101 protein-coding genes and 1 pseudogene (1 of these 102 cut by a window edge) are annotated in these 113,848 nt (G+C 62.2%); 61 read left to right on the plus strand and 41 right to left on the minus strand.

The window, feature by feature from the left end; genetic code table 11:
* Positions 1–175: 175 nt before the first annotated feature.
* Entirely contained in the window at positions 176–1,087 is a 912-nt protein-coding gene (locus tag B7G53_RS04065; protein ID WP_096663935.1) for a LysR substrate-binding domain-containing protein, read from the plus strand.
* On the opposite strand, the gene B7G53_RS04070 is transcribed toward B7G53_RS04065, so the two are convergent.
* Positions 1,084–1,617 carry a hypothetical protein gene (locus tag B7G53_RS04070; RefSeq protein ID WP_096663938.1) on the minus strand — a complete coding sequence of 178 codons (534 nt, stop codon included), beginning with the start codon at positions 1,615–1,617 and terminating at the stop codon, positions 1,084–1,086. The genes B7G53_RS04065 and B7G53_RS04070 overlap by 4 nt on opposite strands.
* Before the next feature lie 257 nt (positions 1,618–1,874).
* Between B7G53_RS04070 and B7G53_RS04075 the strand changes: the two genes are divergently transcribed.
* The 3 genes from B7G53_RS04075 (at position 1,875) to B7G53_RS04080 (ending at position 4,033) form a co-directional block, all read left to right on the plus strand.
* Complete coding sequence (locus B7G53_RS04075; RefSeq protein WP_096663940.1) at positions 1,875–2,936, plus strand: DUF6352 family protein; 1,062 nt, start codon at positions 1,875–1,877, stop codon at positions 2,934–2,936.
* 97 nt (positions 2,937–3,033) lie between these two features.
* Positions 3,034–3,198: a hypothetical protein gene (locus B7G53_RS22790; RefSeq protein ID WP_168173476.1), complete on the plus strand. Its 165-nt coding sequence runs from the start codon at positions 3,034–3,036 to the stop codon at positions 3,196–3,198.
* A 109-nt stretch (positions 3,199–3,307) separates the two neighbouring features.
* On the plus strand, positions 3,308–4,033 hold the full coding sequence (locus tag B7G53_RS04080) for a sulfite exporter TauE/SafE family protein (RefSeq protein ID WP_096663943.1): 726 nt from the start codon (positions 3,308–3,310) through the stop codon (positions 4,031–4,033).
* Positions 4,034–4,673: 640 nt separating this feature from the next.
* Here the strand turns inward: B7G53_RS04080 and icmF are convergent.
* The 5 genes from icmF to B7G53_RS04105 all read right to left on the minus strand — a co-directional run bounded on the left by icmF (position 4,674) and on the right by B7G53_RS04105 (position 12,767).
* A complete protein-coding gene (gene icmF / locus B7G53_RS04085) occupies positions 4,674–7,967 on the minus strand; it encodes a fused isobutyryl-CoA mutase/GTPase IcmF (RefSeq protein ID WP_096663946.1) in 3,294 nt (1,097 codons plus the stop codon).
* Positions 7,968–8,013: 46 nt separating this feature from the next.
* A complete protein-coding gene (locus B7G53_RS04090; RefSeq protein WP_096663949.1) occupies positions 8,014–8,859 on the minus strand; it encodes a PPK2 family polyphosphate kinase in 846 nt (281 codons plus the stop codon).
* A gap of 119 nt (positions 8,860–8,978) precedes the next feature.
* On the minus strand, positions 8,979–10,946 hold the full coding sequence (locus tag B7G53_RS04095) for a TRAP transporter large permease (RefSeq protein ID WP_096663952.1): 1,968 nt from the start codon (positions 10,944–10,946) through the stop codon (positions 8,979–8,981).
* A complete protein-coding gene (locus tag B7G53_RS04100; RefSeq protein WP_096663955.1) occupies positions 10,943–11,563 on the minus strand; it encodes a TRAP transporter small permease subunit in 621 nt (206 codons plus the stop codon). The genes B7G53_RS04095 and B7G53_RS04100 overlap by 4 nt, the downstream gene beginning before the upstream one ends.
* An 82-nt stretch (positions 11,564–11,645) precedes the next feature.
* Positions 11,646–12,767, minus strand: a complete 1,122-nt coding sequence (locus B7G53_RS04105; protein ID WP_096663958.1) for a TRAP transporter substrate-binding protein — start codon at positions 12,765–12,767, stop codon at positions 11,646–11,648.
* Between the two features lie 340 nt (positions 12,768–13,107).
* On the opposite strand from B7G53_RS04105, the pseudogene B7G53_RS23130 reads away from it, so the two are divergent.
* The 4 genes and pseudogenes from B7G53_RS23130 to cqsA all read left to right on the plus strand — a co-directional run.
* Positions 13,108–13,608 (plus strand): annotated as a pseudogene (locus B7G53_RS23130) (MBL fold metallo-hydrolase); the annotation flags it as partial.
* Positions 13,609–13,782: 174 nt separating this feature from the next.
* On the plus strand, positions 13,783–14,229 hold the full coding sequence (locus B7G53_RS23135; RefSeq protein ID WP_255249915.1) for a rhodanese-like domain-containing protein: 447 nt from the start codon (positions 13,783–13,785) through the stop codon (positions 14,227–14,229).
* Between the two features lie 218 nt (positions 14,230–14,447).
* A complete protein-coding gene (locus tag B7G53_RS04115) occupies positions 14,448–15,764 on the plus strand; it encodes an acetylornithine deacetylase/succinyl-diaminopimelate desuccinylase family protein (protein WP_096663963.1) in 1,317 nt (438 codons plus the stop codon).
* 141 nt (positions 15,765–15,905) lie between these two features.
* Positions 15,906–17,165: an alpha-hydroxyketone-type quorum-sensing autoinducer synthase gene (gene cqsA, locus B7G53_RS04120; protein ID WP_096664586.1), complete on the plus strand. Its 1,260-nt coding sequence runs from the start codon at positions 15,906–15,908 to the stop codon at positions 17,163–17,165.
* A 22-nt stretch (positions 17,166–17,187) separates the two neighbouring features.
* Here the strand turns inward: cqsA and B7G53_RS04125 are convergent, their stop codons facing one another.
* Both B7G53_RS04125 and B7G53_RS04130 read right to left on the minus strand, forming a co-directional pair.
* A complete protein-coding gene (locus tag B7G53_RS04125) occupies positions 17,188–18,165 on the minus strand; it encodes a response regulator (RefSeq protein WP_096663966.1) in 978 nt (325 codons plus the stop codon).
* A gap of 20 nt (positions 18,166–18,185) precedes the next feature.
* Positions 18,186–19,523: a sensor histidine kinase gene (locus B7G53_RS04130; RefSeq protein ID WP_096663969.1), complete on the minus strand. Its 1,338-nt coding sequence runs from the start codon at positions 19,521–19,523 to the stop codon at positions 18,186–18,188.
* Between the two features lie 99 nt (positions 19,524–19,622).
* Between B7G53_RS04130 and B7G53_RS04135 the strand changes: the two genes are divergently transcribed.
* Entirely contained in the window at positions 19,623–20,249 is a 627-nt protein-coding gene (locus B7G53_RS04135) for a helix-turn-helix transcriptional regulator (RefSeq protein WP_255249906.1), read from the plus strand.
* On the opposite strand, the gene B7G53_RS04140 is transcribed toward B7G53_RS04135, so the two are convergent.
* Entirely contained in the window at positions 20,219–21,691 is a 1,473-nt protein-coding gene (locus B7G53_RS04140; protein WP_096663972.1) for an amidase, read from the minus strand. The genes B7G53_RS04135 and B7G53_RS04140 overlap by 31 nt on opposite strands.
* Positions 21,692–21,790: 99 nt before the next feature.
* Between B7G53_RS04140 and B7G53_RS04145 the strand changes: the two genes are divergently transcribed.
* The 7 genes from B7G53_RS04145 to B7G53_RS04175 all read left to right on the plus strand — a co-directional run bounded on the left by B7G53_RS04145 (position 21,791) and on the right by B7G53_RS04175 (position 30,830).
* On the plus strand, positions 21,791–23,374 hold the full coding sequence (locus B7G53_RS04145) for an ABC transporter substrate-binding protein (RefSeq protein ID WP_096663975.1): 1,584 nt from the start codon (positions 21,791–21,793) through the stop codon (positions 23,372–23,374).
* Positions 23,375–23,471: 97 nt separating this feature from the next.
* Complete coding sequence (locus B7G53_RS04150) at positions 23,472–24,425, plus strand: ABC transporter permease (RefSeq protein ID WP_096663978.1); 954 nt, start codon at positions 23,472–23,474, stop codon at positions 24,423–24,425.
* Positions 24,425–25,312, plus strand: coding sequence for an ABC transporter permease (locus B7G53_RS04155; RefSeq protein WP_096663980.1), 888 nt, complete (start codon positions 24,425–24,427; stop codon positions 25,310–25,312). The genes B7G53_RS04150 and B7G53_RS04155 overlap by 1 nt, the downstream gene beginning before the upstream one ends.
* Positions 25,309–26,955 (plus strand): dipeptide ABC transporter ATP-binding protein, encoded by a 1,647-nt coding sequence (locus B7G53_RS04160; RefSeq protein WP_096663983.1) that lies wholly within the window; start codon positions 25,309–25,311, stop codon positions 26,953–26,955. Before B7G53_RS04155 ends, B7G53_RS04160 begins: the two co-directional genes overlap by 4 nt.
* Positions 26,956–26,960: 5 nt before the next feature.
* A complete protein-coding gene (locus B7G53_RS04165; protein WP_096664592.1) occupies positions 26,961–28,460 on the plus strand; it encodes a M81 family metallopeptidase in 1,500 nt (499 codons plus the stop codon).
* A gap of 40 nt (positions 28,461–28,500) precedes the next feature.
* On the plus strand, positions 28,501–29,946 hold the full coding sequence (locus tag B7G53_RS04170) for an amidase (protein WP_096663986.1): 1,446 nt from the start codon (positions 28,501–28,503) through the stop codon (positions 29,944–29,946).
* A gap of 110 nt (positions 29,947–30,056) precedes the next feature.
* A complete protein-coding gene (locus B7G53_RS04175) occupies positions 30,057–30,830 on the plus strand; it encodes a type III pantothenate kinase (protein ID WP_096663989.1) in 774 nt (257 codons plus the stop codon).
* Between the two features lie 77 nt (positions 30,831–30,907).
* Here the strand turns inward: B7G53_RS04175 and B7G53_RS04180 are convergent, their stop codons facing one another.
* Positions 30,908–32,440 (minus strand): wax ester/triacylglycerol synthase family O-acyltransferase, encoded by a 1,533-nt coding sequence (locus B7G53_RS04180; protein WP_096663991.1) that lies wholly within the window; start codon positions 32,438–32,440, stop codon positions 30,908–30,910.
* Between the two features lie 124 nt (positions 32,441–32,564).
* Here B7G53_RS04180 and B7G53_RS04185 point away from each other — a divergent pair, with 124 nt between their 5' ends.
* Entirely contained in the window at positions 32,565–32,819 is a 255-nt protein-coding gene (locus B7G53_RS04185) for an acyl-CoA-binding protein (protein WP_096663994.1), read from the plus strand.
* A 41-nt stretch (positions 32,820–32,860) separates the two neighbouring features.
* Here the strand turns inward: B7G53_RS04185 and B7G53_RS04190 are convergent, their stop codons facing one another.
* Both B7G53_RS04190 and B7G53_RS04195 read right to left on the minus strand, forming a co-directional pair.
* The gene (locus B7G53_RS04190; protein WP_141396285.1) at positions 32,861–33,706 is read right to left on the minus strand and encodes a hypothetical protein; all 846 of its coding nucleotides are present in this window, start codon (positions 33,704–33,706) and stop codon (positions 32,861–32,863) included.
* Between the two features lie 4 nt (positions 33,707–33,710).
* A complete protein-coding gene (locus B7G53_RS04195; RefSeq protein WP_141396286.1) occupies positions 33,711–33,971 on the minus strand; it encodes an aspartate/glutamate racemase family protein in 261 nt (86 codons plus the stop codon).
* Between the two features lie 175 nt (positions 33,972–34,146).
* Here B7G53_RS04195 and B7G53_RS04200 point away from each other — a divergent pair, with 175 nt between their 5' ends.
* Complete coding sequence (locus B7G53_RS04200; protein ID WP_096664003.1) at positions 34,147–34,956, plus strand: AraC family transcriptional regulator; 810 nt, start codon at positions 34,147–34,149, stop codon at positions 34,954–34,956.
* 145 nt (positions 34,957–35,101) lie between these two features.
* Here B7G53_RS04200 and B7G53_RS22435 read toward each other — a convergent pair whose 3' ends face one another.
* The 9 genes from B7G53_RS22435 to B7G53_RS04245 all read right to left on the minus strand — a co-directional run bounded on the left by B7G53_RS22435 (position 35,102) and on the right by B7G53_RS04245 (position 44,118).
* Entirely contained in the window at positions 35,102–35,587 is a 486-nt protein-coding gene (locus B7G53_RS22435) for a hypothetical protein (protein ID WP_141396287.1), read from the minus strand.
* A 402-nt stretch (positions 35,588–35,989) separates the two neighbouring features.
* The gene (locus B7G53_RS04210; RefSeq protein WP_255249907.1) at positions 35,990–36,979 is read right to left on the minus strand and encodes a Bug family tripartite tricarboxylate transporter substrate binding protein; all 990 of its coding nucleotides are present in this window, start codon (positions 36,977–36,979) and stop codon (positions 35,990–35,992) included.
* Positions 36,980–37,037: 58 nt separating this feature from the next.
* Positions 37,038–37,430: a VOC family protein gene (locus B7G53_RS04215; protein ID WP_096664006.1), complete on the minus strand. Its 393-nt coding sequence runs from the start codon at positions 37,428–37,430 to the stop codon at positions 37,038–37,040.
* Positions 37,427–38,368 (minus strand): hydroxymethylglutaryl-CoA lyase, encoded by a 942-nt coding sequence (locus B7G53_RS04220; RefSeq protein WP_096664008.1) that lies wholly within the window; start codon positions 38,366–38,368, stop codon positions 37,427–37,429. The genes B7G53_RS04215 and B7G53_RS04220 overlap by 4 nt, the downstream gene beginning before the upstream one ends.
* A complete protein-coding gene (locus B7G53_RS04225) occupies positions 38,365–39,576 on the minus strand; it encodes a CaiB/BaiF CoA transferase family protein (protein ID WP_096664011.1) in 1,212 nt (403 codons plus the stop codon). Before B7G53_RS04225 ends, B7G53_RS04220 begins: the two co-directional genes overlap by 4 nt.
* A gap of 37 nt (positions 39,577–39,613) precedes the next feature.
* On the minus strand, positions 39,614–40,549 hold the full coding sequence (locus B7G53_RS04230) for a LysR family transcriptional regulator (RefSeq protein ID WP_096664015.1): 936 nt from the start codon (positions 40,547–40,549) through the stop codon (positions 39,614–39,616).
* A gap of 14 nt (positions 40,550–40,563) precedes the next feature.
* The gene (locus B7G53_RS04235) at positions 40,564–40,896 is read right to left on the minus strand and encodes a polyhydroxyalkanoic acid system family protein (RefSeq protein WP_096664018.1); all 333 of its coding nucleotides are present in this window, start codon (positions 40,894–40,896) and stop codon (positions 40,564–40,566) included.
* A complete protein-coding gene (locus B7G53_RS04240) occupies positions 40,889–41,998 on the minus strand; it encodes an aminopeptidase (protein WP_096664021.1) in 1,110 nt (369 codons plus the stop codon). The genes B7G53_RS04235 and B7G53_RS04240 overlap by 8 nt, the downstream gene beginning before the upstream one ends.
* Positions 41,999–42,003: 5 nt before the next feature.
* Positions 42,004–44,118, minus strand: a complete 2,115-nt coding sequence (locus B7G53_RS04245; protein WP_096664024.1) for a molybdopterin-containing oxidoreductase family protein — start codon at positions 44,116–44,118, stop codon at positions 42,004–42,006.
* A 62-nt stretch (positions 44,119–44,180) separates the two neighbouring features.
* Between B7G53_RS04245 and B7G53_RS04250 the strand changes: the two genes are divergently transcribed.
* Positions 44,181–45,311 (plus strand): ABC transporter substrate-binding protein, encoded by a 1,131-nt coding sequence (locus B7G53_RS04250; protein ID WP_096664027.1) that lies wholly within the window; start codon positions 44,181–44,183, stop codon positions 45,309–45,311.
* Positions 45,312–45,481: 170 nt separating this feature from the next.
* Positions 45,482–46,615 (plus strand): ABC transporter substrate-binding protein, encoded by a 1,134-nt coding sequence (locus tag B7G53_RS04255; protein ID WP_096664029.1) that lies wholly within the window; start codon positions 45,482–45,484, stop codon positions 46,613–46,615.
* An 80-nt stretch (positions 46,616–46,695) separates the two neighbouring features.
* On the opposite strand, the gene argE is transcribed toward B7G53_RS04255, so the two are convergent.
* Positions 46,696–47,883 (minus strand): acetylornithine deacetylase, encoded by a 1,188-nt coding sequence (argE, locus tag B7G53_RS04260; protein WP_096664032.1) that lies wholly within the window; start codon positions 47,881–47,883, stop codon positions 46,696–46,698.
* Positions 47,884–47,999: 116 nt separating this feature from the next.
* On the opposite strand from argE, the gene B7G53_RS04265 reads away from it, so the two are divergent.
* The 6 genes from B7G53_RS04265 to B7G53_RS04290 are packed head-to-tail and all read left to right on the plus strand — an operon-like array spanning position 48,000 to position 54,309.
* Entirely contained in the window at positions 48,000–48,854 is an 855-nt protein-coding gene (locus B7G53_RS04265) for a decaprenyl-phosphate phosphoribosyltransferase (RefSeq protein ID WP_096664035.1), read from the plus strand.
* Positions 48,851–49,777: a lysylphosphatidylglycerol synthase transmembrane domain-containing protein gene (locus tag B7G53_RS04270; protein WP_096664038.1), complete on the plus strand. Its 927-nt coding sequence runs from the start codon at positions 48,851–48,853 to the stop codon at positions 49,775–49,777. Before B7G53_RS04265 ends, B7G53_RS04270 begins: the two co-directional genes overlap by 4 nt.
* Before the next feature lie 12 nt (positions 49,778–49,789).
* Positions 49,790–51,337: an ArnT family glycosyltransferase gene (locus B7G53_RS04275; protein ID WP_096664042.1), complete on the plus strand. Its 1,548-nt coding sequence runs from the start codon at positions 49,790–49,792 to the stop codon at positions 51,335–51,337.
* Complete coding sequence (locus B7G53_RS04280; protein WP_096664045.1) at positions 51,325–51,978, plus strand: HAD family hydrolase; 654 nt, start codon at positions 51,325–51,327, stop codon at positions 51,976–51,978. Before B7G53_RS04275 ends, B7G53_RS04280 begins: the two co-directional genes overlap by 13 nt.
* 40 nt (positions 51,979–52,018) lie before the next feature.
* The gene (locus tag B7G53_RS04285) at positions 52,019–53,215 is read left to right on the plus strand and encodes a M20 aminoacylase family protein (RefSeq protein ID WP_096664048.1); all 1,197 of its coding nucleotides are present in this window, start codon (positions 52,019–52,021) and stop codon (positions 53,213–53,215) included.
* The gene (locus B7G53_RS04290) at positions 53,212–54,309 is read left to right on the plus strand and encodes a M14 family metallopeptidase (protein WP_096664051.1); all 1,098 of its coding nucleotides are present in this window, start codon (positions 53,212–53,214) and stop codon (positions 54,307–54,309) included. The genes B7G53_RS04285 and B7G53_RS04290 overlap by 4 nt, the downstream gene beginning before the upstream one ends.
* Positions 54,310–54,387: 78 nt before the next feature.
* On the opposite strand, the gene B7G53_RS04295 is transcribed toward B7G53_RS04290, so the two are convergent.
* The 3 genes from B7G53_RS04295 to B7G53_RS04305 form a co-directional block, all read right to left on the minus strand.
* The gene (locus B7G53_RS04295) at positions 54,388–55,161 is read right to left on the minus strand and encodes a tetratricopeptide repeat protein (protein ID WP_096664054.1); all 774 of its coding nucleotides are present in this window, start codon (positions 55,159–55,161) and stop codon (positions 54,388–54,390) included.
* A gap of 46 nt (positions 55,162–55,207) precedes the next feature.
* Positions 55,208–55,867, minus strand: coding sequence for a TetR/AcrR family transcriptional regulator (locus tag B7G53_RS04300; protein WP_096664057.1), 660 nt, complete (start codon positions 55,865–55,867; stop codon positions 55,208–55,210).
* Positions 55,868–56,051: 184 nt separating this feature from the next.
* Complete coding sequence (locus B7G53_RS04305) at positions 56,052–56,576, minus strand: phasin family protein (protein WP_096664060.1); 525 nt, start codon at positions 56,574–56,576, stop codon at positions 56,052–56,054.
* A 223-nt stretch (positions 56,577–56,799) separates the two neighbouring features.
* Here B7G53_RS04305 and B7G53_RS04310 point away from each other — a divergent pair, with 223 nt between their 5' ends.
* From B7G53_RS04310 to B7G53_RS04335, 6 genes are all read left to right on the plus strand, one after another.
* The gene (locus tag B7G53_RS04310) at positions 56,800–58,797 is read left to right on the plus strand and encodes an SDR family oxidoreductase (protein WP_096664063.1); all 1,998 of its coding nucleotides are present in this window, start codon (positions 56,800–56,802) and stop codon (positions 58,795–58,797) included.
* Positions 58,798–58,949: 152 nt separating this feature from the next.
* Positions 58,950–60,017, plus strand: a complete 1,068-nt coding sequence (gene rfbB, locus B7G53_RS04315) for a dTDP-glucose 4,6-dehydratase (RefSeq protein ID WP_096664066.1) — start codon at positions 58,950–58,952, stop codon at positions 60,015–60,017.
* 46 nt (positions 60,018–60,063) lie between these two features.
* Positions 60,064–60,987 (plus strand): dTDP-4-dehydrorhamnose reductase, encoded by a 924-nt coding sequence (rfbD, locus tag B7G53_RS04320; protein WP_096664069.1) that lies wholly within the window; start codon positions 60,064–60,066, stop codon positions 60,985–60,987.
* Positions 60,984–61,871, plus strand: a complete 888-nt coding sequence (gene rfbA, locus B7G53_RS04325) for a glucose-1-phosphate thymidylyltransferase RfbA (protein WP_096664071.1) — start codon at positions 60,984–60,986, stop codon at positions 61,869–61,871. The genes rfbD and rfbA overlap by 4 nt, the downstream gene beginning before the upstream one ends.
* Complete coding sequence (rfbC, locus tag B7G53_RS04330; RefSeq protein WP_096664075.1) at positions 61,868–62,413, plus strand: dTDP-4-dehydrorhamnose 3,5-epimerase; 546 nt, start codon at positions 61,868–61,870, stop codon at positions 62,411–62,413. The genes rfbA and rfbC overlap by 4 nt, the downstream gene beginning before the upstream one ends.
* A gap of 142 nt (positions 62,414–62,555) precedes the next feature.
* Positions 62,556–64,580 (plus strand): acyltransferase family protein, encoded by a 2,025-nt coding sequence (locus tag B7G53_RS04335; protein WP_096664077.1) that lies wholly within the window; start codon positions 62,556–62,558, stop codon positions 64,578–64,580.
* A 47-nt stretch (positions 64,581–64,627) separates the two neighbouring features.
* On the opposite strand, the gene rffA is transcribed toward B7G53_RS04335, so the two are convergent.
* From rffA to B7G53_RS04385, 10 genes are all read right to left on the minus strand, one after another.
* Positions 64,628–65,776: a dTDP-4-amino-4,6-dideoxygalactose transaminase gene (gene rffA / locus B7G53_RS04340; protein ID WP_096664080.1), complete on the minus strand. Its 1,149-nt coding sequence runs from the start codon at positions 65,774–65,776 to the stop codon at positions 64,628–64,630.
* Positions 65,766–67,400, minus strand: a complete 1,635-nt coding sequence (locus B7G53_RS04345; RefSeq protein WP_141396288.1) for a hypothetical protein — start codon at positions 67,398–67,400, stop codon at positions 65,766–65,768. The genes rffA and B7G53_RS04345 overlap by 11 nt, the downstream gene beginning before the upstream one ends.
* Positions 67,393–67,767, minus strand: coding sequence for an EamA family transporter (locus B7G53_RS04350; RefSeq protein WP_096664085.1), 375 nt, complete (start codon positions 67,765–67,767; stop codon positions 67,393–67,395). Before B7G53_RS04350 ends, B7G53_RS04345 begins: the two co-directional genes overlap by 8 nt.
* Positions 67,767–68,687 (minus strand): hypothetical protein, encoded by a 921-nt coding sequence (locus B7G53_RS04355; RefSeq protein ID WP_096664088.1) that lies wholly within the window; start codon positions 68,685–68,687, stop codon positions 67,767–67,769. The genes B7G53_RS04350 and B7G53_RS04355 overlap by 1 nt, the downstream gene beginning before the upstream one ends.
* Positions 68,684–69,349 carry an acetyltransferase gene (locus B7G53_RS04360; RefSeq protein ID WP_096664090.1) on the minus strand — a complete coding sequence of 222 codons (666 nt, stop codon included), beginning with the start codon at positions 69,347–69,349 and terminating at the stop codon, positions 68,684–68,686. The genes B7G53_RS04355 and B7G53_RS04360 overlap by 4 nt, the downstream gene beginning before the upstream one ends.
* Positions 69,346–69,981: a class I SAM-dependent methyltransferase gene (locus B7G53_RS04365; RefSeq protein WP_096664093.1), complete on the minus strand. Its 636-nt coding sequence runs from the start codon at positions 69,979–69,981 to the stop codon at positions 69,346–69,348. Before B7G53_RS04365 ends, B7G53_RS04360 begins: the two co-directional genes overlap by 4 nt.
* Complete coding sequence (locus B7G53_RS04370; RefSeq protein ID WP_096664096.1) at positions 69,962–70,891, minus strand: glycosyltransferase family 2 protein; 930 nt, start codon at positions 70,889–70,891, stop codon at positions 69,962–69,964. Before B7G53_RS04370 ends, B7G53_RS04365 begins: the two co-directional genes overlap by 20 nt.
* Positions 70,888–71,583, minus strand: a complete 696-nt coding sequence (locus B7G53_RS04375; protein WP_096664099.1) for a WbqC family protein — start codon at positions 71,581–71,583, stop codon at positions 70,888–70,890. The genes B7G53_RS04370 and B7G53_RS04375 overlap by 4 nt, the downstream gene beginning before the upstream one ends.
* The gene (locus B7G53_RS04380) at positions 71,580–73,406 is read right to left on the minus strand and encodes a hypothetical protein (RefSeq protein ID WP_096664102.1); all 1,827 of its coding nucleotides are present in this window, start codon (positions 73,404–73,406) and stop codon (positions 71,580–71,582) included. The genes B7G53_RS04375 and B7G53_RS04380 overlap by 4 nt, the downstream gene beginning before the upstream one ends.
* Positions 73,407–73,603: 197 nt before the next feature.
* On the minus strand, positions 73,604–74,572 hold the full coding sequence (locus tag B7G53_RS04385; protein WP_141396289.1) for a GDSL-type esterase/lipase family protein: 969 nt from the start codon (positions 74,570–74,572) through the stop codon (positions 73,604–73,606).
* 181 nt (positions 74,573–74,753) lie between these two features.
* Here B7G53_RS04385 and B7G53_RS04395 point away from each other — a divergent pair, with 181 nt between their 5' ends.
* From B7G53_RS04395 to slmA, 24 genes are all read left to right on the plus strand, one after another.
* Positions 74,754–76,829: a hypothetical protein gene (locus B7G53_RS04395; RefSeq protein WP_141396290.1), complete on the plus strand. Its 2,076-nt coding sequence runs from the start codon at positions 74,754–74,756 to the stop codon at positions 76,827–76,829.
* 311 nt (positions 76,830–77,140) lie between these two features.
* Positions 77,141–78,436: a nucleotide sugar dehydrogenase gene (locus B7G53_RS04400; RefSeq protein ID WP_096664110.1), complete on the plus strand. Its 1,296-nt coding sequence runs from the start codon at positions 77,141–77,143 to the stop codon at positions 78,434–78,436.
* Positions 78,437–78,454: 18 nt separating this feature from the next.
* The gene (locus B7G53_RS04405) at positions 78,455–79,402 is read left to right on the plus strand and encodes a Gfo/Idh/MocA family protein (RefSeq protein ID WP_096664113.1); all 948 of its coding nucleotides are present in this window, start codon (positions 78,455–78,457) and stop codon (positions 79,400–79,402) included.
* Positions 79,399–79,977, plus strand: coding sequence for a UDP-2-acetamido-3-amino-2,3-dideoxy-D-glucuronate N-acetyltransferase (gene wbpD, locus B7G53_RS04410; RefSeq protein ID WP_096664116.1), 579 nt, complete (start codon positions 79,399–79,401; stop codon positions 79,975–79,977). The genes B7G53_RS04405 and wbpD overlap by 4 nt, the downstream gene beginning before the upstream one ends.
* A 55-nt stretch (positions 79,978–80,032) precedes the next feature.
* A complete protein-coding gene (locus B7G53_RS04415; protein ID WP_096664599.1) occupies positions 80,033–81,151 on the plus strand; it encodes a DegT/DnrJ/EryC1/StrS family aminotransferase in 1,119 nt (372 codons plus the stop codon).
* Positions 81,148–82,266: a non-hydrolyzing UDP-N-acetylglucosamine 2-epimerase gene (gene wecB, locus B7G53_RS04420; RefSeq protein ID WP_096664602.1), complete on the plus strand. Its 1,119-nt coding sequence runs from the start codon at positions 81,148–81,150 to the stop codon at positions 82,264–82,266. Before B7G53_RS04415 ends, wecB (B7G53_RS04420) begins: the two co-directional genes overlap by 4 nt.
* 73 nt (positions 82,267–82,339) lie before the next feature.
* Positions 82,340–83,767: a lipopolysaccharide biosynthesis protein gene (locus B7G53_RS04425; RefSeq protein ID WP_096664119.1), complete on the plus strand. Its 1,428-nt coding sequence runs from the start codon at positions 82,340–82,342 to the stop codon at positions 83,765–83,767.
* Positions 83,768–83,795: 28 nt separating this feature from the next.
* Positions 83,796–84,401, plus strand: coding sequence for an imidazole glycerol phosphate synthase subunit HisH (gene hisH, locus B7G53_RS04430; protein ID WP_096664122.1), 606 nt, complete (start codon positions 83,796–83,798; stop codon positions 84,399–84,401).
* Positions 84,398–85,162, plus strand: a complete 765-nt coding sequence (locus B7G53_RS04435) for an AglZ/HisF2 family acetamidino modification protein (RefSeq protein ID WP_096664125.1) — start codon at positions 84,398–84,400, stop codon at positions 85,160–85,162. Before hisH ends, B7G53_RS04435 begins: the two co-directional genes overlap by 4 nt.
* Before the next feature lie 81 nt (positions 85,163–85,243).
* Complete coding sequence (locus tag B7G53_RS04440) at positions 85,244–86,389, plus strand: N-acetyl sugar amidotransferase (protein WP_096664128.1); 1,146 nt, start codon at positions 85,244–85,246, stop codon at positions 86,387–86,389.
* A complete protein-coding gene (locus tag B7G53_RS04445) occupies positions 86,341–87,789 on the plus strand; it encodes a glycosyltransferase family 39 protein (RefSeq protein ID WP_141396291.1) in 1,449 nt (482 codons plus the stop codon). Before B7G53_RS04440 ends, B7G53_RS04445 begins: the two co-directional genes overlap by 49 nt.
* The gene (locus tag B7G53_RS04450) at positions 87,770–88,933 is read left to right on the plus strand and encodes a glycosyltransferase (protein ID WP_141396292.1); all 1,164 of its coding nucleotides are present in this window, start codon (positions 87,770–87,772) and stop codon (positions 88,931–88,933) included. The genes B7G53_RS04445 and B7G53_RS04450 overlap by 20 nt, the downstream gene beginning before the upstream one ends.
* A gap of 19 nt (positions 88,934–88,952) precedes the next feature.
* Positions 88,953–89,492, plus strand: a complete 540-nt coding sequence (locus B7G53_RS04455; RefSeq protein ID WP_096664136.1) for an acyltransferase — start codon at positions 88,953–88,955, stop codon at positions 89,490–89,492.
* 43 nt (positions 89,493–89,535) lie between these two features.
* Positions 89,536–90,771, plus strand: a complete 1,236-nt coding sequence (locus B7G53_RS04460) for a glycosyltransferase family 4 protein (RefSeq protein ID WP_255249908.1) — start codon at positions 89,536–89,538, stop codon at positions 90,769–90,771.
* Positions 90,772–90,805: 34 nt separating this feature from the next.
* Entirely contained in the window at positions 90,806–91,822 is a 1,017-nt protein-coding gene (locus B7G53_RS04465; RefSeq protein WP_096664605.1) for a polysaccharide biosynthesis protein, read from the plus strand.
* Positions 91,823–91,835: 13 nt separating this feature from the next.
* Positions 91,836–92,954, plus strand: a complete 1,119-nt coding sequence (gene wbjC / locus B7G53_RS04470; RefSeq protein ID WP_096664142.1) for a UDP-2-acetamido-2,6-beta-L-arabino-hexul-4-ose reductase — start codon at positions 91,836–91,838, stop codon at positions 92,952–92,954.
* A 1-nt stretch (position 92,955) separates the two neighbouring features.
* Positions 92,956–94,086 carry a non-hydrolyzing UDP-N-acetylglucosamine 2-epimerase gene (wecB, locus tag B7G53_RS04475; protein ID WP_096664145.1) on the plus strand — a complete coding sequence of 377 codons (1,131 nt, stop codon included), beginning with the start codon at positions 92,956–92,958 and terminating at the stop codon, positions 94,084–94,086.
* A 58-nt stretch (positions 94,087–94,144) separates the two neighbouring features.
* Complete coding sequence (locus B7G53_RS04480; RefSeq protein ID WP_096664148.1) at positions 94,145–94,705, plus strand: sugar transferase; 561 nt, start codon at positions 94,145–94,147, stop codon at positions 94,703–94,705.
* A gap of 13 nt (positions 94,706–94,718) precedes the next feature.
* Positions 94,719–96,011: an O-antigen ligase family protein gene (locus tag B7G53_RS04485; RefSeq protein WP_255249909.1), complete on the plus strand. Its 1,293-nt coding sequence runs from the start codon at positions 94,719–94,721 to the stop codon at positions 96,009–96,011.
* A gap of 84 nt (positions 96,012–96,095) precedes the next feature.
* Positions 96,096–98,015: a polysaccharide biosynthesis protein gene (locus B7G53_RS04490; protein WP_096664611.1), complete on the plus strand. Its 1,920-nt coding sequence runs from the start codon at positions 96,096–96,098 to the stop codon at positions 98,013–98,015.
* Between the two features lie 69 nt (positions 98,016–98,084).
* The gene (argB, locus tag B7G53_RS04495; protein WP_096664151.1) at positions 98,085–98,996 is read left to right on the plus strand and encodes an acetylglutamate kinase; all 912 of its coding nucleotides are present in this window, start codon (positions 98,085–98,087) and stop codon (positions 98,994–98,996) included.
* Positions 98,997–99,158: 162 nt separating this feature from the next.
* The gene (locus tag B7G53_RS04500) at positions 99,159–99,857 is read left to right on the plus strand and encodes a response regulator (protein ID WP_096664153.1); all 699 of its coding nucleotides are present in this window, start codon (positions 99,159–99,161) and stop codon (positions 99,855–99,857) included.
* A 77-nt stretch (positions 99,858–99,934) separates the two neighbouring features.
* Positions 99,935–101,356, plus strand: a complete 1,422-nt coding sequence (locus tag B7G53_RS04505) for a sensor histidine kinase (RefSeq protein ID WP_096664613.1) — start codon at positions 99,935–99,937, stop codon at positions 101,354–101,356.
* Positions 101,357–101,513: 157 nt separating this feature from the next.
* Positions 101,514–102,149 (plus strand): nucleoid occlusion factor SlmA, encoded by a 636-nt coding sequence (gene slmA, locus B7G53_RS04510; RefSeq protein WP_096664156.1) that lies wholly within the window; start codon positions 101,514–101,516, stop codon positions 102,147–102,149.
* A 287-nt stretch (positions 102,150–102,436) separates the two neighbouring features.
* Here the strand turns inward: slmA and B7G53_RS04515 are convergent, their stop codons facing one another.
* The 6 genes from B7G53_RS04515 to B7G53_RS04540 all read right to left on the minus strand — a co-directional run bounded on the left by B7G53_RS04515 (position 102,437) and on the right by B7G53_RS04540 (position 108,987).
* Complete coding sequence (locus B7G53_RS04515; RefSeq protein ID WP_096664159.1) at positions 102,437–103,501, minus strand: malate/lactate/ureidoglycolate dehydrogenase; 1,065 nt, start codon at positions 103,499–103,501, stop codon at positions 102,437–102,439.
* Between the two features lie 60 nt (positions 103,502–103,561).
* Positions 103,562–105,088: a UxaA family hydrolase gene (locus B7G53_RS04520; protein ID WP_096664162.1), complete on the minus strand. Its 1,527-nt coding sequence runs from the start codon at positions 105,086–105,088 to the stop codon at positions 103,562–103,564.
* 24 nt (positions 105,089–105,112) lie between these two features.
* Positions 105,113–106,507, minus strand: coding sequence for a TRAP transporter large permease (locus tag B7G53_RS04525; RefSeq protein ID WP_096664165.1), 1,395 nt, complete (start codon positions 106,505–106,507; stop codon positions 105,113–105,115).
* A gap of 12 nt (positions 106,508–106,519) precedes the next feature.
* Positions 106,520–107,089 carry a TRAP transporter small permease gene (locus B7G53_RS04530; RefSeq protein WP_096664167.1) on the minus strand — a complete coding sequence of 190 codons (570 nt, stop codon included), beginning with the start codon at positions 107,087–107,089 and terminating at the stop codon, positions 106,520–106,522.
* Positions 107,090–107,224: 135 nt separating this feature from the next.
* Positions 107,225–108,211 (minus strand): sialic acid TRAP transporter substrate-binding protein SiaP, encoded by a 987-nt coding sequence (locus tag B7G53_RS04535; protein ID WP_096664170.1) that lies wholly within the window; start codon positions 108,209–108,211, stop codon positions 107,225–107,227.
* Positions 108,212–108,267: 56 nt separating this feature from the next.
* Complete coding sequence (locus B7G53_RS04540) at positions 108,268–108,987, minus strand: FadR/GntR family transcriptional regulator (protein WP_096664173.1); 720 nt, start codon at positions 108,985–108,987, stop codon at positions 108,268–108,270.
* 130 nt (positions 108,988–109,117) lie between these two features.
* Here B7G53_RS04540 and B7G53_RS04545 point away from each other — a divergent pair, with 130 nt between their 5' ends.
* From B7G53_RS04545 to B7G53_RS04565, 5 genes are all read left to right on the plus strand, one after another.
* Positions 109,118–110,233, plus strand: coding sequence for a mandelate racemase/muconate lactonizing enzyme family protein (locus B7G53_RS04545; protein WP_096664176.1), 1,116 nt, complete (start codon positions 109,118–109,120; stop codon positions 110,231–110,233).
* Positions 110,234–110,251: 18 nt separating this feature from the next.
* Positions 110,252–110,995, plus strand: coding sequence for an SDR family oxidoreductase (locus B7G53_RS04550; protein WP_096664179.1), 744 nt, complete (start codon positions 110,252–110,254; stop codon positions 110,993–110,995).
* Positions 110,992–111,738 carry an SDR family NAD(P)-dependent oxidoreductase gene (locus B7G53_RS04555; protein ID WP_096664182.1) on the plus strand — a complete coding sequence of 249 codons (747 nt, stop codon included), beginning with the start codon at positions 110,992–110,994 and terminating at the stop codon, positions 111,736–111,738. Before B7G53_RS04550 ends, B7G53_RS04555 begins: the two co-directional genes overlap by 4 nt.
* 186 nt (positions 111,739–111,924) lie before the next feature.
* A complete protein-coding gene (locus B7G53_RS04560; RefSeq protein WP_096664185.1) occupies positions 111,925–112,773 on the plus strand; it encodes a fumarylacetoacetate hydrolase family protein in 849 nt (282 codons plus the stop codon).
* Between the two features lie 79 nt (positions 112,774–112,852).
* On the plus strand, positions 112,853–113,848 hold the start of the coding sequence (locus B7G53_RS04565) for a hybrid sensor histidine kinase/response regulator (protein ID WP_096664188.1). It continues 1,380 nt past the right edge of the window; only the first 996 of its 2,376 coding nucleotides appear in the window; its start codon is at positions 112,853–112,855; the stop codon falls past the right edge of the window.

Here is a 113,848-nt window from a genome sequence, read left to right on the forward strand (position 1 = left end):
TCTCCAAAGGGGGTGGGAGGCCTGCCTGTGTGCATAAATCGCAACTCAGGAGGCCGGGTCGGGAAGGATGATGGTGAGAGCATACGCGCAGCCCGGCACCCGGCGCAACCGATGATTTGGCACGGATGTGTGCAAAAATGGAACTCCAAGCAAGCCGCCCAGGCAGGAGCCCGCCATGCGACGAAAAATCCCTTCCACCACGGCGCTGGCGCTGTTTGAAGCGGCCGCGCGCCACCAGAGTTTTACCCAGGCGGCGCAGGAGCACGCGGTCACCCAGAGCGCGGTGTGCCGCCAGATTGCCGGTCTGGAAGACTTCCTCAACGTGAAGCTGTTCCGGCGCACCAAACGCGGTGTGCTGCTCACCGAAGCGGGCACCAACTACGCGCGCAACGTGCGTGCCCGACTCGACGACGTGGAGCGCGATACGCTGGCCTTGATGGCCAAGGGCGGGGCCGGCGGGGCGCTGGAGCTGGGGGTGGTGCCGACCTTTGCCGCCAAGTGGCTGGTGCCGCGGCTCGGCGATTTCCAGCGCCTGCACCCCGATATTGCGGTGCACCTGTCGTCGCGCACCCGGCCCTTCCTGTTTGCCGACACCGCGCTGGACGCGGCCATTTTCGCGGGTGACGCCGGCTGGCCGGGCACGGCGTCCTGTTTCCTGATGGATGAACGCCTGGTGGCGGTGGGCAGCCCGGCGCTGGTCAAGACACGGCGCACGCTGAAGGCCGCCGACCTGGCGCAGCTGCCGCTGCCGCTGCTGCAGATGAGCACGCGGCCTTACGCCTGGCGGCAGTGGTTTGAGTCGCTGGGCCTGCACATCGACAACGACCTGGCCGGGGCGCGCATGGAGCTGTTTTCCATCACCACCGAAGCGGCTATCCATGGGCAGGGGCTGGCGCTGATCCCGCGTTTCCTGATTGAAGAGGACTTGAAGCAGGGCCGCCTGGTGCCGCTGATCGAGCATGAGTTCGTCAGCGACCGGCGTTATTACTTCATCTACCCGGAACAGAAGTCCGACAACACGGTGCTGGCATTGTTTCGCAGCTGGCTGGATGCGCAGGCCACCCGTTACCGCGAGGCGCAGCCCTAACGTTTGTCGCCGCTGGAAATGCGGCCCTGTTCGCGCCGGTTCTGCGCCTGCTCGCGCAGGGCGCGCTGGCCCAGCGACTCCTCGCTTTGCCGTTGCCGCTGGTCATCCTGGCGTGTTAGCTCGCGCTGCTGCCGCCACTGGTCACGCTGCAACTGCTGCTGTTCGCGCCAGGCCTGCTCCTGGTCGCTCGGGCCAGGCCGCTGGGGCACCCAGGTGCCATTGCGCTGCGCCTGCTCCCGCAACGCACGTTCGCCGAGGCTATCCTGGCTCTGCCGGATCTGGGCATCCTGCAGGCGCGTCAGCTCACGTTGGCGTCGCTCCTGTTCGCGCTGCAACTGCCATTGTTCCCACTGCGCCCGCTCGATGGCGCTGTAGTCGGGCGGCGGGCCGGTGCCTGACCAGGTTTCGGTCCGGGTGGTGACGGTGGGCCACTGCGCCCAGGCGGGCGCCAGCGCCAGCACCAGCAGGCTGGTGCCGAGCGAGGCCAGCGTGTGCCCCCGCCATTCACGTGGTTTCAAAGTTGTGTTCATGGGTGTCTCCATCTGCTGCGCCCTGCGCCCTGCGCATTGCAACACCCTACTGTACGCAAAGCAAAAAAACAGCGTCGGCCACCCGGACGCAGGGCGGGTCGGTGGCCGCTGCCTTTTCTACCAGGGCCTGAGCGCGCCAGAACCGGCTTTGCGGATTTTGTATGACAAATACCCGTTTCTCCCTTATTCCACGGGTGCAAGCAGCTATTTAATTGATAGCAATTGGCCTGCCTGCGCAATGTGCGACGATTGCCCCCATGCAAAATTTCTGGCCTTCCAGTGGCTTCAGCCAGCTCCAGATCACCCCACGGGGTTGGCTGGCACCCACCGACGATTACCTGCGTCTCTTCTTGAGCCGCCCCGAACTGGCCCTGGTGCCCGAGTCCTGCGCGGCCGAACAGGCGTTGCATGCGGCCTTGCTGGCCGCGCCGTCGCGGCCGGTGACCGAGGCCGAACTGCAGGCCCTGCAGGACGCAGACGCCCGCGAGAGTTACAGCCTGTTTTTGCGTTTTCGCGACGGCTTGCTGGCGGCCGGCACGCTGGAGGCTTATTACCTGGGCTTGTTCCGCAGCGGCAGCATCAGCATTGCGCCGCTGTTCATCGACCTGCTGGCCCAGGCCATCCTGCGCCAGGTGCTGGACGACACCACCGACGCCTACGAGGTGCGTGCCGCCGAGATGCTGTTTCGTGCCCAGCGCATCAGCACGCAGGACGGCCAGGTGCTGGCCGGCGACCGCGAGGTACTGGACATGTTCAACGAAACCGGCGGGCTCGGCGACTTCGGGCGTTTCCTGGCCGAGGCCCAGGCACCGCTGCGCAGCATTGACATGCAGGTGCTGACGGATGCCAACGCGCCCGACTACTGGCCCGCCAGCGACCGCCACCACTTCCTGCTCGACCTGACGCATGAAATCAGCAACGATCTGAGCCACGGCCTGGTGTTCACCATGACGCGCGCCCGCTCGGGCCTGACAGCGTTGGCGCGTGTGCTGGAAAAGTGGGTGCAGCATTTTCTCGGTGTGGAGGTCAGCATCCGGCCGTTGCAAAAGGTCGATGACGCCGCCTGGCGCTGGCATGTGGGGCTGGACGTGGAGGCGACGGCGCTGCTCAATGACCTGTACGAGGGCCGGGAGGTGGAGGCCGGACGTTTGCAGCGCCTGCTCAGCCTGTTCCGGCTCGATTTTGCCGACCCGCAGGAAATGCGCGCCGATGTGGCCGGCAAGCCGGTGTACCTGGGCCTGATGATGAATGCCGGCCAGTCGGTCAAGCTCAAACCGCAGAATCTGCTGCTGAATCTGCCGCTGAAGGGGGCCATGTAAATCGGTTCCGGACGGCCGGCTGGCCCTGCCTTGCCCCGACCGGGGCGCGGTAGCTTAAAATGCCGGGTTCTGCCAATTTTTTAATCCGGAGTCTTCCATGTCCAAAAAAATCCGCGTCGAAGCCGACATCTGCGCACCCAAGCCCGTTCCCGCCCCCGGCATGACCCGCACGGCCGGCCGTGGTCAAAAGATCAGCCTGGAGCGCGGCACCTGGACCCGCAGCAAAAAGAACCCCGGCAAGCGCCCGCACAAAGGCGGCTAAGCCGTTCGCGGCTGCACCTTCCATCGTGATCCACTGATGGGGGTGCCTTTGCAGCAAGCCCCGGCTCGCGGGGCTTTTTGCTGCGCGCCGTCCGGACGAGTTTGAGGCCATGGCCGCCTACACCTTTGTCCTGCTCACCGGTTTTGCAGCCGGTTGCCTGAGCGGCGTCATCGGCACCGGTTCGTCCATCATTCTGCTGCCGGTGCTGGTCCATGCCTTCGGGCCGAAACAGGCCGTGCCCATCATGGCCATCGCGGCGGTCATGGCCAACCTGTCACGTGTGCTGGCCTGGTGGCGCGAGGTGGACTGGAAGGCGGTCGCCGCCTACACCGTCACCGGCGTGCCCGCGGCAGCCCTGGGTGCCCGCACCTTGCTGGCCCTGCCGCCGCACGTCATCGAGATCGGCCTCGGCATTTTTTTCCTCGCCATGGTCCCGGTGCGCCACGTGCTGGCACGCCTGCAGTGGAAGGCGCGGCTGTGGCACCTCGCCGTGGCTGGCACATGCATCGGTTTTCTCACCGGCCTTGTGCTGTCCACCGGGCCGCTCAGTGTTCCGGTCTTTTTGTCCTATGGCCTGCTCAAGGGCGCCTTCCTCGCAACGGAAGCAGCCAGTTCGCTGTTTATCTACCTCAGCAAGGTCGTGACTTTTCATGAATTCGGCGCGCTGCCCGTCGACCTGCTGCTGCAGGGCCTGATCGTGGGCGCCTCGCTGATGGCTGGCACCTTCGCAGGCAAGGCGCTGGTGCTGCGCATGAGCGTGGCTGTGCATGGGCATGTGCTGGACGGGTTGTTGGTTTGCTCGGGGTTGGCGTTGTTGTGGACGGCGCTGGGCTGAGGGCTGGACCGGATTTGTCCTTCCGGACTTGATCCGGGATCCATGTCTGATAACTCATACCGTTCGGGCTGAGCTTGGTCTGTCCTGAGCTTGTCGAAGGGTCGACGCCGCGTGTTGATCCGTGGGTGGTGGTTCGCCAGCAAGCCGGGTCTCGCCCCGGCGGGCGAGGCACTTTACTTTTGCGTCGCCAAAAGAAAGTACCCAAAGAAAAGGCGACCGGATGGTCTGGGTCCCTTCGCTTCGCTGCGGGCAACCTGCGGTGCTCGGCAAAAGCGGGGTTTCGCTCGAACTCGGCTTCGCCTCAAACAATCGCGAGCCCTGATCCGCTCTTGCCTGTGCTCCTCGGCCCAGCCCGACGGGTGGAGACGAATACGGGAGCGGATACGGGGAGACATGACGCGCGCAGCGCGTCATGTCGGAGCCAAGCGGCCGTGATGTATGCACGCGGGCGCAGCACACGCGGCCAAATGAAGCTCCCCTCCATCGCCCAGCGGGGCGAGGGAGGGGCGGGGGGAGGGAGTGGGGAGTCGGACCTACTGTCCGAGGCAAATCGCGGGCGCAGCGTGATGCCGGATCATTAATAAAAAGTGCCCACAGCCCTTACGCAGAAAGCGCTAGAAGCTACTGTATTAATAGCAATCTACATGTTCCGCCGGTACTGCCCACCCACCTCGAACAGCGCGTGGGTGATCTGGCCGAGTGAGCAGACGCGTACCGCGTCCATCAGCACCTCGAACACGTTGTCATTGGCAATCACCGCCTGCTGCAGGCGCTTGAGCATCGCCGGTGCTTCCTTGACATGGCGCTGGTGGAAGTCTTGCAGGCGTGCCAGCTGGCTCTGCTTTTCCTCGTCGGTGGAGCGGGCCAGCTCCAGTTTGTCCTGCACCGCGTCGCCATGTGGGTTGCGGAAGGTGTTGACGCCGATGATGGGCAGCTCGCCCGTGTGTTTGAGCATCTCGTAATGCATGGACTCGTCCTGGATGCGGCCGCGCTGGTAGCCGGTTTCCATGGCGCCCAGCACGCCGCCGCGCTCGGCGATGCGCTCAAATTCGAGCAGCACGGCTTCTTCCAGCAGCTCGGTGAGTTCCTCGATGATGAAGGCGCCCTGGGACGGGTTCTCGTTTTTCGCCAGACCCCACTCGCGGTTGATGATGAGCTGGATCGCCATCGCGCGGCGCACCGACTCTTCGGTGGGCGTGGTGATGGCCTCGTCGAAGGCGTTGGTGTGCAGGGAGTTGCAGTTGTCGTAAATCGCAATCAGCGCCTGCAAGGTGGTGCGGATGTCGTTGAACTGGATCTCCTGCGCGTGCAGGCTGCGGCCCGAGGTCTGGATGTGGTACTTGAGCTTCTGGCTGCGTTCGTTGGCACCGTATTTTTCCTTCATCGCCACGGCCCAGATGCGGCGCGCGACGCGGCCCATGACCGTGTATTCCGGGTCCATGCCGTTGGAGAAGAAAAAGCTCAGGTTCGGCGCGAAGTCGTCGATGTGCATGCCGCGCGCGAGGTAGGCTTCCACGAAGGTGAAGCCGTTCGACAGCGTGAAGGCCAGCTGCGAAATCGGGTTGGCGCCGGCTTCGGCGATGTGGTAACCGCTGATGGAGACGCTGTAGAAGTTGCGCACGCGGTTGTGCACAAAATATTCGGCAATGTCGCCCATCACCTTGAGGCTGAACTCGGTCGAGAAGATGCAGGTGTTCTGGCCCTGGTCTTCCTTCAGGATGTCGGCCTGCACCGTGCCACGCACGTTTTCCTGCACCCATTCGCGGATTTTTTCAAGCTCGGTCGGGGTCGGGTCGCGCCCGTTGTCCTTCCTGAATTTTTCGAGGTTCTGGTCGATGGCGGTGTTCATGAACATCGCCAGAATCGTGGGCGCCGGGCCGTTGATGGTCATGCTGACCGAGGTGCTCGGGCTGCACAGGTCAAACCCGTCGTACAGCACCTTCATGTCGTCGAGCGTGGCAATCGACACGCCGCTGTTGCCGACCTTGCCGTAAATGTCGGGCCGCAGGTCGGGGTCGTTGCCGTACAGCGTGACCGAGTCGAAAGCCGTGCTCAGGCGCTTGGCGGCCATGCCCTGGCTCAGCAGCTTGAAACGCGTGTTGGTGCGAAACGCATCGCCTTCACCGGCAAACATGCGGGTCGGGTCCTCACCCTCGCGCTTGAAGGCGAAGGTGCCGGCGGTGTAGGGGTAGCTGCCCGGCACGTTGTCCAGCATCAGCCACTTGAGGATCTCGCCGTGGTCTTCGTACTGCGGCAGCGCCACCTTGCGGATGGTCGTGCCCGAGAGGGACTTGCTGGTCAGCGCCGTGCGGATTTCCCTGTCGCGGATCTTCACCACGTATTCCTCGCCGGCATACGCCTGCTGCATGTCGGGCCACTGGCCCAGCAGCTGCCGTGCATCGCTGTCCATGCGGGCCTTGCGCTTGCCGGCCAGGTCCAGCGCGGCCTCGGCGGCGGGCGCGCGGTCCGGCTTGTCGATCTTCAGCATGGCGGCCGCGGCTTGCAGCTGCTGCACTTCGCGCGCCAGCCTGGCTTGTTCGCGGGCGCGCTTCTTGTAGCCGCGCACGGTGTCGCTGATCTCGGCCAGGTAACGCGTGCGCGCGGCCGGCACCACCGGCGTCTGGTTGGTGCTGTGGCGCACGTCGACGGCGGGCAGGGCGCCGTCGGCCAGCTTCAGGCCGAGTCCGGCCAGGCGCGGCTTGAGGGCCTGATACAGCGCGGTGACACCGTCGTCGTTGAAACGCGCGGCCATGGTGCCGAACACCGGCATTTGGTCGGGCGCGGTGCCCCAGGCTTCCTTGTTGCGCTGGACCTGCTTGGCCACGTCGCGCAGGGCGTCGAGCGAGCCCTTGCGGTCGAACTTGTTGATGGCCACAAATTCGGCGAAGTCCAGCATGTCGATTTTTTCGAGCTGGCTGGCGGCGCCGAACTCGGGCGTCATCACATACATGGGCACGTCCACATGCGGCACGATGGCGGCATCGCCCTGGCCGATGCCCGAGGTCTCGACCACGATCAGGTCAAAGCCGGCGACCTTGCAGGCGGCAATCACTTCGGGCAAGGCCTTGCTGATCTCGCTGCCGAATTCGCGCGTGGCCAGAGAACGCATGAAAACGCGCGGGCCCTGCTGCCAGGGGCTGATGGCGTTCATGCGGATGCGGTCGCCGAGCAGCGCGCCGCCGCTCTTGCGCCGCGACGGGTCGATGCTGATGACGGCCACGCGCAGCTGGTCGTTCTGGTCCAGCCGCAGCCGGCGTATCAGTTCGTCGGTCAGCGAGGACTTGCCGGCGCCGCCGGTGCCCGTGATGCCCAGCACCGGTATCTTTTTGATAGCAGCTTGCGCCCGCAGCGACTGGACCAAAGCCGAATCTGCGTTATCGTTTTCAAGCGCGGTGATCAGCTGCGCCAGCGCCCGCCAAGCCATCTCGCCATGGCCTTCGATCGCCTGGAGGTCTGTAGGGGCGAAACCGGTCAGGTCCTTGTCGCAGCGCATGACCATCTCGCCGATCATGCCGGCCAGGCCCATTTTCTGGCCGTCTTCGGGGCTGTAGATGCGGGCGACGCCGTAGGCATGGAGCTCGCGGATCTCCGGCGGCACAATCACGCCGCCGCCGCCGCCGAACACCTGGATGTGTTCGCCACCCCGGCTCTTGAGCAGGTCGACCATGTACTTGAAGTACTCGACGTGGCCGCCCTGGTAGGAGCTGATGGCAATGCCTTGCGCATCCTCCTGCAGCGCCGCTGTGACGACTTCGTCCACGCTGCGGTTGTGGCCCAGGTGAATCACTTCGGCACCCATGCCCTGCAGGATGCGCCGCATGATGTTGATCGCGGCGTCATGGCCGTCAAACAGCGAGGCGGCAGTGACAAAGCGCACCTTGTGCGTGGGGCGGTAGTTGGCAAGGGCCTGGTAGTCGGCGGACAGGTCGGTCATGGCGGCGCTCTCTGGAGGTTGTCTCGTGGCTTGGATGCGGGAGGAGTTATTCGATTTTCAATCCGGCCAGCGCCGGATCGTCAGGCGGGTAGCGCAGGTCCAGCGACTTCAGTTTGTCGCGCACCAGCGTGGCCACCATCAGGTTGCGGTGGGTTTTGGAGTCGGCGGGCACCACGGTCCAGGGTGCCCAGGGCGTGCTGGTTGCCCCCAGCAGCGCCTCGTAGGCCTTCTGGTAGTCGGCCCACTGCTTGCGTACCGCGAGGTCACCCATGCTGAACTTCCAGCGCTTGGTCGGATCGTCCACCCGTTCCTGCAGGCGCTGGCCCTGTTCCTCGAAGCTGATGTGCAGCATGAACTTGAGGATCACCGTGCCGGTTTCGGCCAGCAGGCGTTCGAACGCGTTGATGTGGGCAAAACGCTGCGCGGTCTGCTCCGGCGTGATCCAGCCCTGGACCACCGGGACCAGCACGTCCTCGTAGTGGCTGCGGTTGAAAATCATGGTTTCGCCCGCCCCGGGCATCTGGCGGTGGATGCGCCACAGGTAGTCGTGTGCCCGCTCTTCCTCGCTCGGTGCCTTCCAGCCCACGGTGTGCACGCCCAGCGGGCTGGTTCGGCTGAACACGGCGCGAATCGTACCGTCCTTGCCGGAGGTGTCGGTGCCTTGCAGCAGGACCAGCAGCTTGTAGCGCTTGTCGGCAAAAAAAAGGTCCTGCAGGCCATCAAGTTCCATCGCCAGGGCGTCCACGGCGACCTTGTCTGCCTCCTTGTCCCCGGTCGACAGGGGCTTGGCCGAGGCCTTGAGTTCGGACAGCCCGAACGGCCGGCCGCGACCGGTGCTGGGCGGTTGCCAGGGGGCCAGCAGGGCCGCGCGCTTGCTGTTGCCGTTGGACATGGCTGTCTCCGTGTGGGTGATTGACGTTTACGTAAACGTCAATCTTACCGTTTTTCCAAAACAAAGGGGCGCCTGCGCGCCCCTTTGGTTTCCGACTGGTGGGCGATGCCCGCTTGGTTCTATTTGTACAGCAACTGCGGCAACCACAGGCCGATGGCGGGGAACTGGTACAGCAGGACGATGGCCAGGATCTGGATGCCCATGAAGGGCAACATGCCGGCGAAGATCTGGTTCAACGTCACATGCTTCGGTGCCACGCCCTTGAGGTAAAACGCGGCCATGGCCACCGGCGGGCTCAGGAAAGCCGTCTGCAGGTTCAGGGCGACCAGCAGGCCGAAAAACAGCGGATCGACGCCGAAGTTATCCAGCAGCGGGATGAAGATGGGCATGAAGATCACGATGATCTCGGTCCACTCCAGCGGCCAGCCGAGAATGAAAATAATCGCCTGGCTCATCACGAGGAACTGCGTCTTGCTCAGGTTCATGCTGAGTACCCAGGTCTCGACCAGTTCCTGGCCGCCCAGCAGCGCAAAAGCCGCCGAGAAGATGGCCGAACCGACAAACAGCCAGCACACCATGGCCGAGGTCTTGGCCGTCAGGAACACCGACTCCTGCAGCACCGATAGTGTGAGCCGCTTGTAGGCCGCCGCCAGCAGAAAGCCGCCGAGGGCGCCCATCGCGGCCGCCTCGGTCGGAGTGGCCAGTCCCATCACGATGGACCCGAGCACCGAGATGATGAGGATCATCAGCGGGAAAAACGAGGTCAGGAGCATCTTGAAGATTTCCAGCCGCGCAAAACTCAGGAACAGGTAGAAGAGGGCGACCAGCGCGCCAAAAATGGCAAAGCAGACCCACCACCAGGTGGGCGCGTCGCGCGTGGTCGCGTCAGCAGGTGTCTTGTCGGCGCTGGCGGCAACTGCGGCGGGAGGTGCTGCCACACTCGCGGCCGCCGGCGCGGCGGGGGCTTCGGCGGCTGGTGGCTCCTTGACATCACCCGACGGGGGTTCCTGCAGGCCGCCCTCGGCAACCGGCTCTTTCAGGCCACCTTCCTGGGGAGGTTCCTGCAGACCACCGGCATCAGCGCCTGGTGCTGCTGACGAGCTGGACGCGCCTATCTGCTGGATGTCATACATCGCTTCGGCTTCGACGGTGGTAACCGCCCGGTAACTGGTCACCAGCACCAGCAGAAAGAGCAGGCCCGGCAGGACCACCACCGTCAGTTGTCGCAGGATGTGGCCCAAAGGCACGTCGGCATTGCGCTTTCCCTTGAGCGCGCTGAACAAGGCTGTCAGTGCGTGGGTGGCCGTGCTGCTCGTCAGGCGCTGCGTCAGGGGCGGCAACGTGACCACGCGGTCGGCGGCCGACAGCGGAGGAGCCCATTGCGGCTTGAGCTTGGCGACGATGATGACGTAGAGGATATACAGGCCGGTCAGCATCAGGCCCGGGAAAAACGCACCAGCGTACAACTGAACGACGGAAACGCCGGCGGTCGCGCCGTACACGATCAGCAGCACCGAAGGCGGAATCAGGATGCCCAGGCAGCCGCCCGCCGTGATGGCGCCGGCCGCCAGCGGGACGCTGTAACCGGCACGCAGCATCGCCGGCAAGGCCAGCAGGCCCATCAGCGTGACCACGGCACCCACGATACCGGTGGCCGTCGCAAAGATGGCGCAGGTGACCAGGGTCGCCACGGCCAGCGAACCGGGAATCCGGGCCATGGCCAGATGCAGGCTCTTGAAGAGTTTTTCGATCAGGTTGGCCCGTTCGACCAGGTAACCCATGAAAACAAACAACGGTATCGCAATCAGCACGTCGCTGGCCATGGTCTTGAAGGCCGCCTGGACCATCAGGTCCAGCGTCTTCGTCGTGTCCCGGTTGTAGGCCAGCCAGGTGAAAATCATGCCCATGCCCATCAGCGTGAAGGCCGTCGGAAAACCGAGCATGATGGCGGTCACCACCAGGGACAGCATCAGCAGCCCCAGGTGCCCGTTGGTGATTTTCTCGACGCTCAGAAGCAGCGTGGCGGCGCCGATGATGACCAGCGCCATGAAGGTCAGGCCGAACCAGAGTTCTTTGCGGATCTTCATTTGTGGTTCTCCTTGAGGGCCAGATCGCGCTCGAGCGCTGCCATGTCTTCGTCTTTCACGTGCACCATTTCCTTGAGTTTTTCCACGTCCACTTCCTCCACGTCGCCTTCGCGCACCGGCCAGGCGCCGGTCTGTATGCACTGGATGCAGCGGATGATTTCCACAAAGCCCTGCAGCAGCAGCACAAAGCCCGACACCGGAATCACGAACTTGAACGGATAGATCGGAATCGGGTCGGCGTTGAAGGTCTGCTCGCGGATCGCCAGCGACTCATTGGCATAGGTCCAGCCGGCCCAGGTCAGCGCGACAACGCCCGGCAGGAAGAAAAGGATGTACAGCGTCAGGTCGACGATCGCCTGCGTGCGCGGCCTGAGAAAGCCGTAAAGCACGTCGCCGCGCACATGGCCGTTTTTGCTCAGGGTGTAGGCGCCCGCCATCATGAACAGCAGGCCATAAAGCATGATCTGGGCGTCGAGCACCCAGGCGTGGGGGTGGTTGAGCACGTAACGGCTGAACACCTCCCAGCTGATCAGCACGGTCAGCAGGACCACGCTCCAGGCGCAGGCCTTGCCGATCCAGGTGGAAAACCGGTCCACCGCCAGTAAAAACGATTGCATTGCAACTCCTAGCGCCGCCAAAGGACGGTCCCTGAAAAAATAAAGGGGCACCCAAGGTGCCCCTTAGATGCCGAAGCTTGATTTAAGCCTTTTTGCCTTTGCTGAAGTAATGGTTATAAGCCATCTTGAAGTCGACCGTGTAGTCGTTTTGCCATTGGCCTGCACGTTCGGCAAAGGCCTTCTGCGAGTCGAGCACCTTCTTGAACAGCGCGTTCTCTCCCCCCTTCTTGACCATGATCTTGTCCCAGGAAGCTAGCTGTGCGCGCAGGATGGCGTCGGGCGTCTTGTAAAACTTGACGCCGGCCTTCTTGAGCTCGATGTAGTCCTTGGAGTTGCGCTCAATGGCCTTCCAGCTCATGTCTGCGCTGGCTGCCTGAACGGCGTAGTCGATGATGGCCTTGAGTTCCGCCGGAAGGGCGTTGAGCTTGGTCTTGTTGAACAGGATCTCGAACTGTTCGCCGCTCTGGTGGAAGCTCTGCAGCATGCAGTTCTTGACCACGTCAGGGAAGCCCAGAAGCTTGTCCGATGAAGCGTTGTTGAACTCGGCGCCATCGATCAGGCCGCGATCCAGCGCCGGCACGATTTCGCCGCCCGGCAGCGGATTGACGGCCGCGCCCATGTCGGTGTACATGTCGACGGCTAGACCCACAGTACGGAACTTTATGCCCTGGATATCAGAGACCTTGGAGATCGGCTTCTTGAACCAGCCGAAGGGCTGGGTCGGCATGGGGCCATAGAGGTAGGACACCACGTCCATGTTGATGGACTTGTAAATCTCGTCCAGCAGGGCCTTGCCGCCGCCGTAGTTGTGCCAGGCCAGCAGCATGTTGGGGTCCATGCCGAAGGACGGGCCGGAACCCCACAGTGCGAGCGCCGAATTTTTGCCATAGTGGTAAGCGACCACGCCGTGACCACCGTCCAGCGTGCCCTTGTTGACGGCCTCGAGCAGCTGAAACGCAGGAACGACAGCGCCCGCGGGCAACACTTCGATCTTGAGCTTGCCGCTCGCCATGTCGTTGACTTTTTTGGCGAAGTCGGAGGCGTACTCGTGGAAGATGTCTTTCGACGGCCAGGTGCTCTGGAAGCGCAGCGTGGTGGCCGTTTGCGCGGTCGCCAGCATCGGTGCGGACATGGCGCCGGCGCCGGCTGCAACAGCTGCGCCCTTGAGCAGGCTGCGGCGGCGAGGGGTCTTGATATCGGTCATGGCTTGTCTCCTGTTGTGAAAAAACGTTAGCGCACTATCTTTTTCCATAGCGGCCCGGCATGGAAGAGGGTTTTTACCAACGGGGCAGCGGCAATTGCCTCCAAATGGGGTGAAACTGTTTATCTGGGCCGTGTCTAACGATGGTTGAAAGCTGTCAGCTTTCAGTCAATGTTCAGATCGATCCCGTCCGTTCCGCGTCGGCAAACGGCGTGTGGCGACGATGGTTCCGGCGCATGCTTCTTTTTTTGGAGGGGGCGACAGGCTGTCGCCGGCCATGAGGTTCTAAACTGGGGCTCACGCAGGCAGGCCTTTTGCCTGCCTGCGGCCCTGGAAACCTGTCATGACACCGATTCAGCTTTTTGACCCAGCCTCCAGCACCTATACCTATCTGCTGTTTGATCCGTCCACGCGCGAGGCCCTGATCATCGACCCGGTGGACCAGCAGGTCGAGCGCGACCTCGCGGTGCTGCGGGAGCACCAGCTCAAGTTGTTGTGGACGGTGGAGACGCATGCCCATGCCGACCACATCACCAGCGCGGGGCAACTGGCGGAACACACCGGCGCCCGCACGGCGGCGCCGCAAGGCTGCGGCATTGCCACGGCCGCCCGGCAGCTGGGCGACGGTGATGTGCTGCAGGTCGGCGGTGAACAGGTCCGCGTGATGCATACCCCGGGTCACACGGCCGGCAGTGTCAGTTACCTCTGGCGCAACCATGTGTTCACCGGCGATACCCTGCTGATCAACGGCTGCGGCCGGACCGACTTCCAGTCCGGCAGCGCCGAAGACCTCTACCAGAGCATCACCGGGCGGCTGTTCACGCTGCCGGACGACACCGTGGTCTGGCCGGGCCACGACTACCAGGGCCGGACCCATTCGACGATTGCGGCCGAGAAGGCCGGCAATGCCCGCATCGCCGGGAAAAGCCTGGCCGAGTTTGTGGCCACCATGGCACAGCTCCAGCTGCCCCGGCCCGCGCGCATGGACGAAGCGCTTCCTGCCAACCAGAGTTCCGGCATGGGGACCGGTCGCCACGATGCCGGTGGGGCCGACCTGTTCCAGGTCCTGCCGGCCGAGGGTTATGCCGGCAATGTGTCGCCCGAACTGGCCTGCCAGTGGTGGCAGGCCGGCCAGGCGGTGCTGGTCGATGTACGCACCGATGCGGAGCGTGAATGGGTGGGTTTTGTGCCGGGTGCGATAGCGCTGGCGTGGAAGCAATGGCCGGGCATGGCCATGAACCCGCAGTTCGACGAAGGCCTGCGGGCCGCCGTGCCGGCGGGCCACAAGGCCGTGCTGCTTTGCCGCAGCGGTGTGCGTTCGATCGCCGCCGCCCGACGTGCCACCGAACTGGGGCTGGAGGCCTACAACATCCTGGAAGGGTTCGAAGGCGATCCCGATGCGCAGGCCCATCGTGGTGCACGCGGCGGCTGGCGTTACCGCGGCCTGCCGTGGCGGCAGAATTAGAGCCCCCACGTTCGCTCACTTCGTGTAGCTCTCTGCCCCCCGAGGGGGCGCTGCGCCTGCGGGCCGGCGGAGCCGGACCCGCGGCCCCTGCTGGTGAGGAGGGAGCCCCCCACGCTTGTCGCTTCGGACGGATCGCCCTGAGCCTGTCGAAGGGGGCCCCCGAGGCCGTGCATGAACTGCCATGAGACAGCCGGGCCCGGTTCACATAAACTGGCTGCATGAACAATGACAGCCTGCTCAAACGCATTGAATCCAAACGCGACGAGGTGATTGCGCTCACCCAGGACCTGGTTCGCATTCCCACCATCAACCCGCCAGGGAACGCCTACGAAGCCTGCGCCCGACTGCTTGGCGAGCGGCTGCAAAAACGCGGCTTCGCCGTCGAATACATCCGGGCCGAGGGAGCCCCGGGCGACCGCAACTCCCATCCGCGCATCAATGTGGTGGCGCGCTACGAAGGTGCGCCCGGTGGTGAGTGTGTGCACTTCAACAGCCACATCGATGTGGTGGAAGCCGGTTCCGGCTGGACCACCGATCCCTTTGGCGGCGAGATCCGGGACGGCAAGGTCTACGGCCGCGGCACTTGCGACATGAAGGGCGGACTGGCGTCCAGCGTGATTGCCTGCGAGGCGATTCTTGAAGAAGGCTTGCCGTTTGCCGGCGCGCTGGAAATTTCAGGCACCGTCGATGAAGAGTCGGGCGGCTTCGCCGGCGTGGGTTATCTCGCCGAGCGCGGTTATTTCACGAAACCGCGCGTGCACCATGTGATCATCCCCGAGCCGCTCGGGGTGGACCGCATCTGCCTCGGGCACCGCGGTGTCTGGTGGGGCGAGGTCGAGACCCTGGGCCGCATTGCGCATGGCTCCATGCCCTTCCTGGGCGACAGCGCCATCAACCACATGAGCGCCTTCATCCATCTGCTGGAGACGCAGCTGCAGCCGCGGCTGTCCGGGCGCCATACCGCGGAACCGGTGGAGCCGCCTGGTGCCCGGGTGAGCACGCTCAACATCAACAGCCTGCACGGTGGCCAGGTGGAGCAGCTGTTTGCCATGGACGCGCGCGGCCGCCCCACCGGCGATCTGCCGGCGCCGGTGGTGGCGCACTCATGCCGCGCCGTGCTGGACCGCCGCTTCATCGCTGAAGAAAACCTGGAGGCCGTGAAGGCCGAGATTGTGGCCATGCTCGAGGAGCTCAAGCGCAGCCGCCCCGGCTTTGACTACGGCATCCGGGACATCATGAGTTTTGTGCCGACGGCCACCCCCAAGGACGCGCCGGTGGTGCTGGCCACCGCGCGCGCCATCGCCCGGGTGCTGGGCCGCGAGGCCAGCTACATCTCCAGTCCCGGCACTTACGACCAGAAACACATCGTGCGCACGGGCAAGCTCGATGCGTGTATCGCCTACGGTCCAGGCATTCTCGATCTGGCGCATCAGCCCGACGAATATGTGGGCATTCAGGAGCTGGTGGACAGCGCAAAAATCATGGCACTGGCCGCTTTAAGCCTGACAAGTGGTCGCCATGCAACATCAAAGTAATACCAAGGTAGTGATTTAGGGCAATTACTACACCGGAATCCGACTTTCGGGAGCTGACCCCTGTCAATGTTGACAGGGGGGGCAACCCTGAATTTGTTAAATTCATCTTCAATGGTGGTACTTTTTCACAAGGTAACCACCATGCACGCTCAACTTCTCGAAAAATCCCCCGCACAACTGGTAACAAAAGCAGTTGTCAACCCGGGCCTCTCTCCGCATCTGCAGCAGCGCATTGCGCGCGAATTCACGCCCCGCTGGCAACAGCAATGGGGTGGCAAGTTTGTCCTTCACGGCCGAACGGCCGGCCCCGATGCCGTTCGGCTGGACGGCAACGATTACCTCAGCGTGACCGGCCATCCCGACATCGTCAGCGCCCAGGTGGCAGCCCTGCGCAACGACCGGGAGTTCGTGATCCAGTCCGGCGTGTTTGTGCATGGCGAGCATCCCGCCCGGACACTGGAAAAAAACCTGGCCCAGTGGGTCGGCAAGGAAGACGGGTTTGTCTGCCAGTCCGGCTACGCGGCCAATGTGGGTTTGCTGCAGGCCATTGCCGATCCGCAAACCCCGGTCTACCTCGACACGCTGGCGCACACGTCGCTGTGGGAGGGCGCGCATGCGGCGCGCGCACCGGCGCATCCGTTTCGCCACAACGACCCGGCCCACCTGGACCGGGTGTTGTCACGGCACGGTCCGGGTGTGGTGGTGGTGGACTCGGTGTACAGCACCACCGGCGCCCTGTGTCCCCTGCGCGAGATGGTGGAAGTGGCCGAGCGCCACGGCTGCATGATTCTGGTGGACGAATCACATTCGCTCGGCACGCATGGACCCGGCGGCGCCGGGCTGTGCGCCGAACTCGGTCTGACGGACCGGGTGCATTTCATCACGGCCAGCCTGGCCAAGGCCTTTGCCGGGCGCGGTGGTTTTTTCACGGCGCCTGCAGAGCTGCGTTACTACATCCTCAGTTCCAGCTACCCCAATATCTTCAGCTCCTGCCTGCTATCCCACGAGATCGCCGGCCTGGGCGCCACACTCGCCGTGATCGGCAAACGCGACGAACAACGCCAGCGCCTGCGGGCCCATACGCTGAGGCTGCGCGGCAGCCTGTCGGACATGGGTTACCCGATCCATCAGGGCACGGAGCAGATCATTTCCCTGGAGGCCGGCACCGAACCTGACACCATGGTGCTGCGCGACCACCTGGAGGAACGCGGTGTTTTTGGTGCAGTGTTTTGTGCCCCGGCGACCAGCCGCAACCGGGCCATGGTGCGCCTGACCCTGCACGCTGGGCTGACCGATGCGGAGCTCAGCCACGTGGAGGCGGTCGCGTACGAGGTCGCGCCGCTGGTCAAGCCCTGGGACTGGCCGATTGCCCGCCGGGCGCGGACGGCTGAAACAAGTTAAGCCGCTGGAAGGTTCGGCAAGACTAGTCCCGCACAGTGCGCCGGCCGTGTTTTTTGAGCCAGTGTTTGTAACCGGTCAACCCCGGCGGACTGGCGGCCAACTCGACCGGAAACAGGGCACCCAGCAAGGTGCCATCGTGGCCAATGGAAAACGCCGGAACCAGGCGCGCGGGTCCGGGTTGCCCCAGGGCTTGCTGAAGCTCGAGGTCCACCAGGTGGCGGCCGGCCCGGATGTCGTCAGCGGCAGCCGTCTTCAGGCCCTGGGACTCTGCCAGCTCCGCCAGGTCGGCGAGGCCTGCGGCAGACTCCAGCTGCAGCCAGCTGGCGCGACCGTCCGCGCCCATGCCCAGGATGCCGAAGGGCTGGCCAATGACCACATGTTCGACCCAGTGGCTGCTGGCCAGACTGGTGAGCTGGCGCGCCACCGACGGCACCTGCAACAGGGCATGCTGGGGCTGGGTCAGCGCGGCCCGCCATATCTGGGAATGGCGGATTTGCGGCTGGGCCAGCATGCGCTGGATCACGGTGATCAGGTGCTGGGAGATGTCGACGGTCTGCTTGGCAATGAACTGGTCGATCAGCCCCCGGTTGAAGGCGCTCACCGCCACATGCTCGTCGGCCTGCCCGGTCAGCAGCACCCGGCCCCCTGGCCAGTCCGTCAACTCGCCCAGTGCCTGCAGGCCGTCCATGCCGGGCATGGCGTAGTCGAACACGCAGACCCTGGCCAGTCCGAAACGTTCGGTGTGGTTGGCCCAGTAGTTCAGGACCTGCGGAATCAGCGGGCTGCCTGCACGCCAGCGCTCGATCATCTCCTGCTGCGTCCATGCGTCGGCCTCCCACAGCGGCGGTTCCTGTTGCAGCTGGTTGATGCAGGTCTGCGGCCGCAGGAACAGCTTGACGTACCACTGGCGTGGCAGCACCATCGCCAGCATTTCGAGGTAGGCAGAGTCATCGTCAAGGAAAACGATGGCGCCCGGGCGATGAAACAAGGGAAAACTCATGGATGCGCGTATGGGTTGGGTTACCTGAGAACCGGAAGCTCGATGATGAAAATGGCGCCGCGCCCGGGCTCGGACTTCACCCGGATGGTGCCGCCGGCACTTTCCACGACCTGCTGGCAGAAAGCCAGCCCCAGTCCGTGACCGGTCCCCCGGTCGGTCGAGAAAAACGGCTCGAAGATGCGTGCCTGCAATTCCGGCGGAACCCCGGTGCCCTGGTCGGTGACGATGATGCGCCCATAACCATTGAGCACCCCGACCTCGATGCGCAGGTCACCGGGTTTGGCGGCCGAGCTGGTTGCCGCCAGCGCACGAAAGGCGTTTTTGAGCAGGTTGTTGATGACCTGCGCGAACAGCCGGTAGGACGATTCGAATGAAAAATCCTTGCGCAGCACCAGCACCACAGATTCGCGTTCGCGCGAATTGCGATACGGGTAGTCCTTGACCACGTTGCGCAGCAGCGCAGCGGCAGCCACGGATTCCCGGTGTGTCGGCAGGCGCAGCAGGCGTGCATTGGCGATCTGCGTGTCGATCTGCTGGTTCATGTTGCGCACCAGTGTATGCAGCCTGACCACCAGTTGGTCCAGCCGCTGGCCGCCGCCGGACTCCTTGATCTGCCGGCCTTCATTGCGCACGGCGTCGCCGATCAGCGACATCGTGGCCAGCGGCGTGCGCAATTCGTGCGCCATGATGCCCATGGTGGTCAGCGTGTGCTGCAGGTGCTCACGCCGCAGGTTGGCCGACGACAGCCCCAGCAGCAGGGCGCTGGCCCAGCTGAAGCCGATCACGACGGCGTTGATGGAAAACTGCTCCTGGCTCATGGGGGTCACCGCCGGACCAAACACCTGGAACAGCGCCCAGGCCAGCAGGGCCCCGCTGACCGTCCCCAGGGTGGCTGCACGCCAGTCGGTCACATGGTAATAAATCAGCACCATGGCGCAATAGCTGGCCAGCCAGACCGTGTTTCCGTTGTTGCAAAGATACATCCAGCTGAAAAAAACCGGCAGCTGGATCCAGAAAACCACAGAAAAAATTCGCGCCGAGAGCTTGCTGGAAGGATCGTTGGTGATGCTCTCCGAGATCAACAGCAAGCCCAGCGTGCCCATGACAGCGCGAAGCGCGGGGCTCTCGTAAGGCTGCGGCAGCCATTGTCCCCAGATCCACCCAAACAGGGGATGACCGACCAGCGTGAACAGCCCGAGCCAGCGCAGTCGCCAGCGCGACGGGTGCAAAATGAGAACCAGCTGCTCCTGAAGCAGTTCAGCCCTGATTCGCGCACACCACAGCCGCACCCACGCGCCGGGGCTGCTCCATAGCGTGTGAATCAATTGTTTGATCGTGGCGGGTACTCCGGAAGTCATGCGTAAATTTTCCAACATATCACAATACATTGTCACAGTTCCGGGGCTTAAATGACGATGCGGCCCCCTGTCAACTTTGACAGTATTGCGCTGGATAGCATGTTGAGTGACTGGATTTCTGCACTGCGCGAATTTTCCGTCGAGGCGGTGGTGGTGCTGAGCCCCGACCCGTTTGGCCAGCGGCAGGATCGGCTGGTGGCAGCGGTCCACCCGCCCCGCTTTTTCGACGCAGCGCTGGCGCTGGCAGAAAGCGAGGATTTCGGCGCGCCCTGGCGCGAGTCGGATGCATCCCTCGTGGCCTGGCAGCACATTGGCAAGGCAGAGTCCGGCAACACCAGCCGCTGGCGCCTGTTGTGGCTGGCCCTTGGTTTCCAGAGTGTGGTGCGGATCGAATTTCCGCTGCCGTCAGGACGGGCCTTCGAGTGTTTCATTTTCAGTCCACGCCAGTTCCACGACCGCGCCGAGGCTGCGGCGCTGGTCTGGTCGGCCCTCAATATCTGGCCCTTGTTCAAGCGCACCCTGGCCCAGGCCAGCAGTCCGCTGAGCCCGCGCGAGGGCGAATGCCTGGCGCTGGCCTTCGAAGGCTTGACGGCGCGCCAGACCGCTGAGCGCCTGCAGTGCGCCGAGCGGACCGTGAACTATCACCTGTCCAATGCCATGGCCAAACTCAAGGTGGACAACAAGATGTCGGCGATTCAGCGCGCCTGCTGGCTCGGGGTGATCTGAAGAATGTCCTGCGCCACACCTTCGTAGGCCTGCGCCAGTTGCAGCACGGCCCGGTCGCCGCGCGGTTTGCCGATCAGTTGCAGCCCCATCGGCAGGCCTTGCGGGCCGAAGCCTGCAGGCACGCTGATGCACGGCAGGCCGGCGAACGTGGCGTAAATCACCACTTCCATCCAGCGGTGATAGGTGTCCATGGGGTGGCCGTTGATCTGGCGGGGCCAGCGCTCGCCCGCATCAAACGGCCACACCTGCGCCGCAGGCAGGGCCAGAAAGTCATACCGCTCGAAGAGGGTGAGCATGTGCTGGTAAAACGCGGTGCGCTGCGCACTGGCCGCTGAAAAACCGCTGGCGCTCAGGCCCTGGGCCTGGTCGTATTCCCACAGCGCTTCCGGCTTGATCTTTGCCCGGTTGCTGTCCTGGACCAGAAATGGGGCAATGCGCGAGGCGACGAGGGCGCGCCGCCACACCAGCCAGGCTTGCCAGACCCGGTCGGCGGGTGTGCCCAGCGCCGTCGCCTCAACCGCACAGCCGAGCTGTTCGAAGCGCCGCAAGGACTGCTCGCAGGTGTCGATGATGCCGTGCTCCATCGGCAGATAGGCCTCGAGGTCGCCGAGCCAGCCAATCCGGACAGTTCGGGTGTCCGGCGCAGGCAAGGTCAAAAACTGGGCGCCATCTTCCGCAATCGACAGCGGCGAACGCGCATCCCAGCCGGCCTGGATGCTGAGCAGCCTGGCGACGTCCTCGACGGTGCGACCCATGGGCCCTTCGGTCCCGAGCTGGCTGAGGTAGACGTCCTGCACCGGCCACATCGGCACGCGGCCCTGGCTGGGCCGCAGGCCAAACACATTGTTCCAGGCGGCCGGGTTGCGCAGGCTGCCCATGAAGTCGCTGCCGTCGGCCACCGGCAGCATGCGTGTGGCCAGCGCCACCGCCGCACCGCCGCTGCTGCCACCCGCGCTTTTTGACGGGTCATACGCGTTGCGCGTGACGCCGAACACCTCATTGAAGGTGTGCGAACCCAGCCCGAACTCCGGTGTGTTGCTCTTGCCGATCACGATGCAGCCCGCGGCCTTCATGCGCGACGCCATGAGGCCGTCTTCCCGGGCGACAAACTCCCGCATCAGGGGTGAACCGAGGGTGGTGGGCAGGCCTTGCACGGCGGCCAGGTCCTTGATGGCCTGCGGCATGCCGTGCATCCAGCCCATGCTTCCCGTGCGCGACTTGCCGGGCGCCAGCTGCGTATCGCGTTCGTCGGCCTGTGCCAGCAGATGGTCCGTCTCCTGCAGGCTGACCAGCGCGTTATGGAGCGGGTTGACCTGGGCGATGCGGTCCAGGTAGGCCTGCATCACTTCGCGGCAGGAAACCCAGCGTGCATGGATGGCGCGCGACAGTTCGGTGGCGGTCCAGGCAGTGATGGGGTTGCCGGGCTGTGAGCTGTTTTTCATATGGCTTGAATATTGCATCAGAAGTGTGGTTACATTACAAAGCAGCTTTGTGATTGCTGCCTGACTGTCCCCAACTCTTGTTGCCAAGGAAAAATTGTCATGAAACGTCGCTCCCTTTTCACCCTGGCTGCTTCGGTGGCCCTGGTTTCCGGTTTGCTGTTGCCGCCCGCGGCCCAGGCCCAGGCAAAAACGCTCAAGGTCGTGCCGCATTCGAACATCACCATTCTGGACCCGATCTGGACCACCGCCTTTGTGACCCGCAATCACGGCTACATGATTTATGACACGCTGTTCGGGACCGACCTGGCGGGCAAGGTCAAGCCGCAGATGGTGGACACCTGGAGCGCTTCCAAGGACAACAAGGTCTGGACCTTCACGCTGCGGGACGGCCTGGAGTTCCACGACGGCAAACCCGTCACCAGCGAGGACGTGGTGGCATCGCTCAAGCGCTGGTCCAGCCGCGACAGTTTCGGCGGTGTCATGGCCAAAAGCCTGGCGAGTTACGAAACCCCCAATGCCAAGACCTTTGTCGTGAAGTTCAACCAGCCCTTTGGCGTGATGCTCGAGGCGCTGGGCAAACCCTCGTCGAACGTGCCCTTCATCATGCCTGCCCGCATTGCGGCCACGCCCGGTAGCGAGCAGATCAAGGAAAACATCGGCTCCGGCCCCTACAAGTTCGTCACGGCCGAGTACAAGCCGGGCGAGAAGCTGGTGTACGTCAAGAACGAGAAGTACAAGCCCCGCGCAGAAGCGCCGGACGGCACCACCGGCGGCAAGGTGGTGTACCTGGACCGGGTCGAGTGGATCATCATCCGCGATCCGCAGACGCAGTTCAATGCGCTGATTGCCGGCGAGGTCGACATCATCGAGCAGCCTGCCTTCGAGCAGTACGCCTCGCTGAAGGCCGCCAAGGATGTGCAGATTGTGGATGCCCAACCGGCCGGCCTGCAGTACATCTTCCGCTTCAACCACCTGCATGCCCCGTTTGACAACGTGAAGATCCGCCAGGCGGCCATGGTGGCCATGGGCCAGGAGGCTTTCCTGAAAACACAGGTGGGCGCGCCCGGCATGTACAAGTTCTGCAAGAGCATGTTCCCTTGCGGCACGCCTTATGCCAGCGACAACACCGGCATCTATACCGGCATGGCCAACCCGGCCAAGGCCAAGCAGATGCTGGCCGAGGCCGGCTACAAGGGCGAACCCATCGTGCTGATGCGGCCAACCGACTTGGCCTCGATAGCCAAGTTGCCGCTGGTCGCCAAGCAGCAGCTCGAAGCCGCCGGCTTCAAGGTGGACATGCAGCAGTCCGACTGGGCCACACTGCTGGCCCGCCGTGCCAAGAAGGATGCACCGGACAAGGGCGGCTGGAATGCCTTCATGACGGCCTGGACGGCCGGCGACATCCAGAATCCGCTGACCATGGCCATGCTCAATGCATCCGGCGACAAGGGCTGGTTTGGCTGGCAGGATGACAAGGTCATTGAAGACCTGAAGGTCAAGTTCGCCCAGGCCGGCACCGAAGCCGAGAAGAAAAAACTCGCCGAGCAGTTGCAGTTGCGTGCGATTGAGACCGCCAGCCACGTGCATCTTGGTCAATACAACAACCCGGCGGCTTTGCGCAGCAACATCAGCGGGCTCGTTCCAGGCGGTGCGCAGGTGTACTGGAACATCAAGAAAAACTGATCTAGCGGATCGGTCCGGCGATTTTCACCACAGGCCAGGCCGCGGCCCGGCCTGTGGATAGCCAGGCCTTGTTCCAGATTTTTATGCCCGTCCACCCATGCTGAGATTTCTGCTGCAGCGCCTGCTGGCGACCATCCCCGTCCTGTTGGTGGTGGCCGTCGTGGTGTTCCTGATCCTGCGGCTGACGCCCGGTGATCCGGCCGCCGTGATTGCGGGCAACAACTCGACCAACGAAGACATCGAGAAGATCCGCGAGACCCTGGGCTTGAGCAAACCCCTGCTGACCCAGTTCTGGATCTGGTTCAGCCATGTGCTGCAGGGGGACCTGGGTTACTCCTTTTATCTGAACAAACCCGTCACCGAGCTGATCGCCCAGCGGCTGGAGCCGACGCTCAGCCTGGCCGTGGGGACCCTGGTGCTGGCGGTGCTGGTGGCCGTGCCGCTGGGTACCATCGCCGCTTGGCGCATGGGGGGCTGGCTGGACCGGGTGCTGTCGGGTTTTTCGGTGGCCGGGTTTTCGATTCCGGTGTTTGTCACCGGTTATCTGCTGATTTACATCTTTGCGGTGCAACTCGAGTGGTTCCCCGTGCAGGGCTACCGCCGGCTGTTCGGCGCCGACGGGCAGGGCGTTTGGGCCTGGGCGCGCCAGCTGGCCTTGCCCTGGCTCACGCTGGCCATGATTTACGTGGCGCTGATTGCCCGTGTCACACGCGCCAGTGTCTCCGAGGCGCTGACCGAGGACTACATCCGCACGGCGCGCGCCAAGGGCCTGGCTGAATCGGCCGTGCTGATGCGTCATGCGCTGGCCAATGCGGCGGTGCCCATCGTCACCGTGATCGGCATCGGCGTCGCGCTGCTCATCGGCGGCGTGGTGGTCACGGAAACGGTTTATTCCATTCCCGGTCTCGGCTCGCTGACGGTGGACGCCGTGCTGAACCGCGACTTTCCGGTGATCCAGGGCCTGGTGCTGTTTTTCAGCCTGCTCTATGTGGGGGTCAACCTGCTGGTTGACGTGAGTTACCTGTTTCTCGACCCGAGGATCCGTTACTGATGCAGGTCTGGCAACTTCTTTCCCAGCGCCTCTGGCGCAACAGCGCCTTCCGCTTCGGCGTGCTGGTGCTGGGCGTGTTGCTGGCGCTGGCCGCGCTGGCGCCCTTTCTCGGCACGGTGGACCCGGCCGCCATGGACTCGGCCCATATCAACACCGCCGCCGGCGTGCGCGGCGAGTTTGCGCAGCTTGATGGCACGGTGGTGGCGCACACCTTCTGGATGGGCGCCGACAACTTCGGCCGCGACATTTTCAGCCGCGTGTTGTACGGCACCCGCACCTCGTTGCTGGTGGCGGCCTTCACCGCGGCGGTGGCGATTGGCGTGGGGGCGCTGCTGGGCATGCTGGCCGGCTACTTTCGCGCCGTGGATGCCGTGCTGATGCGTTTCATGGACGGGCTGATGGCCATCCCGGCCATTCTGCTGGCGATTGCGCTGGTGGCGGCGCTGGGCGCGCAACTGTGGACGGTGGTGGTGGCCATTGCCATTCCGGAAATTCCGCGTGTGACGCGCCTGGTGCGGGCCATGGTGCTGACCCTGCGCGAGGAACCGTTTGTGGAAGCCGCGCGGGCGCTGGCCACGCCAACGCCGGTGATTTTGTGGCGGCACATCCTGCCCAACGCCATGGCGCCGCTGATCGTGCAGGGCACTTTTGTGGCGGCGTCGGCCGTGTTGACCGAAGCCATCCTGAGTTTTCTCGGCCTGGGCCTGCCGGCCGACATCCCGACCTGGGGCAACATCATGGCCGAGGGCCGGGTGCAGTTCACCCAGTACCCGGGCAATGTGCTGTTTCCGGCGCTGTTCCTGGTGCCCACGGTGCTGGCCATCAACCTGCTGGGCGACGGATTGCGCGATGTGCTGGACCCGAAATTTTCAAAGCGCACCTCATGAGTGAGAGCACTTCCCCGGTTCTGGTCATCGACAGGCTGCACGTCGCCCTGCCGCCCGGCAGTGACCGGCCCTACGCAGTGGAAGACATCAGCCTGCGCATCCATCCCGGCAAGACCCTGTGTGTGGTCGGTGAATCGGGCTCTGGCAAGTCGGTCATGGCCACGGCCGTGATGGGCCTGCTGGCCCGCGAACTCCAGCCCGGTCCGGGCCGCATCGTGCTGCAGGGCGAGTCGCTGCTGGAAGCTTCGGACCAGCGGCTGCGCGCGTTGCGCGGTCAGGCCATGGGCATGGTGTTCCAGGAGCCGATGACCGCGCTGAACCCGGTCATGACTTGCGGCGACCAGATTGACGAACTGCTCAGGCAGCACACCGACTGGGGCGCGAAACGGCGCAGCGAGGCGGTGCTGGACATTCTGCGGCGCGTCAAGTTGCCGGAGCCCGAACGCATGGTGCGCAGCTACCCGCACCAGCTTTCGGGCGGGCAGCGCCAGCGCATCGTGATTGCCATGGCCGTCATCTTGCAGCCGGCCCTGCTGATCTGCGATGAACCGACCACGGCGCTGGACGTGACCACCCAGAAGGAAATCCTCCGGCTGATCGAGGAACTGCAGGCGGACCTGTCGGGTGGCCATCGCTGTGCCGTGCTCTTCATCACGCACGACATGGGGGTGGTGGCCGAGATTGCCGACGAGGTGCTGGTCATGCACCAGGGCCGGGCGGTCGAATACGGCACGCGCGAAGCGGTGCTGCAGTCGCCGCAGGCCGACTACACCAAGATGCTGCTGGCGGCCGTGCCCAGCATGACGCCGCCGCCGGCCCGGCCGGCGCCGCTGGGCGCGCCGCTGCTGCGCGGCCAGGACGTCAGCAAAACCTACAGCGCCCGCGACTGGCTGGGCCGCAGCCGGCTGACCCATGCGCTGAAGGCTGCCTCGGTGGCCGTGTCGGCTGGTGAAACTGTCGGCATTGTCGGCGAGTCCGGGTCGGGCAAGTCGACGCTGGCGCGCTGCCTGATCCGGCTGATCGATCCGACCGCTGGCCAGGTCTTGTGGCGCCAGAACGCAGGGGGCGGGGACGATGCCATGCTTGACGTGGCCCGCTTCAGCGAAGGCCGGCTCCGGCCCTTGCGCAGCCAGGTGCAGGTGGTGTTCCAGGACCCCAACCGCTCGCTCAACCCGCGCCGCAAGGTCGGTGATTCCATCATCGAAGGTGCTATGAATTTCGGAGCTACCCGCGAAGAAGCCATGGCGCTGGCGGCCAGTTTGCTGGACAAGGTCCGGTTGCCCGCCGAAGGCCTGCAGCGGTACCCCAGCCAGTTCTCGGGCGGGCAGCGCCAGCGCATCGCGATTGCCCGCGCGCTGGCCTGCCGGCCGCGTGTGCTGGTGGCCGACGAGGCGGTCAGCGCCCTCGACGTGAGTGTGCAGGCACAAATCCTGAGACTGCTGCGCGAGATCCAGACCGAGTTGGGCCTGGGCATGCTGTTCATCACCCATGACCTGCGCGTGGCGGCGCAGCTGTGCGACCGGGTGATCGTCATGCACCAGGGCGAAATTGTGGAAGAGGGCCCGACCACCGCGCTGTATGCGCGACCGCAACACGACTACACACGCCGGCTGTTCGCGGCCGCGCCGGGAGCCATATTTTGAAAAGCCTGAAAGTCCTCGTCGCTGGTTACCAGCATGAAACCAACACCTTTGCCCCCACCAAGGCCGACTGGGCGGCATTCAACCGGGGCGACTCCTTTCCCGCGTTCATCCATGGCCAGGCCATGCTGGACAAACTTGCCGGCATCAACATTCCCATCGGCGGCTTCATCGAGGCGGCGCGGACCATGGGGTGGCAACTTGTGCCCAGCAGCTGGTGCGGCGCCATTCCTTCGTCGTATGTGACCGAAGACGCGTTTGAGCGCATCAGCGCCTCCATCCTGGCCGATGTGCACCGGGGCGGTTTCGATGCGGTCTACCTGGACCTGCATGGCGCGGCGGTGGCCGAACATGTCGCCGATACCGAGGGCGAATTGCTGGCACGCATACGCCGCGTGGTGGGTGCCGACCTGCCCATCGTGGCGAGCCTGGACCTGCATGCCAATGTCACGCGGCGCATGCTGCAGGAGGCCGATGCGCTGGTGTCCTACCGCAGCTACCCCCACGTGGACATGGCCGCCACCGGCGAGCTGGCGGCGCAGTTGCTGGCGCGCCGGCTCAAGCTCGGGCGGCGCGAGCCGCTGCACTTCCGGCGCCTGCCTTTCCTGATTCCACTCAATGCACAGAGCACCTGGATGGAGCCGGCCAAAAGCATTTACGAAGAACTGCTGGACCTGGATCGCGACCTCGGCTCGGTGCTGAGTTTTTGCATGGCCTTCCCGGCGGCGGATTTTGCAGAGTGCGCGCCCATGGTCTGGGCCTATGGCGACCGTGCGCAGCAGGCGGTGCAGCGCTTTGGTGAGCGCGTGGCCGAACCGGCGCAGTGGCGGCTCACCACGCTGGACGCGGGCGATGCGGTGGCGCATGCCATGGCGCTGGCGGCGCGCAAGGGCACACCGGTGGTGATGGCCGATACGCAAGACAACCCGGGCGCCGGCGGCGACAGCAACACCACCGGGCTGTTGCACGCCCTGCTGCAGCAGGGCGCCGGGCGGCGCTTTCCCGGGCAGGTTGCGCTGGGCCTGATGTTTGACCCGGAGGCGGCCGCGATGGCGGTGGCGGCCGGCGTGGGTGCGACCATGACCACCACGCTGGGCAAGGCCGTCCCCACCTTCACTGGACACCGCAGTGACCCGCCGGTTTCCGGGACGTTCAAGGTGCGCGCGGTCCACGACGGCAAGGTCACGCTCAAGGGCGCGATGATGACCGGGCTCACCGTGCACCTCGGCCCCTGTGCCTGCCTGGAGATCGACGGCGTGCTGGTGGCCGTCAGCAGCGGCAAAAAACAGATGCTGGACCGCGAGTTGTTCCGCATGGTCGGCATCACGCCCGAGGCGATGAAAATTATCGTGGTCAAAAGCTCCAACCACTTCCGCGCGGACTTCACGCCGCTGGTGGAAAATGCGGCGACCGACATCCTGGTGGCCAAAGCCGCGGGGCCGATGGCGGCGGATCCGGCCGATCTGCCATGGAAAAACCTGCCCGACGCGATCCGGCGCCGCCCTTGAAGGCCGCCTCGCCCGGACCAAGCAACGACTGGAGTAGCTGATGACCTCTTCCCCCCCTTTGCCCGGTCTGGCTGATTGCACCGCCACCGAGCTGTTGCAGCTGTACCGCAGCGGCCAGGCCTCGCCGGTCGAGGCCACCCGTGCCGTGCTGGCGCGTATTGACGCGCTCAACCCCGCCCTCAACGCCTTCTGCCTGGTGGCGCACGAGTCTGCGCTGCAAAGCGCCCGGGACAGCGAGGCGCGCTGGCAAAAGTTTCGCCAGGGCGGCAAGCCCTGCGGTGAACTCGACGGCGTGCCGGTCTCGATCAAGGACCTGATCCTGACCCGCGGCATGGCGACCCTGCGCGGCAGCCACACGGTGGATGCGAACCAGCCCTGGGAGGTGGACGCACCGGCCACCGCGCGGTTGCGCGAAGCCGGGGCGGTGCTTCTCGGCAAAACCACCACGCCGGAGTTCGGCTGCAAGGGCGAAACCAATTCACCGCGCACCGGCATCACGCGCAACCCCTGGGATGTCAGCAAGACCCCGGGCGGCTCCTCCGGCGGTGCGGCGGCGGCGGTGGCGTCCGGCCTGGGGCCGCTGGCCATTGGCACCGACGGCGCGGGCTCGGTGCGTATTCCGGCGGCGTTTTGCGGCAACGTCGGCCTCAAGCCCAGCTTTGGCCGGGTGCCGGCCTACCCGCTGTCGCCGTTCGGCTCGGTCGCGCACCTGGGGCCGCACAGCCGCAGCGTGCGTGATGCGGCGCTGATGATGAACGTGCTCAAAAAGCCGGATGCCCGGGACTGGACCTCGCTGCCGCCGGACAGCAGCGACTACCTGTCAGGGCTGGAAGACGGCATCCGCGGGCTGCGCATCGCCTGGTCGCCGGCCCTCGGTTATGCGCGCAATGTGGATCCCGAGGTGGCCCGGTCCGTGGCCCGCGCTGTGGCGCTGCTGGCCGACCTTGGCGCGTTGGTCGAGCAGGTCGATCCGGGCTTCGAAGACCCGCTCGAGATCACCACCGGCCTGTGGTTTGCCGGTGCGTGGACGGTATGGAACACGCTCACACCCGCGCAGCAGGCGCTGACCGACCCCGACTTTCGCGCCCAGGCGCTGCTCGGTGAGAAGTTCAGCCTGCTGGACATCCAGCGCCTGCACCTGCAGCGCGGCGCGCTGGGTTCGCACATGCGCCAGTTCATGCAGCGTTTCGACCTGCTGGTCACGCCCAGCGTGGCGGTGCCGGCGTTCGAGGCGCGGCCGGCCGGGCACAGTCCCATGAGCCCGGCCGCGATGCTGGGCTGGACACCGTTTTCCTACCCCTTCAACCTGACCCAGCAACCCGCCAGCACCGTGCCCTGCGGTCTGACCGCGGCGGGCCTGCCCATCGGCCTGCAGTTTGTCGGGCCGATGTTTGGTGACGCGCTGGTGCTGCGCGCCTCGCGCGCCTACGAGGCCGCACGGCCGGCCGATGTGGATTTCAAGCGGCCGGTGGCCATCGCCCCCTGAGGCGCCTGCGGCCCTTCGCTGCGGGGCGCGCTCCTTGAGCCTTGATTTACTGGAAAACCTCTAGGCTTGCCGGCGCTCCTGGCCCCGGAAGCTGTTCATAATCGGGGGGCATGACTTTTTTAGCACTCGATGTGGGCAACACCCGGCTGAAGTGGGCCCATTACGCGGCCCCGGTGGTCGGGTCGCCCGTGCTGGCTCATGGCGCGGTGTTTCTGGAAAACATCGACAAGCTGGCCGACGAGGAGTGGCGCGGTCTGCCCGCACCGTCGCACATCCTGGGCTGCATCGTGGCTGGCGACGCGGTCAAGCGGCGTGTCGAGGAGCAGATGGAGCACTGGGATGTCCAGCCGCGCTGGGTCGTTTCCAGCGCCCAGGAGGCCGGCGTGACCAATGGCTACGACCACCCGGCGCGTCTTGGCGCCGATCGCTGGGTCGCGATGATTGGGGCGCGGCACCGGCTGCTGGGCCGCGGCATCCACAAACCCTGCGTGGTCGTGATGGTGGGAACGGCAGTCACGGTCGAGGCCATCGACGCTTCCGGCAAGTTCCTGGGCGGCATCATCCTGCCGGGCCACGGCATCATGCTGCGTGCGCTCGAGTCCGGCACCGCCGGCCTGCATGTCCCGACGGGGGAGGTGAAAGACTTCCCCACCAACACCAGCGATGCCCTCACCAGTGGCGGCACCTTTGCGATTGCCGGCGCCGTGCAGCGCATGGTGGAAAACACCGCCCGGCATTGCGGCGAGGCGCCCGAATGCATCATGACGGGCGGCGCGGGCTGGAAGATGGCGCCCAGCATGTCGGTCAACGTGGAGCTGGTGGAAGGCCTGATTTTCGACGGCCTGCTGGAAATCGCCGCGCAACGCTTTGCCGCCTCCGCCTGATCGCGGCGCCGATTGCTATCAATTCAATAGCTGTCGGCGCTTGTCCTTGAAGGTCTGGGGGCCAAAAACGCTGGGAATTACGACGCGGCGTCACCCCAAGGCAGCATCAGGGTCACGATGGACAGCTTGGCGAACTCCGGCACAAACTCGTCGATGATGCGCTGTGGCTCCGGGCACAGCGTGCTGTCGGTGATCACGCCGAACTGCACGCCGCCCCCATAACTGAGGATGGATACGCCGAGCCCGACATCGCCCGACTGCGGCACCCAGAACATGCTTTGCTCCAGCGTCGCGCCGCAGAACCTGAGCTTTTCGCGCGGCCCCGGCACATTGGTCATCACCGCCGTGGTTTTTTTCGAGAACAGGTTGAGCATCGCGTCCTGCGCCGGCTTGATCAGCAGCCCGGCCACCGCCAGCAGGCTGAAGGCCAGCAGCGGCTGGTAGCTGCCCTTGAGCGCCGCCATGCGCCGCCGCACCTCGTAGACCCGTTCCACCGGGTTGTCGACGCCAATGGGCAGCACCAGCGGCACCAGGCCGAAGCGGTTGCCGAGCTTGTAGGCCTGCTCGAGGGGCCGCAGGTTCACCGGGACCATGGCGCGTATCTCCTGGCCCTTCACGTCGTCGCCGTGCGACTTGAGGTATTCGCCAATCGCGCCGGCCACGCAACTGAGCAACACATCGTTGATCGAGCAGTTCAGCGCCTTGCCGACGGCCTTAACTTCATCCAGCGGTATCGGCTGGCACCAGGCGACTTTTTTGCTGGTGCCCGGCTTGCCCTTGAGCCGGGTTTTCGAGTCGTCGGGCATCAGCGCCAGCGCGGCGCTGTCCTTGAGAACCTGCAGCATGACCTTGGCCATGTCGAGCGAGCCGGCCATGCCTTTGTGCGGGTCACTCAGCAGGTGCAACGAGCGCGCCGCGCCTTCGCCGGCCGCGCCCAGCGCCTTGACCGTCAAATCGGTGAAAGGTTTGAGCAGGGTCTCGGCAATCCAGTCCTCGGCGCCGCCGCTGCTTTCCTTTTTGTTCCGCTCGGGCGGTGCGGCGCCGCCGTCCACCAGCGACATCGTCACCGAAATCAGCGCAATGCCGTCGGCAATGCAGTGGTGGATGCGCACAATCATGGCGCTGCCCTTGACGCCGTCAGGGCCGGTGTAGTCCTCGATCAGGTGGATTTGCCAGAGCGGGCGCTTGCGGTCCAGCGGCTGCATGGCGAGTTCGGCCACGCGTTCCTGCAGCGCTTCCTGCTCCTTGCCCCGGGCCACCTTCGGCAGCTTGTCGGCAATCACGTGGTTCTGCAAGTCGAAATAACGGTCCTCGACCCAGGTGGCGCCGGCGGCGTCTTCCATCACGCGCTGGCGAAAGCGCGCGTACTTGAGCAGGCTGTTTTCAATGCGCTCACACACGGCGGCATGGCTGACACCGGGTTGCAGCGACCACACGCCCACAATCATCATCAGGTTCGACGGCGTGTCCATGCGCAGCCAGGCGGTGTCGACCTTGCTCATGCGTTCGCCCGACAGGCCCAACGTGCCGGAGACGGCGCGTTTGACGTTTTTCTGAACGTTCTTTGCGACTTTTTTGCCCGCTGCCTGGGCCGAAACGCGTGTGACCATGAAAACTCCGTGCACCGACTGCCCCGGATGGGGTGAATTCCCTATTCTGCAGGCAAGGCAGTGGCTAAGATACCGGGCAGTTACCCGAATTCATTGCCACTTCCAACCCCCACGGAGCATCTTCATGTCAGATATCAAAGCCGCTTTCGACAAGGCCATGGCCGATTCCAAAAACCTCAGCGAGCGGCCCGACAACGCCACCCTGCTGAAGATCTATGCGCTCTACAAGCAGGGCAGCGTGGGCGACAACACCGACAAGAAGCCCGGCTTCGGTGACATGGTGGCACGCGCCAAGTGGGATGCCTGGAACAACCTCAAGGGCACGTCGCAGGAAGATGCGATGCAACAGTATGTGGATTTGATTGAGTCGTTGAGCTGAACCGCCGAGTTATCCAAAAAGGCCCGTCATGGACATGCTTCTCATTTAAAGAGCAGAGGAATCGTTCCAACCAGTGAAAGTACTCCGAAGGCCAATTGCCCTGCTGCCTGCCCCTCTTTGAACACAAAAGATGCAATCAACATCAAGAGGGGAACCCTCAGACTAATTGCTAAATAGCCATAGCTAACAGGAAGAATGTCGGAAAGCGCAAAACTGAAAAACAGCTCCGGGATGGCCCAGCATAAGGCGATGATCAACCAGGTCGAAACACCGACATGTACACGGTGACGCTTTAAAACTGCAGCGGATAGAAAATTCCCGAGGCCAGTATAGAGCAGGTATATGTACCAGCCAGAAGCCGGGATGCCGATTTTGTCGCAACAAGCGAATCCGACCACCGCTGCAATCATGAACGAAAACCGCTTCTTGTCCCCAAATGACATTGCACCTAGGTGGCCGAAAATCATGAAACCTACTCCCGACAAGAAAAGCACAGAAATGGCGAACATTCCTCTCACAGAAATTGCGCTACCGAACATGATCACATCGAGAACAGCAATTGCACCTAGTGCTACCGGGAATACATATGTCGTTGCCGAGAGACTACGACCAATCAATTGCTGCTGAGCTACTAGTAAAGCCGTAAGAAGGGCTCCTTTGACGAGTCCTGCGCCGATCCCGGCAAGGTTGTGCAGCATACCCAAGTCCGCGACATTGGCACCCCAAGCAAAGGGCAAAAAAATCAGACATACAAGGACTGTTCCCGAGCCGACCCCCAATGCAGTGGCCGCAGGCGCCGTGCTGACTGCCACACGACGAAAAATCAGGGTTCTTACTGTCACCAGTACCAGAATTGCGAGAAAAACCGAGGTTTGGAGCGTACTCAAAGCCTCACATCTCCATCGCAGTTGACTGTTGCGAATGGCGCAGTGCAGCTGAGATATGGACATCAATCGAATCGATCAGTTGGATACTGTCGTAACTGGTTTCGCCGTTAAGGATTAGCGGGATCTCAGTGCATCCCAAGATGATGGCTTGAACATCTTGTGCCGCCAAGTCATCCATAGCACTGAAAATTACCTCTTTTGCATTTGAGGAGAAATAGTGACGGCAAACTACGTTGCACAAGTCCATCAGTAGCGGAAGATTCAAAGGTAGCTCCCTTCGTGATTTTTAGCGGAGAGTGCTGATGAGATGTGAATTTTTTGATTCAATTCCAACCGTCTTTCGAGCAATTCAGCACGTTTTGAAGAATGAACTCTATCTGTTCAATCCGTCGAAGTAGTGCGAAAATCGGCCATCGCAGCTGCAATTCGGGTCAATATTTATGAGACTAAAACGCGCAAAAGCGGTAGGGCTCGACGTGACCGCACCGGCCGCCATCGCGCCCTCGTCGATGGCACCAATAAAGCGGAGACAACGTAAGCTTGTTGCTGGCGAGCGATTTCATTCACATCAGCATTCGTGGGATCAGCTCGCTGTGAGCTTAAATGGCAGTGTGCTTATTCTTATGGGGGGTAGCGGGGGCCAAGCGCAGTTTGTCTCGCCTTCACGCAGCGCTTGGATTCCAGCTGGCCAGACGCATGCCCTGGAAGCTTTCACCGATTGCACCTATGTATCTCTGTACCTCGACCCGCTTCAGCCGCTATTTTCTTCGCGCGAAGTCCAAACTGTGGAGCTTAGGCGCTTTGCCGTCGAGTTGATTGGGCAGCTTGACAGCCATACGATGGAGAACACGTCGGCGCGCTATCGGGCGATAGTCTTTCTACTTTACGAAGAACTTAGGTCAGGCTTGTCTCAAGGGGATCGGTTTTTTTTACCATTCGATAAGCGATTGAACGCAGTGTGCAACCATGTTTTTGATCACCTCGGAGAACGGGAATCCAATGCGGCTATTGCGGCCAGGTACGGTCTGAGCGCAAGAACACTCTCGCGGTTATCTAGAAATCAATTAGGTACAAGCTTTGCGCACTGGCGCTCTTTAGTTACGCTTTCCTTTGCTCGAACGCTGCTACAAGATGGGCTGCCGATTGCACTAGTTGCCTATACCTGCGGATTTTCAAGTGTGAGTGCATTTCACCTCCGATTCAAATCGATGTTTAAAGCGTCTCCAGGTCGATTTCGTCAGGACTCTTGAGCATGCTATGAATATGTGGAGCTACCTCAAAGTGCGCCGCTGTTTCCGAGATTTTGTTGCCTCGATTCCTAGCCAGATGGCCAGCTTCTCGGCGTGGGGATCGAGCTTGCTTGAGCTGACCCGTCTTTCGTACCTGGGCTCAGTCTCATCTGATCGCAGATGGGCGCCGAGCGGTGGTTTGGCTAAGCGTGGCGACGACAGGAGGCAGAACGCCATCTTCGAGCGACTTTAGAGTTTCGCGAAGACTTGGGAAGCTGTTGTATGTGGTGATGCTGCCGTCTGGCATTCGCATCATGCGCCCAGCCTCGCATTCGATGACGGCGGTTGGTCCTACAGCTACGAGTAGAAACGGCCCTGTCGCTTTGACCTCTTTAAGCCATTCTGACTCGGACTCTGCGAAGTCGTCACCGATTAGGCGCTGAGAACCCGCATTGACGCTTTTGGATAGGGCGATTCGATAGTTGGCACCTGCGACGTGAGTCCGTCGCGCATCTGCAAAGCTTTCCGGAAGCGTAATTCCTCCGATCTCATAGACAGTCACGCCCATGAAGCTCGCAGCAAGACTGCCTTTGTCGATGAGATCTCGAAATCCCATTGAATCGAGTGCGTAGGTGGAGAAAGTTGCCGTCATGAGTGCAGATCGCCTGCGACACTTAACTTAATGGATGCCGCGCAGCCTGCGGTATCCCTTGGCCGCTGCGACTGAGCCCGGTCCGGATTGACCGCGAGGGCGCTAAGCGCTAAGGTTGCAAGAGTTCTTATGCATGGACGCTCCTGTCATGGAATTCAACCGCACAGTAAACACGGCGATTCTATGGAGGTTCCAGTAGATCATGGCGAAAACTTGCTACTGTTCGCCCTGAGCTTGTCGAAGGGCTTCGACAGGCTCAGCCTGAACGGGGTGGTGTCAAGAATGATAAAAAATCTACAGACTTGACCGGATTAATAGTAAAAATCCGTCCTCAGCCCTTGTCCCACGTTCGCAATCAGCTATCAATGTAGTAGCAGCCAGGGCTCGCTGAACCCGCTGCCATCAATCCGCCTTGATACCCGACACCTTGATGATGCGGCTCCACATGCCGCGCTCGGTGGTCTCGAGCTTGGCCAGTTCCGCGCTGTTTAGAAACACGGCCTTGGCACCCTGTTCCTCGGCACGTTTGCGGAAGGTGTCGGACTCCACCACCTGCTTGATCGCGGCTGAAATCCGTGCCGACGTTTCGGTGGGGATGCCATTCGGGCCATACACGGCGAACCAGGAAGACGCCACCAGCGGCACACCCTGTTCGGTCGCGGTCGGCACCTCCGGCAACGCCGCCAGCCGCGTGCGGCCGGTCACCATCAGCGCCCTGAGCTTGCCCGAGCGGATATGCGGCAGCAGCGGTGGCGGCGTCGTGATGGTGAAGTCGACAGAGCCGCCCAGCAGGTCGGTCAGGGCCTGGCCGGTGCCGCGGTAGGGGATGTGCACCAGGTAGGTTTTGGTCAGGTCCTTCAGCAATTCCGTGGTCACGTGCTGCAGTGACCCATTGCCGCTGGAGGCGTAGTTCACCTTGCCCGGGTTGGCCCTGGCGTACTGGAGGAACTCGGCAAAGGTGTTTGCGGGGAAATTGCTGCGCACCACCATCAGTTGCGGCGCGTCGATCAGGTGGCCCAGGGGCTTGAGGTCCTTGCCGGGGTCAAAGCCGGCGGCGGGCTGCAGCAGCGGCGTGATGCATTGGTAGCCCGAGTATTGCACCAGCAGGGTGGTGCCATCGGCGGGCGCACGGGCGACCAGCTGACCGCCGATGTTGCCGTTGGCGCCACCGCGGTTGTCCACCACCACCGAGGTGCCCAGGAGCTTGCCCAGCGGCTCGGCCAGCAGGCGCGCCGCAATGTCGGTGGTGCCGCCCGCGGGCGTGGGCACCACCAGCGTGATGGGCTTGCCGGCGGGCTGCGCGAAGGCGCTGCCCATGAAGGTGGGGGCGGCGACTACGGTGGCCGCGGCGGCGGCGCCGGTGATCAGTGTTCTTCTGGAAATCGGGGTCACGGGTTGTCTCCTGGGATGTTGGGAAAGGCAAGCAAGGGAAAAAGGGAGGGGGCAGTGATCAGGCCAGCTCGGAAATCTCAATCAGGTTCAGGTCCGGGTCACGGACATAGACCGAGCGGATTTTTTGCGTGGCACCGGTGCGCAGCACCGGGCCTTCGAGAAGGGGCCAGTTTTCGCGTTGCAGCCGGGCCATGACCTGGGCCAGCGGCACGTTCGCGATGAAACACAGGTCCAGCGCGCCGGGCTGGGGCCGGTGCGCCTTGGGCTCGAACTCGGCCCCCTGGATATGCAGGTTGATCTTCTGCTGGCCAAAGCGAAAGGCCTGGCGCTCAACCGGTGGCGTGCCGCCGGTGAAGGTCTTCAGCGCCATGCCGAGCACGCGGGTGTAGAAGTCCACGCAGGCCGCTTCATGGGCAGTCGTCAGCACCAGATGGTCCAGGTGGTCGATCATGAAAACTGGCTGCGGAGTGCCTGCACAAAGTCGGGCGCCGGATGCAGGTCGGTGATGCGTCCCGCCTTGGCGACCTGGCCCGGCACGTCGTGGCCGACGATGTCCGGCATCTGGCGTGCAATCGCCAGCAGCCGGGGCAGGTCCATGCCGGTGTCGTACCCCATGGCATCCAGCATGTGGATGGCGTCTTCGCTGCTGATGTTGCCGCTGGCGCCGGGGGCATAGGGGCAGCCGCCCAGGCCGCCGAGCGAGCCGTCAAAACGCGTGATGCCGCCCTGCACGGCGGCCAGCACATTGGCCAGGCCCATGCCGCGCGTGTTGTGAAAATGAAGCGTGAGCTGCAGGTCTGAAAAGCGCGCCTGCAGCGCCTCCACCATGCGGCTGACCTGGGCCGGGTGCGCCATGCCGGTGGTGTCGCAAATCGTCACGCCGCGCACGCCCTGGTCGGCAAAACGGGCCACCCAGTCCAGCACGTTGGCCTGCGGCACCTCGCCTTCCATCGGGCAGCCGAAGCAGCAGGACAGTGAGACGTTGACCGGCGTGCGGCCGTCGACGAGGGTGATGACTTCGGACAAGGCCGCAAAGCTGCGCGCCATCGGCATGCGCAGGTTCGCGAGGTTGTGTGTCTCCGAGGTCGACATCACCAGGTTGAGCTCGTCGGCCCTGGCCTCCAGCGCGCGTTCGGCGCCGCGCAGGTTGGGCACCAGCACCGTGTACTCGACACCCGGCACGCGCCGTACGCGGCCCATGACTTCATCCGCATCGCGCAGCATGGGAATCGCTTTGGGCGAGGTGAAGGAAGTGACCTCGATCTTGGCGTAGCCGCATTCGCTCAGTGCATCGACCAGCGCCACCTTGCTGTCGGTCGGAATGAATGCTGGTTCGATCTGGAAACCATCGCGGGTCGCGACTTCGTTGAAAAAAATGCGTTGTGTCATGCCACGATTCCTTTGTCCCTGAGGCCGCGAATCTGGTCGGGACTCAGGCCGAGTTCTTTCAGTACGGCGTCGCTGTCCTGACCGATCGCCGGTGCATTGCGCCGGTGGCTGCCCGGCGTGGCCGACAGCTTGGGCACGATGCCGGGCAGCATCAAGCTGCTGCCGTCGTCCATGCGGCATTCGTCCAGCATGCCGCGCGCCCGGTAGTGCGGGTCGGCGGCGATGTCGGCCACGGTGTAGATGCGGCCGGCCGGCACCGAGGCCTGGTCGAGCAGCGCCAGCACCTCGTCGACCGTGTGCTGCGCTGCCCACTGGCCGATCGCCTCGTCGATCTCCGCCACCCGCGCGACGCGGCCGGCGTTGTCGGACAGCGCGGGGTCCACCCCCAGGTCCTCGCGGCCAATCACGGTCATCAGGCGCTTGAAGATGCTGTCGCCGTTGCCGGCGATCAGCGCGTAACTGTCATCGTTGCAGCGGTAGGCATTGCTGGGCGCAATACCGGGCAGGGCGCTGCCGGCCGGGCCGCGCACTGCGCCGAAAGCGCTGTATTCGGGCAGCAGGCTTTCCATGCAGTTGAAGACCGCCTCGTACAGGGCCACGTCGATCACCTGGCCCTGGCCCGACGCATGGCGGTGCTGCAGCGCCAGCAAAATGCCGATCACGCCGTGCAGCGCGGCCAGCGTGTCGCCGATGCTGACGCCGACACGCACCGGCACGCGGCCGGGCTCGCCCGTCAGGTGGCGCAGGCCGCTCATGGCTTCGGCCACCACGCCGAAACCGGGCCGGTCGCGGTAGGGGCCGGTCTGACCGTAGCCGCTGATGCGCAGCATGATCAGGCGCGGGTTGAGCTGCAGCAGTTCGTCCGGGCCCAGGCCCCAGCCTTCCATGGCGCCGGGGCGGAAGTTCTCGATCAGCACGTCGGACTCCAGAGCCAGCTTGCGCACGATGTCCTGGGCCTCGGGCGTCTTCAGGTCCAGTGCCAGCGATCGTTTGTTGCGCGACTGCAGTTGCCACCAGACCGAGGTGCCGTCCTTGAGCAAGCGCCACTTGCGCAGCGGGTCGCCCGCGCCGGGCGGTTCGATCTTGACCACCTCGGCGCCGAAGTCGGCCAGGGTCTTGGCGGCGAAGGGCCCGGCGATCAGCTGGCCGAGTTCGAGAACCTTGAGGCCGGCCAGCGGCCCGGCGGAGGAAGAAGAAGAGGTGTCCATGGCCGCGCAGTGTGCCGCCCCGGGCACCCGGCGTCCATTACTTGTTGCGACGTCCGGCCTTCGCCTTTTGCGAAGGCTGGGCGCCCGCCGCCAGGAAATCCACCAGCGACACAATCGCCGCCTCGTTGTCGCCGGCGGCGGTGGCCACCAGCAGGCGGCGCTGCGCCCAGGCGTCGCTCAGGGGCCGCCAGCCGAGTTTCATGGTCTTGACGATGGGCAGGCTGGCGCCCTTGGGCAGCACCGCAATGCCCAGCCCGGAGGCCACCATGTGGCAGACCGCGTCGAAGCTGCGCACCTGCATGCGCAGCTTGAGAGGGCGGCTGGCGGCGAGCGCGGCCTGCTGCTGCTGTTGCAGCATGGCGGCACCGGCGGTCAGGCTGATCCATTCCTCGTCCAGCGTGTCGGCAAAGGCGATGGGCGTTTTTTTGCCCGCCAGCGGATGTCTGGCGGGCAACACCAGCACCAGCTCGTCCTCGCGAAACAGCCGCGTGGCCAGGCCGCTGGTGTCGGGCCCCTCGACAAACACGGCGACGTCGGCCCGGCCCTCGCGCAAGGTGCTCACCACGGCTTGCGACACCTGCTCTTCGAGATCGACGCGTACCTGCGGATGCAGCCGGCCGTACTGCGCCAGCAGGGTGGGCAGGAACTGGCTGATCGCCGCGCTGCTGGCACACAGGCGGATGTGGCGCGCAATGCCCTGGCGCAGGTCGGCCAGTTCGCCGCCGAGGTGCTCCATGGTCTGCAGCAGGGTCAGGCCGTGTTTCACGAAGACCCGGCCGGCCGCCGTCGGCAGCAGGCCGCGCGCATGGCGCTCGAACAGTGTGTCACCGAGGGCGCCTTCCAGTTCGCGGATGCGCCGGCTCGCCGCGGCCAGCGCCAGGTGCGAATCGCGCGCCGCGGCGGTCAGGCTGCCGGTCTGGGCACAGGCCACCGCCAGCCGGATGGACACCAGGTCAAACCGCGCGAGGTTCATTGAGTCCCCACGCCTCAGGCCTTCTTTTTCGCCGCAGCCTTTTTGGCGGCCGGCGCCTTCTGGGCCAGCAGCGTGTCGAGGTTTTTCACGATTTCGCCTTCGATCCGGTCCTTGAAGGCGCCGAGCAGAAAGCCCAGTTTCGCGTCGAGTTCAAACACGTCTTTGGTCACCTTCAGCGTACCGCTGACGCCCGAGCGGGTGAAGCTGACTTCGTCACAGGTGTCGCCTTCCTCGTAGGTGCAGCGCATGTCGAACTTTTCCTCGACCTGTTCGGCCCACTGGAAGGCGATCTTGCGTGCCTGGGCCAGGCCCAGGCTGTGCTCGCGTTCGATATGGATGTCAGCCATGCGGTGTTTCCTTGCTTTGCGTCGTGAGGGAAGGGCGGAGGGCGTCGTGCCGCTCCTGTTTGGGCAGGGCGGCCAGCCGCCTGACCGCATCATAAAACCGCGGCCAGTCGCTGCCTTCGCGCGCAAACAGCGCCTCGAAGCCCGGTACCAGTTCATCATAGGCGGCCAGCGCGCCCAGCGAGGCGTTGTTGGTGCGGGCCACCCAGGGGTCGTAACCGGCGTAGCCGTCCCAGCCGGCCTTGAGCGCGGCGTAACGGGTGTGGAAGGTCTGCATGGCTATGATTTTCATAGCTGCTTGCGTAGGGCGGTCGGGGGCTGGGGCCATTTTTGGCTCATAAATTTCGCTGAGCTCGCGGCGCAGCCCCAGCGTCAGCGCGCGGAACTGCTGGCGGCGCTCGCTGTACAGCGCGTACTCCTGGCGGACGGCGGCGCTGCCGTGGGTGGCCAGCCAGCGAGCGCTGCCCAGGCGTTCCACGGCGGTGGCAAAGGATTCGTTGAAGTCCATGTCGTCGGCGGCGTACACCACCTGATGCGCCAGCTCATGAAAGATCAGCCGCGCCAGTTCGCCCTCGGGGTAGCCGATGAAGGTGCTGAGCAGCGGGTCGCCGCCGGCCCAGTTCATCCAGCCCAGGGTGGAGTAGGCCGGCACGCCATAAACGCTGACTTCCAGCCCCTGCGTGCTCAGCTTGTCGGCTTCGGCGCGCGCCTGGGCCTCGTCAAAATAACCCTTGTAACCCACGCAGCCGGTGACCGGAAAACACCAGGTCTGCAGGGTCAGCGAAAACTCGGGCGCGGCCGACACATTCCACACCACGGCCTTGCGGCGCAGGTCGGCGTAGCGCTGGTAGCTGGCGTTGTCGGGCAGCTTCAGTTCGCTCACCGCAAAGCGCCGGATCTGCTGGGTCAGGGCCAGCCTGGCCTTGAGTTTGTCGGGGGTTTCGCTGTCCTGCAGCCAGTCGTCAACCGGCCGGGCGGCATTCATCAGCTGCAGATGCCCGCTGACCGACTGCCAGTAATAACCGAGGCTGGCGCAACCGGACAGACCCAGCAGGACGCCCGCAAGCAGGGCTGCTGTTTTGGGGGCGCACCGGAAGGAGGGCATCCAGATCAGAGTGCTGGCGCGGCGTCAAGTTGCACCTCGACCACGCAATCGTAGAACACCGGGCCGCGCCCCAGGTCGGTCAGGTGCTGGCTGGTCAGCTCGTTGACATTGGTGCCGTCCAGGCCGAACTTGCGCCACCAGATGCCCAGGCCGTGGACCACGCCGGCCCGCGCCCGGTCGGACACCCTGGCCTTGCAGCGGTAGCTGCCGCGCTGGTTGAACACCTTCACCACGTTGCCGGTGAGGATGCCGCGCGCGGCGGCGTCCAGTGCGTTAATTTCCAGCACCGGCTCGCCCTCGATGTCGCGCAGGCTTTTCACGTTGACAAAGGTGGAGTTCAGGAAGTTGCGCGCCGGCGGCGAGATCATTGCCAGCGGGTAGCTGGCCGAGGTACCGGCCGTTTCGTAATTGGGCACATGGTCGGGCAGGCCGTCCAGTCCCTGCGCGGCGAGCCGTTCGCTGAAAAACTCGCACTTGCCCGACGGGGTCAGAAAGCGGCCCTCGGCAAACGGCGCGTCAGGACCGGGTAGCGTGGCAAAACCCTTGTCCAGCAGTTCGTTGAAATCAATCTTGTCCCCGTCCGGGTGGCTGAAGGCCGCGCGGCACAGGGTTTCGTCGTCCTCAGCAAAACAGGGGTCGGTGAAGCCCATGCGGGCCGCCAGGCCGCGGAAGATTTCGGTGTTGGGCCGGGCCTGGCCCACCGGGGCGATCGCCGGGCGGTTCAGCAGCACATCGGTGTGGCCGTAGGCGCCGTGCACATCCCAGTGCTCCAGTTGGGTGGTGGCCGGCAGGATGAAGTCGGCGTAGTCGGCGGTGTCGGTCTGGAAATGCTCCAGCACCACGGTGAACAGGTCCTCGCGCGCAAAGCCCTGCACCACCTTGCCCGAGTCCGGAGCCACCGCCACCGGGTTGCTGTTGTAGACGATCAGCGCTTCTACCTTGGGGCCGAAGGCCGGTGAGCTGTCCCGCAGCAGATCGTCGCCGACGGTGACCATGTTGAGGGTGCGCGGCTGGCGGCCGGCCAGCAGGTCGGGCCGCTGCAGGGCCGCTCGGTTGATGGGGAACATGCCCGAGCTCGACAACAACACGCCGCCGGCGCGGTGCCGCCAGGCACCAATGAGTGCTGGCAGGCTGGCCACGGCCCGGGTGGCGTTGCCGCCGCCGCGCGCGCGCTGCATGCCGTAGTTCAGGCGGATGGCCGCCGCTTGCCCATTGACGAAACACGCGCCGTAGTCACGCGCCAGCGAGCGCACCTGTTCCGCCGGCACCCCGCAGACGTCTGCAACACGCTCCGGATTCCATAGCATGGAACGCTCGCGCAGCAAGGGCCAGCCGATGGTATGGCTTTCAAGGTAGGCGTGGTCCAGCCAGTCGTGAACGATCAGCTCATGCATGATGCCCAGCGCCAGCGCGGCGTCGGTGCCGGGTCGCAGGGCGATGTGTTCGTGGCATTTCTCGGCGGTTTCGGTCTTGCGCGGATCAATGCAGATGACCTTGGCACCCTGGCGTTTGGCTTCCTGCACATGACGCCAGAAATGCAGGTTGCTGGCGATCGAGTTGCTGCCCCAAATCAGGATGAGTTTTGCCTCGGCAAAAAATTCGACCTTCATGCCGATCTTGCCGCCCAGCGTCTGGGTCAGGCCCTCGCCGCCGGCGGCCGCGCAGATGGTGCGGTCCAGCAGCGAAGCGCCCAGTTTGTTGAAAAAGCGTGCGGCAATGCTTTCGCTCTGCACCAGGCCCATGGTGCCGGCGTAGCTGTAGGGCGCGATGGCCTGCGGGTCGCGCTGCGCTATGGCCTGGAGCCGGGCTGCGATCTCGTCCAGCGCGCTGTCCCAACTGACGGATTCGAACTGCCCGGAGCCCTTGGGCCCCACGCGCTTGAGCGGTTGCAGGATGCGGTCGGGGTGGTAGCTGCGCTCGGTGTAGCGCGACACCTTGGTGCACAGCACGCCGCCGGTTTGCGCGTGTTCAGGATTGCCCTGGACTTTGACCGCCACACCGTTTTCCACGGTGGTCAACAGGGCGCAGGTATCGGGACAGTCGTGCGGGCAGGCGCCGCGCACCTTGGCCGTGCCGTTCACGAAACTGACACTAGGGGAGATGCTGATGGGAACCGTCATAAATAGAACTACATTTTCTTACAAGGAGTCGCCCTGCTGGCGTTTCAGCCAGGGCCATCAATATGAAAACATTACACACTCTGGGGCAGACCCTTATCGTAGCTGTCCTGGCGCTCGCCGGTGCCATGGTGCACAGCCAGGACGGGGTCAACAAAACCGCCATCGTGCTCGGCCAGAGCCTGGCGCTGACCGGTCCGGGTTCCTCGCTGGCCCAGCCGTTTCATCAAGGCGCCAAGCTTTACTTTGACAACGTCAACGCGGCTGGCGGGGTCAACGGGCGCAAGATCGAACTGGTCACGCTGGACGACCAGGGGAGCCCTGCCAACACCGCCGCCAACACCAAGAAGCTGCTCGACCAGGGGGTGCTCTCCTTGTTCGGGTTTTACGGGTCGCCCCAGGTGACGGCCGCTTATCCCCTGATCAAGGACCGCGACATCATTTTGTTCGCCCCCATGGCGGCGGCCGACGAGTTTCGCGGCGCGCTTTATGCCAATGTGTACTCGCTGCGTCCCGGCTACTCGGAAGAGGCAGCGGCCATCACCAAACATGCTGCCGCCCTGGGCGCGCGCAAGCTGGCCATTTTGCATGCCAGCGATGGTGAGTCGCTGGCTGCACTGGACTCGGCGCAACGGACCATGACCAGCATGGGCGCGAACCTTCTTGTCAGTGCTGCCTTTTCCAGCGGAGCCGTGGCCGGCAGCGTGGACAAGGCCTTGGCGCCCGGTCCCGAATCGGTGCTGGTGATCGGTGACTCGCAGAGTGCGGCGTCGGTGGTGCGGGAGCTGCGGGCCAAAGGGTTTCGCGGGCCGGTTTATGGTTTTTCCAATACCGGCGAAAGCCTGCTGGCCGAACAGCTGGGCAGGTCAGGTGCCGGCGTGGTGGTGGCACGCGTGGTTCCCAAAAGTGATGGCTCCAAGGTGGCCCTGGTGCGTGAACTGCAGGCCGACGCCGCCGCGGCCAAGCTGGGCAAACCCAATGTCTACATGGTGGAAGGCTACATCGCTGCGCGCGTGTACACCGAGGCCTTGCGCCGCATCAGCAAGGACCCGACGCGAGCCAAGCTCAGAAAGGCCATTGAGGCCCTGGACGATCTCAGTATCGGCGGCTTTCGCATTCACTTTGTTGAAGACCGCGTGGGTTCGCGGCTGGTCGAGCTGGGCTTGATCGACTCGCAGGGGCGGGTCAGGGAGTAGGGTGCAGTTGGTGAGGTACGACACAGGCTGTCAGTTTTCTGACTTGATTTCGAGGGTTAACCCCTGGGGTTGGGATTTTTTAAAACCAAATCATTCAATTCCTTGCAGGGTGAAGCGGGAGGTGATCCGGCTGTCAGGTTCAGGGCATGTTGCATGCTGAAAATATACGCATGCTTATCAATCGTCGCAAATTCTCATTCACCGCCGGCGCCGCCGTGCTGGCCGGCTTCAACATTGCCCGGGCCCAGTCCGACAGCAAGATCATCCTTGGCCAGTCGGCCGCCTTTACCGGTCCTGCCGCGCAACTGGGCATCCAGTTTTACCAGGGGGCCAAGGTCTGTTTTGACCAGGTCAACGCCCAGGGCGGCGTGGGCAAGCGCCAGATTGAAATCCGCAACCTGGACGACGGTTACGAGCCGGACCGCTGCGCCGAGAACACCCGCAAGCTGATTGCCGACGACGTGTTTGCGCTGTTTGGCTACATCGGTACCCCGACCAGCCTGGCGGCCCTGCCGCTGGCGGTCAAGGACAAGGTGCCTTTTATTGCCCCGTTCACCGGCGCCATGGGCCTGCGCGAGCCGTTCAACAAATACGCCTTTCACGTCCGCGCGTCGTACAACGACGAGACCGGTCTGATCGTCAAGCAGCTGACCAGCCTGGGTCTGAAAAAAATCGCGGTGTTCTACCAGAACGACGCTTACGGCAAGGCCGGTCTGGACGGCGTCACCTTGGCCCTGAACGGCCTGGGGCTCAAAGCGGTGGCGCAGGCCACGGTGGAGCGCAATTCCGTCGATGTGGCCAAGGCAGTCCAGACCCTGGTCGCCGCGGCCCCCGATGCCGTGGTGCAGATCAGCGCCTACAAATCCTGTGCCGCCTTCATTCGCGCTGCACGCAAGGCCGGGTATGGCGGCACGTTCTACAACGTGTCTTTTGTCGGCACGCAGGCGCTGGCCGACGAGCTGGGCAAGGACGGTGCCGGTGTGGTGGTGTCCCAGGTCATGCCGTCGCCCTACAACGCGGCGCGCCCGATCGCGCGCGAGTTTGCCGATGCCGTCAAGGCGGCCGGCAAGGATGCCCAGGTCAACTTCTCCAGCATGGAAGGGTATGTGGCCGCGAAACTGTTGGTCGAGGGCCTCAAGCGCGCCAGCGGCAAGCTCAGCCGCGAGTCATTGATTGCCGGCCTGGAGGGCCTGGGCAGCCAGTCGCTGGGCGGCTTTTCCGTGTCCTTCTCACCGACCGACCATGTGGCCTCGAACTTTGTGGAGTTGTCCATGTTGACCGGCGACGGGCGTGTGCGCACCTGAGGTTCGCCTGCCTCACCGCCTGAAAAAAAAGCGCCTGATGGTTCAGGCGCTTTTTTCATGCTGACCGGGTGACCAGCATGTCAGGCGATGGTGGTCGTCGCGGCCAGCCCGCGCAGAAAGGCCTCGCAGCGTGCGAGTTGTTCCAGGCTGACAAACTCATCGGGCTGGTGCGCCTGCGTGATGCTGCCGGGCCCGCAGACCACGGTGGAAATGCCGGAGTTCTTGAAGATGCCGGCCTCGGTGCCAAACGCCACCTGCGTGGTGCGTGACTCGCCGCTCAGGCGCTGCGCCAGCCGCGTCACCGCGTCATTGGCCGACCCCAGAAAACTCGGAACTTCGCAAATCGTCTCGAAGCTGAAGCCGGCCTCGGGTGCTATCTTTTTCATAGCTGGTTCCGCTTGCCGGGCATAGGCCAGTACCTCTTTTTGCATCGCGGCCGCGTCGGCCGTGGGCAGGTCCCTAAATTCGTAGCGGAACTCGGCATCACGCGGCACCACATTGTCGGCAATGCCGCCGTGGAACTGGCCAACGCTGGCCGTGCTGAAGGGCACATCGAAACCTTCATAACGCGGCTCGTTGCGCTCGAAACCTTCGGCCATGTCGCGCAGCTTGCCCACCACCCGCGCGGCCATCTCGATGGCGTTGACCGATTGCGGTGTCAGCGACGAATGCGCTTCCTTGCCGCGCACACAGCACTTGTAGCGGTAAACACCCTTGTGGGCGATGGCCGGCACCATGCTGGTGGGCTCCCCCACGATGCAGGCCAGCGGCGCAATGCCGGCGTCCTTCATGTCGGCCACCAGCTCCCGCACGCCGAAACAGCCGACCTCCTCGTCGTAGCTGAGCGCCAGGTGAATCGCAAAAGGCGCGGGGCTGTTCAAAAAGGCGTCTGCCTGGGCCAGCGCCAGCGCGATGAAACTTTTCATGTCGGCGCTGCCGCGCCCATAGAGCTTGCCGTCGCGGACCAGGGCCGACAGCGGGTCGACCGACCAGTCTTGACCGTCCCAGGGCACGGTGTCGGTGTGGCCCGACAGGATCACCCCGGCAGGTTTGCCTTCTCCCAGCGTGGCAAACAGGTTGGCCTTGGTTTTATCGGCGTTCCAGGTGATGCGGCTGGCCACGCCGGATTTTTTCAGCGTGTCGCGCACGAAATGGATCAGCTCCAGGTTGGAGTTGCGGCTGACGGTGTTCATGCGCACCAGCGTTTGCGCAAGCGCCAGGGCCGGGGCGGACAGGTCGGAAGAGGGCAGGGTATGGGCAAAGGTCATGCCTGATTCTGGCCCAATTGCGTCCGCTGCGGGGGCGGTTATGCTTGAACCCGACCGCGCGCACGTGGTCTAAGCTTGTCCCCGCCCGACCGCCTCAACCGAGTTTTCCTCCGCCCATGCGTTTATTGTTCCGCCTCGTCACCTTGATGCGCCCCCACCAATGGCTGAAAAACGCCTTTGTGTTCGCCGGGCTGGTGTTCAGTGAGAGCTGGAGCGACGGGCCGGTGGCCTTCAAGGTGCTGAAGGCCTTTGCCGCGTTCTGCTGCTTTTCCAGCATGGTCTACATCCTCAACGACTGGCTGGACCGCGTCAGCGATGGCCGCCATCCGGTCAAGCGCCACCGGCCGCTGGCCAGCGGCGCCGTGTTGCCCGCGATGGCGCTGGCGCTGGCAGCGCTGCTGCTGGCTGCGGGCCTGGCTTTTGCCGCCGGCAACGGGACCTTGCTGGCGCTGCTGGGCATTTACGTTGCGCTGAACCTGGCCTATTCCTGGCGGCTCAAACATGTGCCGGTGGTCGATGTGTCCATCATTGCCTCGGGCTTCATGCTCAGGCTGCTGGCCGGCACCCTGGCGGTGGGGATTCCGCCGTCGCGCTGGATGCTGCTGGCCGGCCTGTTCGTGGCCCTGTTCCTGGGATTTTCAAAACGCAAGGCGGAAACCTTTCACGACCAGGCCGCCAAGCGCGCCGTGCTCGAGCACTACCCGCCGGCCCTGCTGGACATGTTCATGGCTGTGACCATGACGGCCAGCCTCATGACCTACGGCCTGTTTGCCACCAGCGCCGAGGCGCAGCTGCAGCACGGCAACCGGCTGGTCTACAGCGTGCCCATTGTCGTGTTTGCCATGCTGCGTTACGCCTACCAGGTGCACCGTGGGCGCGGCGAGGACGTGTCGCGCGACCTGGTGCGCGACCCCTGGATTCTGGCGGCGCTGGCGGCCTGGCTGCTGGTGTTTCTGGGGCGCCGCTTTTGAAGCCGCCGGGCCGGCCGGCGCCCCGCCTGCCGCTCAAGCCGCTGTTGCTGGTTCTGGGCCTGGCCGCCACGGCGTATGCGGTGGCACTGGCCGTTTTCGGCGAAGGCAGCGCCCTGGCAACCCTGCAGCGGCTGGGGTCGCTCGCGGGCCTGCAAGCCGCCGCCCTGTGCCTGTTGAATTACCTGCTGCGCGGCCTGCGCTGGCGCATGTGGATGGCCCATTACGGGCGGGCGTTCGGTCTCGCGGAAGGTCTGCGCCTGTACCTGGCGGGCTACACCTTCACGCCGACGCCCGGCAACATCGGCGAGGCGGCGCGTGGGCTGATGCTGGCGCGCCGTCCGCTGGGCCCGGCGCAAAGCCTGGCGATTTTCGGTGCGGAACGCCTGGCCGACCTGTTGTGCCTGCTGCTGATGTGCCTGCCGGTGGCCTGGTGGCTGGTCGCGCTGGGTGGTCCCGTGGCTTACCGCCTGGCGCTGGGCAGCGGCTTGGCCGCACTCGCTCTGCTGGTGCTTCTGTTCACGTTCCGGCGGCGCCTGCTGCTGCGGCTGTCCTGGCTGCGTGATGCCTGGCAGTGCCTGGCCACCCGTCCCGCGGTCTGGCTGGCGCTGACCGGGGTGGCCTGGGCCGCGCAGGGCCTGGCCGTCTGGCTCTTGTGCCGCGAGGCGGGCCTGGCCATTGGCCTGTTGCAAGCCGCTGGTTTTTACGCCATCGCCATGGTCGGCGGCGCGCTTTCCCTGTTGCCGGCGGGCCTGGGCGGCATGGAAGCGCTGTTGACTGGCCTGCTCGTCCTCCATGGCGCCGGCGCGGCGCAGGCGCTGGGCATCACCGTGCTGGTCCGGGTACTGACCCTGTGGCTGGCGGTGGCCATCGGTGCGCTGGCGCTGGTCTATAGTGCCGCCATTCGCGACATCAGTTTCAGATAAGTCTTCCTGCCCATGCTTGAACGTTCCGCCGCCCCGGCTGCCCCCCTTCTTTCCCCTTTCCTGGTGCGCGGGCTGGTCGCTGCCGGTGCGCTATCGCTGGCGTTGCGGCTGTGGCTCTCCGCCACCTTCCCGATCACCGGCGACGAGGCTTTTTTCTACTGGTGGGGCGTTTACCCCGACTGGGGTTATTACGACCATCCGCCCATGGTCGGCTGGCTGATTGCGCTGGTGCGCGCGACACTGGGCGACACGACTTGGGCGATACGCCTGCCGGTGGTCCTGCTGCCGCTGGCCCTCGGCGCCCTGGTGGCTTGGGCGCTGGCCCCGCTGGACCGCGTGCGTGCGGCTTGGGCCGTGCTGTTTTTCTGGCTGGCTCCGATCAACTGGCTCAATGTGCTGATCACCACCGATACGCCGCTGATGGCCTGGTCAGTGTTGTCGGTGGCCCTGCTGCTGCGTGCCGAGCGGCGCGAGCGCATGGACCGCACGGCCTGGGGGCTGTACGCGTTATCGGGCCTGGCGCTGGGCTGTGCCTTCCTGTCCAAGTACTTCTCGGTGGTGCTCGGCCTGACCTATTTCGTGTATTTCGCGGTCTACCGGCGCGAACGCTGGGCGGCGTTTGCGCTGCTGGTGCTGTGCGCCTTGCCCGGTCCGGCCATCAACATCGCCTACAACATGTCGCACGGCTGGTCGAACATCATGTTCAACCTCTACAACCGCAACGAAGGCGAGAGCTTCGCCTGGAACAAGCCGCTGCTCTACCTGGCCATGCTGGTCTACCTGGTCACGCCGGTGGCGGCCTGGCTGGTCTGGAAGCAGCGCGGGGCGCTGGCTGCCGCGGCGCGGCGGCAACGGCTGCTGGCCTGTGTGGTGGTCGTGCCGCTGCTGTTTTTTGCGTTGCTGTCGCTGAAGAAGGTGGTGGGGCTGCACTGGGTGCTGTCGTTTTACCCCTTCGGTTTTGCGTTGCTGGCCTTTGCCTTGCCGCGGGACAAGCTCAGGACCTGTGCACTGGGCATGGCCGCGTTTGCCGGCCTGCATGTGCTGGTGGTGGCCGGCCTCCATGCCACCTCACTCGAGAACTGGAAAAGCACAAAGCTCTATCCGCAAATCATCCGCAGTTACAAGACCACCGAGATGCTGCAGCAGGTGGCGGCACCCGGCGTGGAACTGATGGCCAGTGCCTACACGCCCGCGTCCATCTATGGCTACACGCTGCGCAAGTATGTGCCGGTGTTCGGCCCGGGCAATTTCCATGCGCGGCAGGACGACATGCTGGTTGATTTTTCGCTGTACCAGGGGAAAACCGTGCGCATCCTGCGCATGGACGCCCCGCGCCTCGAGGAGTACCAGCCCTACTTCGACAGCGTGCAGGTCCTCAGTTTTTCGCAGGACGGCGTGCCCTTTTACGCGGTCGAGGGCCGGGGCTTCAACTACGCCGCTTATAAAAAGGGCGTGCTCGCCACCATTCACAGCCGCTACTACAACATCCCGGCCTGGTTGCCCATGACCGGCTGCCCGTTTTGCGAGCGCCTTTGCGGCCAGGTGCGATGCACGAAGTAGGGGTCGCCGGCACCACTCCGGTCGTCGTCGCGGCCTTCGACTTCGACGGCACCCTGACCCGGCGCGATACGCTGCTTCCCTACCTGCGCCGCAGCCTGGGCTGGCCGCGGTTTCTGCTCGCCTTGCTGCGCAGCAGCCCCTGGCTGGCCGCCTACGCCTGCCGGCTCACCAGCAACCACCGGGCCAAGGCGCGCTTGTTGCAGGCCAGCCTGGGCGGGTACAGCGCGGCGCAGATCGAGCGCTGGTCGGCCGACTTTGTGGCGCAGTACCTGCCCCGGCAATGGCAGGAGGAGACGCTGGCACGGCTGCGCTGGCACCAGCAGCAGGGCCATGGCTGTGTGATTGTGAGCGCCTCCCCCGGGATTTATCTGCACGGGGTGGGTGACGTATTGCGCGTGGATGCGGTGCTCTGCACCGAGCTGGAGGTCAGTGACGGCATGCTTACCGGGCGCATGGCGACCCGCAATTGCCACGGCGAGGAAAAAGTGCTGCGCCTGCAGGCCTGGCTGGCCAATCGCGGCGTTCCTGCCGCAGCGGTTGTTTTGCATGCGTATGGCGATTCACGCGGCGACGTGCCGCTGCTAAATCTGGCAGACTATGCGCACTACCAAGGTCAACCCTGGGTCCGCCAATCATCCTGAAACCAGCGGGTGGGGTGGGCCTGATCATCCAAAGGTTTTCATGAAAGTCATTGATTCCATCGTCACCCAGGCCGCCGGCATTGCCGCCGTGCGCCGCGATATCCACGCCCACCCGGAGCTGTGTTTCGAAGAAGTGCGCACCGCCGACGTGGTGGCGCAAAAATTGACTGAGTGGGGTATCCCGATTCACCGCGGCATGGGCACCACCGGTGTGGTCGGCATCATCAAGAACGGCACCTCCAGCCGCGCCATCGGCCTGCGCGCCGACATGGACGCGCTGCCGATGCAGGAGTTCAACACCTTCGAACACGCCAGCCAGCATGCCGGCAAGATGCACGCCTGCGGCCACGACGGCCACACCGCCATGCTGCTGGCCGCCGCGCAGCACTTTGCAAAAAACCGCAATTTCGACGGCACGGTCTACCTGATTTTCCAGCCGGCCGAGGAGGGTGGCGGTGGCGCGCGCGAGATGATCAAGGACGGCCTGTTCGACAAGTTCCCGATGGACGCGGTGTTCGGCATGCACAACTGGCCGGGCACGCAGGTCGGCAAGTTTGCCGCCAGCACCGGCCCGGTGATGGCCTCGAGCAACGAGTTCAAGATCACCATTCGCGGCAAGGGCGGCCACGCCGCCTTGCCGCACAACGGCGTCGACCCGGTGCCGGTGGCCTGCGAGATGGTGCAGGCCTTCCAGACCATCATCAGCCGCAACAAGAAGCCGGTCGATGCCGGTGTGATTTCGGTCACCATGATCCATGCCGGCGAGGCCACCAACGTGATCCCCGACAGCTGCGAGTTGCAGGGCACGGTGCGCACCTTCACGCTGGAAGTGCTGGACATGATTGAAAAACGCATGCAGCAGATCGCCGAGCACCTCTGCGCCGCGCACGACGCCCAGTGCGAGTTTGCGTTTGTGCGCAACTACCCGCCCACCATCAACCATGCGAAGGAAACCGAGTTTGCGCGCAAGGTGATGGCCGAGATCGTTGGCGAGGCCAACGTGATCGCCCAGGAACCAACCATGGGCGCGGAAGACTTTTCCTACATGCTGCAGGCCAAACCGGGCTGCTATGTCTTTATTGCCAACGGTGACGGCACGCACCGCGAGATGGGCCACGGCGGAGGGCCTTGCATGCTGCACAACCCGAGCTACGACTTCAACGACGACCTGATCCCGCTGGGGGCCACCTTCTGGGTGCGCCTGAGCGAAAGCTGGCTGGCCACGGACGCCGCATGAGCGGAGTGACTGACGCTTTTTCCGGCACCTATGCCGAGGCGCGCGGCAAATTCCTGGAAGCGGCCGCTGCGGCCGGCCTGCAGGCGGATTCGCAGCTGCACCCCGAAACCGGCCGCGAGGGGGAAGTGCTGGCCATGGACGTGGTGCTGGACGGCCCGGCCGACGCCCGCTCCCTGCTGATCCTCAGCAGCGCCTGCCATGGCGTTGAAGGGTATTGCGGCTCCGGCGTGCAGGTGTTTGCCCTGAGGGACGCCGAGTGGCGTGCCAAGGCCAGGGCGCAGGGCGTGGCGGTTCTGTATGTGCATGCGCTCAACCCCTATGGCTTTTCGCACATCCGGCGCACCACCCACGAAAACGTGGACCTGAACCGCAACTTCCATGACTTCTCGCAGACCTTGCCCGTCAACGAGGCCTACCGCGAGTTGCAGCCGCTGTTGCTGCCTGACCAGTGGCCGCCCAACGACGACAACAAGGTGGCCACCGACCATTACATCGGCAGCCGCGGCATGGATGCCTACCAGGCAGCCATCACGCGCGGCCAGCATGAATTCCCCGAGGGCCTGTTTTTCGGTGGCACCGCGCCGACCTGGAGCAACCAGACCTTGCGCAAGGTGCTGCAGACCCATGCGCGCCAGGCCAGGCGGGTGGCGTGGATTGACATCCACACCGGCTTGGGCCCCAGCGGGGTCGGCGAACGCATTTGCGCCTGCCGCGATGACAAGGCGGCGCTGGCCCGGGCACGCGCCTGGTGGGGCGGCGGCGGCGCGACACCGGTCACCTCGATTTACGACGGCTCGTCGAGTTCGGCTTTCCTGACCGGCCTGATGTGGACCTCGATCTACGACGAGTGCCCCGACGCGGAATACACCGGCATCGCGATGGAGTACGGCACCTTGCCGCCCTTCGAGATGATGCAGGCGCTGCGCGCCGAACACTGGCTCAATGTCCACCCCGATGCGCCACCGGCGTTGGCGACGCAGATCCGGCAGCAGATGATGGATGCGTTTTACGTGGACACCGACGCCTGGAAAGACCGGATCATCAGCCAGGCACGGGAGTCGCTGTTCCAGGCGGTGGACGGCCTGACTTCATAGTATTTTTTGGCTCCAGCCCATGAGGTACGCGCGCATCCAGCTATAAAAAATATAGCGGATGCGCTTTTTTTTTGTGGCTCAGTCTTCCAGTTCGACCTTGGCCATTTCCACGTCGAGCCGCTCCATCGCGTCCGCTGGGGTACTGGCGGCGGCCTGCTCGTAGAGCTTGGTGGCCTCTTTCATCCGCTTGTCGCCTTCGAGCATCACCATGCCGTTGGCGTATTCGATCATGGCGATGGCCGAGCCCGGGTTGAGCTTGAGGGACTCCTTGAACAGCGACAGGCCCACGTCCTTCTTGGCGCCGTAGGTCATGCCGCCAATCAGGGAACCGACCTTGTCAATCACCTCGGCGTGAAAGGCGGCCAGCGCAATGTGCGCGTCGGCATGTTTGGGGCAGAGCCTGATGGCCTGCTCCAGCGCGTTCTTGACCTTGCTGCCCAGGCCCTGGGCGAGCGCCTTGGCCACGCTGATGCCCTGGCTGTAGCGCCCGAGCGCGTAGGCCTGCCAGTACCAGGCGTTGGCGTTCTGGGGGTCGGCGGCTTGCTGGGCTTCGGCGCGCTGGGCGACTTCCATGAACAGCTCGAGTTTGGTCTTTTCCTTGTTCTCGAGGTAGTTGGCGTAAATGGACGTGGCCTTGTTGACCACGGAGATGCCAGCGCCGCCTGCCTTCAGGCCCGCTTCGGCGGCCTGCTGGAATTCACCGTTGTGGAACAGCACCCAGGCCTGCAACACGGCGGCGTCCTTGGGCAGGGGCTCGCAGTCCCCCTGGTGCAGGCGTGCCCAGTTTTTTTTCAGGCTGGCGGCATCGAATGCATAGTCGCCAGCGTGGGGGAAAGCAGTCCATTTGGCCATCGGTCGTCTCCTTGGGAATTATTGTTGGTTGGCTGAAAAATCGGGGTCAGGCGGGGCTGGTGTAGGCACCCACCAGGGCCTGCAAGTGCATGCGCTGGCCCTGCTCGAGGTAGGGAATCAGCAAGTTGAGGACGTGGTGCGCACCGCGCAGCAGGGCGGCCTGGGCGTTTTCCGGCTCCAGTGCATGGCGCGGGTCGCGCACGTATTCGAAACTCAGCCAGTAGGTCAGCACCACCACCATGCTGGTGGCCGTGGCCTCGACCTCGCGCGAGTCGATGCTGACGGTGTTGGCCCGGCTCATGCTGTCGAGCATGGTCTTGACCGAGCGGGTCTTGTTTTTCAGCACCCACTGGAAGTGGGTTTCCAGCCGCCGGTTCTTGCTGAGCAGGTCGTTGAGGTCGCGGTACAGGAAGCGGTATTGCCAGATCAGTTCGAACAGCGTGTGCATGAAAAACCAGGCGTCCTCCACGTCACGCACGCTGTCGCTGGCATTGAGCAGCTCGCTCAGGGAACGCTCGTAGCGGTCGAACAAGGAGTTGATCAGCTCGTCCTTGGCGGGGTAGTGGTAGTACAGGTTGCCGGGGCTGATGCCCAGTTCGGCCGAGATCAGCGTGGTCGACACATTGGGTTCACCAAAACGGTTGAACAGATCAAGCGTCACTTCCAGGATGCGTTCAGCAGTTCGGCGCGGCGCTTTTTTCGCCATGGTGTCTACCTCGTGTTTTTGTTCGACTCTAACCCACTCGCCCGGGTGTTGGAATTATTGATCTTTTGTAACTACTCAGGTAGTTTGGGCTGGTTTTACGCCCTCTCCCCCTGGGAGAGGGACGGGGTGAGGGGACGAAAAAAAGGACGCTTCAACGTCCTTTGGGGGTTCGAGGTGCCAGGTATCAGGCGGACTTGCGAGCCGGCGCGCGCTTGGCGGCTGGTTTGCGCACTGCGGCTTTTCCGGCGGCGGGTTTTGCTCTGGCGGCACGCGGCGCTGACTTGGATGCAGCCGGTTTGGCGCCCATCTTCTGCACGTTCTTGTTGAGCTCGTCGATCCGCGCGATAAGGGCTTCCACGTCCTTGGCAGAGGGCACGCCCAGCTTGTTCAGGGCCTTGGCGACGCGCTCTTCAAAAATGTTCTCCAGCTTGTCCCACTGGGTGCCGGCTTTCGAGGTGATGTCGGTCGCCATGGTGGCCATCTTGCTGGTGGCGGTGGAAATCTTCTCTTCGGCAACAGCCTGCGTCTTGCGCTGGATGGACAGACCCTCCTTGACCAGGGTCTCGAAGACCTTGCCCCCTTCTTCCTGCGCCTTGGAAAAAGCACCCAGGCCGGCCAGCCAGATCTGCTGGGCCGATTCCTTCACGGCACCCGAGAGTTGGGGGCCTGATTTTTTGTCGGCGCTCATTTTTTGCAGTTTCTTGACCATGGGGGACTCCTGTCGATGGGTGGATGGCTGGTTGGCGCCGCCATTGGGCGACACGGTTATGAAAATATAAGCGCTGCAGGGGTGCAGGTTTAGGTGTTTGCTCCTAAAACGCTAGTGGTCCGCCCCTATGGAAAAACGGTGCCAGACAGGGTGGGCGCGGGTTTCTGCTGACCGGCGGGCAGCGGGGCTTGCGCAAGAATAGAGTGATCTTGCGGAGAACACAATGCAGTATTTCGTCACTGGAGCCACTGGCTTCATCGGTAAACGGCTGGTCAAAAAGCTTCTGGCGCGCAAGGGTGCGACGGTGTATTTCCTCATCCGCAAGGAAAGTGCCGGCAAGGTCGATGCCTTGCGTGAGTACTGGGGCGTCAGCGCCGCCAGGGCGGTTCCTGTGCATGGTGACCTCACGGCGAAGAAACTCGGCGTCTCGAGCGACGACGCCAAAAAACTCAAAGGCCAGATTGACCATTTCTACCACCTCGCGGCTGTTTACGATCTGAGTGCCGACGAGGAAAGCCAGATTGCCGTCAATGTGGACGGTACCCGCCACACGGTCGAGTTCGCCAAGGCCATCGAGGCCGGGCATTTTCACCATGTGAGTTCCATCGCCGCGGCCGGGCTGTACGAAGGCGTGTTCCGCGAGGACATGTTCGAGGAAGCCGAGAACTACGACCACCCGTATTTCATGACCAAGCATGAAAGCGAAAAAATCGTGCGCAAGGAGTGCAAGGTGCCCTGGACCGTGTTCCGCCCGGCCATGGTGGTGGGCGACAGCACCACCGGCGAGATGGACAAGATCGACGGGCCTTATTACTTCTTCAAGCTGATCCAGCGCATGCGCCAGCTGTTGCCACCCTGGATGCCGGCCGTGGGCCTGGAGGGGGGGCGCATCAACATCGTGCCGGTCGATTTTGTGGTTGATGCGCTGGACGTCATCAGCCACAAGGCCAGTATTGCCAAAAAATGCTTCCACCTGGTCGATCCGGTGGGGTACCGCGTTGGCGACGTGCTCGACATCTTCAGCCGGGCTGCGCATGCACCCAAGATGAACCTGTTTGTCAATGCGGCCCTGCTCGGCTTCATTCCGCGCAGCGTCAAGAAAAGCCTGATGGCCCTGGCGCCGGTGCGCCGTGTGCGCAATGCCATCATGGCCGACCTGGGCCTGCCCGAGGACATGCTGACCTTCGTCAACTACCCGACGCGCTTTGACTGCCGCGAAACCCTGGCAGCGCTCAAGGGCTCGGGCGTCGAATGCCCCAACCTGAAAGACTACGCATGGCGCGTGTGGGACTATTGGGAGCGTCACCTCGACCCCGACCTGCACATCGACCGCTCGCTCAAGGGCACCGTCAGCGGCAAGGTGGTGCTGATCACCGGCGGGTCCTCGGGCATTGGTTTGGCGGCCGCCCACAAGTTTGCCGAAGCCGGCGCCATCACCCTCATCTGCGGCCGCGACCAGGACAAGCTCGATGAGGCCTGCAAGGAGGCCCGGGCCAGGGGCTGCCACTTCATCGCCTACCCGGCCGATATTGCCGACATGGCCGACTGCGACCGCTTTGTACAGGCGCTGATCGAAAAACACGGCGGCGTTGATTTCCTCATCAACAACGCGGGCCGGTCGATTCGCCGCGCCATCGAGGCCAGTTATGACCGGTTCCATGACTTCGAGCGCACCATGCAGCTCAACTACTTCGGCTGCCTGCGGGTCACCATGGGTTTTTTGCCCGGTATGGTCGCCAAACACAAGGGCCACGTGGTCAATATCAGCTCGATCGGCGTGTTGACCAATGCACCGCGCTTTTCGGCCTACGTGGCCTCCAAATCGGCGCTGGACGCCTGGACACGCTGCGCGTCCAGCGAATTTGCCGACCAGGGCATCACCTTCACCACCATCAACATGCCGCTGGTGCGCACACCGATGATCGCCCCGACCAACCTCTACAACAACGTCCCGACCCTGAGCCCGGAAGAGGCTGCCGACCTGGTGGCCCAAGCCTGCATCTTCAAGCCGGTGCGCATCGCCACCCGCCTGGGCATTGCCGGCCAGGTGCTGCATGCCCTGCTGCCGCGCGTGGCGCAAATCGCCATGAATACCAGCTTTCGCATGTTCCCCGACTCATCGGCCGCCAAGGGCGCGAAGCCGGGCGACAAACCGGTCAAGCAGACGTTGTCCCCGGAAGCCGTGGCGCTGCAGCAGATGATGCGGGGCATTCACTTCTGACCGTCGTGCGGTCTGAAAAAAAGAATCGCTCCCAGAGGGCGATTTTTTGTTTGTGCTGCTGGCGACGGAGTTGGGGCGACGAGAGCGCCAAAGGCATAATGCAAGCGGGCGTCGAGCGGCGCAGGTGCATAGAGACACAGAGGGACGGGCTCATGATTGTGGTTACCGGAGGTGCGGGTTTCATCGGCGCCAATTTTGTTCTTGACTGGCTGGCCGGGCGCAATGAGCCGGTTATCAATCTGGACAAACTCACCTATGCCGGCAACATGGAAACCCTGGCGACGTTGCAGGACGATCCGAGGCATGTTTTCGTCAAGGGAGACATCGGTGACAGCGCGCTTGTGGGCGGCCTGCTGGCCCGGCACCAGCCGCGCGCCATCGTCAATTTTGCAGCCGAATCCCATGTCGACCGGTCCATTTCAAGCCCGGAAGATTTCATCCAGACCAACATCGTCGGCACTTTCCGCTTGCTGGAGGCGGTCCGGGCCTACTGGGGTGGCCTGGGCGCTGAAGCCAAGGCCGGCTTTCGTTTCCTGCATGTGTCAACCGACGAGGTCTACGGCTCACTGGCACCGACGGAACCTGCCTTTACAGAGACGCACCGGTACGAGCCCAACAGCCCCTATTCAGCCAGCAAGGCCGCCAGCGACCATCTCGTACGGGCCTATCACCACACCTATGGTTTGCCGGTGCTCACCACCAACTGCAGCAACAACTACGGCCCCTACCATTTTCCCGAAAAGCTGATTCCCCTGATGATTGTCAACGCGCTGGCCGGCAAACCTCTGCCGGTTTATGGCGACGGCATGCAGGTGCGCGACTGGCTTTATGTGAAAGACCATTGCAGCGCAATCCGCCGCGTGCTCGAAGCCGGCAGGGCGGGCGAGGTCTACAACGTGGGCGGCTGGAACGAAAAGCCCAACATCGCCATTGTGAACATCGTCTGCGACCTGCTCGACGAACTTCGGCCGCGCACCGATGGAAAACAATACCGCGAGCAGATCAGCTATGTCAAGGATCGCCCGGGCCATGACCGCCGCTACGCCATCGACGCCGGGAAAATCCAGCGCGAGCTGGGCTGGAAGCCTGCGGAGACCTTTGAAACCGGCATACGCAAGACGGTGCAGTGGTACCTGACCCACCCGGAGTGGGTGGCGCACGTGCAAAGCGGCGCTTACCGCGAATGGGTGAGTCGGCAGTACGCCCCGGTTTCCGAGTAAGTTGTCACGCCGGGCCTGACCCGGCATCCATGCCCCCGCATTACCCATGAAAATTCTCCTCTTCGGAAAAAACGGCCAGGTTGGCTGGGAACTGCAGCGCAGCCTGGCGCCATTGGGTGAACTTGTCGCGCTGGATCGCCACAGCACCGAGTTGTGCGGCGACCTCGCAAATCTGGCCGGGATCAGCGCGACGGTGCGCCAGTTGCGGCCCGATGTCATCGTCAATGCCGCCGCCTATACGGCGGTCGACAAGGCGGAGGGCGACGCCGAACTCGCCCGGACGGTGAATGCCTTGGCGCCCGGCGCCCTGGCGGAGACGGCGCAAGGCATAGGCGCGTGGCTGGTGCACTATTCGAGCGACTATGTGTTTGACGGCAGCGGCACAAGCGCCTGGAAAGAAACGGACACCCCCGCGCCGCTGTCCGTCTATGGCCGGTCCAAGCTTGAAGGCGAAGGCTTGGTGGCCGGACGTTGCGCGCGGCATCTGGTTTTCAGGTCAAGTTGGGTATATGCCGCGCGCGGCGAAAACTTCGCCAAGACGATTTTGCGGCTCGCCGCGGAGCGCGACCGCTTCGACGTGGTGGATGACCAGGTCGGGGCGCCCACGGGCGCCGAGCTGGTGGCCGACGTGACGGCTCATGCCCTGCGCCGGGTCCTGCAGGAGCGGCCGGCAGAGGGCCTCCGGTACGCGGGCCTGTACCACCTGGCGGCCGGCGGCGAGGTATCGCGGCACGCTTATGCGCGTTTTGTGGTGGCCCAGGCGCAGTGCCTGGGCATTCCCCTGAAGGCAAATGTGGCTAATATTGCGCCAGCCAGCAGTGCTGCATTTCGGGCGCTGGCCACGCGCCCCTGCAATTCCCGGCTCGACAGCACCAAGCTCAAAAGCGCTTTCGGCCTGAACTTGCCGGTCTGGCAGCCCGGTGTCGAACGAATGTTGAACGAACTACTTATGACTGTCCCCCAAACATGACTCAGCGCAAAGGCATTATTCTGGCCGGAGGATCCGGCACACGTTTGCACCCGGCAACGCTGGCCATCAGCAAACAGCTTCTGCCGGTGTACGACAAGCCGATGATTTACTACCCGCTCAGCACGCTCATGCTGGCCGGGATACGCGACATACTGGTGATCAGCACACCGCAGGATACGCCCCGCTTCGAGTTGCTGCTGGGCGATGGTTCGCAGTGGGGCCTGAACCTGCAGTATGCGGTGCAGCCGTCGCCCGACGGCCTGGCGCAGGCTTTCCTGATCGGTGAAGAATTCATCGGCGACTCGCCCAGCGCGCTGGTGCTGGGCGACAACATCTTTTACGGCCACAGTTTTGCGCAGGTGCTGACCGATGCGCATGCGCAGACTTCCGGTGCCACGGTGTTCGCCTACCACGTGACCAACCCCGAGCGTTATGGCGTTGTCGCCTTCGACGCCGAGGGCAAGGCCAGCAGCATTGAGGAGAAACCCGAGCGGCCGAAAAGCAGCTTTGCGGTGACGGGCCTGTATTTTTACGACAACCAGGTCGTGGACATCGCAAAAAGCATCAAGCCCAGCGCGCGCGGTGAACTTGAAATCACCTCCGTCAACCAGGCCTACCTGGATCGCGGCGAATTGAATGTCCAGACCTTGCAGCGGGGCTACGCCTGGCTGGATACCGGGACGCACGAAAGCCTGTTGCAGGCCGGCCAGTTCATCGCCACGCTGGAGCAGCGCCAGGGCCTGAAAATCGCCTGCCCCGAAGAAATCGCGTGGCGCAGCCATTTCATCACGGACGCTCAATTGGAAGTGCTGGCGGCAGCCTTGTCAAAAAATGGGTACGGGCAATACCTCCAGAGGATATTGAGAGAAAATCCGGGCCCATGAAAGTCACCCCCACCGCTTTGCCGGAAGTGCTCGTCATCGAGCCGCAGGTTTTCCGCGACGATCGCGGTTTCTTCTTCGAAAGCTTCAATCGGCGAAATTTCGCGCGTGCCACCGGTGTGGATGCGGAGTTCGTCCAGGACAACCTCTCGTACTCCGGCAGGGGCGTGCTGCGCGGCCTGCATTACCAGATCCGGCAGCCGCAGGGAAAGCTGATGCATGTGATCCAGGGCAGCATTTTTGACGTTGCCGTCGATATCCGGCGCTCCTCCCCCACCTTCAAGCACTGGGTTGGGATAGAACTGACAAGCCAGGACCACAAGCAGCTATGGACACCCCCAGGCTTCGCGCACGGGTTTGTTGTGCTTAGCGAGGCGGCTGAAGTCTTCTACAAGGTCACGGACTACTATGCCCCGGAGCATGAGCGCAGCATACGCTGGGACGACCCCGACTTGGCCATTGAATGGCCAGCCTTGCCCTCCATCCTGCTCTCGAAAAGAGACCAGGACGCCCCCTTCTTGCCCTCCTGCGAGCTTCCATCTTGAGGCGAGCCGGCGGCGCCGCGGGCCGTTTGCCTGCAAGCATTACAGGGAGACTTGCCCGAATGGCTGGAGAATTGTCTATCGACCCGGGCCCAGCTCGGCATTCGCATAAGCGGTTGGCGCGCGTTCCGACGATGGAGCGGCCATGAGCATCGTCAAATACCGGCCGGACATCGACGGCCTGCGCGCGCTGGCGGTGATGTCGGTGCTTGTGTTCCACGTGAACCCCGGGCTGCTGCCGGGCGGGTTTCTGGGCGTGGATATCTTTTTTGTGATTTCCGGCTACCTGATCTCCCTGATCCTGTTTCGGGAGCAGGCCGAAGGGGCCTTCAGTTTTGCCGGTTTTTACGGCCGGCGCGTCAGGCGCCTCTTTCCGGCGCTGATGCTGGTTCTTGCCGCGAGCCTGATGTTCGGGTTTTTTGCCCTGTTTGCCAATGAGTACGAACGCCTGGGCAAGCACGCGGCTGCGGCCATTGTTTTCATCCTGAATTTTCAGCTGCTTGGCGAGGCGGGCTACTTCGACGCCGTTTCCTACAGCAAGCCGCTTTTGCACCTTTGGTCGCTGTCGGTGGAGGAGCAGTTTTACCTGCTGTGGCCGATTCTGCTGTTGGCGTCGCGCCGTTTTCGCTGCAATCCCGGCTGGGTAATTGCCGCCTGCGCCGCGTTGTCGCTTCTTTACGGGCTCCACCTGGGCCGCATCAGCCCGGACAAGCTGTACTACCACTCCCTTCCCCGATTCTGGGAGTTGCTGTCGGGGGTGGCGATTGCCTGGATGCACCAGAAGAACGGCACCAACTGGCTGCCGTCGAAGCTGCATCCGGCCCGCGCGCGCGATGCCCTGTCGCTGGCCGGGCTGGCCTTGACGGCAAGCGCCTTGCTCGCGTTCAACAAGACCTTGCCGCACCCCGGCTTGGCCACCCTGTGGCCCATCATGGGGGCGGTCATGCTGATGGCCTCTGGGCCGGGCGCCGTGGTCAACCGTATGCTGTCCTGGCGCCCCCTGGTGTGGATAGGGCTGATCAGCTACCCGCTTTACCTGTGGCATTGGCCGATTTTGTCCTATGCCCGGATTGCCGAATCCGGCAGCCCTGCGCCATGGGTTCTCTGGCTCGGTGCCGTGTTGGCGATAGTGCTGGCCTGGGCGACCTATGCGGGTGTTGAGTTGCCGCTGCGCCGGGCGGCAGGCAATGGCCAAGGCAAACGCAGGGTGACGGTTTTCCTGTGCTGCGCCATGGGCGCCTTGCTGGCGGCCGCGCTGGCCGTCGTCCTCGGCAAGGGCATGCCGGAGCGTCCGGCACTCCAGTATTTCAAGAAAAACGAGGGGCAGATGGTCCGCGAAGCGCGCCAGGACGCCTCCTGCCTGGCGCTCTTTGCCGGGAAGGTTGCCCCCGTCTATTGCCGGCAAAACCACGCCGGCGAACGCATGATTGCCGTGGTCGGGGATTCGCATGCGCACGTCCTCTTTTCCGGCATCTCCGAGCTTGCCGCTCAACAGGGTTACGGTACTCTTTTGCTGGCGAACTCCGGCTGCCCGCCTTTCATCGGCGCGGTCACGGGGCGCACGCCCGCCGAGCACGCGCAGTGCGCGCAAAGCATAGAAACCATCGTCGAGGCGCTGCGCCAGGACAAGCGCATCGCCAGCGTGGTGCTGGCCTCGCGCGGACCCCAGTACCTGAACGGGCTGGGGTTCGGGCCGGTCGAAGCCAACTACAACTTCCCGCCCATCGCGGCCCGTTCATCTCCCGCGGGTGGAGCTCCCGCCAGCCCCGAGCAGGTTTTTACCGAGGGGTTGGTGAATACCGCAGCGCAACTGCATGAGCGCGGCATGCGTGTGTCCTACCTGCTGCAGGTGCCGGAACTGGGCGTTTCGGCCCGGGACTGCCTGGGCCGCCCGCTGACGCTTTCCCAACAGGCCGACAGGTGCCGGGTGCCTTATGACATTTACCGAGGCCGGATGCAGCCTTACAGGGCGCAGATTGCCAGCCTGGCGGCAAAAGCCCCCTATCTGCACATCATCGACGTCGAGCCGGCTCTTTGCAGCGCCGGCGGTTGCTCCGGCCTGATTGACGGGCAGCTGATGTACGCGGATGACAACCACCTCAGCGTGGCGGGCTCAAGAAGGGTCGCGCCGCTGGTTGTGAAGACGGCGCTGCCTGCCGGCGGTCAATAGTTTTTTCCAGGGGATGGGCAGCCGCGGCGCAGGCCGCGTTCCACGGCTCAGGCGGCCCGGCGCAGGGCGTCGGCCAGCACCTGCACCACCCGGTCCTGCTGCGCTTCGGTCAGCCCTACCCACAGGGGCAGGCGGACCAGGCGGTCCGACAGGCTGTCGGTGATCTCCAGCGAGCCGTGGGTACGCCCGTAGCGTTTTCCGGCAGGGGAGGAGTGCAGCGGCACATAGTGAAAGACCGAGAAAACCTCGTTGCGCTTGAGCTCGCCCAGAACCGCCTGCCGGTCGATGTGCGGCGCCAGCAGCACGTAATACATGTGCGCGTTGTGCTGGCATTCCGTCGGCACAATCGGGCGCCGCAGCAACCCCTGGGCCTCGAGCAGGGCGAGCGCCGCATGGTAGTGCTCCCAGTTCGCCAAGCGCTGGGTGGTGATGTTCTGGGCATCTTCCAGCTGGGCCCACAGAAAGGCCGCGGTGATCTCGCCGGGCAGGAAGGAGGAGCCCACCTCCTGCCAGGTGTATTTGTCCACCTGGCCTCGGAAAAAGCGGCTGCGGTCCGTGCCCTTTTCACGGATGATTTCCGCGCGTAAGGCCATCTCAGGGTCGTTGACCAGCAGGGCGCCGCCTTCTCCCGAAATGACGTTCTTGGTTTCGTGGAAGCTGTAGGCGCCCAGGTCGCCTATGCTGCCCAGCACGCGGCCCTTGTAGCTGGCCATCACGCCTTGGGCGGCGTCTTCGACGACCCGCAGGCCATGGCGACGGGCAATGTCCAGGATCGTGTCCATCTCGCAGGCCACGCCGGCGTAGTGCACCGGCGCGATGGCCTTGGTGCGCGGCGTGATCGCAGCCTCGATCAGGCGCTCGTCCAGATTCAGCGTGTCTTCCCGTATGTCCACAAACACCGGCACGCCGCCGCGCAGCACAAAGGCATTGGCCGTCGAGACGAAGGTGTAGGAGGGCATGATGACTTCGTCGCCGGGCTGGATATCCAGCAGCAGGGCCGCCATCTCCAGGGCCGCGGTGCAGGAGTGGGTGAGCAGCGCCTTGGCGCAGCCGGTCTGTTCCTCAATCCAGCCGTGGCAGCGTTTGGTGAAGGGGCCGTCGCCGGCGAGCATATGACCCGATTTCGCTTCGGTGATGTAACGCAGCTCCTTGCCTGTCATGTACGGCCGGTTGAAGGCTATCTTGTCAATTTTCATGTTTTTGAGGTGGTGAATCCGACAACGGGACAGAGATTTTTTCGCTACATCTGCGCCAGCTTATCCGCTGTTGACCAAGGGTAAGTTCCGAAATTTCCCTAAGTGAGCCATCGTGGTGCTCGTCGCAATATTTTTTCAAGTATTCGTATCGCTCCTCTGTTGCGAGAAAAGGCATTCCCGCTGACTGCCGAAGCCGATCAACCACGCCGCGCTGTCGTTTTTGCTCGGCAAAAGCCACCGAAAACGGCGACCAAGTGAAGACCCCCAATCCGTAGAGGCGATACGTCATGGCGGCGGGCGAGGCTCCCAGCACGGGGTATATCCTTTCAAAAGGAAACGAGTCTCCCCAAATGACTACTGGCTCGGCTGGAAATGCGGTGAACTCCCGGCGGGTCTCAATTGCCGCCAACTCAAAATTCTTCGAATTTTCAGTCGCGGCAGAGGCACTGATGGCTGCGGCCGTGGCCACGAGCAACGCTGCGAGGGGACGTAGTGGGCGAAATGCTTTTTCGCTGAGGAACGGGGCCACGGCCAGCAGCGATAGCAGCGGAACATAGACACGCAGGATGCCGGGGCGTCCCAGAACACCCATGATGATGATTGCTGCCAGGAAAAGCAGCCAACTGGCTGCGATGCCATAGCTAGGCCGAAGTAGTGCCAGGATCAGTGCGATTGCAAGCAAGGGCCGAATATCCGGATGCCATAAAGACTTCAGACTTAGCCATGCATTCGCCCAAGAATTCGAGCCGGCCGGCAGAATCCCTAGTTCACCCAGCATGGAGCGCAGTAGCTTCGGATCGGCAATACGTGTATCGACAAAAAACCAAGTTGACACCAGATCGACGTCGTTGACGCTAAAGCCATGGCGTTTAAGTATGTCCGGATGCTGCTTCAGCTCTTCGCCCGCGCCAAAGTCCGTAAAAGCTGCGCGCGCAGGATTGAGTTGGTTGAATGGCTCCCACTCCTTCCCTTGATAGTTCCCGGCGTCAAAAATAGCTGAGATTGCTATTGCCCCGATTAATAACGCAAAAGTGCCACGTGCAACGGGCTTGCGCCATAAGGGCTGCCACGGTATCAACGGTAGCGCGACCAGGAAAACTAGTAAAAACTCGTGACTGCGCACTAGGTAGCTCAGAAATGCGAGTACGCAGCCGGCTCCAAGTGCAAGAGGGCTGTTGTGCCGTGCGTAGACATGCCAGCAGACCAATGCCGCCACCAGCAGCAGGCCAGCATTTACCGTGAATTGCGGAAACAATATCGGTCGAATCATTACCAAGGCCAGCATCGCCAGGCATGCTGGTGCTCCAGCGCCGAGCCTGTGCATCCCGTAAAAGATCGCCGCGCCGACAGCGAAAAGTACGGCTAGCGTCGCGAGGGAGTATCCAAGTACTCCGCCGACTGTTGGGAGCGCACCAACAAAATAGCCCCATAGTATGTTTGAAAACATCAACTTGGGCGAACTCTGCGCCGCCATGCCGTAGCCGTGGGCGATCATCGACATCCCCACGTCATCGTTGGTTTCCCACGCGGGCGTGAATAGTGCACAAAGCAGCAGGAGCAACACCGCCGAGCTTGATAGTGCGAACGCCAGCGAAAAGCGCGGCATTGCTTGTCGGTCAGCCACGCGCCGCCACCATCGTACCGACCACAATTAGCGCCACGCCTAGCACTCTTTGAAACGTCACGGGTTCATTCAAAAGCCATCCACTCAGTAACAGTACCACCACGAAATTCAAGCTCATGAATGGGTAAGCATGACTCAGGTCGAACTTGGTCATGGCAGCCATCCACGCGAGAGAAGCCAGAAATGCAGCAGCAAAGCCCGAGAAGATTGCTGGATCAAACAGCAATGAAATCAGAAACTTCAGTTTCTCAAAAAAATCAGTTGGAAGCAGGCCAAATTTCGCGATGCGCCACTTAAGAATAAGCTGTCCGTAAACAGTAAATCCTATTGTTGCGACAATATAAAGATAATCGACAAGACGTGGCATTAACCTTGCTCCAATACGGCCAAACCAAAGCCGGTTTTGCCGTAACCATTGCCGTTGTACAGCATGTAACGCTGGCCTTTATGGTCAAAAACGAATGGGTATTCGATCATTTCTGAGTCCCAACCTGTTGTAGAGACATCGATGCCAACTTGACTGTCAAGTCGTTCCCACTGCCGACCATCCTCGGATTCCGCATATCCAATACGATAGGACTGGCCACGAAAGGAGTACCACATCCTCCAGCAGTCATTGTCATGAATAACTGACGGCCTAGAGATTGCGAACTCTTGCTCGTTTGCAAAATCGATGGCAACAAGCCCATTTCGTTGCCAAATTATTCCGTCGCAAGATTCGGCATACTTAATATGGTATCTATGCTCAGGTTTCCCATTGCGCATTTTCCAACCAGTGCACGACAGGTACCACATACGCCAGAGACCATCTTCAGGTAGGACGCAACAACTTGCGCAGAAATGCGGTTCACGCATAGAACGATCAACAATTGGCCCGCTCGAAAAGCGCGTGAATTCACCACCCTCGGTGCTGATGGACAAGCCTATTGAGTTACGAAAAGGAACTGTTACGCCCAGATTCCAGCCAATATAGTAGAGAAATCTTTGACCCTTATGGCAAGTAAGCCAAGTTGCCATCGCGCCACTATCATCAAACTCGCCAATATCTCCAGGGACAAGAACTGGCTTGGTGGATATGTCCAGTAGCTGATTCGGACGATCGATGTCGATTACCGTATAACCCGTATAGCTCCTACTGGATTTGTCGCGTGAGCTGAAATAAATCTTAAATAAACCTCCACCTAAGCTCTCGGCGATAGGCACGGCCGCATGCGAATGCATCCATTCAACCTCACCTGCGGGACAAAAAATGAGGCCAAGCTTTTTCCACCTTTTATTGGGTTTCATATCCCTCTCAACCTCGTGCTGGGTACGTTTGAGCGTTCCGTTGCTGCACCGATGTAAACGCCTTCCGGCGCCGCATCCGCGAGCAGCAGTGCTCCAGCGCCAATCACGCATTTTTCACCCACCTTGATATGGTCGCGCAGTGTTGCATTCACACCGATAAAGCACTGCTCCCCAATCTCCACGCCGCCTGAAACAACTACATGCGAGGCAATAAAGCAGTGGTCCTTGATGGTGGAGTGATGCCCAATGTGATTACCGCTCCAAAGCGTGACATTGTTGCCAATGGTGACGAACGGTTGAATGGTGTTATCTTCAAAAATGAAACAGTTCTCTCCAATATGACCTTCGTTCAGAACGGTGGCGTGGGAACTAATAAAGCTGGCTAACCGGTAACCCAATGCCTTGGCTGCCAGATATTTTTCCTTTCGAACAGCATTTAGCTTGGAGTAGCTAAGTGCAACAAAAATCTCGCACTGATCCGGAGCAAAATGCGTGGTGACATCTTCAAAGGCGACAACCGGAAGTCCACACAACGCTGCATCCGTCAAATACGCTGCGTCCACGGTGAAGGCGACGACTTCGTATTCCGAATCCGAGCTGAAATAGAAGTGTGCAAGTTGGGCAATGTCACCAGAGCCAAAGATAACCAGGGGGGTTTTCATGGCTGCTTCCTCACCAAGATCGTAAATTCATAAAGCCCGTAGTCATGAAGAAGAGCCACGTTACGAGAATAGCGACGCTTGCAGAGATCAAATAGAACACATGGATCTGCGTAATACAAATTGTCTCGCATCCTGTCCGCATCAGAGTAAGAAGTGAGGCAGTTGAACGCAAAACCGATGCGACTGGTATTGTCAAGCACATCCAGGGTTGCTTCAAGATAAGACCACCATTCGTCCTCTGATCTGCCCAACCGGACATTAAAAATGCCACTCGCAACGCCGTAGTCAGCAACTTGATCAGGCTCGCTGGAAAGGACAAAGCGAGCCTGCGATTTGTCTTTATAGCGCTGCTCGGCAGCTCGAATCATGCTTTCGGAGACATCGATCCCCGAATAGGAGAAGCGCTCATGTTCGGAGGCGAGAAAATCATATAGCGCCCCATAGCCAGCCCCCAGATCATTTATTGAAAATTGATTCGGGGTATCAATGATTTTGCATAGTTGCCCGAAACGCAAGGTCTGGCTTTCTTCACCATTCCAATCAACGCCCCGAGGGGTTTCGCCATGTTGGGCCAGCTTGGATGAGTAGTATTCGGCAACTTCGGTCAGCAAGTCAGTTTTGTTGTTTTGCATAAATCTGCCTCACGATTGTGTAGGGGCGCTGTTTGGTTTCAGAGAAAATTTTTGAGAGGTAGATGCCAACTACACCTATAAAAGATATGACCATTCCGCCAAGGAGCCAGATCGAAGCCATAACGGAGGTCCAGCCGCTTAATGGTTTGGCAAGGAACAGCCAGTGAAAGGCCAAGTAAGTGGTGTAGAAAATCGCGACGAGAGAGATCAATATACCGATATAGAAGATGCTGACCAATGGTGCATTGCTAAACGAAGTCACCGAATTGACAAGTAAAGTCATTTTTCTTCGGAAGGTGTATGTGGTTTCACTGGTGCTGTGCTTTTTCACGACCTGTGGAAGTTGAGCAAAGCCTGTGATGTGCCATAGGCCTGCCATGAAGACTTCTCGTTCCTCATGGCGCAATAGGGCATCCACGTAGCGGCGCGTCATCAATCGTGCCGTGACGATATTTTCGGGTAGGGCCAGCCCAGTGAGTGCTTTGAAGAATCGGTAGAACCACTGGCCGCTCCAGCGTTCGAACCAACCGCCCTTGCGCTGTTCTTGGACCCCGTACACCACATCGCACGTGTTGCTCCGCATCTGCTTGGCAAAGGCAATCAAGCACTCCGGCTCTTCTTCCAAGTCACTGTCGATCAGAAATACTCGGTCACCCTTGGCATGGGCAAGCCCAGTCATCATGGCCTTATGATGGCCGAAGTTACGGGAGAGATCTACGACGACAACGTGGCTGTCGCTCTCGGTGAGTTGCACGGCAATGTCTAGGCTGTTGTCGGGCGATCCGTCGTTCACTAGAACGATTTCGTAATCTTCACCCACGAGTTGTTTGGCAGCAGCGCATGCCCGCTGATGAAACTCGGCAATATAAGCCGCCGATTGGTAAAGCGTAGCAACAATAGAAAGCTTCATGGGGGTACGTACTTCATATAGCGGGTCGCGTCTTTTCCGCAACTGAACAGCAGATCGAGGATGGTGACCCCGTGGGCGAATTCGCCCCAGAGTTGTGGGTATTCGGAGTATCCGGCGTAATCAAACCAGGTCAGTTTGATGCCCGCTTCACTGAATACGGTTTCCTCAATGTAATCCTTGGCCGAGGGGCCTGAGATGTATTCCGTGCCGCCTGCCTGGGCACAAAGGTCGGCCAAGCGCTCCGTCTTTCCATCAAGCAGTGTGTAGTCCCATGAATTAGTGATGGTCGTCTTGATCCCCAAGTAACCGCACACGGCCTCAATGAACCGGCGATTTAACTGGGACAGATGCGTGCAAGGCTCAGCGAGATACAGCGGCTCAAGCCATGCAGCGATCTCGCCAAAGTGTGGCGCACGGCGATAGTTTTGCGCCAATGCTTTCCAATGCGCCAATGCCCAGTCGGAGCCGTCAATCCCGGTATCCCTGATTTTTTGATGATACTTTCCCTTGACCTGCACCGGAACCGTCAGCCACTGCACCCCCTGCGGCGTCTTGATCTGGTTGCGGTTGCGCCAGTCGCGTCGCGTGAACTGCATGTCGTCGTACAGGATGAACTCATCCACCGCCGCGATCATGTCGAAATAGCCTTTCCAGGGGATGTAGTTGGACTGGACGATGGCGATTTTTTTCATGGGCGTGCGGTTTTCTTTGCGGTGCAAGCGGCGGCCGCTGCTTCGGGGGAACGTATCGGTTTGAAAATCTCTTGCAGCCGGGCGTCCTCATAGCCGCCCGCGCCCGCGGCCGTTTTGAACCTGCCAACCATTTCAAAATCCTTGGCGAGGTCCGCGCCGTAGACCGACAGCACATCGGGCGAAATTCGCCGGGGCCCGTCGTTTTCCAGGAGCAGCCATGCCTGCGAGAGATCGTCGCAGGACACGCCCTTCAGGGACGCTTCCGCCAGCGCCTCGCTGCCGGGATAACCGCCGATTATCCATGCCTGCCCGATGCTGTTGGCCCCCATGGCGTACAGAATGCCGGGAGACTGGCCTGTCAGGTCAATCATCGGGGTGTCATTCTTGAATCCGGCCGCCGTTGCTGTCCTGACGGCTTCGTCAACATAGCGGCCAAACCCGCCGGAGAGAATCAGTTTCTGTCCGGGGCGCCCGAATTCGGCGACGTAGTCATTTTTCCAGAGCGGCTCGGGTTGGCGATAGGGTGTGGCCATGCCTGTGTGGATTAGTGTCACGGTGATCAGTTGGCCGGCCAAAGCGAGGGGAAGCAATACCGCCCGCAAGCTTGCGGAGGAGGTCATGGGGCCGAGGATAGCAATTCCACCCAAGACCCAGAACAAGCCTGCACTGGCGCCAGTGATCCAGTAGTTGCCATTGGTTCCAAAGGCATAGGCGTACGGTAGCACCAGGAATACCAGCGCTATCCCGATCTGGCCGCGGTTGAGGTCACGCAGGCCTTTGAGCCGCAGGAGCACCCCTGCGATCACAGCGGCTGCGGCGGGAACCGCCAAAATAAGTAGTTCCTGGAACTTGCCGGCATACAAGCGCCCGGGGGAGGCACGAAAAATCACAACCAGAGACAGCCCCGCCAAGAGCAGTGTCGCCAACGCGCCGGCCCCCGCTAGCCACTTGTTATTCGCTCCGCCGAGACAAGCGGCGCCCACGGATAGCGACATGACAATTAAAAAAAGTATGCTTGCCTTCGGGCCGAGTGTGAAACGATCAAAACGAAGCAACTCGGTCAACGTGTACCCGCCGCCCAGCAATCTGGCTGCTTCGACTCCTCCCCGCAAGCGGTCAATGAAAATAATAATGGAGCCGTCAATAGCCCATGCACTCAAACAGACAAGCGCGGCGGATGTTGCAGCGGCGGCCGCGAGTAGCCGGAGATTCAACTTCGCGGCAACGAGAACGTAGACGACTGTGCAGGCTGCCAGCGCTGCCGCCGTTGTCGGTTTCGCCATAAAGGCCAGCCATCCGCCTACCCCCACCAGCAGCCATCCGGCAATGCTCGGCGCGGACGGTTTGGTGCTGCAAAGGAGCAAGCCGATCGAGGCAATCAGCTGCGCCTGTAGCGTCAGGCTGTAGTAGCTGGGGGTTGGCACCCAGGTGGCCAGAAAGAGCTGCGACACCGTGGCCAGCGCGGCGGCAACTACCGCGAGGGGGGCCTTGCCCAAGGCCGCGGAGGAAAAAGTGGTCCTCAGAAACACCCAGCACAGCGTCCATGCCAGTGCAAAGGTGAAAAGAATGTTGAACTGTCTCAAGGCCGTGACCTGGCCGTCGAGCAGTGCGTAGACCGGGTGGTAAACAAATCCGTATTGGGTGACCGAGGCGGCATACCGGGAGGGATGGGCCATCCAGACCAAGTAAAAGCTCTCATCCGTGAAGTCAATGCCATAGTGGCTGAACCGGAGCAGCCATGCTAGCGTGACCGCAGTAACGAGGATCGCTGCGGCAAGCAGGACCTTTTCTTGGTGTTCCTGACGGGTAAGGGTATGAGTCACGCGATGAGATTTTGTTCTTGAGTAACTCATTAGTTTAATCCCCAGTTTTGCCAGTCTGGGCGTGTTTCCGTTCCTGCCAAATAACACCGGATTACGATATGTAAACAGAGTGCGCCTTGCCTTAACATGCGGCACTGGCAATTCGAAGATGAAGATGAAGGCGGAGTCGGGGGTTTCGGAGCGGATCCGGTCCAGCCTCAGCGGCCGGGCGATGAAGCCTCATCCAACTGGGGACCGCTTGGTGGTGCGGCATTCGCGGTTTCCAGGACGCTGCGTAGTTCTTCAGTCCAGTAGGCATACGCCGCCGGCGAGAGGTGAAACGCATCTTTCTTATTGTGATATTTCCTCGCCAGGTTGCCATTGCTGTCGCGCATTTTCCTGCCGGCATTCAGGAAAGTGAAATTCGCAAACGCAGCGCAAACGCGCTGCAGGTCTTGATTGATCGTTTGAATGCGCTGGTTGTATCCCGCCAGTTCAACGGGGGCGACCGTCTGATCAACAGGGAAAATGGCGTTCAGCACCACGCGCTGATCCTTGGGCCGGTTCGCCAGCATCAGCCGGATGTGCTTGGCGATCAAGGGATCTGCGGGGGCGCCCAGCCCAAGGTTGTTAGTCCCAATCGCAATTACCAGAAGCCTGGACGTCTGGAAGTGCGGCATGACTTTCGCGTACAGACGGATGCGGTAAAGAGTGCCGGCAGTGTTGTCGCCACTTAAGCCAAGATTAACGGCTGTAGGCGCTAGTGCAGATACCTCCAGACCGCGAACTATGCTGTCGCCTACAAAAAAAACTGGATCTGGAGGCACCAAGCTCATGAGCGCAAACTGTGTATAGAGGGGGTAGGTGAAGTGGTCCCTGCCGATGATTGCGGCCAGTTCTTTTTGGTAGTCACGGACTGGTGGTGGTGGCGTTTCGACGGCCTCCGGCACCAGCACCGGCGCTGGCACTGGTTCTGGTTCTGGTTCTGGTTCTGGCGGTGGCGGGGGAAGAGGTTGAGGTGGTTGGCTCACCATTGCCGACAGTTTCCGGATCGTTCGATCCGCCAGGTCGGTTTTGACGAGTGCCAAGCCTACAACGACATGCAAACCGGCCACATATAAGATAATCAGCGCGGCCCAGAGTCGGCGGCGAGGGGAGGGCTTTCGGGTTGCGGGGATGTCGTTCATGGGTTGGCGGATTATAGGTTTCGGCGCCGTGGGAGAATCTCCCGGGGCTGTGGCGTCCGGCTAGCAGTAGATGCCGGTTTTGCATTGCGCGCAGGCCTTCTTCACGTGACGTGCGCCGACCGGGGTTGTGGGCGGCCTAAGAGGTGCGCGCAGTGTTTAACCCTCTCTTCTATTGGACCCCATGAAATCAGGCTTCCTGTTGTCTTCTGCTGATGCGCACGCAAGTCCATCGCACGCCCGCGCGAGTGCTGGCGACCTGGCCTACGCGGCACTCATCCTGGCGGCCGGCATGTTCATCGGCCAATGGTTTACCGGCTCCGGCATCGTCAAGGCCTTTCATTTTTACCAGGAAACTTTTGCGCCGGCCGTAATGGTCGCCTGCGGGCATGAATTTGCCCAGCCGGTCCCCGAGCCGCAGGCGATGACCGAATACCTGGCGGCTCAACGTCCGGTATTTGCTTGTGCTGATATTCCGGCGTCGGTGGCGATGGGGACTCCCACGCCTTTTCAGCAATTTCACAAGTACCTGCTGCTTGTCGTGGCGGGCGCGTGGAAGCTGGGCGGGGTGTCGTGGGCGGCGCTGCAACCTTTGTACGGCCTGGTTCTGGGTTTGACCGGTCTGGCGGCCTACGCCTTGTGTCGCAGTGCGATGGGGCGGCCCCTGAGCCTGGTTTGCGCCGGCCTGATGATGCTGTCGCCGCTGCAACTGTTCAATCTGCCGCACCTGCGCGATTACATCAAGGCGCCGTTCTTTTTGGGTGTGCTTGCCCTGCTGGTCTGGCAGCTCCGTGCGGAAAAATTCAGCAGAAGCTCCGTAGCCTGGTCCGCGCTGGCGGGCATTTTGACCGGAATAGGCATGGGTTTTCGGATTGATCTTGTGACTTTGGCACCGCTCTATTTACTCGCGATATTTCTTTTTTTTCCTGACAAATTGGCCGCCAACTTTCTGTGTAAGGGCGCGAACGCGCTGGCGTTCATGGCTGCGCTTACTATTTGTGCAGCGCAGGTTGTCGGCGGCTCTCAATCAGGTGGCATGTCGCATGTACTGGTGCTGGGATTGATGGGTGAGTTTGATCCTAAGCTGGGCTTGGCAGAAGCGTTGTACGGGCTGGGCCATCACTACCTGGATATGTACGCCAGCACGCTACTGAACGGCTACGCCGTTTTGCATGGCTATGGCGGTGGAGTCATAGAGTTTCCGACACCGGAATACGGGCGTCTTGGGGCGCAGTACTACGCGGATATCGCTGCGACCTTCCCGGCCGACATGGCCACTCGCTTTCTAGCCGCAGCCTGGAAGATCCTCCACCTCCCGGTGACCGCGTTCGTGACCTACGAGGACCTCTATTTTTTCTACGACGATTTCATCGATCCCAAATTGTGGGCGTTCACCCACCACCGGATCTGGGACCTGGTATCGATCGGTGTATTGGCGAGTGCCCTGCTCATTATTTTGAGGCGTGGCCTGAGATTGGGGATGGCTGCCATGGTCATTCTGCTTTTCATGGCCGGTTATCCCTTTCTCCAGTTCGGCGTCCGCCATTACTTCTATTTGCAGGTGGTCGGGTTGTGGCTGACAGGCCTCGTCTTGCAGACCTGGGCCGACAAGCTGGGCAAGGTGTGGGCCGCATACCGGTCCGGCTCCGGCGTCATTGCAGCCCTGGGTGAGGATCTTCGGGTCAGCTGGAAGGTTGTCTTGATTCAGTTCTCGATCTTCTTTGTGGTGCTGCCTGCGTTGATTTTTTTCGGGTTGCGGGCCTATCAGTCCAAGCATACCCTTGCGCTTTTCGAGTCCTACGCTAGCGCGAAGACCGAGCCGCTCGCCGGCATTGAGCGCATCCGGTCTGGTGATCTGCTCAGGATGGCTCCGCAAGGCTTGTTTGCGCCCCTGGGCAGCCCCTTGAGCGGCGTGCACAAGGCGCGCATCGAGTTTTTGGTGGCTGACTTCGACCAGCGCCGCTGCGGCCGGGACTCGGTCCATGTGAAATATACCTACGAGTTCAACTCGCCCGTGTACGACTTCAATCAACGCGTTTCTCTGGGCATCGATCAGCAGACGCGGGTAGTGTTTCCCGTCTTTCAGCGTGATGGGCACTTTCGTTTTGCCGGGGTTGAAATGCCCGCGACTGAAGCCCCCTGTCTGGTGGACTTGACCCGAATCGCAGATCCGCAGAAACTGAAGCTGCCACTGACGTTCAGGTTTCCGGGTAACTGGCGTGATCTCCCTCGTTACCGCGAAATCGCGGAGCGCCCGTAAAATGGCGTTTTATTCGCGCGTTTGCCGGGGAAGGTTGGTCGGCTGATCAGTTAACATCGGCCGCGGGTTCTTTGCCCGTTAAAGGGAGGGGAAGCCGCTTCCGGCAATTAGGGAGTTGGGACTGGCTATCTCAATCGATCTGGACTTCTTGATTTCAAGAGGTTTTGGGCGCGCAATTGAATCACTCTATGGCCTGTAAATCAGGGAATCAAGATATGCCTACGGGCCAGCGCGGTGCGGTCGCATTTGCTTTGAGTTGAAGCGCCATGGACGGACGCCCGGCTTCCGATAAACATAATCACTAGTCATCTATGAACCTGGATCACGCGAAAATTGCAGTAATTGGTTTGGGCTATGTTGGGCTGCCGCTGGCGGTTGAGTTTGGCAAGCTTCGAAAGGTTGTTGGTTTTGACATCAATCAGGCCCGCATTGGCGAGCTGAAGGTGGGGCAGGACAGCACGCTGGAAGTGACTCCCGCCGAGTTAAAGCTGGCCGGTGGGCTGAGTTTTAGCAGCAATGCGGCCGATCTGGAGTCTTGCCATATTTTTATTGTCACGGTGCCTACACCTGTAGATAAGGCTAACCGTCCTGATCTTTCGCCGCTGGTCAAGGCCAGCGAAACCGTTGGCCGCTCAATGCCTCCAGGCGCCTTGGTGATTTACGAATCCACCGTGTATCCTGGCGCCACCGAAGAGGTGTGTGTGCCAATTCTCGAAAAGTACAGTAAAGGGAAGTTCAACATAGACTTTTTCTGCGGCTACAGTCCCGAGCGCATCAATCCCGGAGACAAGGTCAACACCCTGACCAAGATCAAGAAGATCACTAGCGGCAGTACGCCTGACGTTGCTGATGTGGTAGACGCCCTCTACGGCAGCATCATTACCGCCGGCACCCACAAGGCCAGTAGCCTCAAGGTGGCGGAAGCTGCCAAGGTCATAGAAAATACCCAGCGCGACCTGAATATTGCGCTTGTCAACGAACTCTCGGTCATTTTTGAACGCTTGGGCATTGACACGCTGGATGTGCTCGAAGCCGCTGGCAGTAAATGGAACTTTTTGCCGTTCCGGCCCGGACTGGTCGGGGGGCACTGCATTGGCGTGGATCCATATTATCTGACTCACAAGGCTGAGGAAGTGGGTTACCACCCGCAGGTTATCTTGGCCGGCCGCCGCATCAACGACAACATGGCCCGTTATGTGGCGCGCAATACCATCAAACTCATGCTGAAAAACGGGATGGACGTGCCGCGCTGTCGCGTGGGTGTTCTGGGGATCACCTTCAAGGAGAACTGCCCTGACATCCGCAATAGCAAAGTGGTGGACATGGTGCGTGAGTTTGAGGCTTGGGGCGCCACGGTGGTGGTGGCCGACCCTTGGGCCGATGCGAAAGAAGTGATACATGAATACGGCCTGCAGTTGGGCCGTGTTGATGCCGAAAATCCGGTGGATGCGCTGGTAGTCGCGGTGGGACACAATGAATATCGTCATGCCACTCCGGCGGAGTTGCGCGCACTGTGTCGTGGTTCCCGGCCCGTACTGGCCGATGTGAAGAGCTTGGTTGATCGGCACGAGGCCGCGGCAGCTGGCTTCACTGTCTTCCGCTTGTAATTCCTTGAAAACAAATATATGAAAAATTTTGCTCTGATTGGCGCAGCCGGTTATATCGCGCCTCGTCATATGCACGCCATCAAAGATACTGGCAACCGTTTGGCAGTGGCTTATGACGTCAACGATTCTGTAGGCATCATTGACAGCATTTCACCCGAAAGCGAATTTTTTACGGAATTTGAACGCTTCCTCGAACATGGCTACAAGCTCAAGCGCGACGTCGCTACTGCGTTGAATTACGTGTCAGTTTGTACGCCAAACTACCTTCACCATTCACACATCGCTGCCGGCCTTCGCCTGGGCTGTGATGTGATCTGCGAAAAACCCCTGGTGCCGACTCCCGAGATGCTGGACGAGTTGGCGGCGGTCGAGAAGGAAACCGGTAAGCGCGTCTTTAACATTCTGCAATTGCGACACCATGCCGCCATCCTGAAGCTGCGCGACACAGTCGCCGCTGCGTCAAAAGATACGAAGTTCGATGTGGAGCTGACTTACATCACCTCGCGCGGAAAGTGGTATGCGGAAAGCTGGAAAGGTGATCCACGCAAGTCCTTCGGGATAGCTACCAACATCGGCGTTCATTTCTATGACATGCTGCATTTTATCTTCGGCAAGTTGCAGCAAAACGTGGTGCACTACAGTGGTGAGTCCAAGGCCGCAGGCTATTTGGAATATGAACATGCGCGGGTGCGCTGGTTTCTCTCTATCGATGCCAACGATCTGCCCGACGAGGTGAAGGGCAAGAAGTCCACGTACCGCAATATCGACATCAGCGGCGAGCAGCTTGAATTCTCTGAGGGCTTTACTGACCTGCATACGACCAGTTATAAGGAAATTCTTGCAGGTCGTGGCTATGGGCTGGATGACGCCCGTCACTGCATTGAGACGGTCAACGTTATCCGTACGGCCAAAATCGCCGTGATGGGTGCGGATGCGCATCCCTACGCAAAGCGGCTACGGACATGAGTTACACGCAGCACCCCAGTGCCATCGTGGACGATGGCGCTCAAATTGGCGAGGGATCACGCATCTGGCACTTTGTGCATGTCTGCGCGGGAGCCCGCATTGGCAAAGGGGTGTCGCTCGGTCAAAACGTGTTTGTCGGCAACAAGGTTGTCATTGGCGATGGCTGCAAGATCCAGAACAACGTCAGCGTGTATGACAATGTCACTCTGGAAGACGGTGTTTTTTGCGGCCCCAGCATGGTGTTTACCAATGTCTACAACCCTCGCGCGCTTATAGAGCGCAAGAGCGAATATAGGGCCACTCTGATCAGGAAAGGTGCTACCTTGGGCGCCAATTGCACCATCGTTTGTGGAACTACAGTGGGAGAGTACGCCTTTGTTGGTGCCGGCGCGGTCGTAAATAAAGACATTCCATCTTTTGCACTTATGGTGGGCGTGCCCGCAAGACAGATCGGCTGGATGAGCCGTTTTGGCGAGCGCCTTTCTTTGCCTCTGCAGGGCTCTGGCATGGCGGTGTGTGAGCATACCCAGGAGCGCTACGAGTTGAAAGACGGTATATGTTCGCTTTCGCACTGATGTCTTTGAGACTAGAGGAATATGTATGAATGCAGTGCTTAAAGCTTTGCCAAAAATTGAATTTATTGACCTCAAGGCGCAATACCGTGCACTACAGCCAAGCATAGATGCGCGTATCAAGAAAGTACTGGACCATGGTCAGTACATCATGGGGCCCGAAGTCGCCGAACTGGAAGAAAAGCTTGCCGCCTATACAGGCAGCAGGCACTGTATTACCTGCTCGTCCGGCACCGAAGCCCTGCTGATGTCCATGATGGCGCTGGGCATAGGCCCCGGCGACGAGGTGATCACCACGCCCTTCACCTTTGCGGCCACGGCCGAGATGATCGTGCTGGTCGGCGCGACCCCTGTGTTCGTGGACATCGAGGACGGAACCTGCCTGATGGACGCGGCCATAATCGAGGCCAAAATCACGCCGCGCACCAAGGCCATCATGCCGGTGTCGCTGTACGGCCAGGTCTGTGACATGGACGCGATCAACGCGCTGGCGGCACGCCACGGCAATATCCCCGTGATCGAGGACGCCGCGCAAAGCTTCGGCGCCAGCTACAGCGGCCCGGGCGGCGTTTCCAGAAAAAGCTGCAACCTGTCGACCATAGGCTGCACCAGCTTTTTCCCCAGCAAGCCGCTGGGCTGCTACGGTGACGGCGGCGCCCTGTTCACCAATGACGATGCGCTGGCCAAGGCCTTGCGCGAGATCCGCGTGCACGGTCAGGAGCGCCGCTACTACCATACCCGCGTGGGCGTCGGCGGGCGCATGGACACCCTGCAATGTGCCGTCGTGCTGGCCAAGCTCGAGCGTTTTGACTGGGAAATCGAGCGGCGGCTGGAAGTCGGCGCCCGCTACACGGCGCTGCTGGGCGGGCTGGTCAACGGCGCCAGGCCGGTGACCGTGCTCGCCGATCGCGACAGCGTGTTCGCGCAGTACACGCTGCTGGTTCCCAATCGCGAACAATTCCAGGCCGAACTGGCCAGCCGGAAAGTGCCGACTGCCGTGCACTACCCCATTCCCCTGTACCGGCAGCCGGCCTACCAGGCGCTGTGCCCGGCCCCGTCCTTTCCGGTGTCGGAGGCGCTGTCGGCGCAGGTGGTCAGCTTGCCCATGCATGCGGACCTGGACATTGCCACGCAGGATTTCATTGTGGACGCCTGCTCGCAGGCATGCGCGGCATGAAGATCGTCACCATTGTCGGCGCGCGGCCCCAATTCATCAAAGCCGCCGCCATCTCGCGTGCGCTGCGCGAGCGGCGCCAAGCCGCGGGCGCCGCGGCCACAGTGGAGTGCATTGTCCATACGGGGCAGCACTACGACCGCAACATGTCCGAAGTCTTCTTCGAGGAAATGGACATTCCCAAGCCGGACTACAACCTGGAGATCGCCGGCGGCTCCCACGGTCAGATGACCGGCCGCATGCTGGAAGCTGTGGAAGCGGTTCTGCTGCAGGAGAAGCCCGACTGGTTGCTGATTTACGGCGATACCAATTCGACGCTGGCGGGTGCGCTGGCCGCCGCCAAGCTGCATATACCGGTGGCGCACGTGGAGGCCGGCCTGCGTTCGTTCAACATGCGCATGCCCGAAGAGGTCAACCGCATTCTCGCGGACCGCGTTTCCACGCTGCTGTTTTGCCCCACCTCCACTGCCGTCCGCAACCTTCAGGCGGAAGGCGTGCGCGAGGGCGTGCACGATGTCGGCGACGTGATGTACGACGTGTCGCTGTTCTACCGCGGCCTGGCGCTGGAGCGCAGCACCGTGCTCGATGCGCTGCAGCTCACCGAAGGCCACTACGTGCTGGCCACCTGCCATCGCGCCGAAAACACCGATGACCCCCTGCGCCTGCGCGGCATCGTCGAAGCGCTGGCCGTCATCGCGCGCCAGGTGCCGGTGGTGCTTCCCCTCCATCCGAGGACCCGCAAGCTGCTGGCGGAGCAGGGCCTTATCGGCGCGCTCGGCGCTGTCAAGGTGATCGACCCCGTCTCCTTTCTCGACATGGTGCGCCTGGAGCAGTCGGCCCAGGCCATCGTCACTGATTCCGGCGGCGTGCAGAAAGAAGCCTATTTCTTTGGCGTACCCTGCCTGACAACGCGAGACGAAACTGAATGGGTGGAAACCGTGGAAGCCGGCTGGAACCGTCTGGTCGGCGCCGACGCAGCCACCATCGTCGGTGCCTATGCGGGGCTTCAGAGACCGGCCGCGCGCCCCTTGCTTTACGGCGATGGCCATGCGGCTGATCGCATCCTCGATCTGCTTGAGCAGCAGCTACGACAGGATGTTTCTGCTGTAACGGCATGAAGAGCGCGGCGGTCAGGCGCCGGCAAGCGTCTGTGAGGATGTTGCACTGTATGTCCCGGTCCTCGGCAAGGCCATGCTGAACAACGCGCTCCTGCGGAACATGGTCACTCTGCTGGGGGGGACGGCCGCGGGGCAGATGATTGCCCTGCTGGCAGCACCGTTGCTCACCCGGCTTTACGGGCCTGCCGATTTTGCGGTGGTGGCCGCGTTTGTCGGTGTGTCCACCATCTTGAGCATTTTCGCCACGCTACGCTACGACCTCGCGCTGCTGCTGCCCCAGGATGAGGGCGACGCGGGCAAGCTGTTCCAGCTGTCTCTCCTTATTCTGGTGGGGGCTACAGTCCTCGCCAGCCTGCTGCTCTGGCTGTTCGGGCCGCTGCTGGTGTCTACCATCCCGACCTTTGCCGCCGTGGCACATGTGCTTCCGCTGGTGCCCGTCATGATGCTCGCGATCGCCGGCTCGCAGATTCTTTCCGCCTGGGCCAACCGTCAACGCGCCTACCGCGAGATGGCGAGCACCAGCGTGCTCAACCAGGGCGGCAACGTCCTGATTGCCTCAGTAATCGGCTGGTCCAAGGCGATGGCTGGCGGCCTGCTGGCTGGGCGCCTGATCGGGCAGTTGGTGTCGACCGTCTGGCTGGCGGCGCGCCTGCGTCCCGGCTTGCCGCGCCTGCGTTTTGAGTTTTCCGGGCTGGCGGTGGTAGCTCGGCGCTACCGTCAGTTTCCGTTTTTCAACGTGCCTTACAGCCTGCTGGGCGCGCTGTCCCAGGAGTTCCTGGTCTTTGCGCTTCTCGCGTATCACCATGTCGGCATCGCCGGCCATTTCGCGCTGGTGCGCACAGTGCTGCTGCTTCCCGCGCGCTACCTTTCTTCCTCGCTGGGGTTGGTCTTTTTCCGGGAGGCGGCGCAGCTGTTCGGCACGCCGGCCCTGGAAACTCTTACGCTCAAGTTAATGTACCGCCTGGGCCTGGTTGTTGCGCCGTTCACGGCGTTTTTCATGTTCTGGAGCGAGGAAATCTTTGTCCTGGTATTTGGGGAAAGCTGGCGCATGGCGGGGCAAATTGCCGCTTGGTACGCACCGGTCGGGTTTCTTTTCCTCTTCACGAGTTGGCCCGAGCGTCTTTACGAAGTCTCAGAACGGCAGGCGGTATCCCTGGGGATCGAATTTGGCGGGAATATTACCAAGGTCGCCGCGGTTTTGATCCCGCTCTGGGCGGGGGCAGGCCCCATTGCTGCCATCGTCGGCTATGCGCTTGCCGATGCTGTTTACCACGTGGCTTATCTGCTTGGCCTGTTCCACGTTGGGCGGTTCCGCACCACCCGTCTCGTCTCCTTGGCCGGTACTCTGCTGCTGAGCGCGGGCGCATGCGCTGCGGGCTGCGGCCTCTTGCTGCTGGCTCCTTTGCCTGCGTTGGCGCAGGCCGCGGGAGGGGCGTTTTTGGCCTTGGGAATAGCTGCTTACGGTACAATGCTTATGTACCAGAAACGGTTCGCACCGTAATCCGCCGCGACCCCCAATTAGAGTCTTCATGCTGCTCATCATCGACTACGGCGTCGGCAATCTCGGCTCCATTCTTAACATGTTCAAAAGGGTTGGCGCTTCCGCGTTGATCTCGAGCAGGCCGGAAGATGTCCGGGCCGCGGACAAGCTGGTCCTGCCGGGGATTGGCGCGTTTGACAACGTGATGACCCAGTTTCGCGCGAGCGGGCTCGAACAGGATTTGATTAAGAAAGTGCTTGAGGAGCGCCGGCCTGTGTTGGGGATTTGTGTCGGCATGCAGATGCTTGGCAATGGCAGCGAGGAAGGCCGCGAATCGGGCTTCGGCTGGCTAGACGCGCATTGCGAGCGGATTCCTGATGCGCCTGGGCTAAGGGTTCCTCACATGGGCTGGAATCACGTGACGGCTGTCAAGCCGCATCCCCTGACGGCAACGCTCGCCGATGACGCACGGTTCTACTTTGCGCACTCCTATCGCATGGTCTGCAAGGATCCCGCTGATGCCCTGCTGGTTGCCAACCATGGATCGGAGATCGTGTCCGCCGTTCAGCGCGAGAATGTTTACGGTGTGCAGTTTCACCCGGAAAAAAGCCACCGCTTCGGTATGGAGCTGTTCCGGCAGTTCGCGGCATTATGAGCGGAATCCGGCCCAGAATCATTCCTTGTCTCCTGCTTCGTGGCAACGGTTTGTACAAGACGGTGCGCTTCAAGAACCCGGTGTATGTCGGGGACCCGATCAATACCGTTCGAATATTCAATGAGAAGGAAGTCGACGAAGTCGTGCTTCTGGATTTCGAGGCTTCGCGAAACAACCGACCTCCGGATTTTGAGAAAATTGGAGAGATCGCCAGCGAAGCCTTTATGCCCATGTCCTATGGCGGCGGAGTCACCACTGTGGAGCAGGCCAAGCGCATTCTGGCCCTTGGAGTGGAAAAAATCATCCTGAACAGCGCCGCGGTGGAGACCCCCGGCTTGGTCAGTGAGCTGGCCACCGCGGTGGGAAGCCAGAGCGTGGTGGTGGCGGTGGACGCCAAGAAGAACCTGTTCGGGCGCTACCAGCTGAGCTGGAAGAATACGGAGAAATCCAAAGCAACCCACCCGGTGCAATGGGCTCAAGAGGTCTGCGCCCTGGGGGCTGGTGAAATTTTATTGAATCTCGTGGACCGGGATGGAACCGTCCAGGGATACGACCTGGAGTTGATTCGGGAAATGGCCGCCGCCGTGTCGGTTCCGTTGGTTGCCTGTGGAGGCGCCGCTTCCAATCAGGATCTCGCCGCCGCGCTGAAGGCGGGAGCTTCCGGCGCTGCCGCCGGAAGCATGTTCGTGTTTCATGGCAAGCACCGTGCGGTGTTGATAAGTTATCCGGCACCCGCGGAAATTGACAGCCTGAGGCTATGAACCATTTATGGCCGGCGATGGGACTAGCCGCTTCCATCGGCCAACCGCTAATTAACTATTCTGATTGCACTTGATATCCCTATGACCCGTGAATACAAAATCTGCACGCATTGCGTCATGGATACCAGCGACCCCGGCATTTCTTTCGATGCGTCCGGCGTGTGCAACCATTGCCGTTCTTACGAGGTCGAGGCAAAGCCGATCGTGGACCGTGCCGACAGCGGCCAGGCCGCGCCGGAGCTCGCCAGGGTCGTCGCGAAGATCAAGGCCGCAGGCAAAGGGAACGAATACGATTGTCTGATTGGTCTGAGCGGCGGTGTCGACAGCAGCTATGTGGCGGCCAAAGTCAAGGAGCTGGGCCTGCGCCCATTGGCCGTCCATTTCGACAGCGGCTGGAACTCGGAACTGGCGGTCAACAATATTGAAAACATCGTCAAGCGGCTGGACATCGACCTGTACACCCATGTGTGTGATTGGGACGAGATGCGGGACTTGCAACTGGCCTTCTTCAGGGCGGGCGTAGCCAATTGCGACACGCCGACTGATCATGCGTTCCTCGCGGTGCTGTACCGCGTCGCGGCCCAGCACCGCATCCGCCATATCGTCACTGGCACCAACTTCGCGACGGAGGCCATCCTGCCGCGCGCATGGGGCTACAGTCCGGCCGACTTGACGCATCTACGGGCAATCCAGCGGCGCTTTGGTACGCGTAAGCTCAAGACCTACCCGACGCTGGGCTTCTTTGGGCGCTATTTTTACTATCCGGTGGTGCACGGATTGCGTACCGTGCGCATCCTGAACCTGATGCCCTACAACAAGGCTCAAGTCAAGGAAACCATCAAGCAAGACCTCGGTTGGCGAGACTACGGCGGCAAGCACTACGAGTCGATCTTCACGCGCTTCTTTCAGGCTTACTATCTGCCGCACAAATTTGGTTACGACAAGCGTCGCGCCCACCTCTCGAGCTTGATCGTGTCAGGACAAATGACGCGCGAAGAAGCCCTGCTGGAACTGCAGCAACCGACCTACCCGGCGGACAAGCTCGCGACGGACAAGGAGTTCGTGGCCAAGAAAATCGGCCTTTCTGTGGCGGAGTTCGACCACATCGTCGAGCAACCGCCGCACGACTATTCCGAGTACCCCACGGAGGAGTGGCTCTACAAGCTCAAAGGGGCGGTATGGGGTGCAATCAAGAAGTTGCGCGGGATAACAACGGCCAGAGTCTGAGTGGCCGCAACATCAACATTAAAGTACTTGTGGGCATCATTTTGAATATCACCGGGCGGGCTAAAGATTCTGCAGTCTTTCTGCTCTATTGCGGGCTGTTGGCCGCGCTTTTCTACAGTGTCACGGTGGAAAGCGGGTCCAGGAATACCGACTACCTGCTGACGTACGCGGGTTCCCTACTGGTCAGCTACCTGCTGTTTAGCAGGTTGCTAGGCCTCCGCGGCAGCAGTTCCGGGGCTTCAAAACCTGCGGCTGGCAGTCGGCTCACCAGGATTGCGGACCGCCTGGCCAATGGTCTGCTTGCGGGATGTGTCATATTCATTGTTCTTCATTTTTCGTACCTTGGCCATGTCCCCGTATTGGCGGGAATCGCGAGCAATGATTATTTCGACATTATGCGAATCCGACAAAGCGTGTTTTTCGAGGCGCCGGCCGTATTTCGATACCTGCCAAACATAATTTTGAAAAGCCTGCTCCCGTTTTTGTTGCTCTACTACTGTGTCACTGGTCGCAGGAGGGCTTTTTTAGTTGCGTTGGGAGTTGGGACGTTTTACGGCGTCGCGTTGATGAATAAGATGTTTGTCGTCATTCTTTACGCACCACTGATCTTGTATTTGCTTTTCAGTCGACGTTTCCTTTTTGCCGCGGGGATGGCTCTTATACCGGTTGCGGCCCTGGCTTTGCTGGTATTCGTGCAGAACCCCCAGGTGCGTCCCGAGCTCTGGACGCCGCGCGACAAGGCGACCGCATCGGGGAAGCCACTTATTGTTGAAGCCCCCACCATTGCGGAGGCCATTGCGCCGCGCGACAAGGCGACCGCATCGGGGAAGCCACTTATTGTTGAAGCCCCCACCATTGCGGAGGCCATTGCCGCGAGAAAGAAAACGCAGTCATCCTCATACCCCTTGGTGCAATTCGTCGAGACGATTTATTTGAGAATTTTTGTTGTTCCGGGTCAGGTGGTTGCCGTGTGGTTTTCCAATATTCCGTCACGACTTCCATTTGCGAACGGATGCGGTTACCGATTTGTAGCCGCTATTCGGGGATGTGAATTTCAGTTTTATCCCTCTTTGGTCCACGATATTGAAAATCCGATCCTGGTGAGAGAAGGTGTTCGCGGAACGATGACGGCGGCCAGTTTCATGGAAGACTATGCCAATTTCGGATTTAAGGGACTGGTGCTGAGCGGAGCGCTGTTTGCTTTCCTGTTGGCATTTATTGCCCGGATGTTTTCCGGTGATTGGCGCTGGGCCCTTATTCTGAATTTCATTCCCATTGCCATGATGATTGAACTTCCGTTGTCCACCGTGCTGTTGACCGGAGGATGGGCGGTGACACTCCTGCTCTACCTCATATTCCGTGATCGGCTGAAGACCGCAGGTGAAACGAAAGAAGCGTGAAATGAAGCCTCGTCGTGTAGCGATCGTCACGTCTATCCATCCGGACTTTGATGCGAGGATCTGGAAGCATGCCCGCATTCTTGCCGCCAATGGCGTCGGCGTCGACCTGATTTGCCCGTGGCAGGTGAAAGATCGTGAAGAGATCGACGGTGTGACCTTGCACCCGTTTCCAATGGCGACCTCGCGCGCCAAGCGTCTGTTCCAGGTGCCGTTGCGGGTTCTACCGCGCCTGCGGGCCGTTCTAGCTCAAGTCGATATTGTGCATTTCCACGATATCGACCTACTGCCCTGGATGGCATTTGTGTCGCTGGTCAAGCCCGTGGTGTACGACGTTCACGAGAACTATGCCCACGAGATGCTGGTACGCGAATGGGTGCCCGTCGTGTTGCGCCGCCCTCTCTACCATGCGGTGCACTGGGGGCAGTTCCTGCTGTCCATGGTGGTGCGCAACATTGTTCTGGTGGCTCCTTCCCAGAAGCCGGATTTCTCGAATCCCCGCTTTCGCCAGACGTATATTTACAACTACGCATCCGTCGCATTGCTCGACGGCGTGGCGGACAACCATGACAGCCGCGAGGACGCGGTGGTGTTTATCGGTTCCCAACACATCAACAATGGCAGCTTGTTGCTGCTGGACATCGCCGAGAAGATGGCCGAAAAGGTGCCCGGCGTCAAGCTCTTGGCTACCGACCGGTTTTCCAGCACGGCGTTTCGCAATCACGTCACGTCTGAAATCAAAAAGCGCGGATTGCAGAACACGCTGGAGTTGATCCCCAACGTCAAGCCGCATGAATTGATGGCGGTGCTGAACCGGGCCACGATCGGAATTTCCCCGAACCTGCGCGTGCCGCAGCAGATCATGGGAATCCATACCAAGATATTCGAATACATGGCTGCAGCTTTGCCTGTCGTGGTGAGCGACTTGCCCCACCAAGTGGGGGTGGTGGAAGCCACCGGTGCGGGTATTCTGGCGCAACCCGAAGACATCAACTCCTTCGTCAGCGCGATAGCATCCCTGGTGGCGGACCGCGGCCGCGCGGTGCAACTTGGCCGGAATGGGCAGCAGGGCTTCAAAGACAGCTATTGCTATGAAAGCCAGGCGCAGGCGCTGCTGGCGTTTTACGACCAAATACTGGCCGCCTAGGCCGCGGCATGCACCCACCATGAAGTCCTTGCTGAACACCCTGCGCAATATCCTGCTGTTCCGGATCTTTTATCCGTGGGTCCAGCACGGCCGCAATGTGCACGTCCAGTCCAGCGTGGTGATCTATTCACCGAAGCATATCTGCAGGTTCGGCGACAACGTGGGCATAGGCCACTTCTGCGTCCTCAATACGGATGTGATCCTTGGCAACGACGTGATGCTCGCCGCGCACGTTGGCCTGATCGCCAGGGATGCCCATAGCACCGACATTGCCGGAACCACCATGTTCGAGGGGCCGCGCGGGGATGCGGGCATGGTTGTCGTGGAAGACGACGTGTGGATAGGTTACGGCGCCATCGTGCTGTCCGGGGTGACCATAGGCCGAGGTGCGGTCGTTGCCGCTGGGTCCCTGGTGACCAAGGATGTCCCGCCCTACGCCTTTGTCGTGGGGGCGCCCGCCCGCATCGTGAAACAGCGGTTCTCGCCGGCCCAGATCGCCGAGCATGAGCGACTGCTGGGTTCGCGAATGCCATCAGCCGCCAGGTCCCATGAGTCATAGCCTAGGCGGCGCAGGGGGCGAAACCCTCAGGCCGGGGCTTCGTGTGCTGGTCGTCACGCAATATTTCTGGCCCGAGAATTTCCGCATCAACGACCTCGTCGCCAGCCTGACCGAGCGCGGGCATGAAGTGGTCGTGCTCACCGGCCAGCCCAACTATCCCTCGGGGGACTTTCATCCGGGCTACGGCTGGAGCGGCCCGTCGGCCGAGCGCCATGCGGGCGCCGAAGTGCTTCGTGTTCCCCTGCTTCCCCGGAAAAAGGGCAGCATCCGCCTGGCATTGAACTACCTGTCCTTCGTGGTGACCGGGTGCTGGGGCGTGCTGTTCCGGCTGGGCCGCGGGCGGGCGTTCGACGCCGTCTTCGTGTTCCAGACATCGCCGATCACCGTGGGCATCCCGGCGGCCCTAGCCGCCTGGAAGTACCGGGCGCCGATGCTGTTCTGGGTGCTGGATCTGTGGCCGCAATCGCTGGCCGCCGTGGGCGCTGTGCGCTCGGAATGGGTGCTGCGGCGGGTCGACACCTTGGTCCGCTGGGTGTACCGCCGCTGCCGGCTTGTGCTGGTATCTTCAAAAACCTTTGCTCCCGAGGTGCAACAGCGCGGGGTTGCGGCAGAAAATATCCGCTATTTTCCCAACTGGGGCGAGTCCGGCCTGAATGCGCCTTCACCCGCGGCCGGGCTGCCCAGACTGCCGGATGGCTTTTTGGTGCTTTATGGCGGAAATATAGGGGCAGCCCAGGACTTTCCCGCCATATTGGATGCGGCCGAGCGGCTCAAATCACGGCCCGAGATTAAATGGGTGATCGTGGGCGACGGACGGCTGGCGCAGTGGGCGAAGGAAGAAGTGCAGATACGAGGGCTCGGGGACGCAGTGGTTTTCCTGGGCCAGCATCCCTTGTCGGCCATGCCCGGCTTTTTTGACGCCGCCAGCGCCTTGCTCCTGAGCCTTCGGCCCGACCCTTTGTTTTCCATTACAGTCCCCGGTAAATTGCAGTCTTACCTGGCCGGCGGAAAACCCGTGCTGGCCATGCTGGACGGCGAAGGAGCCCGCATCGTGGATGACTCCGGAGCTGGAATTTCGTGCAGGGCGGGGGATTCGGCCGCACTGGCCGCCGCGGTGGAGCGCATGGCGGACATGCCGGCCGCGGAACTTGAGCAGATGGGCCGCAACGGGAAAGCTTATTTCGACATGAACTTCGCGCGTGACCGCGTACTGGACCACCTGGATGCATGGCTGGCCGAGGTCACCGACAAAACAGCAGCGCCAGCAAGGACAAAGTGAGATGACGCAGAAAAAACAGGAATCCAGAAACCCGGTGTTCGCCGACAGCACCGTGCTGATCACCGGGGGGACGGGGTCGTTCGGGCACGCGGTGCTTGACGTGCTGCGCACCGCCGGCTGCCGCGAGATCCGGATCTTCTCCCGCGACGAGCTCAAACAGGAGCACATGCGCGTGGAAATGAACGACCGCCAGGTCAAGTTCCACATCGGCGACGTGCGCGACTACCAAAGCATACTGAACGCCACGCGCGGGGTCGACTACATTTACCACGCGGCAGCGCTAAAGCAGGTGCCTTCCTGCGAGTTCCACCCGATGGAGGCGGTCAAGACAAACGTTCTGGGCACCGAAAACGTTCTTGAGGCCGCCATCCAGAACAGCGTCAAGCGCGTCGTGTGCCTGAGCACAGACAAGGCCGTGTACCCCATCAACGCCATGGGCATCTCCAAGGCCATGATGGAAAAAGTCATGGTGGCAAAGTCGCGCGGCAGCAACTCGACCATTATTTGCGGGACGCGCTATGGCAACGTCATGGCGTCGCGCGGCTCGGTCATCCCGCTGTTCGTCAAGCAGCTGTCCGAAGGCCTGCCTTTCACCGTCACCGACCCCAACATGACACGCTTCATGATGACCTTGGATGATGCGGTCGATCTGGTCTTGTATGCGTTCGAGCACGGCCGCAGCGGCGACATCTTTGTGCAGAAAGCCCCGGCGGCGACCATCAGGACGCTGGCGCAGGCGCTGCTGGAACTGCTGGGCAAGCCGGACCATCCCGTCAATATCATCGGTACGCGCCATGGTGAAAAACTGTACGAAGCCCTGCTGAGCCGCGAAGAGATGGCCAGCGCCGAAGACCTGGGTGGCTACTACCGGGTGCCGCCCGACCTGCGCGACCTGAACTACGGCAAGTTCGTGGAGCAGGGTGAGCGGAAGATCTCGGAGAGCGAAGACTACAACTCCCACAATACCGAGCGGCTGGAAGTCGACGCCTTGAAGAAGATGCTGCTCAAGCTGGACTTTATCCGCGAACTCCTTGCGCAAAAAAGCGCATGAACCCGGAGCGGCCATGAAGATTTTGATCACAGGCGCGAATGGTTTTGTCGGTAAAAACCTGCTGGCCCATTTTGCCGAGCGTAAAGACGTTGAGGTGCTGCCGTTTACCCGGGAATCGCCGCCTGAAGCGCTGGCCGGTGCCGTTGCGCAGGCTGACTTTGTGTTCCACTTGGCGGGCGTCAACCGTCCCAAGGACGTGGCCGAATTCACCCAGGGTAATGTAGGGTTGACCGGTGCCTTGTGCGACGCATTGCGGGAGGTGGCCAGGACAACGGGGCGCAAGGTACCGGTGCTCTATACCTCTTCCATTCAGGCTGGCCGCGACAACCCCTATGGAGCCAGCAAGCTGGAGGCCGAGCGGCTTTTGCTAGCCTGCCAAGCTAGCACGGGCGCGGCGGTTTATATCTATCGGCTTCCCAATGTGTTTGGCAAATGGTGCAAGCCCAACTACAACTCGGCTGTCGCCACCTTCTGCCACAACATCGCCCGCGGCCTGCCCGTGCAGGTCAACGACCCGGCGGCGCCAGTATCGCTGGTTTATGTGGATGACGTGGTGGATTCATTCATGCAGGCCATGCATGGTGGACTGCCTGCCGGCAGCGAATGCCGGGTGACGCCGCAGTACAGCGCGACCGTGGGCGAACTCGTTACGCAAATCGAGGGCTTCCGCGCGAGCCGGGACAACCTCGTTACCGACCGAGTGGGCACAGGCTTGGTGCGGGCGCTGTATTCCACCTACCTGAGCTACCTGCCTCCCGACAGCTTTGCCTACGGCGTGCCCAAATACGGTGACGCGCGCGGTGTGTTCGTGGAAGTACTGAAGACGCCCGACTGCGGGCAATTCTCCTATTTCACGGCTCATCCCGGTATCACGCGGGGCGGCCATTACCATCACTCCAAAACAGAAAAATTTCTGGTCATCAAAGGCCGTGCCCGTTTCGGTTTCCGCCACATCCTGAGCGGCGAGACTTTTGAAATACTGACCAGCGGCGAGACGCCGACCATCGTTGAAACGGTGCCCGGATGGTCCCACGACATCACCAATGTCGGCGACGACGAAATGCTGGTGATGCTGTGGGCCAATGAAATTTTCGACCGCCAGCGGCCGGATACTTTTTCGCACAAGGTCTGAGATGAAAAAACTCAAAGTCATGACGGTGGTGGGCACGCGGCCCGAGATCATCCGCCTCTCACGGGTGCTGGCCGCGCTGGACGAGCACACGGAGCACGTACTCGTCCATACCGGGCAGAACTACGACTACGAGCTCAACGAGATCTTCTTCAAGGACCTCGAGATCCGCAAGCCTGCGCACTTCCTGAATGCGGCGGGCGCCAACGGCGCCGAGACCATAGGTAAAATCATCATTGCGATAGATGCGGTGCTGGATCAAGTGAAGCCCGACGCCATGCTGGTCCTCGGTGACACCAATAGCTGTCTGTCGGTGATTCCGGCCAAGCGGCGCAAGATCCCGATCTTCCATATGGAAGCCGGTAACCGCTGTTTCGACATGCGGGTGCCAGAAGAGATCAACCGCCGCATCGTTGATCACACCGCCGACATTAACTTGACCTACAGCTCCATCGCGCGGGACTACCTGTTGCGCGAGGGCCTGCCGCCCGAGATGGTGATCAAGACCGGCAGCCCGATGTTCGAGGTGTTGTCGCATTACCGCGCCGGAATCGACGGCTCCGACGTGCTGTCCCGGCTGGCGCTGGAGCCGGGGAAGTATTTCCTCGTGAGCGCGCACCGCGAGGAAAACATAGACCTCGAGGCCAACTTCAGCCGCCTGGTCGAGGTGCTCAACGCGGTGGCGACGGCCTACGGGCTTCCCGTCATCGTCTCCACCCATCCGCGTACGCAAAAGCGCATAGACGCGGCCGGCGCCACCTTCCATCCGGGCGTGCGCCTGCTGAAGCCGCTGGGCTTCAAGGACTACGTCAAGCTGCAGTCCGAGGCCAAGGCCGTGCTCTCCGACAGCGGCACCATCACGGAGGAGTCCTCCATTCTGAATTTCCCGGCGCTCAACATCCGCGAGGCCCATGAGCGGCCCGAAGGCATGGAAGAGGCCTCGGTCATGATGGTCGGCCTGAGCGTCGAGCGCGTGCTGCAGGCGCTGGCCGTGCTCGAAAGCCAGCCGCGCGGCGCCGAGCGCCTGCTGCGGCCCGTCGCCGACTACAGCATGCCCAATGTGTCCGACAAGGTTGTGCGGATCATGCACAGCTACACGGACTATGTGCGCCGCACGGTGTGGAAGCATTATTGAGTCAGTCTGACGAGACCCTGCCATCAATGCTTTTTTAACCTCGCAGAAACCTGTTCGCGTGAAACGATTAATTGATCTAGCATTGGCGCTATGCGCGGCATTGGTACTGGCGCTCCCCATTGCTCTGCTTGCCGCATTGGTGCGACTGACCTCTCCGGGGCCGGTGCTGTATTGGTCCGACCGTGTGGGGCGTCACAATACGATTTTCAGAATGCCAAAGTTTCGCAGTATGCGTTTGGGCACTCCCGCGGTTGCGACCCATTTGTTAAGCGATCCTCATAGTCATCTCACACCCATAGGCAGTTTCTTGCGCAAAAGCAGCCTTGATGAACTACCACAATTATGGAGCATTCTTAAAGGGGACATGAGCTTTGTAGGTCCGCGGCCAGCCCTTTTCAATCAGGATGATTTGATTGAATTGCGTACCCGCTATGGAGTTCACCGACTTCTTCCGGGCCTCACGGGTTGGGCGCAGGTTAATGGTCGGGATGAGTTGCCGATACCAGACAAGGTGATGCTTGATGTCGAGTATTTACAGCGCCAGTCGCTTTGGTTTGACTTGCGTATTCTGTGGCTCACTTTTGTGAAAGTGCTGCGTCGTGACGGTGTCTCGCATTGAAGGCAAACCGTTGATGTGGAAAAAACCTGAAATGCGCCTGGCGCTGGTGTGTCTGGTTGCCGCGTCGGTGGGGCTGTCTATGGCCATCATCAGCATCAGCAAGGTCTTGCTGGTCGTCACTTTTCTGGTCGTGCTGTTGCGGGGCAACCGGGCTGCTTCCAGCGGTGCAGCCTTGCAGCACATGTGGACCCCGCTGCTGGCGACCGTCGTCGTGCTGGTTTTTACAGTCAGTCTTCTGTGGACTTCCGCCCCCTTGGACAGTGCGCTGGGTGCGGTCGGCAAGTACGGTAAGTTTCTGCTAATTCCTGCGCTTTTAGTATTGATTCAGACCCGCCGTGAGGCCGTGTATGCACTGATCTTCTTTTTGGGGGCGCAAGTTTTTTTGCTGCTTGGTTCCTGGGCGCTGTATTTCCATGTGCCGGTTCCATGGGCCACATCAAACATGGCCACAACGTCTTACGCTGTTTTTTCCAGCTATCTGGACCAGAGCATCATGAGCGCGGTGGTAGCGGCCATTTTCTGGCATCTGAGAACCTTTGCACGGAATCGTTTTTTGTTTTATGCAGCCACCGCGGTATCGGTACTGGCCTTGGGGTGCGTGTTTGTTGTTTTTACCGGGCGCACCGGGCATCTCGTAGGGATGGCGGTGTTGTCGCTGGCCATTTTTTTTGCTTTTCCCAAAAGGTATCGATTCGCTTCCCTGTTGGTGCCGCCGTTGGTGCTGGTGGTGGTATTTCTCAGCTTTGACAAGGTGGCACAAAGACTTTCTGCTGTCAAGTCGGAGGTGTCAGCGTATTCTGCCGAGACTGGACAGGGGAGCTCATCGGGCACCAGATTAAAGTTCTGGACAACTTCTGTGGGAGCGATTTCCCAGAAACCCCTGATGGGTTCCGGTGTCGGGAGCTGGGTGACGGAGTACAACAGAATCGAGCAGCTGAAAAACCCCCTTCACCCAAGCTTGGGTGCTCAATCACACGGCAACCCTCACCAGGAGTTTCTTTTGTGGGGTGTGCAGCTGGGGGTAGGTGGGATCTTGCTCTTGTTCGCATTCGGGGGGGCGGTATTGCTTGACTTGCGTAAGATGGGGTCCCCCATTGCCCGTGCAGGTCAGTCGGTATTGCTGGCTCTCACCGTTTCTTGCCTGTTCAATTCATCCCTTTACGATGCCTACATTGGTGATTTTTTCTGTGTATCGCTAGGTGTTCTGTTGGCGTATGGCTTTCATAGTCGTGAGATATCACGGGGTAGCGTAGCGGCGGGGGTTGTGCAGCACCTTAAAAATGAAGATCGGTTGATAAAAACATGAAATCAGGGAAACGAACCTGGGTTTTGGCTCAGGTTGGGGTACGTCGAAAGCGCCTTTTTCTCCAGCCTTTGCCGGACAATGTTCATGCGTAGCCAAGTTCTCAGTTGGTCGCGCGTAACCAAATGGTTGCTGGTCATGCTGCTGGATGTCGTCATGGCCGTGATTGCCATGTGGATGGCGTTTTCGCTGAGGCTGGACACGCTGCACTGGCCCTCCGACATGCAGTGGGTGGCATATGCGTTGGCGCCTGTGCTTGCTGTCCCGGTGTTCATCAAATTCGGACTTTACCGAGCCATCTTCCGATACACCGGCCTCGCGGCTTTGGTGGCGACTGCACAGGCGGTAGCGGTATACGGAATATTGCTCTTTACCTTGTTGCTATGGCAACAGTGGCCAGGCATACCGCGCACCATTGGCGTGTTGCAGCCCGTGATTTTTCTGGTGCTGGTGGGCACCAGCCGCGCGCTGGCCCGGTTCTGGTTGTCGGATCCCGGCCGCATGGCCCGTCATGTGGAAGGGCGGCTGCTGATTTATGGTGCAGGCAATGCCGGCGTGCAGACGGCCACTGCGATTGGCATTACAGGCCAGTACAAGCTGGTGGGTTTTATTGATGATGATGCCTCGAAGATGCGGCGCAGCATCAATGGTGTTCCGGTCTTTGGCCTTATCGATGTACCGCAGGTTGTGGCCCGGCATCAGGTGACTGATATCTTGCTGGCATTGCCCCGTGCATCGAGGGAACGCCGTAATAGCATTATCGAAAGCTTGCGGGGGTTGCCTGTTCATATTCGTACCTTGCCAGCCTGGGCCGACTTGGCCAGTGGTCGGGTGACGGTAAGGGATTTTCGTGAGCTGGATGTGGAAGATCTTTTGGGGCGCACCCCCATTCCGCCTGACGGGCAGTTACTCGCGCGGGATATCACTGGCAAGGTCGTGTTGGTAACCGGTGCGGGCGGTAGCATCGGCAGCGAGTTGTGTCGCCAGATTCTTCTACAAGGACCACGCCAATTGCTGCTGGTGGACCACAGCGAGTACGGACTCTATGCGATCCACCAGGAGCTTCAGGCACTGTGTTCCGCCGGGGAGTCCGGGGCTGAACTGCCGGTTGAGCTTGTGCCTTTGCTCGGAAGCGTGGTCAGCTACGACCGGATGTCGGCCTTGTGCAAGCTTTACCAGCCAGCCATTGTTTACCATGCAGCTGCTTACAAACATGTGCCCATGGTGGAGGGCAATGCCGGTGAAGGCATCGCAAATAACGTGTTCGGCACGCTCAACATGGCTCGCGCTGCATTGGAGAACTCGGTCGCGCGTTTCGTGCTGATCTCAACCGATAAAGCCGTGCGCCCCACGAATGTAATGGGCGCCAGCAAACGCATGGCCGAGCTGGTGTTGCAGGCGCTGGCAGACGAAAGAGCGCCAGTGTTCCTCGACTCCGGGCCCGTTTCAGGCGGCGCTCATGCCAACAGGACCTGCTTCACCATGGTTCGATTTGGCAATGTGCTTGGCTCAAGCGGCAGCGTTGTTCCGCTGTTTCGCCGGCAACTGGCCGATGGCGGTCCGCTGACGGTCACCCATGCCGAGGTCACCCGGTATTTCATGACCATTCCTGAAGCGGCGCAGTTGGTGCTCCAGGCCGGCGCCATGGCTGTGGGGGGTGATGTCTTTGTGCTTGACATGGGCGAACCCGTAAAAATAATGGATCTGGCGCGTCGCATGGTTGAACTGTCAGGTTTGACTGTGCGGGAAGAAGGTGCGGATACCGGTGATATCGAGATCAAGGTCACAGGATTGCGGCCCGGAGAAAAGCTTTACGAGGAGCTGCTGATCGGCGACAACCCTGAATCCACGGCGCACCCCCGCATCATGAAAGCCCATGAGCCCTTCCTGCCGTGGTCAGAGCTGGCCCCTGAATTGCGCGCGTTCCGGCTCGCCGCCCAAGCCAGCGATGTCGAAGCCATCAAGGCCACGCTCAAGCGCCATGTGCAGGGATATACGCCGAGTTAATGGGGTGTGGGTGCTCCGGCAAGCATGCGGCACAATTCACCATTATTTCCCCACCCAAGGCCAGCCGCAATGACGACCACCTCTTCCCCCGACCCCGACCTCTCCCACGTAGGCCCGCGCGACAAGGCCGAAATCCTGGCGCAAGCGCTGCCTTACATCCGCAAGTTCCACGGCAAGACGCTGGTCATCAAGTACGGCGGCAATGCGATGACCGACCCGGCGCTGCAGGCGGATTTTGCCGAGGACGTGGTGCTGCTCAAGCTGGTGGGCATGAACCCGGTGGTGGTGCATGGTGGCGGGCCGCAGATTGAGACCGCGCTCAATCGCCTGGGTAAAAAGGGCGAATTTGTGCAGGGCATGCGGGTCACCGACGAAGAGACCATGGAAGTGGTCGAGTGGGTGCTGGCGGGCCAGGTGCAGCAGGACATTGTGGGCCTGATCAACCAGGCCGGCGGCAAGGCGGTGGGCCTGACCGGGCGCGATGGCGGCCTGATCCGGGCGCAGAAACTCAAGATGGTCGACAAGGACGACCCGGCCAAACAGCATGACATCGGCTTTGTCGGCGACATTCTCAGCATCGACCCCAGCGTCGTCAAGGCGCTGCAGGACGACGCCTTCATTCCGGTCATCAGCCCGATCGGCTTTGGCGAGCACAATGAAAGCTACAACATCAATGCCGATGTGGTGGCGGGCAAGCTGGCCATTGTGCTGAAGGCCGAAAAGCTGGTGTTGCTGACAAACACTCCCGGCGTGCTGAACAAGGCCGGCGAACTGCTGACCGACCTCAGCGCCCGCGAAATCGACGAGCTGTTCGCCGACGGCACCATCTCCGGCGGCATGCTGCCCAAGATCGAGGGTGCGCTGGACGCGGCCAAAAGCGGCGTGAACTCGGTCCACATCATCGACGGCCGGGTGCCGCACGCCATGCTGCTGGAGATCCTGACCGATCAGGCGTACGGCACCATGATCCGGTCGCATTAAAACGCGCCCATGAAGCTACTGCGCGTCTGCCATGCGTTGTTGCGCGGTGCTCGCCATCCTCATGTGCGTCAAACACATTCCGGTTGCTGCGCTCCGGGCGCCTAGCCTGACAGCCGCTCGCTACGCTTCCTGGACGCGTTTTTTAACTTTGATCGATGCTTTATGAGATTGCTCCTCGTTGAAGACGACGTGATGCTGGCCAGCGGCATCAAGCTGGGGCTGTCCGATGCCGGTTACGCGGTGGACTGGGTTGGCAGCGCCGAGCGTGCCGAAGAGGTGTTGCAGGGCGAGAGTTTTGACGCCGCCATCATCGACCTCGGCCTGCCCAACATTGACGGACTCGAGCTCACACGCCGGCTGCGTGGCCGGGGGCTGGCCATGCCGGTGCTGATCCTCACGGCGCGCGACGCCCTGGAGGACCGGGTGCGGGGCCTGGACCTGGGGGCGGACGACTACATGGTGAAGCCGTTTGAGCTGCCCGAATTGCTGGCGCGCCTGCGTGCGCTGCTGCGCCGGTCGCAGGCCGCCACCAGCGCCATTTTGAGTTTTGGTTCGTTGGAGCTTGATTCGGCGAACCGCCAGGCGCGCGCCAACGGCCAGCTGATTGAGCTGGGACCGCGCGAGTGGACGGTGATGGAGTATTTGCTCATCCATGCGCCCAAACCGGCCAGCAAGGAAAAACTGCTCGCCGCGCTGACCGGCTGGGACAAGGAAATCACCCCCAACGCGATCGAGGTCTACGTTTCGCGCCTGCGTGGCAAGCTGGAGCCATATGGCATCGCACTGCGGTCCATTCGCGGCTTTGGTTACCGGCTGGAGCTGGTGGGCGGGGAATCGCTGGACGCGCCGGCCCTGCCTTGATGGGTGAGACCACCGGCGCAGACCCGGCCACGGCGGCTGCCGCGGAAAGCGCGGCCGCCTTGCGCGTGCCTGCGGCCATGAAGTCCGGGCTGCAGCGCCGACTGCTGCTGCTGCTGCTGGCACCGCTCAGCCTGTTTGCCCTGGTCAGCATTTATTTCGACTACGAAGCGGCAGGCAATGCCGCCCTGCAGCAGGACCAGCAACTGCGGCGCCTGGCGCCCCTGCTGGCCGACTCGGTGCTCGCGCCCGGCCGCGCGGCCGACGACAGCCCGGTGATGTTGCTGGCGCCGCCGGTCGAGGAGTTCATCAAGGCGCGCACCGGGTTTGCCGGTTACCGGGTGTCGGATGTCGACGGCCGTTTTCTGGCCGGTGAGGCCTGGATCAGCATGGTGGTGCCCACCACCCGCGAGCCCGAGTTTCACAGCATGGAGGAAAACGGCGTCACTTACCGGGTGGTGGTGCAACGCGTCAGAACCGCGGCGGGCGAGCTGATCCTGCAGCTGGCCGATGGCTCGGATGCCCGCCAGCAGTGGGTGCGCTCCGTGTTTTTCAAGGTGTTGCTGCCCAACCTGATTCTGGTGCTGGCCGCCGCGCTGGCCGTCAACTGGGCCGTCACCCGCGCCCTGCGGCCGCTGCTGGCGCTCAAGGAAGCGGTCGAGCGCCGGTCCCCGCGCGACCTCAGTGCCATTGACCCGCAGAGCACACCGAGCGAGGTGCGGCCGCTGGTGGCTTCACTGAATGGTCTGTTTGCGCTGGTCAACGACCAGGCCGAGGGCCAGCGCCGCTTTGTGGCCGATGCCGCGCATCAGCTGCGCACCCCGCTGGCGGGGCTGCAGGCCCAGGTGGAAGCCTGGGCGCAGGCGGCCATGGCACCCGCGGCAGGCCGGCAGCTGACCCTGTCGGCCGACAAGATCATGGCACTGCGCGGCGCCACCCGGCGCGCCTCCCAACTGGCCAACCAGCTGCTGGCCCTGTCGCGGGCCGATGCCTCCCACATGGCGGGCCAGCCGGTGCATCGGGTGGACCTCAAGGACTTGTGCGAGTCGGTGCTGGCCCTGCACCTGGATGCGGCCGCGGCCAAAGGCATCGATCTGGGGCTGGAGGTGCGTTTCGCCCAGGTCTCTGGCCACGAGTGGCTGCTGCGCGAACTGCTGGGCAACCTGGTGGACAACGCCGTCAAATACACGGCGCCGGGCGGCACGGTCACGATACGTTGCGGCCGGCTGGAGTGCCCGGCGCAGGATGCTGCGGGCGAGGCCCAGGTTTTTCTCGAGGTGGAAGACGATGGCCCGGGCATCCCCGCCGCGGAGCGCACCCGGGTGCTGGAGCGGTTTTACCGGGTGCCGGGCACCGGCGGGGAGGGCAACGGCCTGGGGCTGGCGATCGCCGACGAGATCGCGCGCGCCCACCGGGCGCAGCTGACGTTGGAGGCCGCCGGCAGCCGGGACGGTGTCGCTTGCGGCTTGCGGGTGCGGCTGGTGATGCGCTCCCCAGCCTGAGCGGCTGTGCGCGCCCGAAAAACCACGCCGCGGCAGGGTCGGGTCCGCGGGTTTGCCCCTGACCGGCGTCGCCCGAAAGCCCCCTCTGGCTGTGCGAGAATCCAAAGCGTCGGCCCAGTTTTTGAAACATCTCTTACAACAACGTACTGCATGCCCTATGTCCGAGTTTGAGTCTGATGTGAGTCCCGAGCTCTCCACACCGGCTGCGCCGCGCAAGCGCCCCAAGCCGGGCGAGCGCCGCGTGCAGATCCTGCAGGCGCTGGCGACCATGCTGGAGCAGCCCGGTGCGGAACGCATCACCACCTCGGCCCTGGCGGCCCGGCTTGAGGTCAGCGAAGCGGCGCTGTACCGCCACTTTGCCAGCAAGGCCCAGATGTTTGAGGGCCTGATCGAGTTCATCGAGCAGACCGTGTTCACGCTGGTCAACCAGATCGCCGAACGCGAGACCGACCCGGCGCAGCGCACCCGCAAGCTGGTCATCATGCTGCTGCAGTTTGCCGAGAAAAATCCGGGCATGACGCGCGTGATGGCCGGCGACGCCTTGGTGTTCGAAAACGAGCGCCTGCAGGAGCGCATGAACCAGTTTTTCGACAAGCTCGAGTCCAGCCTCAAGCAAAACCTGCGCGATGCGGCCGGGGCCGACGGCGCCGCCACACCGACCGTCCAGGCGCAGGTGCAGGCCTCGGTCATTGTGGCTTTCATGATGGGCCGCCTGCAGCGCTTCTCACGCTCGGGTTTCAAGCGCCTGCCGACCGAGCACCTCGACGCCAGCCTGGCCGTGGTGCTGGGTTAGGCGCTACTCTCAAAAAGAGAGCATCTCGCGCCCGACCCGTCAGGGCCGGGGGCCGGTTTTGTTCAAAACGTCGGGATGCCGGCCCTGCGCTCGGGCATCGCCCAGTTCCGCCTGCCGCTGCGTCAGCGCCGCCAGGCCCCCGAACTGGGAGTCCCGCAGGACGGACGGGGTCAGCAGGCTTGTCCTGTCAGAGGCGCGCGGCGTTGACGATCATCGAGGCCGCCAGCCATTGACTGGCAAGCGCACATCGCTATCAATTAAGTAGCTGTTGGTGGGCCCGGCACCACTCAGCCGGGCACATTCACGCCGACCTTGCGGCCCGCGGCCACGATTTCCTGCCAGGTCTGGGCATCGACTGCGATACCTTCGGCCTGCCGCTTTGCACGGTAGGCCCGTTCCGGGTCCCCGGCAATCTGCACCGCGTCAAACCCCGGCGCCACCGGGCCGGCCCGGAGCCAGTCGACAAAAGCCAGCGCTTCCTGCTCAAACGTGGTCTGGGTTCCGAGCCTGGCCGGGTCGATCAGGATGGTCAACATGCCGTTGATCACCGCACGCACGGCCGGGTCGGTCGGTTTGTGCCAGGTGCCGCTGCCGGTCAGGGCGCCGCCCAGCAGTTCGCAGGCCACGGCCATGCCATACCCCTTGTGTTCACCAAAGGCCAGCAGCGCACCGAACAGGCCATTGCTCTGCGGCACCACGACCACGCCGGGGTCGGTGGTGGGCCGGCCAAGTTCGTCGATCAGCGTGCCGGGCTCAACGCGCCGGCCTTCGTTGTGGGCCACGCGCATCTTGCCCTGCGCGACGCGGCTGGTGGCGAAGTCCAGGACGAAAGGTGCACGTCCCGCCAGCGGAATGCCGATGCAGCAGGGGTTGGTGCCGTAGCGGCCATCAGCACCGCCGAAAGGCGCGACCACGGGGCGCGACAACACATTGACGAAGTGCAGCGACACCAGCCCCTGGGCCACGGCCATCTCGGCGAAGTGGCCGATGCGCCCCAGGTGGTGCGCGTTGGCCAGCGTCATGATGCAGCTGCCGTGGGTTTTGGCGCGTTCCATGCCCAGCGCCATCGCCTGCTGGCCGACAATCTGGCCGTAGCCGCGCTGGCCGTCCAGCGTGAGCAGCGAACCGGTGTCGAGCAGCACTTTCACGCCGGTGTTGGGGTGGAGACCGCCCTCGAGCACCGCGTCCACATAACGCGGCAGCATGCCCACGCCATGCGAGTCGTGGCCGCTCAGGTTGGCCAGCACCAGGTTGGCCGCCACGGCAGCGGCTTCTTCGGCAGCGCTGCCGGCTGCTATTAAAACAGTAGCTACCTGCGCTTGCAGGGATTGGGCCGGGAGTGTTTTTTGCATGATGTTCCAGCTTTACGGATATTGTTCCCTCTCCCGGAAGGAGAGGGAGTGAAGAATGGGCTACATGACCGCGCCGACTTGCCAGGGCACAAATTCGTTTTGCCCGTAGCCGTGTTGTTCGCTTTTGCTCTGCGCGCCCGAGGCGGTGGCCAGCACCATGTCGAAAATCCGCTGGCCCATCTCCTGGACGGACACGCCGCCGTCGATGATCTCGCCGCAGTTGATGTCCATGTCCTCTTCCTGGCGCTGCCACAGGGCCGAGTTGGTCGCCAGCTTGAGCGAGGGCGAGGGCGCGCAGCCATAGGCCGAGCCGCGCCCGGTGGTGAAGCAGATCAGGTTGGCGCCGCCGGCCACCTGGCCGGTGGCGCTGACAGGGTCGTAGCCTGGCGTGTCCATGTAGACAAAGCCGTGTGCGCCCACCGGTTCGGCGTATTCGTACACCGCCTCGAGGTTGCTGGTGCCGCCCTTGGCCACGGCGCCCAGCGACTTTTCGAGAATCGTGGTCAGGCCGCCGGCCTTGTTGCCGGGCGAGGGGTTGTTGTTCATCTCGCCTTCGTTGATCTCGGTGTAGTGCTCCCACCATTTGATGCGGGCGATCAGTTTTTCGGCAATCTCGGGTCGCACCGCGCGGCGTGTCAGCAGGTGCTCGGCACCGTAGATTTCGGGGGTTTCGCTGAGGATGGCGGTACCGCCATGCGCCACCAGCAGGTCCACCGCCGCCCCCAGCGCCGGGTTCGCGCTGATGCCCGAATAACCGTCGGAGCCGCCGCACTGCAGGCCGATGGTGATGTGGGCCGCGCTGCAGGGTTCGCGCTGCACGGCATTGGCGCGCGGCAGCATCTCTTTGATCAGGGCAATCCCCTTGTCCACCGTCTTGCGCGTGCCGCCGGTGTCCTGGATGTTGAAGACGCGGAAGTTGTCGCCTTCGCGCAGCGCGCTGTGCGCCAGCCAGGCGTTGATCTGGTTGGCCTCGCAGCCCAGGCCGACCACCAGCACGCCGGCAAAGTTGGCATGGGTGGCGTAGCCCGCCAGTGTGCGCTCGAGGATCTGCATGCCCATGCCCTCGGTGTCCATGCCGCAGCCGGTGCCGTGCGTCAGCGCGACCACGCCGTCCACGTTGGGAAAGTCCTTCAGCGCGGTCGGGTTGTTTTGCCGCGAAAAATGGTCGGCGATGGCACGCGCGGCGGTCGCCGAGCAGTTGACGCTGGACAGGATGCCGATGTAGTTGCGCGTCGCCACGCGGCCGTCGGCCCGCTTGATGCCCATGAAGGTGGCCTCGCGCCGCGGGACGGCGGGTTTCACGTCGGCACCAATCGCATAGTCGCGCGCAAAGTCGCCCTTGTCGGGCCCCATGTCGAGGTTGTGCGTGTGGACATGCTCACCGGGCGCAATCGCCTTGCTGGCAAAACCGATGATCTGGTTGTAGCGCCGCACCGCCTCGCCGGCGGCCAGTGCGCGCGTGGCGACCTTGTGGCCGGGCGGGATCAGGCCCTTGACGGTGATGTTTTCGACCTGGGTGCCGCCCACGAGCTGGGCGCGGGCAATCAGGACGTCGTCGGCGGGATGAAGGCGGATAAAAGGGGTCATGGTGGGTTCAGGTCGAAGGGGATTTCAGTAAACCATTTTTGGCAGCCAGAGCACCAGTTTCGGAAAATAGGTGATGACGGCCAGCGAGCCGAGCAGGGGCACGAGCCAGGGCAGGATGGCGATGGTGGTGCGCTCGACCGAGAGTTTGGCCACCCGTGCCAGCACAAACAGCACCATGCCCATGGGCGGATGCAGCAGGCCAATCATCAGGTTGAGCACCATCACCAGGCCGAAGTGAACCAGGTCAATGCCCAGTTGCTGGCAGATCGGCACAAGAATCGGCACCAGGATGGTGATGGCGGCCGTGGGTTCGAGAAAGCAGCCGACAAACAGCATCAACATGTTGGCCAGCAGCAGGAACACCCAGGGTTCCTTGGTGAAACCGAGCACCCATTCGGAGATCGCCGCGGTGATGCCGGTGGCGGTGAGCATCCAGCCGAAGATGCTGGCGGCCGCCACGATGAACAGCACGGTGGCGGTGGTTTCCACCGTGTCCAGGCAGACCTTGACGAACATTTTCCAGTTCAGTGTGCGGTACCAGGCCAGGCCCAGCACCATGGCCCAGAGGCAGGCGGCAATGGCGCCTTCGGTGGGCGTGAAGATGCCGGTGGTCATGCCGCCTATCAGCAGCACCGGCGTCATGATGGGCAGGACGGCCTGGAAGTTGAAAAACTTGTCGGCGGCAAACAGCACGATCAGGCCGGCAAACACGGTGATCTGCGGCGGAAAGCCCGCCTTGGTGATCAGCAGCCAGAGCGCCAGCGGCCAGCCGGCCACCACCAGGGTTTCGAGCAGCGCCTTGATCACGCGGGGCCACTCGAACTTGATGTCGGCGCCCCAGCCGTTTTTGTGGGCGAAGTAGGCCACGGTCAGCATCATCAGCACGGCCATCAGGATGCCCGGCAGGATGCCGGCCAGAAACAGCGCTCCGACACTGACGTTGGCCATCATCCCGTAAATCACGAAGGGCAGGCTGGGCGGAATGATGGGCCCGAGCGTGGCCGATGCTGCCGTCACGCCGACGGCAAACTCCTTGCTGTAGCCGTGGTCGGTCATGGCCTTGATCTCGATGGTGCCCAGGCCGGCGGCGTCGGCAATCGCGGTGCCGCTCATGCCGGCGAACACCACTGACCCCACCACATTCACATGGCCCAGGCCGCCCTTGAGCCAGCCGACCAGCGCCAGCGCATAGTTGTAGATACGGTTGGTGATGCCGGCGTTGTTCATCAGGTTGCCGGCCAGGATGAAAAACGGAACCGCCAGCAACGGAAAGCTGTCGATGCCGCTGACCATGCGGTGGATCACCACGAAAGCCGGCAGGGTGCCCGTCCACCAGATGTAAAGCAGGGCCGAGCCCGCCATCGCGATGGCCACCGGAATGCCGCCACTCATGAGCAGCAGGAAAATGATTTTGAGCATGGTATGTGGTTGTTATTTGTCGTCCATCGAGGACTCGGGACGTTCAAGGACGGAGTAGCCGCGCCGGTGGTGGAACTGCGCAATCTGGACGGAGCGGAAGGCCATGGCGGCAAAGCCCAGCAGGCAAATGCCGTAGACCCAGTTCATGGGCAGGTCGACCATGGTCATGCGCGAATTGCTGCCCAGCTTGAGCATCATCATCACCGTCAACACGGCGGCGGCTGCGAAGAACCCCACGCGCAGCACATCGACGGTGGTTGCCATGGCGCGTGCCATGCGCCGGGGCATGAACTTGTAGAAGAAGTCCACCTGGATGTGGTTGTTCTTGACCACGCCGATGGTTGCGCCGGTGAAGACCACGGCGATCAGCAGGTAACGCGCGATCTCCTCGGTCCAGGCCGCCGAGTCGTTGAGCACATAGCGGGTGAAAAACTGGTAGAACACCGTGACACCCAGGATCCAGAAGAAGCCCAGCGCCACCCAGGCTTCCAGTTTGGTGTCGGAAAGGTCCACCGCTTCGTCCTGGGCGTGGAACTGTCCGTCCGCCCCCATCACGGGGGCCATGTCGTCAATGGTTTCCATGTCAGTGTTGCCTTTGGTCGCTTGTCTATTGAGAAGGAAAATGCCGGTTGCGGTCGGTATCGGCAACACGAGCTGTCCGATCCGGCAAGGGGTCCCGGGCCGGGACCCCTCGCGGGCGATCACACGATCACGCGATTACTTGATGGCGATGATGCGGTCCCAGTCCTTCTTGTCGAGTTTCATGGATTCGAAGGTGATGGCCTTGAGCACGCGCTGCTGGAAGTCGGCGCGGTCAACCGTCACCACGTTGTTGCCCTTTTTCTTGAACTCTTCCACCAGCTCGCCTTCACGCTTGCGGATGTCGTTGGTGGCCTTTTCAGCGGCTTCCTGCGTGATGTCGGCGAGCAGCTTCTGCTCGGCCGTCGACAGCTTGGCCATGGTGCTGGGCGAAATCACCGTGAGCAGCGCGTCGGCGATGTGGCCGGTCAGGATGATGTTCTTCTGCACTTCATAGAACTTCTTGGCTTCGATGGTGGGCAGCGGATTTTCCTGCGCATCCACGGTGCCGTTCTGCAGCGCCAGGTAGACCTCGGCGAAGGCGATGGGTGTCGGGTTCGCGCCGCAGGCGCGCGGCAGCGCGGTGTAGGCCGGCGAATCGGGCACCCGCATCTTCAGGCCCTTCATCTGGTCGCAGTTGGTGAACAGCTTGTTGCTGGTGGCGTGGCGCGCGCCATAGTAGGTCAGCGCGGTCACCGTGTTGCCGGTGGCCTTTTTGTAGCCCTCGGCCAGTTCCTTGAAAACATCGCTCTTGCCGTACTTGACCACATGGTCGGCGTCACGGAAGGTGAACGGGTAGTAGCTGACGGCCAGGCGCGGATAGGAGTTGGACGCGAAGGAAGCGCCGGTCAGGATGATGTCCACCGTGCCGAGCTGCAGGCCCTGGTTGATGTCGCTTTCCTTGCCCAGGCTGGATGCCGGGAAGACCTGGATCTCGTACTTGCCGTTGGTGCGTTTCTTGAACTCGTCGGCCGCCCAGACCGACCACTTGTGGTAGGGCTCGGACGTTTCATAGACGTGTGCCCATTTCAGTTTGGTCTGCGCATTGGCAATGCCAAATGTGCCCAGGGTGCCCGCCATAATTGCGCAGCACGCTATTGTTTTAAGAGCAAATCGTTTCGTCATGTTGTCTCCTCGGTTAAAAGAATGGGAAAGAAAAGGGGAGTTGCCGGGCGCTTCCTTCAGCTTGTCTTCGCGCGGCGCCAGCTCGCGCTGAATCGGGAATGGGACTTGTCCATGTGGGCATGCATCGCCGTGCGGGCGGCGGGGCCGTCGTGTGCGCAGATGGCAGCCAGGATCGCTTCGTGTTCGGCAATCGCCGATTGCCATGATTTCATCGTCTCGAAGTAGCCGGTCAGGCGCGTGAACAGCGGGCCGCGGCGGGAGTCCCAGAAACTCTGCACGGTTTCGATCAGCACCACGTTGCCGCAAGCCTCGACAATCGCGCTGTGGAAGGCCCGGTCGCCGTCCAGCGGCAATACGCCGCGGTTGGCGTCGGTGACCATGGTGTCAATGGCGGCGCGCATGGCGTCGATGTCCTTGCGCCTGGCCTGGAGAGCGGCCATCGAGGCGACCTCGCCCTCCACCACGCGGCGCGCGCGTATCAATTCCAGGGGCCCCCATTCGGTCAGTGCCACCTGCGGCCCCTTGGACCGGCTGGCCCGCATGGACCGGTCCAGCACATACACGCCGGAGCCGGTGCGCACCTCGACCCAGCCTTCGACTTCCATGGCGATGAGGGCTTCCCGCACCGACGGCCGGCTCACACCGAGCTGTTTGGCCAGGTCGCGTTCTGCCGGCAGGCGTGTGCCGGCCGCAAATTCACCCTTGCTGATCAGCGAGCGCAGCTGCTCGGCGATCTGGCGGTAAAGGCGTTGCGGTTCGACGGTTTGCAGCGGCATGTTTCAGTGCACGAAGGAATTAAGGGTTAGCCAGAAGTGGACAAGTGGTCAGACCAATTGATAATCCCATGATTCCAGTCCTTCCGGCCATCCGGCTAAACCCTGTAATGTTTTTTCTCTGCGTTCGCCCATGACTGCGCCTGTCACGATTGAATCCATCCGCTTGCGGCAGGTCAACCTGCCGCCCAAGGTCGTGCGCACCGACGCCATCCAGTCCTTTGTGACGCAGGAGACCCTGCTGCTCACCCTGCGCTGCAGCGACGGTGTGGAAGGCACCGGTTATGCCTACACCATAGGCACCGGCGGCTCGTCGGTCATGGCCTTGCTGCATGACCATCTGGCGCCGCGTCTGCTGGGCCGCAATCCGCTGCATGTCGAGGCGATCTGGAAAGACCTGTTTTTTCACACCCACGCCACCGCCGTGGGGGCCATCACCAGCCTGGCGCTGGCCTGTGTGGACACCGCCTTGTGGGACTGGCGCGCGCGCCGCCAGGACTTGCCCCTGTGGCAGTTACTCGGTGGCGCGCAATCACGCGTCCCGGTGTACACCACCGAGGGCGGCTGGCTGCACCTGGGGGCCGACGAACTGGTGGCGCAGACGCTGGCGGCCCAGGCCCAGGGGTTTCGGGGCGCGAAGATCAAGGTGGGCCGGCCGCATGTCAGCGAAGACGTGGCGCGGCTGTCCGCCGTGCGTGAGGCCGTCGGCCCGGGCTTTGACATCATGGTCGACGCGAACCAGGGCTTCAACCGCCCGGAAGCCTTGCGCCGTGCGGCGGCCTTTGCGGGCCTGGACCTGGCCTGGCTGGAGGAGCCCATGGCGGCCGAAGATGTCTCGGGCCACCGGCAACTGCGTGGCCAGACGGCCATTCCGGTGGCCGTGGGGGAGTCGATGTACCACCTGAGCCAGTTCCGCGAATATCTGGAGCGCGGCGCCTGCAGCATTGTCCAGCCCGACGTGGCGCGTATTGGCGGCATCACGCCGTGGATCAAGGTGGCCCATCTGGCCGAAGGTTTCGGCGTGCCCGTGTGTCCGCATTTCCTGATGGAGCTGCATGTCAGCCTGTGCGCGGCCGTTCCCAATGCGGCCTGGGTGGAATACATCCCGCAACTCGACGACATCACGACCAGCCGCATCCGGGTCGAGGGCGGTTATGCCTGGCCGCCGGAGACGCCCGGGCTGGGCATTGCGTGGGACTGGCCGGTCATCGAAAAACGGCAGCTTGTCGATACCACCCTGAATCAATAAATCAACCAAGGAACAGACATGAGACTTCAAGGGAAAACCGCACTGATCACGGCCGCCGGCCAGGGCATAGGCAAGGCCAGCGCGCTGGCCATGGCGGCAGAAGGTGCGCAGGTTTGGGCCACCGATGTCAACGCAAAGCTGCTGGACAGTTATGCGGGCATGCCCAACATCCACACCCTGGCGCTGGACGTGCTCGACAAGGCGGCCATCCAGAAGGCGATCGCCGGGTTGCCCGCGCTCGATGTGCTGTTCAACTGCGCGGGTTTTGTGCACGCCGGCACCGTCCTGCAGGCGACCGACGAGGAATGGGAATTCGCTTTCAACCTCAATGTGCGCTCGCAGTTCTGGACCATCCAGGCGGCCTTGCCGCGCATGCTCGCGAACAACGGCGGCAAGGGCAGCGGCAGCATCATCAACATGGCCAGTGTCGTCAGCATCAAGGGGCTGCCCAACCGTTTTGTCTACGGCGCGTCCAAGGCGGCGGTGATCGGCCTGACCAAAAGTGTCGCGGCTGACTATGTGATGCAGGGCATACGCTGCAACTGCATCTGCCCCGGCACCGTCGATACACCCTCGCTGCAGGACCGCATCAATGTGTTTGAAGACCCGGCCGAAGCGCGCAAGAATTTCATTGCGCGCCAGCCCATGGGCCGGCTTGCCCAGGCCCACGAGATTGCCCCCGTCGTGACCTTTCTGGCCAGCGACGAAGCGGCCTTTGTCACCGGCCAGCACTACAACATCGACGGCGGCATGACCATATGAACCAGCTCGACTTCAAGGGCCGGCACGCGGTGGTCACCGGTGGCGCCACCGGCCTGGGCTATGCCATTGCGCAGCGGCTGCTCCAGTCCGGCGGCAGTGTCACGCTGTGGGACCGCGACGAAGCGGCGGCAAACCAGGCGGCCGCCACGCTGGGTCCGCGGGCCTCGGCGGTGGCGGTGGACGTGTCGCAGCATGCCTCGGTGCGCGCCGCGGTGCAGGCGACATTGCGCTTGGCCCCGAAGGTCGATGCGCTGGTCAACAGCGCCGGCGTGACCGGCCCCAACGTCAAGCTCTGGGACTACCCGGTCGACGCATGGGAGCAGGTGATGGCCGTCAACCTCAACGGCCTGTTCCTGTGCTGCCGTGAATGGGCGCCGCACCTGCGCGCCAACAACTACGGCCGCATCGTCAACATCGCCTCGGTGGCCGGCAAGGACGGCAACCCGAATGCCAGCGCCTACAGTGCCAGCAAGGCGGCGGTGATTGCGCTGACCAAGTCGCTGGGCAAGGAACTCGCCGACACCGGCGTGCGTGTCAACTGCGTCACGCCGGCTGCCGTGAAGACCGCCATTTTTGACCAGATGTCGCCGGAGCATATTGCCTTCATGCTGTCGAAAATACCGATGGGCCGCTTTGGCACGCCCGACGAGGTGGCGGCCATGGTTGGCTGGCTGTGCACCGAAGAGTGTTCTTTCTCGACCGGCGCGGTGTTCGATCTTTCGGGCGGCCGCTCCACCTACTGATGGGGACATCCATCAATCCGATTCTCGGGCGCATGGCAGCGTTGCGCGGTGCTCGGAATCCTCATGCACCCAAGTGCATTCCGGTTCCTGCGCGCCGTGCGCCTCGCCCTGCATCCCGATAATCGAATTGCTGGACGCCCCATTTCTCACCTCTCACCTGTTTTTGTGTAGCTAAAAAGGAAAACCATGAAACTCGTTCGTTACGGCAACCCCGGCAAGGAAAAACCCGGTCTCATCGATGCCGAGGGCAAACTGCGCGACCTGAGCGGCGTGATCGGCGACATTGGTCCCGACCAGCTCGGTGATGCCGCACTGGCCAAACTGCGCAAGCTCAAGGCGGCGAACCTGCCGCTCGTCAAGGGCAAGCCACGTCTGGGCAGCCCGGTCGCCGGTGTCGGCAAATTCATCGCCATCGGCCTGAACTATGTCGACCATGCGGCCGAGTCGGGTCTGCCGATTCCGAAAGAGCCCATCGTTTTCATGAAGGCTACCACCTGCATCCAGGGGGCCAACGACCCGGTCATGTTGCCCAAGGGCTCGGTCAAGTCCGACTGGGAGGTCGAACTCGGCGTGGTGATCGGCACCCGCGCGCGGTATGTCTCGCAGAAGGATGCGCTCAATTTTGTGGCCGGTTATTGCACCATCAACGACGTCAGCGAGCGCGAGTACCAGATCGAGCGCGGCGGCACCTGGGACAAGGGCAAGGGCTGCGACACCTTCGGTCCGATCGGCCCCTGGCTGGTCACGCGCGACGATGTGCCGAACCCGCAAAAGCTGGCGATGTGGCTGGACCTCAACGGCCAGCGGGCGCAGACCGGCAGCACGAAAACCATGATTTTCAGCGTGGCCAAAATCATCAGTTATGTCAGCCAGTTCATGACGCTGATGCCCGGCGACGTGATCACCACCGGCACCCCGCCCGGCGTGGGCATGGGCATGAAGCCGCCTTTGTACCTGAAAAAGGGCGACGTCATGACCCTGGGCATTGAAGGCCTGGGTGAGCAGCGCCAGGTGGTGGTTCCGTTCAAGCTGTGATGCCGGCTCAGGCGCAGGCCGCTGTGGTGGCCTGCGTGCAGGGCCTGCTTTGAATGACCCGGGGGCTACACTCGAATCCATGAGTGCCCACCCCCCGCTTGCTTTCCTGGCTGGAGATACCGGTGTTGCCCGGCTGATGCGCGAGCAGGACTGGGCGGGCTCACCCTTGGGCGCGCCCGGGCTGTGGCCGCAATCCTTGCGCTCCATGGTCAACCTGATGCTGGGCTCGGCCTTTCCGATGTTTGTGGCCTGGGGGCCAACCCTGTCCCTGCTCTACAACGACGCCTATGCCGAGGTGCTGGGCGCCAAGCATCCGCAGGCGCTGGGCCGGCCCTTTTACGCGGCCTGGCATGACATTCGGGCCGACATTGAGCCGCTGGTGCAGCGAGCGCTGGGCGGAGAAGCTTTTTTTGTCGAAAACCTGCCGCTTCGCATGCGCCGCCATGGTTACGACGAGGACACCTGGTTCACCTTTTCCTATTCGCCCGTGCGCAACGAAGACGGCGCTATTGCCGGCCTGTATTGCGCCTGCGCCGACACCACGGCCATGGTGCTGGCCGAACGGCATCAGCGCGCCGAGCAGGAGAGGCTGCAGACGCTGTTCAGCCAGGCGCCCGGCTTTGTTGCGGTGACGCGCGGACCGGACCATGTCTTCGAGATCGCCAACCACGCCTACCTGCAGCTGGCGGGCTTTCGCGATGTCATCGGCAAACCGGTAGCCGAGGCGCTGCCCGAAGTGGTGGAGCAGGGTTTTGTGGCATTGCTCGACAAGGTGTTTGCCACCGGCGAGCCGTATGTCGGCCGTTCGGTGCGGCTGATGCTCAACAGAGAACCCGATGGGCCCCTCACGGAGGCCTACCTCGATTTTGTTTACCAGCCGCTGAAGGGGCCGACCGGCCAGATCGAGGGTGTGTTTGTGCATGGCCATGACGTGACCGAGCTGCAGCGCGCGCAGGCGGCCCTGCTGGTGTTTTCCAACAGCATTCCCGCAATGGCCTGGGTGGCCGATGCCGACGGTGGCCTGGAGCGTTTCAATTCCCAGTGGTCGGTCTACACCGGTCAGGGCACCGAGGCC

It is taken from the genome of Polaromonas sp. AET17H-212 (assembly GCF_002379085.1).
Lineage (GTDB): Bacteria > Pseudomonadota > Gammaproteobacteria > Burkholderiales > Burkholderiaceae_C > Polaromonas.

Excerpts from the sequence above, each read along its gene's own strand:
- B7G53_RS04065 (WP_096663935.1), top strand. The coding sequence starts at position 176 with ATGCGACGAAAAATCCCTTCCACCACGGCGCTGGCGCTGTTTGAAGCG.
- B7G53_RS04070 (WP_096663938.1), bottom strand. The coding sequence starts at position 1,617 with ATGAACACAACTTTGAAACCACGTGAATGGCGGGGGCACACGCTGGCC.
- B7G53_RS04075 (WP_096663940.1), top strand. The coding sequence starts at position 1,875 with ATGCAAAATTTCTGGCCTTCCAGTGGCTTCAGCCAGCTCCAGATCACC.
- B7G53_RS22790 (WP_168173476.1), top strand. The coding sequence starts at position 3,034 with ATGTCCAAAAAAATCCGCGTCGAAGCCGACATCTGCGCACCCAAGCCC.
- B7G53_RS04080 (WP_096663943.1), top strand. The coding sequence starts at position 3,308 with ATGGCCGCCTACACCTTTGTCCTGCTCACCGGTTTTGCAGCCGGTTGC.
- icmF (WP_096663946.1), bottom strand. The coding sequence starts at position 7,967 with ATGACCGACCTGTCCGCCGACTACCAGGCCCTTGCCAACTACCGCCCC.
- B7G53_RS04090 (WP_096663949.1), bottom strand. The coding sequence starts at position 8,859 with ATGTCCAACGGCAACAGCAAGCGCGCGGCCCTGCTGGCCCCCTGGCAA.
- B7G53_RS04095 (WP_096663952.1), bottom strand. The coding sequence starts at position 10,946 with ATGAAGATCCGCAAAGAACTCTGGTTCGGCCTGACCTTCATGGCGCTG.
- B7G53_RS04100 (WP_096663955.1), bottom strand. The coding sequence starts at position 11,563 with ATGCAATCGTTTTTACTGGCGGTGGACCGGTTTTCCACCTGGATCGGC.
- B7G53_RS04105 (WP_096663958.1), bottom strand. The coding sequence starts at position 12,767 with ATGACCGATATCAAGACCCCTCGCCGCCGCAGCCTGCTCAAGGGCGCA.
- B7G53_RS23135 (WP_255249915.1), top strand. The coding sequence starts at position 13,783 with ATGGGGACCGGTCGCCACGATGCCGGTGGGGCCGACCTGTTCCAGGTC.
- B7G53_RS04115 (WP_096663963.1), top strand. The coding sequence starts at position 14,448 with ATGAACAATGACAGCCTGCTCAAACGCATTGAATCCAAACGCGACGAG.
- cqsA (WP_096664586.1), top strand. The coding sequence starts at position 15,906 with ATGCACGCTCAACTTCTCGAAAAATCCCCCGCACAACTGGTAACAAAA.
- B7G53_RS04125 (WP_096663966.1), bottom strand. The coding sequence starts at position 18,165 with ATGAGTTTTCCCTTGTTTCATCGCCCGGGCGCCATCGTTTTCCTTGAC.
- B7G53_RS04130 (WP_096663969.1), bottom strand. The coding sequence starts at position 19,523 with ATGACTTCCGGAGTACCCGCCACGATCAAACAATTGATTCACACGCTA.
- B7G53_RS04135 (WP_255249906.1), top strand. The coding sequence starts at position 19,623 with ATGTTGAGTGACTGGATTTCTGCACTGCGCGAATTTTCCGTCGAGGCG.
- B7G53_RS04140 (WP_096663972.1), bottom strand. The coding sequence starts at position 21,691 with ATGAAAAACAGCTCACAGCCCGGCAACCCCATCACTGCCTGGACCGCC.
- B7G53_RS04145 (WP_096663975.1), top strand. The coding sequence starts at position 21,791 with ATGAAACGTCGCTCCCTTTTCACCCTGGCTGCTTCGGTGGCCCTGGTT.
- B7G53_RS04150 (WP_096663978.1), top strand. The coding sequence starts at position 23,472 with ATGCTGAGATTTCTGCTGCAGCGCCTGCTGGCGACCATCCCCGTCCTG.
- B7G53_RS04155 (WP_096663980.1), top strand. The coding sequence starts at position 24,425 with ATGCAGGTCTGGCAACTTCTTTCCCAGCGCCTCTGGCGCAACAGCGCC.
- B7G53_RS04160 (WP_096663983.1), top strand. The coding sequence starts at position 25,309 with ATGAGTGAGAGCACTTCCCCGGTTCTGGTCATCGACAGGCTGCACGTC.
- B7G53_RS04170 (WP_096663986.1), top strand. The coding sequence starts at position 28,501 with ATGACCTCTTCCCCCCCTTTGCCCGGTCTGGCTGATTGCACCGCCACC.
- B7G53_RS04175 (WP_096663989.1), top strand. The coding sequence starts at position 30,057 with ATGACTTTTTTAGCACTCGATGTGGGCAACACCCGGCTGAAGTGGGCC.
- B7G53_RS04180 (WP_096663991.1), bottom strand. The coding sequence starts at position 32,440 with ATGGTCACACGCGTTTCGGCCCAGGCAGCGGGCAAAAAAGTCGCAAAG.
- B7G53_RS04185 (WP_096663994.1), top strand. The coding sequence starts at position 32,565 with ATGTCAGATATCAAAGCCGCTTTCGACAAGGCCATGGCCGATTCCAAA.
- B7G53_RS04200 (WP_096664003.1), top strand. The coding sequence starts at position 34,147 with ATGAGACTAAAACGCGCAAAAGCGGTAGGGCTCGACGTGACCGCACCG.
- B7G53_RS22435 (WP_141396287.1), bottom strand. The coding sequence starts at position 35,587 with ATGACGGCAACTTTCTCCACCTACGCACTCGATTCAATGGGATTTCGA.
- B7G53_RS04215 (WP_096664006.1), bottom strand. The coding sequence starts at position 37,430 with ATGATCGACCACCTGGACCATCTGGTGCTGACGACTGCCCATGAAGCG.
- B7G53_RS04220 (WP_096664008.1), bottom strand. The coding sequence starts at position 38,368 with ATGACACAACGCATTTTTTTCAACGAAGTCGCGACCCGCGATGGTTTC.
- B7G53_RS04225 (WP_096664011.1), bottom strand. The coding sequence starts at position 39,576 with ATGGACACCTCTTCTTCTTCCTCCGCCGGGCCGCTGGCCGGCCTCAAG.
- B7G53_RS04230 (WP_096664015.1), bottom strand. The coding sequence starts at position 40,549 with ATGAACCTCGCGCGGTTTGACCTGGTGTCCATCCGGCTGGCGGTGGCC.
- B7G53_RS04235 (WP_096664018.1), bottom strand. The coding sequence starts at position 40,896 with ATGGCTGACATCCATATCGAACGCGAGCACAGCCTGGGCCTGGCCCAG.
- B7G53_RS04240 (WP_096664021.1), bottom strand. The coding sequence starts at position 41,998 with ATGCCCTCCTTCCGGTGCGCCCCCAAAACAGCAGCCCTGCTTGCGGGC.
- B7G53_RS04245 (WP_096664024.1), bottom strand. The coding sequence starts at position 44,118 with ATGACGGTTCCCATCAGCATCTCCCCTAGTGTCAGTTTCGTGAACGGC.
- B7G53_RS04250 (WP_096664027.1), top strand. The coding sequence starts at position 44,181 with ATGAAAACATTACACACTCTGGGGCAGACCCTTATCGTAGCTGTCCTG.
- B7G53_RS04255 (WP_096664029.1), top strand. The coding sequence starts at position 45,482 with ATGCTTATCAATCGTCGCAAATTCTCATTCACCGCCGGCGCCGCCGTG.
- argE (WP_096664032.1), bottom strand. The coding sequence starts at position 47,883 with ATGACCTTTGCCCATACCCTGCCCTCTTCCGACCTGTCCGCCCCGGCC.
- B7G53_RS04265 (WP_096664035.1), top strand. The coding sequence starts at position 48,000 with ATGCGTTTATTGTTCCGCCTCGTCACCTTGATGCGCCCCCACCAATGG.
- B7G53_RS04275 (WP_096664042.1), top strand. The coding sequence starts at position 49,790 with ATGCTTGAACGTTCCGCCGCCCCGGCTGCCCCCCTTCTTTCCCCTTTC.
- B7G53_RS04280 (WP_096664045.1), top strand. The coding sequence starts at position 51,325 with ATGCACGAAGTAGGGGTCGCCGGCACCACTCCGGTCGTCGTCGCGGCC.
- B7G53_RS04285 (WP_096664048.1), top strand. The coding sequence starts at position 52,019 with ATGAAAGTCATTGATTCCATCGTCACCCAGGCCGCCGGCATTGCCGCC.
- B7G53_RS04290 (WP_096664051.1), top strand. The coding sequence starts at position 53,212 with ATGAGCGGAGTGACTGACGCTTTTTCCGGCACCTATGCCGAGGCGCGC.
- B7G53_RS04295 (WP_096664054.1), bottom strand. The coding sequence starts at position 55,161 with ATGGCCAAATGGACTGCTTTCCCCCACGCTGGCGACTATGCATTCGAT.
- B7G53_RS04300 (WP_096664057.1), bottom strand. The coding sequence starts at position 55,867 with ATGGCGAAAAAAGCGCCGCGCCGAACTGCTGAACGCATCCTGGAAGTG.
- B7G53_RS04305 (WP_096664060.1), bottom strand. The coding sequence starts at position 56,576 with ATGGTCAAGAAACTGCAAAAAATGAGCGCCGACAAAAAATCAGGCCCC.
- B7G53_RS04310 (WP_096664063.1), top strand. The coding sequence starts at position 56,800 with ATGCAGTATTTCGTCACTGGAGCCACTGGCTTCATCGGTAAACGGCTG.
- rfbB (WP_096664066.1), top strand. The coding sequence starts at position 58,950 with ATGATTGTGGTTACCGGAGGTGCGGGTTTCATCGGCGCCAATTTTGTT.
- rfbD (WP_096664069.1), top strand. The coding sequence starts at position 60,064 with ATGAAAATTCTCCTCTTCGGAAAAAACGGCCAGGTTGGCTGGGAACTG.
- rfbA (WP_096664071.1), top strand. The coding sequence starts at position 60,984 with ATGACTCAGCGCAAAGGCATTATTCTGGCCGGAGGATCCGGCACACGT.
- rfbC (WP_096664075.1), top strand. The coding sequence starts at position 61,868 with ATGAAAGTCACCCCCACCGCTTTGCCGGAAGTGCTCGTCATCGAGCCG.
- B7G53_RS04335 (WP_096664077.1), top strand. The coding sequence starts at position 62,556 with ATGAGCATCGTCAAATACCGGCCGGACATCGACGGCCTGCGCGCGCTG.
- rffA (WP_096664080.1), bottom strand. The coding sequence starts at position 65,776 with ATGAAAATTGACAAGATAGCCTTCAACCGGCCGTACATGACAGGCAAG.
- B7G53_RS04350 (WP_096664085.1), bottom strand. The coding sequence starts at position 67,767 with ATGCCACGTCTTGTCGATTATCTTTATATTGTCGCAACAATAGGATTT.
- B7G53_RS04355 (WP_096664088.1), bottom strand. The coding sequence starts at position 68,687 with ATGAAACCCAATAAAAGGTGGAAAAAGCTTGGCCTCATTTTTTGTCCC.
- B7G53_RS04360 (WP_096664090.1), bottom strand. The coding sequence starts at position 69,349 with ATGAAAACCCCCCTGGTTATCTTTGGCTCTGGTGACATTGCCCAACTT.
- B7G53_RS04365 (WP_096664093.1), bottom strand. The coding sequence starts at position 69,981 with ATGCAAAACAACAAAACTGACTTGCTGACCGAAGTTGCCGAATACTAC.
- B7G53_RS04370 (WP_096664096.1), bottom strand. The coding sequence starts at position 70,891 with ATGAAGCTTTCTATTGTTGCTACGCTTTACCAATCGGCGGCTTATATT.
- B7G53_RS04375 (WP_096664099.1), bottom strand. The coding sequence starts at position 71,583 with ATGAAAAAAATCGCCATCGTCCAGTCCAACTACATCCCCTGGAAAGGC.
- B7G53_RS04385 (WP_141396289.1), bottom strand. The coding sequence starts at position 74,572 with ATGAACGACATCCCCGCAACCCGAAAGCCCTCCCCTCGCCGCCGACTC.
- B7G53_RS04395 (WP_141396290.1), top strand. The coding sequence starts at position 74,754 with ATGAAATCAGGCTTCCTGTTGTCTTCTGCTGATGCGCACGCAAGTCCA.
- B7G53_RS04400 (WP_096664110.1), top strand. The coding sequence starts at position 77,141 with ATGAACCTGGATCACGCGAAAATTGCAGTAATTGGTTTGGGCTATGTT.
- B7G53_RS04405 (WP_096664113.1), top strand. The coding sequence starts at position 78,455 with ATGAAAAATTTTGCTCTGATTGGCGCAGCCGGTTATATCGCGCCTCGT.
- wbpD (WP_096664116.1), top strand. The coding sequence starts at position 79,399 with ATGAGTTACACGCAGCACCCCAGTGCCATCGTGGACGATGGCGCTCAA.
- wecB (WP_096664602.1), top strand. The coding sequence starts at position 81,148 with ATGAAGATCGTCACCATTGTCGGCGCGCGGCCCCAATTCATCAAAGCC.
- B7G53_RS04425 (WP_096664119.1), top strand. The coding sequence starts at position 82,340 with ATGCTGAACAACGCGCTCCTGCGGAACATGGTCACTCTGCTGGGGGGG.
- hisH (WP_096664122.1), top strand. The coding sequence starts at position 83,796 with ATGCTGCTCATCATCGACTACGGCGTCGGCAATCTCGGCTCCATTCTT.
- B7G53_RS04435 (WP_096664125.1), top strand. The coding sequence starts at position 84,398 with ATGAGCGGAATCCGGCCCAGAATCATTCCTTGTCTCCTGCTTCGTGGC.
- B7G53_RS04440 (WP_096664128.1), top strand. The coding sequence starts at position 85,244 with ATGACCCGTGAATACAAAATCTGCACGCATTGCGTCATGGATACCAGC.
- B7G53_RS04445 (WP_141396291.1), top strand. The coding sequence starts at position 86,341 with ATGGGGTGCAATCAAGAAGTTGCGCGGGATAACAACGGCCAGAGTCTG.
- B7G53_RS04455 (WP_096664136.1), top strand. The coding sequence starts at position 88,953 with ATGAAGTCCTTGCTGAACACCCTGCGCAATATCCTGCTGTTCCGGATC.
- wbjC (WP_096664142.1), top strand. The coding sequence starts at position 91,836 with ATGAAGATTTTGATCACAGGCGCGAATGGTTTTGTCGGTAAAAACCTG.
- wecB (WP_096664145.1), top strand. The coding sequence starts at position 92,956 with ATGAAAAAACTCAAAGTCATGACGGTGGTGGGCACGCGGCCCGAGATC.
- B7G53_RS04485 (WP_255249909.1), top strand. The coding sequence starts at position 94,719 with ATGTGGAAAAAACCTGAAATGCGCCTGGCGCTGGTGTGTCTGGTTGCC.
- B7G53_RS04490 (WP_096664611.1), top strand. The coding sequence starts at position 96,096 with ATGCGTAGCCAAGTTCTCAGTTGGTCGCGCGTAACCAAATGGTTGCTG.
- argB (WP_096664151.1), top strand. The coding sequence starts at position 98,085 with ATGACGACCACCTCTTCCCCCGACCCCGACCTCTCCCACGTAGGCCCG.
- B7G53_RS04500 (WP_096664153.1), top strand. The coding sequence starts at position 99,159 with ATGAGATTGCTCCTCGTTGAAGACGACGTGATGCTGGCCAGCGGCATC.
- B7G53_RS04505 (WP_096664613.1), top strand. The coding sequence starts at position 99,935 with ATGAAGTCCGGGCTGCAGCGCCGACTGCTGCTGCTGCTGCTGGCACCG.
- slmA (WP_096664156.1), top strand. The coding sequence starts at position 101,514 with ATGTCCGAGTTTGAGTCTGATGTGAGTCCCGAGCTCTCCACACCGGCT.
- B7G53_RS04515 (WP_096664159.1), bottom strand. The coding sequence starts at position 103,501 with ATGCAAAAAACACTCCCGGCCCAATCCCTGCAAGCGCAGGTAGCTACT.
- B7G53_RS04520 (WP_096664162.1), bottom strand. The coding sequence starts at position 105,088 with ATGACCCCTTTTATCCGCCTTCATCCCGCCGACGACGTCCTGATTGCC.
- B7G53_RS04525 (WP_096664165.1), bottom strand. The coding sequence starts at position 106,507 with ATGCTCAAAATCATTTTCCTGCTGCTCATGAGTGGCGGCATTCCGGTG.
- B7G53_RS04530 (WP_096664167.1), bottom strand. The coding sequence starts at position 107,089 with ATGGAAACCATTGACGACATGGCCCCCGTGATGGGGGCGGACGGACAG.
- B7G53_RS04535 (WP_096664170.1), bottom strand. The coding sequence starts at position 108,211 with ATGACGAAACGATTTGCTCTTAAAACAATAGCGTGCTGCGCAATTATG.
- B7G53_RS04540 (WP_096664173.1), bottom strand. The coding sequence starts at position 108,987 with ATGCCGCTGCAAACCGTCGAACCGCAACGCCTTTACCGCCAGATCGCC.
- B7G53_RS04545 (WP_096664176.1), top strand. The coding sequence starts at position 109,118 with ATGACTGCGCCTGTCACGATTGAATCCATCCGCTTGCGGCAGGTCAAC.
- B7G53_RS04550 (WP_096664179.1), top strand. The coding sequence starts at position 110,252 with ATGAGACTTCAAGGGAAAACCGCACTGATCACGGCCGCCGGCCAGGGC.
- B7G53_RS04555 (WP_096664182.1), top strand. The coding sequence starts at position 110,992 with ATGAACCAGCTCGACTTCAAGGGCCGGCACGCGGTGGTCACCGGTGGC.
- B7G53_RS04560 (WP_096664185.1), top strand. The coding sequence starts at position 111,925 with ATGAAACTCGTTCGTTACGGCAACCCCGGCAAGGAAAAACCCGGTCTC.